This window comes from Salmonella enterica subsp. arizonae (assembly GCF_008692845.1).
GTDB classification, from domain to species: Bacteria; Pseudomonadota; Gammaproteobacteria; order Enterobacterales; family Enterobacteriaceae; genus Salmonella; species Salmonella arizonae.
Map to the genome: position 1 here is coordinate 229,730 of NZ_VXJW01000003.1, position 115,343 is coordinate 345,072.

Annotated in this window: 98 protein-coding genes and 3 pseudogenes (2 of these 101 running past the window's edge); 38 read left to right on the top strand and 63 right to left on the bottom strand. The window is 52.9% G+C overall.

The features are described 5' to 3' along the window. Both F4V61_RS08330 and nudK read right to left on the bottom strand, forming a co-directional pair. Nucleotides 1-978, bottom strand: partial view of a DUF1176 domain-containing protein gene (locus F4V61_RS08330; protein ID WP_080160992.1) — the 5' portion only. The gene continues 66 nt to the left of window position 1, outside the view; only the first 978 of its 1,044 coding nucleotides appear in the window; the start codon lies at nt 976-978; the stop codon falls past the left edge of the window. Nucleotides 979-1,102: 124 nt separating this feature from the next. Further along, on the bottom strand, nt 1,103-1,678 hold the full coding sequence (gene nudK / locus F4V61_RS08335) for a GDP-mannose pyrophosphatase NudK (RefSeq protein WP_058344747.1): 576 nt from the start codon (nt 1,676-1,678) through the stop codon (nt 1,103-1,105). Between the two features lie 80 nt (nt 1,679-1,758). Between nudK and F4V61_RS08340 the strand changes: the two are divergent. Next, nucleotides 1,759-2,186, top strand: a pseudogene (locus F4V61_RS08340) (serine hydrolase); the annotation flags it as partial. Between the two features lie 370 nt (nt 2,187-2,556). Here F4V61_RS08340 and aegA read toward each other — a convergent pair. Beyond that, nucleotides 2,557-4,518: a formate-dependent uric acid utilization protein AegA gene (gene aegA, locus F4V61_RS08345; RefSeq protein ID WP_079827476.1), complete on the bottom strand. Its 1,962-nt coding sequence runs from the start codon at nt 4,516-4,518 to the stop codon at nt 2,557-2,559. 184 nt (nt 4,519-4,702) lie between these two features. On the opposite strand from aegA, the gene narQ reads away from it, so the two are divergent. Together narQ and acrD are read left to right on the top strand one after the other, a co-directional pair. Next, nucleotides 4,703-6,400 (top strand): nitrate/nitrite two-component system sensor histidine kinase NarQ, encoded by a 1,698-nt coding sequence (gene narQ / locus F4V61_RS08350; protein ID WP_079781984.1) that lies wholly within the window; start codon nt 4,703-4,705, stop codon nt 6,398-6,400. A 189-nt stretch (nt 6,401-6,589) separates the two neighbouring features. Then, nucleotides 6,590-9,703, top strand: a complete 3,114-nt coding sequence (gene acrD / locus F4V61_RS08355; protein WP_080160991.1) for a multidrug efflux RND transporter permease AcrD — start codon at nt 6,590-6,592, stop codon at nt 9,701-9,703. Between the two features lie 101 nt (nt 9,704-9,804). On the opposite strand, the gene ypfM is transcribed toward acrD, so the two are convergent. Beyond that, nucleotides 9,805-9,864, bottom strand: a complete 60-nt coding sequence (ypfM, locus tag F4V61_RS08360) for a protein YpfM (RefSeq protein WP_001386977.1) — start codon at nt 9,862-9,864, stop codon at nt 9,805-9,807. 412 nt (nt 9,865-10,276) lie between these two features. Here ypfM and F4V61_RS08365 point away from each other — a divergent pair, with 412 nt between their 5' ends. From F4V61_RS08365 to F4V61_RS08375, 3 genes are read left to right on the top strand one after another with little or no spacing between them, the layout of a single operon-like run. Continuing rightward, nucleotides 10,277-10,633 carry an ArsC family reductase gene (locus F4V61_RS08365; RefSeq protein ID WP_058344744.1) on the top strand — a complete coding sequence of 119 codons (357 nt, stop codon included), beginning with the start codon at nt 10,277-10,279 and terminating at the stop codon, nt 10,631-10,633. A 3-nt stretch (nt 10,634-10,636) separates the two neighbouring features. Next, a complete protein-coding gene (gene dapE, locus F4V61_RS08370; protein ID WP_001277825.1) occupies nt 10,637-11,764 on the top strand; it encodes a succinyl-diaminopimelate desuccinylase in 1,128 nt (375 codons plus the stop codon). 27 nt (nt 11,765-11,791) lie between these two features. After that, nucleotides 11,792-11,992 (top strand): YpfN family protein, encoded by a 201-nt coding sequence (locus F4V61_RS08375; protein WP_000383840.1) that lies wholly within the window; start codon nt 11,792-11,794, stop codon nt 11,990-11,992. 26 nt (nt 11,993-12,018) lie between these two features. Here the strand turns inward: F4V61_RS08375 and tmcA are convergent, their stop codons facing one another. From tmcA to dapA, 5 genes are all read right to left on the bottom strand, one after another. Next, nucleotides 12,019-14,037, bottom strand: coding sequence for a tRNA cytosine(34) acetyltransferase TmcA (gene tmcA, locus F4V61_RS08380; RefSeq protein ID WP_001279805.1), 2,019 nt, complete (start codon nt 14,035-14,037; stop codon nt 12,019-12,021). A gap of 15 nt (nt 14,038-14,052) precedes the next feature. Further along, complete coding sequence (gene ypfJ / locus F4V61_RS08385) at nt 14,053-14,916, bottom strand: KPN_02809 family neutral zinc metallopeptidase (RefSeq protein ID WP_024131796.1); 864 nt, start codon at nt 14,914-14,916, stop codon at nt 14,053-14,055. 130 nt (nt 14,917-15,046) lie between these two features. After that, a complete protein-coding gene (purC, locus tag F4V61_RS08390; protein WP_001171624.1) occupies nt 15,047-15,760 on the bottom strand; it encodes a phosphoribosylaminoimidazolesuccinocarboxamide synthase in 714 nt (237 codons plus the stop codon). Between the two features lie 185 nt (nt 15,761-15,945). Next, a complete protein-coding gene (gene bamC / locus F4V61_RS08395) occupies nt 15,946-16,980 on the bottom strand; it encodes an outer membrane protein assembly factor BamC (protein ID WP_000331874.1) in 1,035 nt (344 codons plus the stop codon). A gap of 16 nt (nt 16,981-16,996) precedes the next feature. After that, nucleotides 16,997-17,875, bottom strand: a complete 879-nt coding sequence (gene dapA / locus F4V61_RS08400; protein ID WP_000494021.1) for a 4-hydroxy-tetrahydrodipicolinate synthase — start codon at nt 17,873-17,875, stop codon at nt 16,997-16,999. A 145-nt stretch (nt 17,876-18,020) separates the two neighbouring features. Here dapA and F4V61_RS08405 point away from each other — a divergent pair, with 145 nt between their 5' ends. Both F4V61_RS08405 and bcp read left to right on the top strand, forming a co-directional pair. Beyond that, complete coding sequence (locus tag F4V61_RS08405) at nt 18,021-18,593, top strand: glycine cleavage system transcriptional repressor (RefSeq protein WP_000189059.1); 573 nt, start codon at nt 18,021-18,023, stop codon at nt 18,591-18,593. Continuing rightward, nucleotides 18,593-19,063, top strand: coding sequence for a thioredoxin-dependent thiol peroxidase (gene bcp, locus F4V61_RS08410; RefSeq protein ID WP_001068686.1), 471 nt, complete (start codon nt 18,593-18,595; stop codon nt 19,061-19,063). The genes F4V61_RS08405 and bcp overlap by 1 nt, the downstream gene beginning before the upstream one ends. 44 nt (nt 19,064-19,107) lie before the next feature. Here the strand turns inward: bcp and F4V61_RS08415 are convergent, their stop codons facing one another. The 4 genes from F4V61_RS08415 to F4V61_RS08430 all read right to left on the bottom strand — a co-directional run bounded on the left by F4V61_RS08415 (nt 19,108) and on the right by F4V61_RS08430 (nt 24,121). Further along, nucleotides 19,108-20,247 carry a glycerate kinase gene (locus F4V61_RS08415; RefSeq protein WP_038394945.1) on the bottom strand — a complete coding sequence of 380 codons (1,140 nt, stop codon included), beginning with the start codon at nt 20,245-20,247 and terminating at the stop codon, nt 19,108-19,110. A 5-nt stretch (nt 20,248-20,252) separates the two neighbouring features. Next, complete coding sequence (locus F4V61_RS08420; RefSeq protein ID WP_000200872.1) at nt 20,253-21,521, bottom strand: GntP family permease; 1,269 nt, start codon at nt 21,519-21,521, stop codon at nt 20,253-20,255. 67 nt (nt 21,522-21,588) lie between these two features. Next, nucleotides 21,589-22,776 (bottom strand): sugar diacid recognition domain-containing protein, encoded by a 1,188-nt coding sequence (locus F4V61_RS08425; protein WP_001265348.1) that lies wholly within the window; start codon nt 22,774-22,776, stop codon nt 21,589-21,591. 277 nt (nt 22,777-23,053) lie between these two features. After that, a complete protein-coding gene (locus tag F4V61_RS08430; protein WP_000892062.1) occupies nt 23,054-24,121 on the bottom strand; it encodes an AI-2E family transporter in 1,068 nt (355 codons plus the stop codon). A gap of 207 nt (nt 24,122-24,328) precedes the next feature. Here F4V61_RS08430 and bepA point away from each other — a divergent pair, with 207 nt between their 5' ends. Next, nucleotides 24,329-25,792 (top strand): beta-barrel assembly-enhancing protease, encoded by a 1,464-nt coding sequence (gene bepA, locus F4V61_RS08435; protein ID WP_000489688.1) that lies wholly within the window; start codon nt 24,329-24,331, stop codon nt 25,790-25,792. 39 nt (nt 25,793-25,831) lie between these two features. Then, complete coding sequence (gene arsC / locus F4V61_RS08440; RefSeq protein WP_038394941.1) at nt 25,832-26,191, top strand: arsenate reductase (glutaredoxin); 360 nt, start codon at nt 25,832-25,834, stop codon at nt 26,189-26,191. A 26-nt stretch (nt 26,192-26,217) separates the two neighbouring features. On the opposite strand, the gene F4V61_RS08445 is transcribed toward arsC, so the two are convergent. From F4V61_RS08445 to upp, 3 genes are all read right to left on the bottom strand, one after another. Further along, nucleotides 26,218-26,919 (bottom strand): DnaA inactivator Hda, encoded by a 702-nt coding sequence (locus tag F4V61_RS08445; RefSeq protein WP_061835882.1) that lies wholly within the window; start codon nt 26,917-26,919, stop codon nt 26,218-26,220. A 94-nt stretch (nt 26,920-27,013) separates the two neighbouring features. Further along, nucleotides 27,014-28,303 carry a uracil permease gene (gene uraA, locus F4V61_RS08450; protein ID WP_079827473.1) on the bottom strand — a complete coding sequence of 430 codons (1,290 nt, stop codon included), beginning with the start codon at nt 28,301-28,303 and terminating at the stop codon, nt 27,014-27,016. Nucleotides 28,304-28,390: 87 nt separating this feature from the next. Beyond that, entirely contained in the window at nt 28,391-29,017 is a 627-nt protein-coding gene (upp, locus tag F4V61_RS08455; RefSeq protein ID WP_000706208.1) for a uracil phosphoribosyltransferase, read from the bottom strand. Between the two features lie 409 nt (nt 29,018-29,426). On the opposite strand from upp, the gene purM reads away from it, so the two are divergent. The 4 genes from purM to ppx all read left to right on the top strand — a co-directional run bounded on the left by purM (nt 29,427) and on the right by ppx (nt 34,903). Beyond that, on the top strand, nt 29,427-30,464 hold the full coding sequence (gene purM / locus F4V61_RS08460; protein WP_000130478.1) for a phosphoribosylformylglycinamidine cyclo-ligase: 1,038 nt from the start codon (nt 29,427-29,429) through the stop codon (nt 30,462-30,464). Next, nucleotides 30,464-31,102 (top strand): phosphoribosylglycinamide formyltransferase, encoded by a 639-nt coding sequence (gene purN / locus F4V61_RS08465; RefSeq protein WP_058115543.1) that lies wholly within the window; start codon nt 30,464-30,466, stop codon nt 31,100-31,102. The genes purM and purN overlap by 1 nt, the downstream gene beginning before the upstream one ends. A gap of 188 nt (nt 31,103-31,290) precedes the next feature. Further along, nucleotides 31,291-33,357, top strand: coding sequence for a polyphosphate kinase 1 (gene ppk1 / locus F4V61_RS08470; protein WP_080160990.1), 2,067 nt, complete (start codon nt 31,291-31,293; stop codon nt 33,355-33,357). Nucleotides 33,358-33,361: 4 nt separating this feature from the next. Further along, nucleotides 33,362-34,903 carry an exopolyphosphatase gene (ppx, locus tag F4V61_RS08475; protein ID WP_038394934.1) on the top strand — a complete coding sequence of 514 codons (1,542 nt, stop codon included), beginning with the start codon at nt 33,362-33,364 and terminating at the stop codon, nt 34,901-34,903. Nucleotides 34,904-34,938: 35 nt separating this feature from the next. Here the strand turns inward: ppx and F4V61_RS08480 are convergent, their stop codons facing one another. Together F4V61_RS08480 and F4V61_RS08485 are read right to left on the bottom strand one after the other, a co-directional pair. Then, nucleotides 34,939-37,152 (bottom strand): sensor domain-containing phosphodiesterase, encoded by a 2,214-nt coding sequence (locus tag F4V61_RS08480; RefSeq protein WP_080160989.1) that lies wholly within the window; start codon nt 37,150-37,152, stop codon nt 34,939-34,941. Nucleotides 37,153-37,248: 96 nt separating this feature from the next. Beyond that, nucleotides 37,249-37,386, bottom strand: a complete 138-nt coding sequence (locus tag F4V61_RS08485) for a hypothetical protein (protein WP_038394930.1) — start codon at nt 37,384-37,386, stop codon at nt 37,249-37,251. A gap of 179 nt (nt 37,387-37,565) precedes the next feature. Here F4V61_RS08485 and F4V61_RS08490 point away from each other — a divergent pair, with 179 nt between their 5' ends. Further along, the gene (locus tag F4V61_RS08490; RefSeq protein WP_000075925.1) at nt 37,566-37,757 is read left to right on the top strand and encodes a YfgG family protein; all 192 of its coding nucleotides are present in this window, start codon (nt 37,566-37,568) and stop codon (nt 37,755-37,757) included. Nucleotides 37,758-38,020: 263 nt separating this feature from the next. Here F4V61_RS08490 and F4V61_RS22350 read toward each other — a convergent pair whose 3' ends face one another. The 4 genes and pseudogenes from F4V61_RS22350 to F4V61_RS08505 all read right to left on the bottom strand — a co-directional run bounded on the left by F4V61_RS22350 (nt 38,021) and on the right by F4V61_RS08505 (nt 39,568). Next, on the bottom strand, nt 38,021-38,281 hold the full coding sequence (locus F4V61_RS22350; RefSeq protein ID WP_012209923.1) for an SEL1-like repeat protein: 261 nt from the start codon (nt 38,279-38,281) through the stop codon (nt 38,021-38,023). Continuing rightward, entirely contained in the window at nt 38,278-38,433 is a 156-nt protein-coding gene (locus tag F4V61_RS22355) for a hypothetical protein (RefSeq protein WP_232081981.1), read from the bottom strand. The genes F4V61_RS22350 and F4V61_RS22355 overlap by 4 nt, the downstream gene beginning before the upstream one ends. 538 nt (nt 38,434-38,971) lie before the next feature. Next, a pseudogene (locus F4V61_RS22360) lies at nt 38,972-39,136 on the bottom strand (type II toxin-antitoxin system RelE/ParE family toxin); the annotation flags it as partial. 198 nt (nt 39,137-39,334) lie between these two features. Further along, on the bottom strand, nt 39,335-39,568 hold the full coding sequence (locus F4V61_RS08505) for a type II toxin-antitoxin system Phd/YefM family antitoxin (protein ID WP_000862031.1): 234 nt from the start codon (nt 39,566-39,568) through the stop codon (nt 39,335-39,337). Nucleotides 39,569-40,313: 745 nt separating this feature from the next. Between F4V61_RS08505 and F4V61_RS08510 the strand changes: the two genes are divergently transcribed. The 6 genes from F4V61_RS08510 to F4V61_RS22825 all read left to right on the top strand — a co-directional run bounded on the left by F4V61_RS08510 (nt 40,314) and on the right by F4V61_RS22825 (nt 46,343). Further along, on the top strand, nt 40,314-42,785 hold the full coding sequence (locus F4V61_RS08510) for a type VI secretion system Vgr family protein (protein ID WP_080160988.1): 2,472 nt from the start codon (nt 40,314-40,316) through the stop codon (nt 42,783-42,785). A 191-nt stretch (nt 42,786-42,976) separates the two neighbouring features. Beyond that, complete coding sequence (locus F4V61_RS08515) at nt 42,977-43,669, top strand: glycine zipper family protein (RefSeq protein WP_232081980.1); 693 nt, start codon at nt 42,977-42,979, stop codon at nt 43,667-43,669. Further along, nucleotides 43,659-44,219, top strand: coding sequence for a hypothetical protein (locus F4V61_RS08520; RefSeq protein ID WP_000700616.1), 561 nt, complete (start codon nt 43,659-43,661; stop codon nt 44,217-44,219). The genes F4V61_RS08515 and F4V61_RS08520 overlap by 11 nt, the downstream gene beginning before the upstream one ends. Before the next feature lie 381 nt (nt 44,220-44,600). Continuing rightward, nucleotides 44,601-45,371, top strand: coding sequence for a DUF3289 family protein (locus F4V61_RS08525; protein WP_232081979.1), 771 nt, complete (start codon nt 44,601-44,603; stop codon nt 45,369-45,371). Nucleotides 45,372-45,445: 74 nt separating this feature from the next. Continuing rightward, the gene (locus F4V61_RS08530; RefSeq protein ID WP_079799272.1) at nt 45,446-45,856 is read left to right on the top strand and encodes a hypothetical protein; all 411 of its coding nucleotides are present in this window, start codon (nt 45,446-45,448) and stop codon (nt 45,854-45,856) included. Nucleotides 45,857-46,100: 244 nt separating this feature from the next. Then, nucleotides 46,101-46,343 carry a DUF6402 family protein gene (locus tag F4V61_RS22825; RefSeq protein ID WP_079827470.1) on the top strand — a complete coding sequence of 81 codons (243 nt, stop codon included), beginning with the start codon at nt 46,101-46,103 and terminating at the stop codon, nt 46,341-46,343. A gap of 85 nt (nt 46,344-46,428) precedes the next feature. On the opposite strand, the gene guaA is transcribed toward F4V61_RS22825, so the two are convergent. Further along, entirely contained in the window at nt 46,429-48,006 is a 1,578-nt protein-coding gene (gene guaA / locus F4V61_RS08535) for a glutamine-hydrolyzing GMP synthase (protein ID WP_000131513.1), read from the bottom strand. Between the two features lie 69 nt (nt 48,007-48,075). Beyond that, a complete protein-coding gene (gene guaB / locus F4V61_RS08540) occupies nt 48,076-49,542 on the bottom strand; it encodes an IMP dehydrogenase (protein WP_000944174.1) in 1,467 nt (488 codons plus the stop codon). Nucleotides 49,543-49,702: 160 nt separating this feature from the next. Between guaB and xseA the strand changes: the two genes are divergently transcribed. The 3 genes from xseA to F4V61_RS08555 all read left to right on the top strand — a co-directional run bounded on the left by xseA (nt 49,703) and on the right by F4V61_RS08555 (nt 52,521). After that, nucleotides 49,703-51,067: an exodeoxyribonuclease VII large subunit gene (gene xseA / locus F4V61_RS08545; RefSeq protein WP_012209920.1), complete on the top strand. Its 1,365-nt coding sequence runs from the start codon at nt 49,703-49,705 to the stop codon at nt 51,065-51,067. A gap of 77 nt (nt 51,068-51,144) precedes the next feature. Beyond that, the gene (locus F4V61_RS08550) at nt 51,145-52,170 is read left to right on the top strand and encodes a M4 family metallopeptidase (RefSeq protein ID WP_079829625.1); all 1,026 of its coding nucleotides are present in this window, start codon (nt 51,145-51,147) and stop codon (nt 52,168-52,170) included. Then, a complete protein-coding gene (locus F4V61_RS08555) occupies nt 52,171-52,521 on the top strand; it encodes a protealysin inhibitor emfourin (RefSeq protein WP_000354147.1) in 351 nt (116 codons plus the stop codon). A gap of 274 nt (nt 52,522-52,795) precedes the next feature. On the opposite strand, the gene F4V61_RS08560 is transcribed toward F4V61_RS08555, so the two are convergent. The 15 genes from F4V61_RS08560 to F4V61_RS08630 all read right to left on the bottom strand — a co-directional run bounded on the left by F4V61_RS08560 (nt 52,796) and on the right by F4V61_RS08630 (nt 74,275). Then, nucleotides 52,796-53,017, bottom strand: a complete 222-nt coding sequence (locus tag F4V61_RS08560; protein ID WP_000406473.1) for a zinc ribbon domain-containing protein — start codon at nt 53,015-53,017, stop codon at nt 52,796-52,798. An 88-nt stretch (nt 53,018-53,105) separates the two neighbouring features. Beyond that, a complete protein-coding gene (der, locus tag F4V61_RS08565; protein ID WP_024131792.1) occupies nt 53,106-54,578 on the bottom strand; it encodes a ribosome biogenesis GTPase Der in 1,473 nt (490 codons plus the stop codon). 116 nt (nt 54,579-54,694) lie between these two features. Continuing rightward, nucleotides 54,695-55,873, bottom strand: coding sequence for an outer membrane protein assembly factor BamB (gene bamB / locus F4V61_RS08570; RefSeq protein WP_001177067.1), 1,179 nt, complete (start codon nt 55,871-55,873; stop codon nt 54,695-54,697). Between the two features lie 10 nt (nt 55,874-55,883). Beyond that, nucleotides 55,884-56,504: a YfgM family protein gene (locus F4V61_RS08575; RefSeq protein WP_000409188.1), complete on the bottom strand. Its 621-nt coding sequence runs from the start codon at nt 56,502-56,504 to the stop codon at nt 55,884-55,886. 13 nt (nt 56,505-56,517) lie between these two features. Further along, the gene (gene hisS / locus F4V61_RS08580) at nt 56,518-57,792 is read right to left on the bottom strand and encodes a histidine--tRNA ligase (protein WP_001107190.1); all 1,275 of its coding nucleotides are present in this window, start codon (nt 57,790-57,792) and stop codon (nt 56,518-56,520) included. Nucleotides 57,793-57,902: 110 nt separating this feature from the next. Beyond that, nucleotides 57,903-59,021: a flavodoxin-dependent (E)-4-hydroxy-3-methylbut-2-enyl-diphosphate synthase gene (ispG, locus tag F4V61_RS08585; protein ID WP_000551833.1), complete on the bottom strand. Its 1,119-nt coding sequence runs from the start codon at nt 59,019-59,021 to the stop codon at nt 57,903-57,905. A 26-nt stretch (nt 59,022-59,047) separates the two neighbouring features. Then, on the bottom strand, nt 59,048-60,013 hold the full coding sequence (rodZ, locus tag F4V61_RS08590; protein ID WP_001090878.1) for a cytoskeleton protein RodZ: 966 nt from the start codon (nt 60,011-60,013) through the stop codon (nt 59,048-59,050). Nucleotides 60,014-60,305: 292 nt separating this feature from the next. Next, a complete protein-coding gene (locus F4V61_RS08595) occupies nt 60,306-61,472 on the bottom strand; it encodes a bifunctional tRNA (adenosine(37)-C2)-methyltransferase TrmG/ribosomal RNA large subunit methyltransferase RlmN (protein WP_000003214.1) in 1,167 nt (388 codons plus the stop codon). A 169-nt stretch (nt 61,473-61,641) separates the two neighbouring features. Further along, nucleotides 61,642-62,073: a nucleoside-diphosphate kinase gene (ndk, locus tag F4V61_RS08600; protein WP_080160987.1), complete on the bottom strand. Its 432-nt coding sequence runs from the start codon at nt 62,071-62,073 to the stop codon at nt 61,642-61,644. Nucleotides 62,074-62,193: 120 nt separating this feature from the next. Then, entirely contained in the window at nt 62,194-63,057 is an 864-nt protein-coding gene (locus F4V61_RS08605) for a 4Fe-4S binding protein (protein WP_079903963.1), read from the bottom strand. After that, nucleotides 63,057-63,866 (bottom strand): dimethyl sulfoxide reductase anchor subunit family protein, encoded by an 810-nt coding sequence (locus F4V61_RS08610; protein ID WP_058344728.1) that lies wholly within the window; start codon nt 63,864-63,866, stop codon nt 63,057-63,059. Before F4V61_RS08610 ends, F4V61_RS08605 begins: the two co-directional genes overlap by 1 nt. Continuing rightward, on the bottom strand, nt 63,859-64,488 hold the full coding sequence (locus F4V61_RS08615; RefSeq protein WP_000077446.1) for a DMSO/selenate family reductase complex B subunit: 630 nt from the start codon (nt 64,486-64,488) through the stop codon (nt 63,859-63,861). Before F4V61_RS08615 ends, F4V61_RS08610 begins: the two co-directional genes overlap by 8 nt. Beyond that, on the bottom strand, nt 64,485-66,863 hold the full coding sequence (locus F4V61_RS08620) for a DMSO/selenate family reductase complex A subunit (protein ID WP_058344727.1): 2,379 nt from the start codon (nt 66,861-66,863) through the stop codon (nt 64,485-64,487). The genes F4V61_RS08615 and F4V61_RS08620 overlap by 4 nt, the downstream gene beginning before the upstream one ends. A 161-nt stretch (nt 66,864-67,024) precedes the next feature. Further along, complete coding sequence (gene pbpC / locus F4V61_RS08625) at nt 67,025-69,340, bottom strand: peptidoglycan glycosyltransferase PbpC (protein ID WP_079903964.1); 2,316 nt, start codon at nt 69,338-69,340, stop codon at nt 67,025-67,027. Then, nucleotides 69,341-74,275, bottom strand: coding sequence for an alpha-2-macroglobulin family protein (locus tag F4V61_RS08630; RefSeq protein WP_080160986.1), 4,935 nt, complete (start codon nt 74,273-74,275; stop codon nt 69,341-69,343). Between the two features lie 208 nt (nt 74,276-74,483). Here F4V61_RS08630 and sseA point away from each other — a divergent pair, with 208 nt between their 5' ends. Then, on the top strand, nt 74,484-75,326 hold the full coding sequence (sseA, locus tag F4V61_RS08635; RefSeq protein ID WP_000205488.1) for a 3-mercaptopyruvate sulfurtransferase: 843 nt from the start codon (nt 74,484-74,486) through the stop codon (nt 75,324-75,326). A gap of 253 nt (nt 75,327-75,579) precedes the next feature. Further along, nucleotides 75,580-75,696 (top strand): small toxic inner membrane protein TimP, encoded by a 117-nt coding sequence (gene timP / locus F4V61_RS22365; RefSeq protein WP_244757367.1) that lies wholly within the window; start codon nt 75,580-75,582, stop codon nt 75,694-75,696. 36 nt (nt 75,697-75,732) lie between these two features. Here the strand turns inward: timP and sseB are convergent, their stop codons facing one another. From sseB to trmJ, 11 genes are all read right to left on the bottom strand, one after another. Beyond that, nucleotides 75,733-76,509 carry an enhanced serine sensitivity protein SseB gene (gene sseB / locus F4V61_RS08640; RefSeq protein ID WP_001289703.1) on the bottom strand — a complete coding sequence of 259 codons (777 nt, stop codon included), beginning with the start codon at nt 76,507-76,509 and terminating at the stop codon, nt 75,733-75,735. A gap of 106 nt (nt 76,510-76,615) precedes the next feature. Next, nucleotides 76,616-77,899 (bottom strand): aminopeptidase PepB, encoded by a 1,284-nt coding sequence (gene pepB, locus F4V61_RS08645; RefSeq protein WP_000133612.1) that lies wholly within the window; start codon nt 77,897-77,899, stop codon nt 76,616-76,618. Nucleotides 77,900-78,147: 248 nt separating this feature from the next. Beyond that, complete coding sequence (gene iscX, locus F4V61_RS08650) at nt 78,148-78,348, bottom strand: Fe-S cluster assembly protein IscX (protein ID WP_000523621.1); 201 nt, start codon at nt 78,346-78,348, stop codon at nt 78,148-78,150. 11 nt (nt 78,349-78,359) lie between these two features. Further along, nucleotides 78,360-78,695 (bottom strand): ISC system 2Fe-2S type ferredoxin, encoded by a 336-nt coding sequence (gene fdx / locus F4V61_RS08655; RefSeq protein ID WP_001124473.1) that lies wholly within the window; start codon nt 78,693-78,695, stop codon nt 78,360-78,362. A 1-nt stretch (nt 78,696) separates the two neighbouring features. After that, a complete protein-coding gene (gene hscA, locus F4V61_RS08660) occupies nt 78,697-80,547 on the bottom strand; it encodes a Fe-S protein assembly chaperone HscA (protein ID WP_038394898.1) in 1,851 nt (616 codons plus the stop codon). 12 nt (nt 80,548-80,559) lie between these two features. Continuing rightward, nucleotides 80,560-81,075, bottom strand: a complete 516-nt coding sequence (gene hscB / locus F4V61_RS08665) for a co-chaperone HscB (RefSeq protein ID WP_079903966.1) — start codon at nt 81,073-81,075, stop codon at nt 80,560-80,562. 266 nt (nt 81,076-81,341) lie between these two features. Then, a complete protein-coding gene (gene iscA / locus F4V61_RS08675) occupies nt 81,342-81,665 on the bottom strand; it encodes an iron-sulfur cluster assembly protein IscA (protein WP_000028952.1) in 324 nt (107 codons plus the stop codon). 28 nt (nt 81,666-81,693) lie between these two features. After that, a complete protein-coding gene (gene iscU / locus F4V61_RS08680; RefSeq protein WP_000331704.1) occupies nt 81,694-82,080 on the bottom strand; it encodes a Fe-S cluster assembly scaffold IscU in 387 nt (128 codons plus the stop codon). 27 nt (nt 82,081-82,107) lie between these two features. Then, nucleotides 82,108-83,322, bottom strand: coding sequence for a cysteine desulfurase (iscS, locus tag F4V61_RS08685; RefSeq protein ID WP_000775269.1), 1,215 nt, complete (start codon nt 83,320-83,322; stop codon nt 82,108-82,110). 180 nt (nt 83,323-83,502) lie between these two features. After that, the gene (iscR, locus tag F4V61_RS08690) at nt 83,503-83,997 is read right to left on the bottom strand and encodes a Fe-S cluster assembly transcriptional regulator IscR (protein ID WP_001241345.1); all 495 of its coding nucleotides are present in this window, start codon (nt 83,995-83,997) and stop codon (nt 83,503-83,505) included. Between the two features lie 215 nt (nt 83,998-84,212). Then, entirely contained in the window at nt 84,213-84,941 is a 729-nt protein-coding gene (gene trmJ / locus F4V61_RS08695) for a tRNA (cytosine(32)/uridine(32)-2'-O)-methyltransferase TrmJ (RefSeq protein ID WP_000940038.1), read from the bottom strand. A 118-nt stretch (nt 84,942-85,059) separates the two neighbouring features. Between trmJ and suhB the strand changes: the two genes are divergently transcribed. The 4 genes from suhB to asrC all read left to right on the top strand — a co-directional run bounded on the left by suhB (nt 85,060) and on the right by asrC (nt 88,976). Continuing rightward, nucleotides 85,060-85,863, top strand: a complete 804-nt coding sequence (gene suhB / locus F4V61_RS08700) for an inositol-1-monophosphatase (protein ID WP_000553466.1) — start codon at nt 85,060-85,062, stop codon at nt 85,861-85,863. Between the two features lie 223 nt (nt 85,864-86,086). Further along, a complete protein-coding gene (gene asrA, locus F4V61_RS08705; RefSeq protein ID WP_080160985.1) occupies nt 86,087-87,130 on the top strand; it encodes an anaerobic sulfite reductase subunit AsrA in 1,044 nt (347 codons plus the stop codon). Between the two features lie 3 nt (nt 87,131-87,133). Further along, nucleotides 87,134-87,952 (top strand): anaerobic sulfite reductase subunit AsrB, encoded by an 819-nt coding sequence (asrB, locus tag F4V61_RS08710; RefSeq protein WP_000017590.1) that lies wholly within the window; start codon nt 87,134-87,136, stop codon nt 87,950-87,952. Between the two features lie 10 nt (nt 87,953-87,962). Further along, nucleotides 87,963-88,976 (top strand): sulfite reductase subunit C, encoded by a 1,014-nt coding sequence (gene asrC, locus F4V61_RS08715; protein WP_000020680.1) that lies wholly within the window; start codon nt 87,963-87,965, stop codon nt 88,974-88,976. Here asrC and F4V61_RS08720 read toward each other — a convergent pair whose 3' ends face one another. Beyond that, complete coding sequence (locus F4V61_RS08720) at nt 88,977-89,963, bottom strand: nickel/cobalt transporter (RefSeq protein WP_038394892.1); 987 nt, start codon at nt 89,961-89,963, stop codon at nt 88,977-88,979. Next, nucleotides 89,954-90,592, bottom strand: a complete 639-nt coding sequence (locus F4V61_RS08725) for a DUF1007 family protein (RefSeq protein ID WP_079827464.1) — start codon at nt 90,590-90,592, stop codon at nt 89,954-89,956. The genes F4V61_RS08720 and F4V61_RS08725 overlap by 10 nt, the downstream gene beginning before the upstream one ends. A 125-nt stretch (nt 90,593-90,717) precedes the next feature. On the opposite strand from F4V61_RS08725, the gene csiE reads away from it, so the two are divergent. Next, nucleotides 90,718-91,995, top strand: coding sequence for a stationary phase inducible protein CsiE (csiE, locus tag F4V61_RS08730; RefSeq protein ID WP_000982951.1), 1,278 nt, complete (start codon nt 90,718-90,720; stop codon nt 91,993-91,995). Here csiE and F4V61_RS08735 read toward each other — a convergent pair. Beyond that, complete coding sequence (locus F4V61_RS08735; protein ID WP_001173733.1) at nt 91,990-93,129, bottom strand: 3-phenylpropionate MFS transporter; 1,140 nt, start codon at nt 93,127-93,129, stop codon at nt 91,990-91,992. The two genes, csiE and F4V61_RS08735, sit on opposite strands and share 6 nt — an antisense overlap. A gap of 194 nt (nt 93,130-93,323) precedes the next feature. Next, a complete protein-coding gene (gene glyA / locus F4V61_RS08740) occupies nt 93,324-94,577 on the bottom strand; it encodes a serine hydroxymethyltransferase (protein ID WP_080160984.1) in 1,254 nt (417 codons plus the stop codon). A gap of 324 nt (nt 94,578-94,901) precedes the next feature. Here glyA and hmpA point away from each other — a divergent pair, with 324 nt between their 5' ends. From hmpA to F4V61_RS08765, 5 genes are all read left to right on the top strand, one after another. Next, nucleotides 94,902-96,092, top strand: a complete 1,191-nt coding sequence (gene hmpA, locus F4V61_RS08745; protein WP_080160983.1) for an NO-inducible flavohemoprotein — start codon at nt 94,902-94,904, stop codon at nt 96,090-96,092. A gap of 180 nt (nt 96,093-96,272) precedes the next feature. Then, nucleotides 96,273-97,811, top strand: coding sequence for a lysine decarboxylation/transport transcriptional activator CadC (gene cadC / locus F4V61_RS08750; protein ID WP_038394887.1), 1,539 nt, complete (start codon nt 96,273-96,275; stop codon nt 97,809-97,811). Between the two features lie 360 nt (nt 97,812-98,171). After that, nucleotides 98,172-99,503 (top strand): cadaverine/lysine antiporter, encoded by a 1,332-nt coding sequence (cadB, locus tag F4V61_RS08755; protein WP_000100007.1) that lies wholly within the window; start codon nt 98,172-98,174, stop codon nt 99,501-99,503. An 82-nt stretch (nt 99,504-99,585) separates the two neighbouring features. Then, nucleotides 99,586-101,730, top strand: a complete 2,145-nt coding sequence (gene cadA, locus F4V61_RS08760) for a lysine decarboxylase CadA (protein ID WP_001100646.1) — start codon at nt 99,586-99,588, stop codon at nt 101,728-101,730. Between the two features lie 55 nt (nt 101,731-101,785). After that, on the top strand, nt 101,786-103,246 hold the full coding sequence (locus tag F4V61_RS08765; RefSeq protein WP_058819035.1) for an oligopeptide:H+ symporter: 1,461 nt from the start codon (nt 101,786-101,788) through the stop codon (nt 103,244-103,246). Between the two features lie 48 nt (nt 103,247-103,294). Here F4V61_RS08765 and glnB read toward each other — a convergent pair whose 3' ends face one another. From glnB to purL, 5 genes are all read right to left on the bottom strand, one after another. After that, a complete protein-coding gene (gene glnB / locus F4V61_RS08770) occupies nt 103,295-103,633 on the bottom strand; it encodes a nitrogen regulatory protein P-II (protein WP_000717694.1) in 339 nt (112 codons plus the stop codon). Nucleotides 103,634-103,709: 76 nt separating this feature from the next. Beyond that, nucleotides 103,710-105,044 carry a two-component system response regulator GlrR gene (gene glrR, locus F4V61_RS08775; protein ID WP_024131789.1) on the bottom strand — a complete coding sequence of 445 codons (1,335 nt, stop codon included), beginning with the start codon at nt 105,042-105,044 and terminating at the stop codon, nt 103,710-103,712. Beyond that, nucleotides 105,044-105,802, bottom strand: coding sequence for a two-component system QseEF-associated lipoprotein QseG (qseG, locus tag F4V61_RS08780; RefSeq protein ID WP_076915356.1), 759 nt, complete (start codon nt 105,800-105,802; stop codon nt 105,044-105,046). The genes glrR and qseG overlap by 1 nt, the downstream gene beginning before the upstream one ends. Before the next feature lies 1 nt (nt 105,803). Then, the gene (gene qseE / locus F4V61_RS08785; protein ID WP_164504062.1) at nt 105,804-107,234 is read right to left on the bottom strand and encodes a two component system sensor histidine kinase QseE/GlrK; all 1,431 of its coding nucleotides are present in this window, start codon (nt 107,232-107,234) and stop codon (nt 105,804-105,806) included. 515 nt (nt 107,235-107,749) lie between these two features. Next, entirely contained in the window at nt 107,750-111,637 is a 3,888-nt protein-coding gene (purL, locus tag F4V61_RS08790) for a phosphoribosylformylglycinamidine synthase (RefSeq protein ID WP_080160982.1), read from the bottom strand. Between the two features lie 24 nt (nt 111,638-111,661). Here purL and F4V61_RS08795 point away from each other — a divergent pair, with 24 nt between their 5' ends. Beyond that, nucleotides 111,662-111,892, top strand: a complete 231-nt coding sequence (locus tag F4V61_RS08795; RefSeq protein WP_024131788.1) for a hypothetical protein — start codon at nt 111,662-111,664, stop codon at nt 111,890-111,892. Continuing rightward, nucleotides 111,893-113,437 carry a membrane-bound lytic murein transglycosylase MltF gene (gene mltF, locus F4V61_RS08800; protein ID WP_038394880.1) on the top strand — a complete coding sequence of 515 codons (1,545 nt, stop codon included), beginning with the start codon at nt 111,893-111,895 and terminating at the stop codon, nt 113,435-113,437. Nucleotides 113,438-113,472: 35 nt separating this feature from the next. Here mltF and tadA read toward each other — a convergent pair whose 3' ends face one another. The 4 genes and pseudogenes from tadA to murQ all read right to left on the bottom strand — a co-directional run. Next, complete coding sequence (gene tadA / locus F4V61_RS08805) at nt 113,473-114,003, bottom strand: tRNA adenosine(34) deaminase TadA (RefSeq protein ID WP_080160981.1); 531 nt, start codon at nt 114,001-114,003, stop codon at nt 113,473-113,475. A gap of 24 nt (nt 114,004-114,027) precedes the next feature. Beyond that, nucleotides 114,028-114,663, bottom strand: coding sequence for a phosphatidylglycerophosphatase C (gene yfhb, locus F4V61_RS08810; protein WP_000254584.1), 636 nt, complete (start codon nt 114,661-114,663; stop codon nt 114,028-114,030). Nucleotides 114,664-114,666: 3 nt separating this feature from the next. Beyond that, nucleotides 114,667-114,913 (bottom strand): annotated as a pseudogene (locus F4V61_RS22830) (hypothetical protein); the annotation flags it as partial. Nucleotides 114,914-115,156: 243 nt separating this feature from the next. Then, nucleotides 115,157-115,343 carry the end of an N-acetylmuramic acid 6-phosphate etherase gene (gene murQ, locus F4V61_RS08820; RefSeq protein ID WP_038394866.1) on the bottom strand. 707 nt of this gene lie beyond the right edge of the window, so 187 of the gene's 894 nt are visible here — the last part of the coding sequence; its start codon lies beyond the right edge, outside the window; its stop codon occupies nt 115,157-115,159.

Here is a 115,343-nt window from a genome sequence, read left to right on the forward strand (position 1 = left end):
GGCATAACGCACCAGACGAAAACGATCGCCATCATAACGCCAGCGCGTCTGAATACCGCAGTCCGTTAATCCCCGTCCTTTCGCCAGCGTCACCAGCTCATGCGTTTTCTCATCAAAGAAGGCATTCATCAGCTCCATATCTTTACTTTCGACACCGCGATTAAACGGCAGCCGCAAACGTACGGCGCGCGAGACGAGCGTTTTTTTCCGCGAAACTATCCAGGCGAGATCGATAGTGTTATAGGCTCCAGCTTCGCAGTTAACAATCAATAACGCTTTATTATCCGTCAGCGCGCTGACCTGCACCTCGCGACGTAGCGGATCGAGCGAACAACGAATGCCGTTTACCCGCCATGCCGCATAGTCCAGCAGATCGTTGCGCTCTTCCTCGCTCAACGGCACGGGCGTTGGATTAATGATGGCGATCCCCTTTAATGCCGGCGCCGGGGGCACGCTGAGCGGCGGCTCGTTTCCTTTTTCGACCCAGGCGGTTTCGCTGCCTACACGTTTTTGTTGCGCGTCGATAAACAGTAATGCCGCTTTTAATCCCGCCAGCGAAAGCGTCTGAACGCCGTTTTTTAAGGTGATGGCCTGCGCATCCTGAATCGTCTGTAAAAATGCGGTGATGGTGGCAGGATCGCCGGTCATGAGATGCCAGGGCGACAAGCACCAGTGTGGACTGTTGAACGAAAGCGGTTTGCCATCCAGCAATAAGCGAGGCGCAATTGCGGCTTCTTTAGCGTCGGGCGGCGCCAAACCGCCGCGATCGATACGCAGTACCGCATCGGTACGCGCCCCGGCGCTGCGGCTTAATGTCATCACCAGCCCATGATGTTCGCCAGTATTGCGCGCTACGCAAAAATTTTGGTTATTGCAGGTGACCTGCCAGTCGAAAAAAGTCCGTTGCGCTGGCGCAGCCCACAGTAGCTGGACCGGCAACAGGCAAAACAGACAAAAAAGAATAACGCGGTAGCGCATGAACGGAACAACCCCAGATTCAGAACAACACAGCTAAGGCGGTATCTTCCTTGCGCACCTCAGGGTTCTCAATCAGATTTATCGGATTGGTCTTTTTTGTGTAAAGAAATATATTTCTTTTTTTTCAACCCATTAGATGAGACATATGTAAATAGTTAAGCAATAACACCGTCTTACCGTCCCGAATCTCTCCCGAGCGCGCCATTTCCAGCGCCCGGGAAAACGGCAGTTCAAGCACTTCGATATCTTCGTCCTCCACACCGCCCCCCGTGCTGGCGCGCTCGCTATCGCGATATTCGGCAATAAAGAAATGAATCAACTCCGTGACGCCGCCTGGCGACATATAAAGCTCAAATATCTTGCGTACCTCACCGACATCATACCCTGTCTCTTCAATGGCCTCTTTACGGATACAGACCTCCGGCTCGTCGTTATCGAGCAAGCCAGCGCAGGTTTCAATTAACATGCCGTCTTCATTACCATTTACCCATGTCGCCACGCGAAACTGGCGAACCAGAACCACGGTTTTTTTGGTTGAGTTGTAAAGCAGAATGGTCGCGCCATTCCCGCGATCGTAAACCTCACGCTTATGGCGGATGACCTCGCCATTGCGACGGGTCAGGTCATAGGTAATGTTGCGCAGCGTGAAATAATTATCAGAAAGAATTTTATCCTTAATAAGCGTAATGTTTTGCGACATACTGGCTCCAGGGTGTAAAAGGAACATTAATATTACGCTGTGAAGCTGGTTTTGTCTGCTGAAGAGACAGCCTACTCAATGCCGGATTTCCTTCCGAGCCACAATATCTCGATAAAAACGTAGCCGATAAATTATTCTCACAGAATAAAAGCACTACTGTAGAAATGATTAAAAAGACCCCACTGGAATATCAACCTGGATCGAAGCATATCTACAGCGACGTAGATTATATGATTCTTGGTTTTATCATTGAATCGGTAACAGCAATGCCGCAATGACCCCAACGTTCGGGGTGTTAGCCAGTCCGGAAACGTATGGACATACCGGGTGGACCGGAACACTGACCTCTATCGATCCGGTTAATCATATGGCAATTGTGATTTTAGGTAACAGGCCGCACTCACCAGTAGCAGATCCTAAAGTGAATCCGAATGTTTTTGTGAGTGGGTTATTACCTGCGGCTACGTACGGCTGGATTGTTGATCAGATATATGGGGCGTTGAAATAAAAATTCAGAAGGGACTTTGATAGAGTCCTTTCTTTCAATTTACACTATATTTTCAATAAAAATCAAACCAGATATTAGGATAATCAATACTAACCAAACGATAGCCTACTTTAAAGCCTGTAACCAGGTAAGCTGCGGATAAACTTATACCTTCAATGCTCATATCATGATTTGTGATACATTATATGAAAATATGAGACTACCCATTATAAAACCCAAGTAGGTTTAAGATCTTTTATAACACGGTCGTTTAATTACAATTAAATTATATATTCTAAATAATTCAATTTGCCGCATATGCAAGTTGAAGTATGAGGAGTATAGACAATTATTTTAACCGCTGTAGGCCTTAACCGGCCTACAAATACGATTATTTACCAAACCAGTCGAGCATCCCCTGCGCGGCATGTCGGCCTTCTGCCATCGCCGTCGCCACCAGATCAGCGCCGCGCACCGCATCGCCGCCGGCGAAAATTTTCGGGTTGGACGTCTGGTAACGAAACGCGCTCTCGACACTGGCGGCAATGCGTCCCCAGTCATCCACCTTCACGCCATGCGATTCCAGCCACGGCATACCATGCGGATGAAAACCAAACGCCATAATTACCGCATCCGCCGGTATGTCGAACTCGCTGCCCGGAACAGGAATCGGACGGCGTCGTCCCTGACCATCCGGTTCGCCAAGCTGCGTGCGCAAAAAGCGAATACCGCTGACGCGCCCTTGCGTATCCAGCACCAACTCAACCGGCTGAACGTTAAATTCAAAGTTCGCCCCCTCTTCTCGCGCGTTTTTCACCTCTTTTTTCGACCCCGGCATATTGGCCTCATCGCGACGATAAGCGCAGGTGACCTTTGCAGCGCCATGACGCAGCGCCGTACGTACACAGTCCATTGCGGTGTCACCGCCGCCCAGCACGACCACGTTAAGGTCCGCAGTATCGATAAACGGCGCATCGGGCGATTCCGAAAGCCCCATCACTTGTTTGGTATTAGCGATCAGGAATGGCAACGCATCATACACGCCAGGCGCGTCTTCATTCGGCAAACCAGCCTTCATGGAACGATAGGTTCCCACACCGACAAATACGGCGTCATAGGTTTCCAGCAACGTCGCCAGCGAAATGTCTTTCCCCACTTCGCAGTTGAGCTCGAAACGAATCCCCATCGCGCTAAAGATCTCCCGGCGGCGCGCCAGCAAAGATTTATCCAGCTTGAAGGCCGGAATACCAAACGTGAGCAAACCGCCGATTTCCGGATGGCGATCGTAGACGGTGGCGCTGACGCCATTGCGCGCCAGCACATCCGCACAGGCAAGACCTGCCGGCCCCGCGCCGATAATCGCTACGCGCTTGTCAATCTTCTGTACGTCCGACAGGTCGGGACGCCAGCCTTTGCTCAGAGCACGATCGGAGATATAGCGCTCAATATTGCCGATGGTAACAGCGCCATACTCATCGCGGAGCGTACACGCGCCTTCGCACAGCCGGTCCTGCGGACAGACGCGCCCGGTAATCTCCGGCAGGCAATTAGTCTGGTGAGAAAGCGCGACCGCCGCATCAATATCGCCGGCTTTCACCAGTTCGATCCACTGGGGAATATGGTTATGCAACGGACAGGTCCATTCGCAAATACTGTGTTCGCCGCATGTGAGGCAGCGGGCCGCCTCACGCTCCGCCTGCACTGTGCGAAACGGCAGATAAATTTCCTCAAAGGTGGTTTTACGCGCTTCAATCGCCAGTTTATCTGGTTCGCCGCGCGGCGGCGTCGCCTGCATACGCTCGACTTTGCTTCTCGTTGCCCCACTGCGTTCCGTATCGACCGTATGCCAGGGGCGAATCTCCTGACGCGCGGTACGCAGCCGCCGCGTTTTAGCAAGACGAGTCAACGACGCTTCAGTGATCAGTTGCAGCGCATCCGCCGGGCAATTTTCCACGCAGGCAGGACCATTTTCACGCCCCTGACACAGATCGCACTTATGCGCGCTGGCTTTGAACTGGTTTGACGCGACGGGCGTCAATATCATCTGCATGGTACCGAACGGGCAGGCGACGACACAGGATTTACAGCCAATACACTTCTGCGCATTGACCTGCACGCTGTCGTTAATATGAGCGATCGCGCCGTTCGGACAGCTACGGGCGCAGGGCGCATCCTCGCAATGATGACATGTTACCGCGCTGCGCTGATGTTGATGTTTGATGACAGTAATTCGGGGCTGATAGCGCTGTGGCGTCAGTACATGTCGCTCATCATTGTGAGCCATTACACAGGCGACCTCGCAGGCATGGCACCCCAGGCACTGCTGGCTATTGGCCATAATAAAACGATTCATGGCGTCCTTCTGTTTTGGTTGTAAAAACCTTATTCTTTATATGAGCATTGTTATTAACTGACGAAGGCGGGGTCGGCAATGTTCATCTGCCCAGGAAACACAACTATCTGTCCAGAACCTGTGGCAGATCAATTTATTCATAACCAATGAAATTGCGGTTCAGCTAAATGCGGGGAGCACTAGTGTGACGGTTAAACGCCCGGTCTCGGCCAGTCTGGCTAAGGCTTTTTTCTATATTGTGCTGTTGTCTATTCTGTCCACCGGCAGCGCATTACTGACGCTGACCAGCAGTTTACGGGATGCCGAAGCGATCAATATCGCCGGTTCGCTACGAATGCAGAGCTATCGGTTGGGCTACGATCTGCAAAGCCGTAGTCCGCAGATTAATGCGCATCGCCAACTTTTTCAGCACGCGCTCAACTCGCCGGTACTGCGAAATCTCAACGCCTGGTATGTGCCGCAGGCGGTGAAAAATCGCTACGCGCGCCTGCACGCAAACTGGCTGGAGATGAACAGCCGCCTACAGGGCGGCGACATCGCATGGTATCAGACGAATATCAACAATTACGTCGATCAAATTGATCTCTTCGTTCTGGCGTTACAGCATTACGCCGAACGCAAAGTCATGCTAGTTGTCGCCATATCTCTGGCGGGCGGTATCGGCATATTTACACTGGTCTTTTTTACCCTACGACGTATTCGCCAGCAGGTGGTTCGCCCGCTTAATCAACTGGTCACCGCCAGCCAGCGTATTGAACACGGACAGTTCGCCCCGCTGCCACTCGATACCAGCTTATCCAATGAACTGGGATTATTGGCGAAAACGTTTAGTCAGATGTCGAGCGAGCTGCACAAACTTTACCGTTCGTTGGAAGCCTCGGTGGAAGAAAAAACGCGTGATCTGCATGAAGCGCACCGCCGCCTGGAGGTGCTATACCAGTGCTCCCAGGCGCTGAATACCAGCCAGATCGATGTCCACTGTTTTCGCCATATTTTACGAATTGTCCGTGAACATGATGCCGCCTGGTATCTGAAATTAACCGTGGGCGATAACTGGCGGATTAGCGAAGGCACGCAACGTCCCAATCTACCAGTGCAAATGCTGCCGGTCACAATGCAGGACACGGTCTATGGCGAACTCCACTGGCAAAGTCCCAACGTTGATGCCTCCACGCCGTTGTTGAACAGCGTCTCCACGATGCTGGGTCGCGGTCTGTACTTTAATCAGGCGCAAAAACACTTCCAGCAACTTTTGTTAATGGAAGAACGCGCAACGATTGCCCGTGAGCTGCACGACTCGCTGGCGCAGGTACTTTCTTATTTACGTATTCAGTTAACGCTTTTGAAACGCGCCATTCCAGAAGATAACGCCTGTGCGCAAAGCATTATGACGGATTTTTCAAGGGCGCTGAACGACGCCTACCGTCAGCTTCGCGAACTACTCACCACGTTCCGTCTGACATTACAGCAGGCCGATTTACCCTCCGCATTGCACGAGATGCTGGAAGACTTACAGAGTCAGACGCCGGCCAAACTTACGCTGGATTGCCGTTTGCCTACGCTGGCGCTGGATGCGCAAATGCAGGTGCATTTGTTGCAAATTGTACGTGAAGCGGTCCTGAACGCGATTAAGCACGCCAACGCGACCGAAATCGCAGTGAGTTGCGTCACCGCGCCTGACGGCGATCATACCGTTTATATTCATGATAATGGCATTGGTATCGGCGAACCGCATGAACCCGTCGGTCATTATGGACTGAACATTATGCGCGAGCGCGCGGAGCGGCTCGGCGGCACGCTGAATTTTTCGCAACCTTCCGGCGGCGGCACGCTGGTCAGTATCAGTTTTCGCTCCTCCAGCGGGGAAGATATAGCCAGTTAACATAAAGAACGGCAAAGCGCCGGAAGGCCAGATGTCAGGCTTTCCAGTGTTGGCACAAAAAGTATGCTGTAGAAGCGCATGATAATTTACATTATCTCCTTTATTTCTCCACGTTTGGCTCGTAGCTTGCCGCTAAAGTGAAGCAGTTCATACCAATAACGATACGTAGAAACACGAGGTTCCCCTTTAATGGCGAATTTTTTTATCGATCGCCCCATCTTTGCCTGGGTGCTGGCTATCCTGTTGTGTCTGACAGGGGCGTTAGCCATTTTTTCTTTACCCGTTGAACAATATCCTGATCTGGCGCCCCCCAATGTACGTATTACCGCGAATTATCCGGGAGCGTCGGCGCAAACGCTGGAAAATACCGTAACCCAGGTTATTGAGCAGAATATGACGGGTCTCGATAATCTGATGTACATGTCATCACAAAGCAGTGGAACCGGACAGGCGACCATCACGCTGAGCTTTATTGCGGGAACCGATCCTGATGAGGCGGTTCAGCAGGTGCAAAACCAGTTGCAGTCCGCGATGCGTAAACTGCCGCAGGCGGTACAGGACCAGGGCGTCACGGTACGCAAAACGGGCGATACCAACATTTTGACCATTGCCTTCGTTTCTACCGACGGTTCTATGGACAAGCAGGATATCGCCGACTACGTCGCCAGTAATATTCAGGACCCGCTCAGCCGCGTCAACGGCGTGGGCGATATTGACGCCTACGGTTCACAGTACTCTATGCGTATCTGGCTCGACCCGGCCAAACTGAATAGTTTTCAGATGACCGCCAAAGACGTGACCGACGCGATTGCGTCGCAGAATGCGCAAATCGCCGTCGGGCAGCTTGGCGGTACGCCTTCGGTTGACAAGCAGGCGCTGAACGCCACCATCAATGCGCAGTCGTTGCTGCAAACGCCGCAACAATTTCGCGATATCACCCTGCGCGTTAATCAGGACGGTTCCGAGGTACAACTGGGCGATGTCGCCACCGTGGAGATGGGTGCGGAAAAGTATGACCACCTCAGCCGTTTTAACGGCAATCCCGCTTCCGGTCTCGGCGTTAAGCTGGCCTCCGGCGCGAACGAAATGGCGACCGCGAAGCTGGTGCTGGATCGCCTCAACGAGCTGGCGCAGTACTTTCCTCACGGTCTGGAATATAAGATCGCGTATGAAACCACCTCTTTTGTCAAAGCGTCGATTATTGATGTGGTCAAAACATTGCTGGAGGCTATCGCGCTGGTTTTCCTGGTAATGTATCTGTTCCTGCAAAACTTTCGCGCCACGCTTATTCCGACGATCGCCGTGCCGGTCGTATTGATGGGTACCTTCTCCGTCCTTTACGCGTTCGGCTACAGTATCAACACGCTGACCATGTTCGCGATGGTGCTGGCGATTGGGTTACTGGTCGACGATGCCATCGTGGTGGTGGAAAACGTCGAACGTATCATGAGCGAAGAAGGCCTCACGCCGCGTGAAGCGACGCGCAAATCCATGGGGCAAATCCAGGGCGCGCTGGTCGGTATCGCGATGGTACTGTCTGCGGTATTCGTGCCGATGGCGTTCTTTGGCGGCACCACCGGGGCGATTTATCGTCAGTTTTCTATTACCATTGTGTCGGCGATGGTACTGTCGGTTCTGGTCGCCATGATCCTGACGCCAGCGCTCTGCGCAACCTTGTTAAAACCGTTGCGCAAAGGCGAGCAGCACGGGCAAACCGGTTTTTTCGGCTGGTTTAACCGTACCTTCAATCGTAATGCCGAACGTTATGAGAAAAGCGTGGCGAAAATTTTGCATCGCAGCCTGCGCTGGATTCTGATTTATGTTCTGTTGCTTGGCGGCATGGTGTTCCTGTTTCTACGTCTCCCTACCTCCTTTCTGCCGCAAGAAGATCGGGGCATGTTCACCACTTCTATCCAGCTACCGAGCGGTTCTACGCAACAGCAGACATTAAAAGTCGTTGAGAAGGTTGAAAACTATTACTTCACCCATGAGAAAGACAACATTATGTCGGTCTTCTCAACGGTAGGGTCCGGCCCTGGCGGGAATGGGCAAAACGTCGCGCGCATGTTTGTCCGCTTAAAAGACTGGGATGCGCGAGATCCCACCACCGGCACCTCGTTCGCCATTATTGAACGGGCGACAAAAGCATTTAGCCAGATTAAAGAAGCTCGTATCTTCGCCAGCAGCCCGCCGGCAATTAGCGGTCTGGGCAGCTCCGCCGGGTTTGATATGGAATTGCAGGATCACGCCGGAGCAGGCCATGACGCGCTGATGGCCGCACGAGATCAACTCATTGAGCTTGCCGGGAAAAACAGTTCCTTAACCCGCGTGCGCCACAACGGTCTGGACGACAGTCCGCAACTGCAAATTGATATTGACCAACGGAAAGCGCAGGCGCTGGGCGTGTCGATCGATGATATCAACGATACCCTGCAAACGGCCTGGGGGTCGAGCTACGTCAACGACTTTATGGACCGGGGCCGCGTGAAGAAGGTCTATGTCCAGGCGGCGGCAAAATATCGTATGTTGCCGGATGATATTAATCTTTGGTATGTCCGTAACAAAGACGGCGGCATGGTCCCCTTCTCCGCCTTCGCTACCTCGCGCTGGGAAACTGGATCGCCGCGTCTGGAACGCTATAACGGCTATTCGGCGGTAGAAATTGTCGGGGAGGCTGCGCCGGGCGACAGTACCGGTACGGCTATGGACACCATGGAGTCGCTGGTACATCAGCTACCAGGCGGCTTTGGTCTGGAATGGACAGCCATGTCTTATCAGGAACGACTCTCCGGCGCACAAGCGCCCGCGCTGTACGCTATTTCGCTATTAGTGGTCTTCCTGTGTCTGGCGGCGTTATATGAAAGCTGGTCGGTGCCCTTCTCGGTAATGCTGGTTGTGCCGCTCGGCGTCATTGGCGCATTGCTCGCCACCTGGATGCGTGGGCTGGAGAACGATGTTTACTTCCAGGTGGGGCTGTTAACCGTTATCGGACTCTCGGCGAAAAATGCGATTCTGATTGTGGAATTTGCCAACGAAATGAATCAGAAGGGACACTCGCTGTTAGACGCCACGCTGCACGCCAGCCGCCAACGCCTGCGCCCGATACTGATGACTTCGCTGGCGTTTATCTTTGGAGTATTGCCGATGGCCACCAGCAACGGAGCAGGCTCGGGTAGCCAACATGCTGTCGGAACCGGCGTGATGGGGGGAATGATCTCAGCAACCATTCTGGCTATCTTCTTTGTACCACTGTTTTTCGTGCTGATACGTCGCCGCTTCCCGCTGAAGCCGCGTCCGGAATAAAGTCCCGGCCAGCCTGATACGAGGTGTCGGGCACAAAAAAGGCGACTTTCGTTGAGTCGCCTTTTCTTATCCCCTATGGGAGCGCGGTGCCTTCCAGTCATTTATTTACGAAGCATGACTTCGATAAAATCTTTCCAGTTCCCCAGTTCACGTTCAATCATAATAGCCTCTCTTATTATTATGGGTATTCTATGTCGTTAACGGTATAGAGAGAAGGTCATTTAACGATTGTTGCGATATCCTCCGGTTATGCTGTTTATAATATTACTATGGCGCTGTAGCTATAAATTTTATGTGATTTACTGCAATATTTCGCAACATTAATACCGTTTCCACTACTTAACCAAATCGGGTTAAAAAACGAACTATTTCATAAGCGCAGAATATAAGTCATTCAGCGAATCATAAACACGCTACTTCTGGAATGTTTTGGAATCATTATTCACATTCACTCAACAATGTTATATTGATTGTCGCTCAGTGCTGGGTAAATAAACATTAACACGGCCACACTTATTTCCCGCAGACGATACTATTGATTATTTATTCGAATTTCGCGTTAAAGGATTCAATATGATTACCCTCTATGGCATTAAGAATTGCGACACGATCAAAAAAGCGCGCCGTTGGCTGGAGGAGCATGGCATTGATTATCGTTTTCACGATTACCGCGTGGATGGAATAGACCTCTCCCTTATTAATACCTTTATTGCCGAACTCGGCTGGCAGCCTTTACTGAATACGCGCGGCACAACATGGCGCAAACTGGATGAAGCCGCCCGTAGCCGGATTACCGATGCCGCCGCCGCCGCCGTCCTCCTGGTTGCGCAGCCGGCAATGATCAAACGCCCATTGCTCTGCGCGCCGGGGAAGCCTATGCTGCTTGGTTTCAGTGAATCCCGTTACCAGCAGTTTTTTGATGAGGTGTAGCCTATGTCGTGCCCGGTTATTGAGCTGACACAGCAACTTATTCGTCGTCCCTCCCTGAGTCCGGATGACGCAGGCTGTCAGGCATTAATGATTGAACGCCTGCGTAAAATCGGTTTTACCATTGAGCATATGGATTTTGGCGACACGCAAAATTTTTGGGCATGGCGTGGGCGTGGCGAAACGCTGGCGTTCGCCGGGCATACTGACGTCGTACCGGCCGGCGATGTCGACCGCTGGATCAATCCGCCGTTTGAGCCTACGATTCGCGACGGCATGCTGTTTGGTCGCGGCGCAGCGGATATGAAAGGTTCACTGGCGGCCATGGTGGTCGCTGCCGAGCGTTTTGTCGCGCAGCATCCTCATCACCGGGGCCGTCTCGCGTTTTTGATTACCTCTGATGAAGAAGCCAGCGCGAAAAATGGCACCGTAAAGGTGGTTGAAGCGCTGATGGCCCGTAACGAGCGGCTGGATTACTGTCTGGTTGGCGAACCCTCCAGTACTGAAATTGTGGGCGATGTCGTCAAAAACGGGCGTCGCGGTTCCCTCACCTGTAACCTCACTATTCATGGCGTTCAGGGGCACGTCGCCTATCCGCATCTGGCGGATAACCCTGTTCATCGCGCCGCGCCTTTTCTCAATGAACTGGTCGCTATCGAGTGGGATCGGGGCAATGACTTTTTCCCGGCCACCAGTATGCAGGTAGCCAATATCCAGGCTGGCACCGGTAGCAATAATGTCATTCCCGGCGAACTGTTCGTGCAGTTTAACTTCCGTTTCAGCACGGAACTGACCGATGAAATGATTAAAGAACGGGTACATGCGCTGCTTGAGAAGCATCAGCTACGCTATACCGTAGACTGGTGGCTTTCCGGCCAGCCTTTTCTGACCGCACGCGGAAAGCTGGTAGACGCGGTGGTAAACGCCATTGAGCACTATAATGAAATTAAACCGCAATTACTGACGACGGGCGGTACGTCCGACGGACGTTTTATCGCCCGTATGGGAGCGCAGGTGGTAGAACTGGGGCCGGTAAACGCCACAATTCATAAAATTAATGAATGTGTGAATGCCGCCGATCTCCAGCTACTGGCCCGTATGTATCAACGTATTATGGAACAGCTCGTCGCCTGATGAGCGTTCCGGTAAGAGGAAATAAGCATGGACTGGCTGGCAAAATATTGGTGGATTCTGGTATTGGTCTTTCTGGTAGGCGTACTGCTGAATGTGATCAAAGATCTCAAACGCATCGACCATAAGAAATTCCTTGCCAACAAACCTGAGCTGCCCCCGCATCGCGATTTTAACGATAAGTGGGACGATGAAGACGACTGGCCGAAGAAGGATCAGTCGAAAAAGTAACCAGAGACCGTGCCGGAAAGTTATCGCTATCCGGCATGGTTCTCACCGCCGGGCATGACGTCGCGTAAACGCTGCGTTCGCCCGGCATCCAGCGCAATCACCGCCTGCGCAGCCTGCGCACGCTGCAACGCCAGCAGCGCCTTACGACCTGAAACGTGTAGCCGGGCGCACAATTCGGCATCGCTGGCTTTTTCCTCCAGCCGCCCTCTCAGCGCCGGCAATGGCAATGCGCTGTATTGCAGTAAACGATGCAGGCAACCTAACGATGTCAGTAGCGGACGGTGCGCGAACGCAAAACCGACCAGCTCACGCCAGTCTTCATCATCAAGCGCCTGTTCGCGTAACGCTGCCAGCGGTATCGCCTCGCCGTTCCACTGCGTCAGGATATCCGCATCGCGGCGCAGACGCCGGTGCTCCTGTTGCGCGAGCCGTTTTCCCGCGTCGCTCAGCGGCAATAACGCCATCGCCGTATAGCAACCGCTGCTCGCCTCCCGATGGTTGCCCATCCGTACCAGCACAAAGCCGCAGCGTTGCCAGAAACGCCACAGCTCCGGCGTATAGCCGAAGCTGACGGAAAGATAATCACACTGCGCCGCCTGCACGCACGCGCAGGCAATCAACTGCTGACCGATGCCTTCGCGCTGGCGGGCGGGGTGCACCGCGATACGGCTTACGCGACGCCCGACCAGCGTCGCGGCTAAAGGGTCGCTACCGTGCGCCGCCAGCGACTGCGCCACCAGATTTCCACGCGGACGCCGGAAACCGCACCATACAGCCTGACTGAGTTCTGCGGATAGCCCTCCCTCTTCGACCAGCCAGAGGGCGCCCGCCACACGGTTATTCGCCGTGGCCTGCAAGAAATGCTGCCCTGGCGCATCCATCATTCGGCGCAGATCCAGCGGCGAAGTACGATAGTGCGCCCCCGACAGTAACTGATACACAGCCCTCGGCAACGCGGGCGTCTCCCCCCAGGCCTGTTGGTAAAACGCCGAGATTGCTATCGCGCCATGTGGCGCCTGCGCAAATGCTTCATCGTCGAATATCAGCGCCTCGCTGACGATATTTTCCAGCGGGCATTCTGGCGCCCAGCGGACAGGCTGACGAAGCGTGAAGCGGTGAAGCTGCGGAAAACGGGCGCAAAACTTAAGTAAAAAACCGCGTCCGGTGCCTTCGTAGCCCTGAACGGTGGTAGTCAGTAGCGTGCGGGGAAAGCGCGAAACCAGTTGCAACAGCAGCGGCGCAGGGATTGCCGCCGCCTCGTCAACAACCAGCCAGTCGGCTCTTGCCTCGCTCGCCAGCAGCGCATCCGGCGCGATAAAACAGAACCGCCCGCCGGCAAACGTTGCCAGGATGTCCGTTGCCGATTTCGCTGGCGCGGTAACGATAGCCGTACCCGTCATCTGTGAGATGAATTGCCCGGCCAACGCCGATTTGCCGCGCCCGCGGGCGGCAATCACCGTAGCCACGCCGGGCGGCATCTCAAGTAAACGCGATAAGATAGCCGCCTGATCCGGCTGCGGCTCGCCGGTGGCCGGTCGCCAGCGTTCGCGGGCAGGATAAGATGGCCAGCAAAACGGCAGGTTCTGTCGCCAAAGCAACGTCTGCGGATCGCGGGAGAGAGTCCGTTTAAGATGCTGTGCGAACTGCGGCGTGGGGATCGGCTGCGCGCAATCGCTCCAGCGAAGTGAATCGGTATCGGGCCTGCATTCCCACGCCTCATACGGCGGCATCAGCAGAAGCAGCCAGCTTCCGGCCTGCAAGGTCCCGCTCAGGGCCGCAAACGCAGCGGCGTCAAAGCCCTGCCAGGCATCAAATATCGCATGACGGAATTCGCGCCCCAGCAGCATTTGAAGCGCCTGTGGTGTACAGCGCGGTTCTGCGGGCGCGTCAGGCGCGACCCACAGCCAGTCGCCGGGCAACGCAGCGCGCATTGCCTCGGCCCGTTCCCGGCACCAGGCCGCGTCGCCGCTAATGACCAGTAAACGGCGAATGCCTTCCTGTATCATTTGTGACGTTAACGCCTGTAGCGCATCGATATCAGACATCCTTGCCCCGATTGATCAAAAGTTTTTGCCAAACGTATTACATTGCGCCGGGTCGCCGCTGTCAAATCCGCGCTTAAACCAACTGTAGCGCTGCTCTGAGGTGCCGTGTGTGAAACTGTCCGGCACCACGCGCCCCTGCCCCTGTTGCTGTAAGCGATCGTCGCCGATAGCCTGTGCGGCATTGAGCGCCTCTTCAAGATCGCCCGCCTCCAGTACGCCTTGCTGCTGCATACTGTGTCCCCACACGCCGGCAAAGCAATCCGCCTGTAGCTCCATGCGCACCGAAAGGCGATTCACCTCCGTTTGCGACGCGTTTTGCTGCAACTGTCGTACTTTCGGCTCAATACCTAACAGTTTTTGTACGTGGTGGCCGACTTCGTGGGCGATGACATACCCCTGGGCAAAATCACCGTCCGCGCCCAGCTTATTTTTCATGTCATCATAAAAAGAGAGATCGATATATACGGTGCCGTCCGCCGGGCAGTAAAACGGCCCCATCACGGACTGACCCGCACCACAGCCAGTGCGCGTCATACCACGGTACATCACCAGTTTTGGCTGCTGATAGCCGCGCCCCATTTTTTGAAAGAGTTGCCCCCAGGTATCTTCGGTCGTCGCCAGGATCACCGAGGTAAATTTTGCCGCTTCATCATCATTGGGGCTTATCGAACGCGTCGACTGCTGCTGCGAAACCGGCTGACCGGTCAACAGACTGGTTAAATCCACCCCATAGTACCCTGCGACCAACACCACCACCAACAGAATGATGCCGCCTTTCCCGCGCGGAAGACGAAAGCCAGGGCCACCCATCGAGGGGCCGCCTGGCCGATTACGTCTGTCTTCTACGTTGTTGCTTTCTCGACGCCCTTGCCAGCGCATAATTATCTCTCCATCTATTTGTTATACAGATGATCGTAGGCGGTCAGGCGCAGGATTACCACAGATAAACGCTATCAGAATGAGGAAAGGATGATACCGGAGAGCGGTTGCCCCCCGGTCAGAAGCGGGATTAATCTAATTTCACGCCCAGGCGACGCGCGACGGCTTCATAGGCTTCAATCAGACCGCCCAGACTCTGGCGGAAGCGGTCTTTGTCCATTTTATCCAGCGTCTCTTTATCCCACAGGCGGCTGCCGTCCGGCGAAAACTCATCGCCCAGCACCACTTCGCCTTTATACAGGCCAAACTCCAGTTTGAAGTCCACCAGGATGAGACCAGCATCATCAAACAGTTTTTTCAGTACATCATTGGCTTTGTAGGTTAACGCTTTCATACGCGCCAGATTTTCCTGGCTTACCCACCCGAAAGTTTCGCAGTAGGAACTATTCACCATCGGGTCGTGCAGCGCGTCGTTTTTCAGGAACAGATCAAATATCGGCGGGTTAAGCTCCATGCCTTCTTCCACGCCCAGACGCTTGACCAGCGACCCTGCCGCACGGTTGCGCACCACACATTCAACCGGCACCATCTCCAGCTTCTTCACCAGACACTCCGTATCAGACAGCAAACGTTCCATCTGGGTTGGGATGCCCGCCTCGGCCAGTTTGGTCATAATGAAATGGTTAAATTTGTTGTTTACCATGCCCTTGCGATCAAACTTTTCAATGCGCGCGCCATCTCCTGCTGACGTATCATTGCGGAATTCGAGCACCAACAGGTCCGGGTTTTCCGTGCTGTATACGGTTTTCGCTTTACCACGATACAACTCAGCTTGCTTTTGCATCTTTAACACTCCTGGGTGTGAATTAACGATAAATATTCATTTCCTGCTACGCCTGCCGGAGGGCGCTGCGCTTATCCGGCCTGTAATTGTGGTGCGAAATAACGGTTAAATCGCGTTTTTGTATCGACGCACACGTTTGCGTATCTTATCAGAAAAAAGGGCCGGATTGCTCCAGCCCTGTTAAATTACTTGTTGAACGCCGCCTGGAAGACGGCAACCAGCGCATCATTCTGGCTTTGCGTCAGGGTATGCCCCTTAGGATCGATAAACTGCAAGCTGCTGCGGTTATCTAAATCACCGACCTGCAATTTATAGTCTCCGGAGGGCAGGCCCGGATCGCTTGCGCCCAGCTCCCGCCAGTCGCTGTCAGACAATGGTTTGTACGTTACCGCCATGCTGCCCTGCGAGCGAGTGCTGTCGGTGACTTTCATGCCCGCTTTTTCCAGCGCGGCCGGCAGACGCTGCCATACCACGTTAAACGGACCGCGAACGACCAGCATGGGTAAACCGGTATCATCAGCGGCGCTCTGCACATCCATCGTTGCGGCGGAACGGCTCTGCGCGGCATTTGCCGCATCCGTTGCGGTCTTATCCAAACCGGCGGAAATGACGTTCATCATTTCAGTGCTGTAGCGCTGCAACGACGCCGCATCGGCGACCGGCTTGCCAGCCTGTTCCAGATTAACCAGTTTTACCGTTACCGCCTGCTGATAGCCTTGCGGCTTCACCGAGATTTGATAACGTCCGCGATACTGTTCGTCTTCATCCAGGCGGTTCCAGTTCACCCAATCGGTCATCAGGGTCTGGCTGGCATCGTCACGTTTTTCAATCGGATAATTTTTCGCCTGAATCACGCTGACGACTTGCGGCCAAAGCGTGCTGCTACGGCCATTTTCCACCAATAGCGTGGCGGTATCGCCAGAGAACTGGGTGCGCGCGCCGCTCACTAACGCTAACGGCTGCGCCGGCGGACGGATATCCAACGCCTTACCAACCGCGCCGCTCCCCTTCGTGACCGGAATAACGTAGTCGCCGGTCGTTATCGGCAGAATCATGCCTGCCGGGGCGTGAAGTTCAGCAAGCGGCGCGGCATCCAGATAAGATTCATCGCCGCTTACCTGGCGCTTATAGCGCGAATCGGAACTACAGGCAGCGAGCAGCAAAACAAGCGAAACACCCGCAACCTTCGCCAGGCGCGACTTTTGTACTGAGTAAGCCATCAAATCTCCCTAAACTTTACAGCAGGCCAGCATGCTGAAGCGCTGCTTTGACGATATCACGGCCATTGTCCGTGATAGGCGTCATTGGCAGGCGCAGCGTGTCGGTCGCCACAAGACCCAATGCCTTACATGCCCATTTCACCGGGATAGGATTGGGTTCGACAAATAGTTTGTTGTGTAACGGCATCAGACGCTGATTGATAACGCGCGCCTCGGTAAATTGCCCTTCCGCCGCCAGTTTGCACATATCAGCCATATCGCGCGCCGCTACGTTAGCCGTAACGGAAATCACGCCATGCCCCCCCAATTGCATAAAGTCCAGCGCAGACGCATCATCGCCGCTAAGCAGAATAAAATCGTCTGAAACCAGCTCTTTGATCTGGTGAACGCGGGTTAAGTTCCCTGTCGCCTCTTTGATAGCGATAATATTTTTTATTTCCGCCAGACGACCCACGGTTTCCGGCAGCATATCGCAGCCGGTACGGGACGGCACATTATACAAAATTTGCGGCAAGTCAGTGTGTTCCGCGATGGCTTTGAAATGCTGGAACAAACCTTCCTGCGTGGGGCGATTGTAGTACGGCGTCACCGTCAGGCAACCAACAACGCCACTGTCGTTAAAGCGCTGCGTCAGGCTAATCGCTTCCGCGGTCGCGTTTGCGCCCGTGCCGGCGATAACCGGAATACGTCCGTCAGCCAGTTCCAGCGTCATCATCACGACATCGCCATGTTCATCATGGCTTAGCGTGGCGGACTCGCCGGTGGTGCCAACCGAAACAATCGCCGAGGTACCGTTGGCGACATGATAATCAATGAGTTTTTTCAGGCAAGACCTACTGACATTACCTTTCTCATCCATCGGCGTAACAAGCGCGACAATACTTCCCGTGAACATGGGCCATCCTCTGTGCAAACAAGTGCTTCAATGGTACGTTTGGTATGGCAATAAAAGCAAGCGACCAGAGCCGTTCTGATTGTTGTATGCAGGTTTTTTTTATGCTTTCCTTAAGATTACTTCACCGCGCAAAGGAATAACTGGTTTGACACCGTCATCACAACACTATCTGGTTATCACTGCTCTGGGCGCCGACAGGCCCGGCATTGTGAATACCATTACTCGCCATGTCAGTAGTTGCGGCTGTAATATCGAAGACAGTCGACTGGCGATGCTGGGCGATGAATTCACGTTTATTATGCTGTTGTCCGGCACGTGGAATGCGATTACCCTGATTGAATCGACATTGCCGTTGAAAGGCGCAGAGCTGGATCTGCTGATTGTGATGAAACGGACATCCGACCGCCCCCGCCCGGCAATGCCCGCGACGGTATGGGTTCAGGTTGAGGTCGCCGACTCCCCGCATTTAATTGAGCGATTCACCGCGCTGTTTGATAGTCATGAAATGAATATTGCGGAGCTGGTCTCCCGCACACAGCCGGCTGAAGGCGATAAAGCCGCGCAATTATTTATTCAAATCACCGCACATAGTCCGGCGTCGCAAAATTCCGCAAATATTGAGCAAGCCTTTAAAGCACTATGTACAGAACTCAATGCGCAAGGCAGTATAAACGTCGTCAATTACTCACAACATGATGAACAGGATGGAGTTAAGTAATGAATCCACTGAAAGCCGGTGATATCGCACCGAAATTTAGCTTGCCGGATCAAGACGGAGAACAAGTAAATTTGACCGACTTCCAGGGACAGCGCGTTCTGGTTTACTTTTACCCAAAAGCCATGACACCCGGCTGTACCGTGCAGGCCTGCGGCTTACGCGATAACATGGACGAGCTCAAAAAAGCAGGCGTGGACGTGCTGGGTATCAGCACCGATAAACCTGAAAAACTCTCCCGTTTCGCTGAAAAAGAGCTGCTGAATTTTACCCTTTTGTCCGATGAAAACCATCAGGTGTGTGAACAGTTCGGCGTCTGGGGCGAAAAATCATTTATGGGCAAAACGTATGACGGCATTCACCGCATCAGCTTTTTGATTGATGCTGACGGTAAAATTGAACACGTTTTTAATGACTTTAAAACCAGCAATCACCATGATGTGGTGCTGAACTGGCTAAAAGAAAACGCGTAACACCTCTCAGGCCGCGTATCAGCGCGACCTGAGAGGTGAAGGCGTCAGGCTTGCCGCGCCAGACGCCATATCGCCGCCACATTGCGCGCCGACAGACTCAGGTTATATTCTGCCTCGTATAACGCTTCCGGCAGCGTAACGATGTGCGACAAAATCGATAGCGCCGCATCGATACCCTGTTGATACACAACATGATGATCGTGTTGTAGCCCGCCGGCGAGCGCGATAACCGGTTTATTGTACCGCTTCGCTACTCTGGCGACGCCAATCGGCGTCTTGCCGCAAATACTTTGGCTGTCCAGACGCCCTTCCCCGGTAATCACCAGATCGGCGTCTTCAACCGCTTGCTCAAGCTGTAACGTTTCTACGACAATCTCTACGCCGGCGCGTAATTCCGCATTGAGCAACCCTAAAAGCGCAGCGCCCATCCCGCCTGCCGCGCCCGCGCCGGGAGCGTTAACTACTTCACGTCCCGTAGCCAAATAAATATGCCTACCCCAGTTTTCCAGCGCCGCGTCCAGCGTGTCCACCATTTCCGCTGTCGCCCCTTTTTGTGGGCCAAAGACGGCCGATGCGCCCTGGGGACCACACAGCGGATTGTTGACATCGCACGCCACAGTTATCGATACCTGGCGCAGCAATGGGTGACAGCCGGACAGATCGATAGAGGCCAGCGCCGCCAGCGCCTCGCCGCCAGGGGGAAGCGAGCGCCCCTGTTTATCGCGCAATATAACGCCAAGCGCCTGCATCATCCCCGCGCCGCCGTCATTCGTCGCGCTGCCGCCAATCCCCAGAATAATACGCTTTACGCCCCGCTCCAGCGCCGCGACGATTAACTCGCCGGTGCCATAGCTGGTGGTATTAAGCGGGTTGCGCAATTCAGGGGAAACGTGATGCAGTCCGGATGCCGCCGCCATTTCAATCACCGCGGTATCGCTATCGCCCAGCATCCCCCAACGCGCGGTCACCGGTTGCCCAAGCGGACCTCGTACTTGTTGGTCAACATAACGTCCGCCGCTGGCTTCCACCATCGACTGCACGGTTCCTTCCCCGCCATCCGCCATGGGCACTTTAACGTAGTCGGCGTCAGGATAAATTTCACGAAACCCTTTTTCTATCGCTCCGGCGACGGCCATTGCGGACAAACTTTCTTTAAATGAATCAGGCGCAATAACAATTTTCATAGGGATTATCCTGCAAAACCAAAGAAGCCGAACATCAGGGTGGAAATAAAGGTAATCGTTAAACCCACAAGCGTTTCATACGGCATTAGCTTTAAACGCTCATGAATTTGCATATTGACGCTACCGCCTGTCGCGTGGAAAAAACTGCCGTGCGGCAGATGGTCCAGTACCGTGGCGCCCGCATGGATCATGGCGGCTCCCGCCAGGGCGGAAACGCCAAGTTCAAGTAGCGTGGGAGAGAAAACGCCGGACGCTACCGCCGTTCCCGCCGTGGTTGAGGCCGTCGCCATTGACATCATGGCGCCAGACACCGGCGCCAGCAGCCAGGACGGCAATCCCGAAGCGGTGAGGCCATGAATCAGGACATCTTTAAGTTCGGAATTAGCGATAATGCCGGCCAGCGTGCCGGTTCCCAGCAACATAATAGCGACAGGCGCCATACGCATCAGACCGGCGACCATGTACTGGTTACAGTGGCGCGCGCGTCCCATCAACAGCAGACCGACCAACCCGCCTACGGGCAGGGCAATTAACGGGTCAATGGAAATACCGGCAAACGGACGTAAAGAAAGCAGGAAAATAGCGACCAGAGGCGCGCTAATCGCCACCAGAAAACCGGGCCTGGCGACGGTATCATCATGGTGAGTCACTTCATGGTCGGCGACGCCCACGCCTTTATTATTCAGCCGTTTCGCTAACAGATAGGCGATAATAAGCCCAACGATACCCGGAACCACGCCCGCCAGCATAATAGAGGTAAGAGGAACATGAAACGCATCGGAGGCGGCAATGGCGTTCGGGTTAGGTGACATCACGTTACCCGCTTTGCCGCCGCCGATCATCGCCAGCAGAATAGCGCTTTTTGACAGATCCGCATTACGCGCAATCGACAGCGCAATCGGCGCGACGGTAATCACCGCCACATCGATAAATACGCCGACGGCGGTCAGGCATAGCGTAGCAATGGCTAATGCCAATAATGCCCGGGTTTCTCCCACCTTGCGCACAACCGTCTCAGCAATCGTATTCGCCGCTCCGGACTCAATTAATACGCCAGCCAGTACACCTGCGGCCAGAATACGTAATACGGCATTAACGATGCCCTGCGCGCCTGACACCATCAGCGAAACGGTTTGCAGAAGATCGGCGCCGCCAATCAAACCGCCGACCAGTGCGCCCGCCATCATGCCGTAGGCCGGCGACACTCTTCTTAAAATTAATACGATGGCCACGACCAATGCGGCAATGGCTCCCAGGGTGGATATCGACGTCATATACAGCGCCTCCTTTAACATGGAACGCGCAGTATGGGAAAGCCAGTCTAAAAATCCGCTGGAGATTTCAACAAATTTCGTTCCAGCCAGGCAACGGTAACTTGTCGGTCGGTACAGATTCGGCCTGGAGCTCCATACCGATATAAAGCCAAAGCGTACTTTTTAACTCATTGATTTTTATATGCGTAATATCTTCACAGCGTTGTAAGCGATAGCGCAATGTATTTACATGAATATGCAATGCTTTGGCTGTTTGCGTCAGGTCACAATTATGTTCAAACCAGGTCCGCAGCGTCTGTTGCAATACGCCTTTCGCATCATGTTGCGCCAGTTGCAGCCACAAACGCGATAACTCCTGCACTTGCCAACGTTCAGACAGCCCGCTTAGCAGCGCGGGGAGCGCGTGGTCATGATAAAAAATGTACTGGCTGCGCAGCTTTTGTCTTTTCGCCATCGCCTGGGTGGCCCTGGCGGTGAGCAAAGAACGGTGCAATCCCGTCTCGCCGGCAAAATAGCCCCCCACCAAAATACGGCTAAAACCTGAGGATGCAGCCCATGATTTAAACATCTGCAATTCACCCATTTCCTGGCGGGTGTTCCACTTTCCCTCTTTTAACGTGATAGGCTTAATAATGATTAATTCGTTAAATTCGGTAAACGTCACCAAATGGTTGCGCGCATGATTCTCGAAATAATCCATTACATTGCGCAGCGCTTCGCGATCCGGCTGAGAAAGTTCAATAATCAGCACCACTCTGGGAACCGCCAGATCAATGCCCAGATAGGCCGCCATAGAGCGCAACGACTCTGTCGAGTTTTCTCGCAAAATCAACTGATTAATTAACTCTTCACGATAGCGTTTATCCCACTGTCTCTGCTCGATCAGCACCATATGCTCGATCACCAGCTCCGCCGCCATTTTCACCAGCTCGGCATAAGCGCGGACCTGCTCCGGCTCGCCGGTAATGCCTACCACGCCAATGAGTTGTTCATGAAAAGAGATAGGGAGATTAATGCCGGATCTCACGCCTTTGAGCTGATTTGCGGTGGCGGAATCAATTTCTACAATACGGTTTTCCTTCAGCGCCAGGATAGCCCCTTCGTGACGCTGATGAAGCCGTGAAGGTTCGCCAGACGCGATAATAACGCCATGTTCATCCATGACGTTTACCGAGTAAGGAATAATTTTCATGGCTCGCTGTACAATTTGCCGCGCGGTATACCCTTTCAAGTAATGTTTTCTCAACACACGCATTCCCTGTTTCGTTATCGCTTTACATTAAAAAAAGCAAACTCGTATCAATGATGTCATTTATTAACGAATTTCTCAGAAGAATGCTTAGGCTGAGTCACCAAATTTTGGCTGTTTTACGCGAAGAGATTTGTAGGTTCCAACAATAAAAATGCCGCAATACGGTGCGGCATTAAAAAAAAGATCGGCTTTCTAAGCGCTTGTCCCCCATTACGAATGCGCAAAATGGCGACAGGACACTATGATGCCGTTCACGCTTTACAACTTTCGTACAGACCGCTTAGGATGAGGTATCCGTCACCTGACCATCCGGCCATGCATGGACGACCGCTTTAATCAGCGTCGCCAACGGAATGGCGAAAAATACGCCCCAGAATCCCCACAGACCGCCGAAAATCACTACCGACAGGATAATCACCAGAGGATGCAGATTAACCGCTTCGGAGAAAAGCACCGGTACCAGTAGATTGCCATCCAGCGCCTGAATGATCAGATAAACGGCAAAACAGCTCCAGAACTCCGTCCCCAGGCCAAACTGAAACAGCGCGACACCCACCACCGGAATGGTCACCACAAAGGCGCCGATATAAGGGATCAAAACTGAAAAGCCCACCAGCACCGCCAGCAGTAGCGAATAGTTGAGGCCAAACAGCAAAAAAACCAGCCAGGTCGCCACGCCCACTACGACCATCTCCAGCACTTTTCCGCGGATATAGTTGGTGATCTGCTGATTCATCTCATTCCAGACCTGCCCCGCCAACCCACGATTACGCGGCAGCACGCGGCGCACGGCATTCAGCATCTGCTCTTTATCTTTTACCAGGAAAAAGACCATCAGCGGTACCAGAACCAGATATACCGCCAGCGTCAGTAGCCCGACTAACGAAGCCAACGAATACTTCACCACCGAATCGCCCATGTTAAGCATCCGGGTGCGCATGTTTTCCGCCATCGCATCAATAATGCCCGCATCCATCAGCGCCGGATAACGTCGCGGTAAAGTTGCGGCAAAATCGGACAGTTTATTCAGCATACCGGGCATATCACGAATCAGGTAAATACCCTGCTGCCAGGCAATCGGCATCACTACAAACGCCATCAATAACAGAATGCCGACAAAGAGGATAAGGACAATGGAGGTTGCCCAGCGCCGGGAACAGCCTATCGCCTGCAGGCGCGCCGTTGGCCACTCCAGAAGGTAGGCCAATACGATGGCGACCAGCAGCGGCGCTAACAGTCCGCTAAAGAAAAAGAGGATGCTAAAACCAGCCACCAGAATGACCAGCAAGGCAATCGCCTCCGGGTCGCTGAAGCGACGGCGATACCATTGCATTAACATTTCGAGCATAAAACCCTTCCCAGAACTCAACTGCGGGATTGTAATGCCGAATTGTATCGAAATGTCACAAAAAAGACTTCGCTTTTTATCGTTGATTCAGGAAACTAAAACAGTGAGTCTGTGCTCATCACAGTTACACTTATGAAGTGTCGGAGCGTAGAACGATACTTTACGGCGTTGGTCAAAGGGCTATCTCAAAATAACAGGATAGAGGTTATGTTCAGGCAGTTGAAAAAAAACCTGGTGGCAACCCTCATTGCAGCAGTGGCTCTCGGTCAGGTCGCGCCCGCGTTTGCCGACCCTGCGGACACGCTGCCCGATATGGGAACCTCGGCAGGAAGCACGCTTTCTATTGGACAAGAGATGCAAATGGGCGACTTTTATGTGCGCCAGCTACGCGGTAGCGCGCCGTTAATCAACGATCCGCTGCTGGTGCAATATATTAACGCGCTGGGTATGCGGCTGGTCTCGCACGCCGACTCCGTCAAAACGCCTTTCCACTTTTTTTTGATCAATAATGACGAAATCAACGCCTTCGCGTTCTTTGGCGGCAACGTGGTGCTGCACTCAGCGCTTTTTCGCTATGCGGATAACGAAAGCCAGCTAGCCTCAGTTATGGCGCATGAAATCTCCCACGTTACGCAACGCCACCTGGCGCGCGCGATGGAAGATCAAAAGCGCAGCGCGCCGCTCACATGGGTGGGCGCGCTCGGCTCCATTTTGCTGGCAATGGCCAGCCCACAGGCCGGTATGGCGGCGCTAACCGGCACTCTGGCGGGAACGCGCCAGGGGATGATAAGCTTCACTCAGCAGAATGAGCAAGAAGCCGACCGCATTGGTATTCAGGTACTACAGCGCGCCGGATTTGATCCGCAGGCGATGCCCTCTTTCCTCGAAAAACTGCTCGACCAGGCGCGTTATTCCACGCGCCCGCCTGAGATTTTGCTCACTCACCCCTTACCAGAAAGCCGTCTTGCGGATGCGCGCAACCGCGCAAACCAGATGCACCCGGTTGTGGTGCAATCTTCCTCCGACTTCTACCTCGCCAAAGCGCGTACGCTGGGGATGTATAACTCCGGGCGCAACCAGCTCACTAGCGACCTGCTGGAGCAATGGTCTAAAGGCAATGTGCGTCAGCAACATGCGGCGCAATATGGCCGGGCGTTGCAGGCGATGGAAGCGGGCAAGTACGATGAAGCGCGCAAAACGTTACAGCCGCTATTAAGCGCGGAACCGAACAATGCCTGGTATCTTGACCTCGCCACTGATATTGACCTGGGGCAGAAGAGAGCCAACGACGCGATTAATCGTCTGAAAAATGCCCGCGATCTGCGCGTTAACCCGGTATTGCAGTTAAACCTCGCCAATGCGTACCTCCAGGGAGGCCAGCCGAAAGCGGCGGAAACCATTCTGAATCGCTACACCTTTAGCCATAAAGATGACGGCAACGGCTGGGATCTGCTTGCTCAGGCGGAGGCCGCGCTGAACAACCGCGATCAGGAACTGGCGGCGCGCGCCGAAGGTTACGCGCTGGCGGGACGACTGGATCAGGCAATTTCACTGCTCAGTAGCGCCAGCTCCCTGGCAAAACTGGGCAGCCAGCAACAGGCGCGTTACGATGCGCGTATTGACCAGTTGCGCCAGCTACAGGAACGCTTCAAGCCATACACGAAAATGTAATCGCCGTTTATTAGCCGGATGGCGTCACAAGGAGAACTCATGACCGACACGATTAAAATCTATCACAATCCGCGCTGCTCGAAGAGCCGCGACACGCTGAACCTGCTAAAATCTAACGGCGTGGAACCGGAAGTGGTGCTTTATCTGGATACGCCTGCCGATGGCGCCACCGTGCGTGAACTGCTGCGTATGTTGGGCATGTCCAGCGCACGCGAGCTAATGCGCCAGAAAGAAGACCTTTATAAAACACTTCACCTGGCGGATAGCCAGCTTAGCGAAGAGGCGTTGATTCAGGCGCTGGTTGACCACCCTAAACTGATGGAGCGCCCTATTGTGGTGGCGAATGGTCAGGCGCGTATTGGCCGGCCGCCTGAGCAGGTGCTTGAAATCCTCGGTTAACCTCTGAACGCCGCCGTCGCGGCGTATTACAGTTTCAGGATCTCTTTGACAAACGGGATCGTCAGTTTTCGCTGGGCAGTGATCGAGGCATGATCGAGCTGATCCAGCGTCATAAACAGCGTGCGCATTTCGCGATCGAGACGTTTGAGTAAAAACCGCCCAACATCTTCCGGCAGTTCAAATCCCCGCAGCCGGGCGCGCAACTGTAGCGCCTGAAGTTTATCTTCATCCGAAAGAGGCTGGAGTTTATAGATTTGCCCCCAGTCCAGACGGGAGGCAAGATCGGGCAATCCCAGATTTAACTGTCTTGGCGGGCGATCGCCAGTGATCAATAACCGCGTTTTACCTGACTCCAGAATGCGATTATAGAGATCAAAGATCGCCATCTCCCACAGTTCATCGCCAGCGACGCACTCAATATTATCAATACACACCAGCGAGAGGTGTTCCATACCGTCGAGCACTTCCGGCACGAACCAGGTGCGTTTATCGAGCGGAACGTAGCCTACCGCATCTCCACGCTGCGACAATTCAGCGCAGGCGGCGTGCAGCAAATGGCTGCGGCCCGCGCCTTCACGCGCCCAAAGGTAGATATATCCACTATGTTCCTGGCGCAACACGTTTTGTAACGCGGCCAGTAGAGAGGCGTTATCCCCCGGCCAGAAACTTGCGAAAGTTTCGTCGTCAGGAAGATAAAGTGGCAAAGAGAGCTGTGCCGGTGTGTTCAGAGATACCTCAACCCAGGATTGCATAAAATCGCGCTGAGTTTACCACATAATTCCATCGAGATAGAACCGGGCAGCATCGCTGCCCGGCAACCTGTTACTGATGCGGCGGTTGTGTATCGTTTGCCTCCAGCACCACTTCTTCCGGACGCAACAGGCTAATCAGTTTAAAAATCAGGCTCAGGCCAATCCCGACTATGGTCGCCAGCGCCATCCCTTTCAATTCTGCCGCGCCGATATGCACTTTCGCGCCGCTCACGCCGATGATCAAAATCACTGAGGTAAGGATCAGGTTTTGCGCTTTGTTATAGTCGACTTTCGATTCTATCAATACGCGAATCCCCGACGCGCCGATGACGCCATACAGCAGCAGCGAAACGCCGCCCATCACCGGTAACGGGATAATCTGAATCGCCGCCGCCAGTTTACCGACGCAGGAAAGCAGAATGGCGAAAATCGCCGCGCCGCCGATAACCCAGGTACTGTAAACGCGGGTTATCGCCATCACGCCAATATTTTCACCATAGGTGGTATTTGGCGTGGAACCGAAGAAGCCGGAGACGATCGTCGACAGTCCATTGGCGAACATGGAACGGTGCAAACCGGGATCGCGTACCAGATCTTTTTTGACGATATTCGCCGTCACCACCAGATGACCGACATGCTCGGCAATCACTACCAACGCCGCGGGCAGAATCGTCAGGATCGCGAACCATTCAAAACGCGGCGTATAGAAGGTCGGCAGCGCAAACCAGTGCGCCTGGGCAATCGGCGTGGTATCGACCCCCCCCAGCGCAAATGACAGCGCATAGCCCGCCAGCACGCCAATCAAAATCGGAATGATCGCCAGGAAACCGCGAAACAGTACGGAGCCGAACACCGTCACCGCCAGCGTAGCCATGGAGATAATAATCGTTTTCGTATCCGGCGACTGCCCTTGCGCAGGCAGCAATCCGGCCATCCCCGCCGCGACGCCAGCCAGCTCCAGACCGATGACGGCAACGATTGCGCCCATTGCCGCAGGCGGAAACATCACATCCAGCCAGCCGGTACCCGCTTTTTTAACGATGAAAGAGACCAGACAGAACAACACGCCGCACATAATAAAACCGCCCAGCGCCACTTCATAACCCAGCGGCAGTAACAGTAATACCGGGGAAATAAAGGCAAAGCTCGATCCGAGGTAGGCAGGAATTTTACCTTTGCAGATAAAGAGATACAGCAACGTTCCGATACCGTTAAACAGCAGAACCGTCGCGGGGTTGATATGAAACAGAACTGGCACCAGCACGGTCGCGCCAAACATGGCGAAAAGGTGTTGCAAACTAAGCGGGATTGTTTGTAAAAGCGGCGGTCTTTCACTCACCCCGATAGCACGGCGCGTCATAGTGTTTTCCTCTGAGTGTGTTTGTTATGGGTTGTTTTATTCAAAAAAAAGCCGACTCTTGAAGTCGGCTCTTAATTATTTATTCACTTATTTAGTACCAAAAATCTTATCGCCGGCATCGCCAAGCCCTGGAATAATGTATCCATGCTCGTTAAGACCCTGATCGATAGAGGCGGTGTACAGTTCAACGTCCGGGTGCGCTTTTTCCAGCGCCGCAATACCTTCCGGCGCGGCGACCAGCACCAGTACCTTAATGCTGCTACAGCCTGCTTTTTTCAGCAGGTCAATGGTCGCGATGACGGAACCGCCGGTCGCCAGCATCGGGTCGACAATCAGCGCCATGCGCTCATCAATGTTCGATACCAGCTTCTGGAAATAAGGCACTGGTTCAAGCGTCTCTTCGTTACGGTACATCCCTACGACGCTGATACGCGCGCTCGGTACATTTTCAAGTACGCCTTCCATCATGCCCAGCCCCGCACGCAGAATCGGCACAACGGTAATCTTTTTACCTTTGATCTGGTCGATTTCCACCGGGCCGTTCCAGCCTTCGATGGTGACTTTTTCCGTTTCCAGGTCGGCTGTCGCTTCATACGTTAGCAGGCTGCCTACTTCTGAGGCGAGTTCACGAAAGCGTTTAGTGCTAATGTCGTTTTCACGCATCAGACCCAGCTTGTGTTTGACGAGTGGGTGTTTGACTTCCACGATCTTCATACTCTTCTCCTATCCTCAGATGACTGGCAACCACAAAAAAATCGCCGGATTATACCGCTTTTCCTCTCTGGCGCAACACAAGGTATGCTTGACCTGGATCAACCAAAAGCGCTGATATCGGAAAAGTGAGTATAAATCACTCACATTGAAACCGGCGGTGACGGCTAGCAACTCTTTGAATTTTAGAAATTTTAAGGGTAAACAACCTTTCTCGACCGCATGTAATAAACTAAGTGCTGGATATCCTTTTCTCTTTTACCGACAGGGAAAATTTTCAAGCGGCGAGCGACACTGTGCCAAAAACCGCCTGAACATACAGGGCGCAGACCATACTCGCAAACGTTTGCTTTCCCTGTTAGAATTGCGCTGAATTTAACTTTTACCGCAAGAAAACGTGGGGAACCAGGCAGTGACCGATAAAACCTCTCTTAGCTATAAAGATGCCGGCGTCGATATTGATGCGGGTAACGCTCTGGTTGATCGAATCAAAGGCGTAGTGAAGAAAACTCGCCGCCCGGAGGTCATGGGCGGTCTGGGCGGTTTCGGTGCGCTGTGCGCGTTGCCGCAAAAATATCGTGAACCGGTACTGGTTTCCGGCACTGACGGCGTAGGCACCAAACTTCGCCTGGCGATGGATTTAAAGCGTCACGACGCTATCGGTATTGATCTGGTGGCGATGTGCGTAAACGATCTGGTCGTTCAGGGCGCTGAACCGCTGTTTTTCCTTGATTACTATGCCACCGGTAAGCTGGATGTCGATACTGCCGCCAGCGTGATTAACGGTATTGCCGAAGGTTGCCTGCAATCCGGTTGCGCGCTGGTCGGCGGCGAGACGGCGGAAATGCCGGGCATGTATCACGGCGAAGATTACGACGTGGCGGGTTTCTGCGTCGGCGTGGTGGAAAAATCAGAAATTATCGACGGCTCCCGGGTTGCCGAAGGCGATGTGCTGATTGCGCTCGGCTCCAGCGGCCCGCACTCGAATGGATATTCGCTGGTGCGTAAAATTATTGACGTTAGCGGCTGCGATCCACAAACCACTCAGCTGGAAGGAAAGCCGCTAGCCGATCATCTGCTTGAGCCGACCCGTATCTACGTAAAATCGGTTCTGGAACTGATTGAAAACATTGATGTACACGCTATCGCACACCTCACCGGCGGCGGCTTCTGGGAAAATATCCCGCGCGTTCTGCCGGAAAATACCCAGGCGATAATTAATGAGTCGTCCTGGCAGTGGCCCGCCATCTTTACCTGGCTGCAAACCGCCGGTAACGTCAGCCGACATGAAATGTACCGTACCTTTAACTGCGGCGTCGGGATGGTGATTGCGCTATCCGCTCCGGAAGCGGACAAAGCGCTTGCTCTGCTAAACGAGAAGGGTGAAAACGCATGGCAAATCGGTATCATCAAAGCCTCTGATTCCGAACAGCGTGTGGTTATTAAATAATGAATATTGTGGTGCTGATTTCCGGCAACGGAAGCAATTTACAGGCGATTATCGATGCCTGCGAAGCGAAGAAAATTAAAGGCACCCTTAGGGCAGTATTTAGCAACAAGGCCGACGCGTTCGGCCTTGAGCGCGCCAGAGAAGCCGGTATTCCGGCGCAAGCGCTGACTGCCGATCGGTTTGACAGCCGCGACGCCTTCGATCGCGCGCTGATTCGCGAGATAGACGCGTATGCGCCCGACGTGGTCGTGCTGGCTGGTTTTATGCGTATTCTGAGTCCGGCTTTTGTCGCGCATTACCACGGGCGTCTGCTGAATATTCACCCTTCCCTGCTGCCAAAATATCCGGGGTTGCATACCCATCGACAGGCGCTGGAAAACGGCGATGAGGAGCACGGTACCTCGGTGCATTTCGTAACAGACGAACTCGACGGCGGCCCGGTCATTCTCCAGGCGAAAGTACCCGTTTTTGCCGATGACAGCGAAGAGGATATCACCGCACGCGTACAGACTCAGGAACATGCGATTTATCCTCTGGTGATTGGCTGGTTTGCGGAGGGGCGCCTAAAGATGCGCGATAACGCCGCCTGGTTGGACGGGCGTCGTCTGCCGCCGCAAGGTTATGCGTCTGACGAATAATACGCCACCCGATATAGCAGCTTCTGCTTGCCGGATGATGGCATAAATGCTTATCCGGCCTACTCTTTTTCCTTCCTTTATGCTATCAGTTCATTGTCATACTTTTCTGGCGCAGTTGGACATTAACGCGTAATGCTCGCCATAATAATCAGGCAGTATCCCGTGAATAAAACGGAGTATAAGTAGTAATGGGTCAGGAAAAACTATATATCGAGAAAGAGCTGAGCTGGTTAGCATTTAACGAACGCGTGTTACAGGAAGCAGCGGATAAATCCAACCCATTGATTGAGCGGATGCGGTTCCTGGGTATTTATTCTAATAACCTTGACGAGTTTTACAAAGTGCGTTTCGCCGAGCTGAAACGACGCATTATTATCAGCGAAGAACAGGGTTCAAATTCTCATTCACGCCATTTATTAGGCAAGATTCAGTCCCGCGTATTGAAAGCAGACCAGGAGTTTGACGGCCTGTACAACGAATTACTGCTGGAGATGGCGCGTAATCAAATCTTTCTGATCAACGAGCGTCAGCTCTCGGTGAATCAACAAAGCTGGTTGCGCCACTATTTTAAGCACTATTTGCGCCAGCATATTACCCCGATTCTCATTAACCGGGAGACGGACCTTGTTCAGTTTTTAAAAGATGATTACACCTATCTGGCAGTGGAGATTATCCGCGGCGACACTATCAACTATGCGCTGCTGGAGATACCGTCCGATAAAGTTCCACGTTTCGTTAATCTGCCGCCGGAGACGCCACGCAGGCGCAAGCCGATGATCCTTCTGGATAATATTCTGCGCTACTGCCTGGATGACATTTTTAAAGGGTTCTTCGACTATGACGCGCTTAACGCCTATTCGATGAAAATGACCCGTGACGCCGAATATGACCTGGTGCATGAAATGGAATCCAGTCTAATGGAGCTGATGTCTTCCAGCCTGAAGCAGCGCCTGACCGCTGAACCGGTGCGCTTTGTCTATCAGCGCGATATGCCCGCTGCTCTGGTCGACGTGCTGCGGGAAAAACTGACGATCTCCCGGTATGACTCAATCGTACCCGGTGGACGCTACCACAATTTTAAAGACTTTATTAATTTTCCGAATGTCGGTAAAGCCAATCTTGTCAACAAACCGTTACCCCGGTTACGCCATCTTTGGTTTGATAAAGAGAAGTTTCGTAACGGTTTCGACGCGATTCGCGAACGTGATGTGCTGCTCTATTATCCGTACCATACGTTCGAGCATGTACTGGAACTGCTACGCCAGGCGTCGTTTGACCCAAGCGTGCTGGCGATCAAAATCAATATTTATCGCGTGGCGAAAGACTCGCGCATTATTGACTCGATGATCCATGCCGCCCATAACGGCAAAAAAGTCACCGTGGTGGTGGAGTTGCAGGCGCGCTTCGATGAAGAGGCGAATATCCACTGGGCCAAGCGGTTAACCGAAGCGGGCGTACATGTTATTTTCTCTGCGCCAGGGCTGAAAATTCATGCCAAACTCTTTCTCATCTCACGGAGAGAGGGCTATGACGTGGTGCGTTATGCGCATATCGGCACCGGTAACTTCAACGAAAAAACGGCGCGGCTATATACCGATTATTCGCTGCTGACTGCCGATGCGCGCATTACCAATGAAGTACGCCGGGTCTTTAATTTTATAGAAAACCCCTATCGCCCGGTCACTTTCGATTATCTGATGGTTTCTCCACAAAACTCACGGCGTCTGCTGTATGAGATGATCGATCGTGAAATCGCCAATACGCAGCAGGGTTTGCCGTCAGGGATTACGTTAAAGCTTAACAACCTGGTCGATAAAGGATTGGTCGACAGACTGTACGCTGCTTCGGGTTCAGGCGTACAGGTCAATCTTCTGGTGCGCGGCATGTGCTCTCTTATCCCGCAACTGGAAGGCATTAGCGATAATATTCGCGCGATTAGCATTGTGGATCGCTACCTTGAACACGATCGGGTTTATATTTTCGTAAACGGCGGTGATAAGCAAGTTTGGCTCTCTTCCGCTGACTGGATGACGCGTAATATTGACTATCGTATCGAAGTCGCTACGCCTATCCTTGACCCACGTCTTAAACAACAGGTGTTGGATATCATTGACATTCTGTTTAGCGACACGGTAAAAGCACGCTTTATTGATAAAGAACTCAGCAACCGCTACGTACCGCGCGGAAATCGCCGCAAAGTTCAGGCGCAGCTGGCGATTTATGACTACATCAAATCTCTTGAGCAACCAGACTAACGCTATGCCAATTTACGATAAATCCCCTCGACCACAGGAATTCGCTGCGGTCGATCTCGGCTCAAACAGCTTTCATATGGTCATTGCCCGCGTGGTTGACGGCGCAATGCAGATTATCGGGCGCTTAAAGCAGCGCGTCCATCTGGCAGACGGACTGGGCGCAGATAACAAACTCAGCGAAGAAGCCATGGAGCGGGGACTTAGCTGTTTGTCGTTGTTTGCTGAACGCTTACAAGGCTTCTCCCCTTCCAGCGTCTGTATCGTGGGTACCCACACGTTACGTCAGGCGCAAAATGCCGCTGATTTTCTCAAACGCGCGGAAAAGGTTATTCCCTACCCGATAGAGATTATTTCCGGTAACGAAGAAGCGCGCCTTATTTTTATGGGTGTAGAACATACGCAACCGGAAAAAGGCCGCAAGCTGGTGATAGATATTGGCGGTGGATCAACTGAGCTGGTTATTGGCGAAAATTTCGAACCCAAGCTGGTTGAAAGCCGTCGTATGGGCTGCGTGAGCTTTGCACAGCTCTACTTTCCCGGCGGCGTTATCAATAAAGAGAACTTCCAGCGCGCCCGGATGGCGGCAGCGCAAAAACTGGAAACCTTAACCTGGCAGTATCGTATTCAGGGATGGAATGTGGCGATGGGCGCTTCCGGTACGATTAAGGCCGCCCATGAAGTTCTCCTGGCGTTGGGCGAGAAAGATGGCTTTATTACGCCGGAGCGCCTCGACGAACTTAAGTCAGAAGTGCTGAAGCACCGCTCCTTTAATGCGCTCAGCCTGCCGGGCCTTTCTGAAGAGCGAAAAGCGGTCTTTGTGCCGGGACTGGCGATTCTGTGCGGCGTTTTTGATGCGCTGGCTATCCGCGAGCTTCGTCTTTCCGATGGCGCGTTGCGAGAAGGCGTACTGTATGAAATGGAGGGCCGTTTCCGCCACCAGGATGTCCGCAGCCGTACAGCGAAAAGTCTGGCGAATCAATACAACATTGACAGAGAACAGGCCAGACGCGTGCTGGAAACCACCATGCAGATGTACGAACAGTGGCAGGCCCAGCAGCCGAAACTGGCGCATCCGCAGCTCGAAGCGTTACTCCGTTGGGCAGCCATGCTGCATGAGGTTGGACTGAATATTAATCACAGTGGTTTACATCGCCATTCGGCTTATATTCTGCAACATAGCGATTTGCCCGGTTTTAATCAGGAGCAGCAAATGATGATGGCGACGCTGGTACGTTATCATCGCAAAGCCGTAAAGCTGGATGATATGCCTCGCTTTACGCTGTTTAAGAAAAAACAGTATCTGCCGTTAATTCAGCTACTACGGCTGGGCGTATTACTGAACAACCAGCGGCAAGCGACAACCACGCCGCCAACGCTGCGGCTAACGACCAATGACAACCACTGGACGTTATGTTTTCCGCATGACTGGTTCAGCCAGAATGCGCTGGTACTGCTTGATCTGGAAAAAGAACAGCAGTACTGGGAAGCGGTGACTGGCTGGCGTCTTAATATTGAGGAAGAAAACTCGCCGGAGATCGCCGCGTAAATCGCGGTTCAGACGCCGTGTCACGGCGTCTGACTTTACTGAATCTCAGATAATGGCTGCGGTTCGCCAATTAAATATCCCTGAAGATAGTCGATCCCCAATGAGAGCACCGCGCTGCGTATTTCTTCGCTTTCGACGTACTCCGCGACAACCTGCATTTTTTTCATTCGCGCTAAATGACAAATAGAAGACACAATCTGATAATCGAGACTGTTTGACACTATATTGCGGATAAAACTACCATCAATTTTAAGAATATCGGCGTTAACGTTTTTCAGCCGCGCATAGCTGGCGTAGCCAGTACCAAAATCATCAATCGCTATCTGACAGCCAAACTGCTGTAACTGCCCCAGCGTCAACTGCGCCTGATCGGCATTGGTGAGGGAATTGCTTTCCGTCACCTCAAAAACCAGTTGCCAGGGCTCAACCTGATATTGAGTAAGCAACTGATTAACTTCTGAAGGAAAAGGGGCACGACATACCGATGTTGGCGACAGATTAACGGCAAAGCGATGTGCGGGCATATATTCCCGGCTGGTCGCTATAAACCGCAGAGTGTTTTCAATCACCCAGAGATCGATAGCGGAAGACAAACCAAACTCATGCGCCACAGGTAAAAAATTGTCCGGGTTAATAACGTCGCCGTTTTCATCCCTGAGCCGCAGTAAAATTTCATGGTAAACGTCCCCACGCACACCGGAAATGGGTTGCGCCATCAGGAAAAAATGATCGTGCTCTAGCGCCTGTTGCAGGCGGTTCATCATCGCAACTCTTCCCTTCAAATCGCGCTGCAGATGCACCGCGCCTCTCCGCTGTAAATCTTCCGGCGCATTCGTCGTCAACGAAAGATCGGAACTGGTGCCTAACTCGCCCAGCAGAAGATAAAGGTGGCTGACCGGGGAACGCACGCAACAGTAGCTCACGCCGACGGGGGGTTGTAGCGGTAGCCCGTCCCAGATAAACCGAAACTGCTTAATATATTTATCCAGCGCTTCAATTCGTTGCTGATACGACTCTGTATTAAGACGCAGCACCAGGTCGTGCCCTGACATCTGGTACACACATTCATTTGAGGCCAGCATCTGCGTAATCCAGTGAGAAAGCTTTTGCTTATACTGGATGCGCAGCATAACGCCATAATTTTTACCCAATAGCTCCAGGCCCGGCACATGTAAAAAACAGAGCGTAGAGCAGGGCGCGTTTTTGAGCGCGCGGTTTAGCGCACGTAAATTGGGAAGATGTACAACCGGGTCAAGATAGGCCAGCCGCCGCGCGCGACTGCTTACGACGCGCTGGCGTGTGGCCAGTACAGCCATATAATTAACAATAAAAGAAAAAACCAGATAGCTCGAAGAGGTAATGGCTAATTGTGTATCATAACCTGAATACCAGGGCATATAACGCTGGTAATAATGAATCGACGTAATCAGCACGAAGGCCCAGATTATTGAAATAAATTTATAGCCATAGTGCATCGCGCCCCATAGCATTACCGGCAATAGTAACGAAAGCGTATAGTTGGTACTAAATATTGAGCTATTATCAGTCAATGGCATACACAGTATAAACATCAGTGTAATCAATACGGCTAACCAAATAACAATCTCTTTTTTAGTGGTCTTGCTATCAACTTGTAGCTTTAATTGCTGATAATACCCGCGCAGGTGCAGCGGATTGCGGATAGTACGAATAATAAAATAGCACAATGGCACACCGATAAGATTGCCGACCAGTAAAGCTTGGTAGTTAATCAGCGTGTTAATATTAAAGGGCATTATCCCCATCAGGCTGGATTTGCTTTCGTACATGCCAACAAAGGCGGCACACTGGTAAATCACCAGAAATAATGTCGCCGAACAAAATACCTGCCAGAACATTCGTTGGAAGATCAAGCGAGCATCGCCGTGGGAAACATTGTTTCGCCGGGGGGCAAAGACGCGGTAGCCGCCCCAGCTTAGCACGATGGTAATGATAAAGTGCATCGTCACGGAAAGGGTTTCATATAGCCCCATCTGTGGGTATGTACGCCAAAAGATAGCAATCACAATGCCCGGCAGTGCTGCCCAGCCGAAAAACAACATTAGGCTAAACATAAAAGCTAACGGCAGGTAAAACAGAACCACATTTCCAGTACTGGTATGCGCATAAGTATTTGCGCTACTTAAAACAGGTAATAAAATTGAAGGCAGGAGGAGCGGCAGTCCCCACCATTTATCTCTGATATTTATATAAGTTTTATTTAGCTTCATAGATGCTCAGCAGAACCCCCCAATCCCAAAGGGGCGTTAACAGACAGGCATCCCACCTGACTTTAAATGGATGATGCGATATACATCATACGATAGTCATCGATTGTAATTATTAAATAACAGTAACATTTGATTTAAGTCAATTATTACCTTCCTCCGGGAGCCTTTATTCACTTTTTTATTCTTCGTTATCATTAATTTATTATTAACGTAAATACTAAAATTATCTTCCATAACAATATAAGATAAATCAACTGACGCAATTTTACATCAAGAGGAATTGACCATCGGTTCGCAGTATGCCTTAATGTAGGTTGAACGCAGGCTTGTTACGTTCTTCGCTCTGATAATATCCGTTGAAGAACCCTGCCTGATCCCGCCCATACCGCTGGGCCAACGTTAAGGAACCCTTTGTGAGTCAGGCCAACAGTATGCGAAAACGACATCGATTTAACACTCGCATGACCCGTATCGTACTGCTTATCAGTTTTCTCTTCTTCTTTGGACGTTTCGTCTACTCTTCTATCGGCGCCTGGCAGCACCACCAGGATAAAAAAGAAGCGCAACAGTCAACGCTTTCGGTCAACACGCCGGGACAGCGTTAACTAGCTGTTATCCGTTGAAATAGCGATACTATCGTCACAGGCTTGCGGTGTTATCCAGACTCTGCAGCTCCCTTCACAGGATTAGCATGAACCGATAGTTTGTTTTTTTAAGCGATAGAGGCTGAACGAAAGTCCGCCGTGACAAATGAGAGGCAGATACCGCTCAGGATTGATACATTTTCTCTTAATAGCTTCCACTCAGCATTAAAGATGTTTCTGCATCCAAAACAAAATATCGTTATCTCTATAGCCTCGAATTAGCGTTAATCGTTGCGACAGCTCGGTTTGCGCGACTCTGGTATACCAGCAAAGCACTTGTTGGTAATTCTGCGATATCCCTTCGCTTCGCAGATACATACCAGCAACAGCTTTTTGCGCTTCAACCAGCCACGTTCAGCCGCTTTACGATACCACGCCAGCCCCATCTGGGTATTTTGGGGAATCCCATTACCGTACATACAGGCATCACCGAGTATTTCTTGCGTAAAGCCCCCCAGCACTGCTGCCTTACGATACCATTTCAACGCGTCTTTTTATTAAGAGGAAAGTTTTTACCGTAATTATAATGATAGCCAATAACAAAATAGGAAAAATAAGCCCCCTGCTTAACTGATTTTTCCAGCCATTTTATCGCCAGCTTATAATCCGGGATAACATAGTCGCTATCCGCATACATTTTACCCAGACCAAACTGAGCAAACTCACCCTTTTTTCTCTTTACATTCAGTCAACTGGACGTAATAACACATCTCTGAATCCAGGGGATATCTATCCTGACAGCGTGAAGCTGTAACTCGCTTCAAGAAATATTAAAGTCGACACTAATATAGTGAAGTTTATTTTTAAAATGAATGAAATGCGCATATAACACTCTTATTATAATTACCTCCAGAATATTAACGTATATTTATAGCAACCCGATATGTTTTGATCCCGATTTATTCGGGCCTGCTTATTATTGAAGTAAAAACCCCGCCGTTAAGCGGTTTCTCTTCAACTTTCAGCTCAACGCGGGAAAACCATTCCCACTCAATGGTTTAGAAACCATCCAACATCTTGTTATCACTGAGTTTTACGATAACCATTTCCAGACGATACCGCAAAAAGCATCGTCAATATGATGAAATTTATGATATAAATTATGTTGTTATGATAGTGTTACAGATACGTCTTTTAGAGTCGTATTATTGCCATACAACACGTAGTTAGGGTTATCAGGCCATTATCAGACGCTTAAACAGCAGTTGCTGGACGTCCTGCCGGTGTGCCAGGATCGCATGCGCGGTCACCAAGGCTCCGTCTACGGAATACAAAACCCGGTAGCCTTCAGCGTGGTTAAACTCCCGGTATTTGGCGCAGCCAATTTTCAGCAGTTCAGGGTAAATCTGACAGCCCAACGGGAACTGGGCTACGGCACTCTCAAACTGTGTGAGAATATCTGCGATAACCGGGCGCGGCTCAACATCAACTCGGCGCAGGAAACCCGCTATTGTGTCGATGCAGTGCTTTACCGTCAGCGTGTACTCAAAGGTCACCTGCTGTTTCATGGAAATCCCTTAACGTTGAGCGCGCTGCGTTTAATCCGCAAATCCATCCAGCAACTGGTCTTTCGAGAACACGCGCCCTTCCGCTTTATCTTTCTCTGACAGGGTAAGCAGCTTCAGCAAAGCAATGGTATTTTCCCGCTCCTGCTGCTGGTCATAAGACTCTATAACATAAGCAGGCACACCATTTTGTGTGACCAGAATGGGTTCTGACAGATCAAGCGTTGCTGCGTTCTTTTTAACGTAGCTGATTGTCTCTACTTTCATGGTGCATCCGCCTAATGGTCATTGGTCATATCTCGGTTTTAATATAGACTATATTTAGACTACCAATAAGATGCATGACTGCCGATATGTGCCCGGTGGACACCTTAGCCTATTGAGGACTTATCTCAGCACCGTCCTGTTCGGTCAAAAATAACTCAACTTGATCAAGAACAGCCATTAATGCACCTTCTTTACCTGTATTCTTCGATCGCTATTCATCTTCTGGTCTAAATACAACCAACCTATACGCCTCTTGTGATAAATGCTCCAACTCGGCATTAACCATGGTGCGCTGACGCAAGTAATATTCCCCCCATCTTGCAAAGATCAGTATCTACATAGAAATCAAAAGCGCATCATCTTTTCAGACTGGTATTTTTCTGGTGGTACCGCGCAAAGCCATGGCTGGCGCGGTTGTACCACTTGTCCCACCTCAACAACAGAAGGAATGAAAATGGCGAAAAGGGGCTGAAAAGGCAAAGGGTGAAAGGAAGGGGTATAAGGGACACGGGCTTGCCCATAAAGAATAAAAGCCTGGGCAGTACCTGCCAGTATGCAGGATGTTAAAACCCGTGCTGTCTGGTAAAGGACAATAACAGAATAACTCACTAAGTCATACAGGCAACCTCCTCTTTAGTCCCCTCCTCTCACTTCACATTTGTTGTCCATAAAAGGCATTTACAGCCCCTTTCTTTCATGTGATTATCACTCTATAAACTATTATCAAGCTAAATAATATCTGATTATGGATAACTGGTCAGCGCTTTTTGACGGACAGACCCGCTATGGTCTGGATATCAATGACAGCACCGTGAAAGCTGATGTCCTGCGTTTTCGCGGCAGGGAAGCACTGAGCGAGCCGTTCAACTGGGACATCGAGTTCACTTCCCTGGAGGCGCACATCCCCCCGGAACAGGTGCTGATGAAATATGCCTCTTTCCGGATGCGGAATGGCAAAAATGTCCACGGCATGGTAACCCGCCTGGAGTGGCTGTCCACCTCCCGTGACCAGTCACACTACCGGCTCACACTCAGTTCCCGCCTGACGCTCCTGGGATACACCCGGCAGTGCGCGGTATATCAGAACCAGTCCGTTCCTGAGGTGGTTGAGCAGGTGCTGCGTAAACACGGTCTGGAAGGTCCTGATTTTGAATTCAGACTGGAGCGCACCTACCCAGCACGTGAACTTATCACTCAGTGGCAGGAAACAGATCTGCAATTCATCCAGCGTATTTTGTCTGAGGTGGGAATTTACTGGCGCACGATGATGGACGATGTGCGCGGTCTGGATACCTATATACTGGCCGACAGCCAGCTTAACTACCAGTTTGATGTGCAGTTGCCCTACAGCGAGCCATCGGGGTTGTTCGACGGCGCGGCAGAATCGGTCTGGGATGTGCGAACCTGGCACAACATTGCCACCGGCACCGTCGCCACGCGGAATTACAATTACCGGACAGCCACCACGCCGATGGATGCGACGGTCAGCGTGCGTAATGATGCGGTCACCACGGGGGAGCATTACCGCTACGCGGCACCGTATCGTGTCGCAGGTGATGACGCCAGCCCTGAGCCGGAAACCGAATCCGGCGCGTTTTATGCGCGTATCCATCACGAGCGGGAGCTCAACAGGTCGGCCCGTATTCACCTGTTCAGCAATGCGGCCCACCTCACGCCCGGGCAGGTGCTGGAGCCGCAGGGGGATGTCATTACGGCCCTGAAGGAAGGCGTTATCCTCACCCAGGTGACCTACCGGGGGGCCCGTGATTCCCGCCTGCACGTGTCGGTCTGGGGAATGCCTTATACCGAACGTTACTGCTTCCGTCCTGTAGAAGTCCCGCGTCCGGTCATCCCATGGACGCTTCCGGCACGGATAGAGAGCCGGGAGAAGAACAACATTTACGCTCACCTGGACGAGCAGGGGCGCTACCGGGTGAAACTGGACTTCGACCGGGAGGGGACAGAATCCGGTTACGGCTACCTTTGGCTGCGGATGGCAAAGCCTTATGCCGGTGAAACGCTGGGCTGGCATACGCCGCTCATCGACGGAACGGAAGTGGCCATTGCGTACAGCAACGGTGATATTGACCTGCCGTACATCGCGTATGCGCTGCACGACTCGGAGCACCCGGACCACGTCACCCGCGATAATCACACCCGTAACGTGCTGCGCACGCCGGCGAACAACAAGCTGCGGATGGAAGACAGGCGTGGTGAGGAGCATGTCAGGCTCGCGACGGAATACGGCAAGACGCAGCTCAACAGCGGGCACCTGGTGGACGCGCAGGGGCAGCGTCGCGGCACGGGTGCTGAACTGCGCACCGATGAGTGGGGCACGATACGCGCCGGAAAGGGGCTGTTTGTCAGTGCCGACGCGCAGGCGAAGGCACAGGGTGAGGTGCTGGACATGGATGCCGCGCTGAAGGAAATCGACAGGCTTAATCAGCAACTGCAACAGCTGGAAATGGCCGCAGAAAAAGCGCAGGCCCTGAAAGCGGACGTCGACAGCCAGATACAGATGTTTGAGCAGCGGCTGAAACCGCTCAGTGAAGTGGTGCTTTTCTCAGCGCCGGAAGGCGTGGCTCTGACCAGCGGTGAAGATATGCAGCTGGCCGCTGGCCGGAACCTGGCGCTTAACGCCGGAGAAGACTTCAGTGTTGGAGTGATGGGCAATGCGACCCTGCTTACCGGGGAGAAACTGGGGCTCTTTGCCCGCACCGGACAACTGAGCCTGAAATCCGGAGAAGGGCCAATCGATGTCCAGGCGCAAAACGCTAACATGCGGTTGTTCGCTGAGAAGAAGCTGACGCTGAGTTCAGCGAGTAACATTTCGTTTGCTGGGAAGAAACGCATCACGCTGGTCGGTGGCGGGAGTTATCTGCGGCTGGAGGCGGGAAAGGTGGAGTACGGTACAACGGCAACGTATCTGCGCAGGGTGAAGCGGACGATGTTTGCTGGTGCACATTCAACCCCAACGTCATCAGTTTTAATGCCATTAGTTGAAGATTTAATCAAAGATGGATTCTTCGATGAACAATTTCGGATCTTGAATGACAGTGGTAAGCCTATGGCTAATGTTCCGTATTTTATCTCCACCGAAAGTGGGAAAACATTTAAAGGTGTCACCGACAATCAAGGTCTATGCAAGCGCGTGTTTTCAAAGGAAGCATCCAAACTTACCGTATGGCTAGGTGTCCAGGCTCTGGAGAGATGGTAGATGACTGAGCATTCAACTTTAACTAATGAAACTCCACATTCATCGTACGACATAACTGGTATGTTAATGCCAGCCCGTGCATTTTTTTTGTCGTCGTCGATGAGCCAGGAAAAGACGGTTTTCTTGTTAGGAAAATATATGCTTCAAATTCTGATCCCTATCTTTCAAAGATGGACTTATCAGAGGCAAAGATGCTTTCAGAAACTAACCCGGAACGATATGGTTTAATTCCAAAGGATTTTTCAGCATCCTACTCTGTAGCTGAGCATGTAATGGGGAATAACGCTTCGGCATATATTTCCACTAGCTCTGCCTTTCCGGAAGGATCTCCAAGGTTTGAAGGTAAAACAATTATTGTTGATATTGACAAAGCTGTAAGGTCAGGTGCTAAATTAATTTCTACAGCAGAGATACTTAAGAGCCTTGATGAGTACAAGAACCAAAACCCACATTTGGGGGAACACATTGATAAAATATCAAAGTATGTTAATGATATAGATAAGGAAGTATTGCTACACGGTGAAAAGATACCAGCAGCCGCGATTTTCACTCCAGAGACATTAAAATACACAAAGTATTTTACACGTGCCGCTCGTGTTGTACAGGTAACAGGAATTGTCTTTACAGCCTATGATCTAGAACAGGCGTCAGAAAAATCGCTTAAAAACGGGAGTGTGAAACCAATAACTGCTGAAGCCATCAGGCAAGCTGGAGGATGGGGGATGGCTGTCGCTGGAGCAAAAATAGGTACTGTGACTGGTGCGGCTGTTGGTATTGAGACGGGGCCAGGAGCGGCGTTAACAGGGCTGATTGGCGGAATTATATTCGGAACCGCTGGTTATTTTGGTGCAGATTGGGTGGCAGTTCATATTGATGAAAATTAATTTATTTAACTTGTTCAGGAAAAAAAATAAATTACAGGATGATTTTCCTGTTACTCAATTCAGTGCTTTGCCAAAAAAGGGGGAGGGATATCCATCATTTTTTTCTCTAGAGAAAAACAATATATATGCACACTCAGCATGCTTTATGATAAAACCTGATGATATATCATTCATTGAACATTTGGTTGAATTATTTTTTCATGCAAAGGTAAAAGTAAGTGAGATAAAAGAAAAGTTTGCAGACCATGATAAAGTTCTGATTTGCTATAAATTTAAGGAGTTTGAACAGGAAGTTGTAAGGCTTATCACAAATGATAATGAATTTATCAATTGCCTTTGTGAAAAAGGTTTAGAACCTCCAGACCCAGAGTGTGTATTTCCTGATAAGGACTTTGGTACTTATGGTAGTCTGCAAGGAGATATGGAGTTTTGGTGGCATGTATACTGGAAACCATTTTGGGAAAGTTTGAAAGAGGAAGAAAGAAAACAATATCTCGAACGAAGCAATTTATCGATTGGTACCATTGAATTTCTTGAACACCACCATTAGCTAAAAGTATATACAGTATTATTCATTTCAATTACTTATTTCGATTATCCGAAGATTGATGACGATACATCCAGCGACAGCCAATGTAATTCGGGAGTAATCAAAAAATTACAGGAGGCAAAACCAAACGATGATGCAAAAGTCCATCTGCTTACACAGGCAATTTGCAAGTTTCCATTTGAGTGGGATTTTTCAACATTCGACGCGCGATTTTCATGGGTAAAAAACAAGACTGATCAATTACCTGAGCCATTGACTGATGATGATTACAATGAATTCAGGGAACATATAAAGTCGTTATGCTTCTTTGATAAATTACCTGCTGAGGTCCAAAAGGAACTCAGCGGTCAGATCTGGCATTTTGAACCCCGAATATTCATCATGCAGATACAAAAGGCAGAACGTCGTTTAATTTTTAAAACTATCAAAAAAATTAATGACTTCACTGCTGATGATATGCGACATGGAGATATGACCAAAAAGCAGATACTCGCTCAGGGGAAAATGAATAAAATTGATATTTGGGGACGGGAGTTAAAGATTAATTTTTTCAATTTTGACAATACGGTTGATGAGCATTTTGGTAATATGGCTAGCATGGCAAAGTGGACTGCCTGGAAGGGGGAATATCCCCCACTTATTCAAATTATGATCGAGAGATTCAAAAATAATGAGGGTGGGGTTTTAAGACACGATTTACTGAATAAAGCATTTCTAGAGCTTTCAACGACAATTGAGTGTGTAAGGAGAATCAAAGAATTTTTATCTAATTTGTTATATAATAATGGGTTTCGTTCATTATCAATAGATGATTTACAACAGTTGGCTTTGAAGATAAGAGACCCAAAGGATGGAGTTAAACTGCCAAAATTCGATGACTATGACTGGTTTAACGGGTTGGGGATTACTATCCACGATACTTACGCCACGAAAATCTATCTTGATTATATTGATATAAAAGATAATAGCTTTGAAGCTAGTTTAAGTTTTAGAATTCAAGACCATTTTGGTCTGGATATTGCAGATTTAAATGGTAAATGGTTTGAATATTCGCAATGGTTTTGTTCTTGGTTTATTTTGCAGAGGTATAAGGTTTATGATTACAAACCATTTATAAATGAAGCTAATTTCAGTTGCGTAATAACGGGATGAGGTATGAAATCAATTAAACTTAAAATGTTATTTGCTTTTATTACATCTGTTTATACTATAAGCGTAATTTATCTTTGTTTTTTTATTATGTAAAAATTGATGCTATTTATCAAGGAGAGGATTACGTAAAACTGATTCATGAAAATTGCAAGTCAACAGTTATACTGGTAAGTAATATCCCTATTACTGCCAGAGGTAGGCTGAGTTTATGGAAGAAAGAAAAAGATAATGTCATGATGAATATGCCATTACAAAAACAATGTGATGTAGTGTATTTTGTGAAGAATGATCCAGAGCCTCCTTTATTTAGTGAGGATGTCAAATATTGGCAAGCAGATGAACAACTATGTTTTAGAGGGGAAATGAATGGTGCATGTATATCTAATAAAAATATTTTCATGTCAGTTTCTTTATTCTCCTTAGCTACTGATGGGGTTTATAGGGATACTTACAAAGATAAAATCGTCTATGTGTCATATAGGTAATACTATATGATTTAATAAGTCGATTTTCATTTGTTTGATTTTACAAGATGTTATACATAATAGCCAGGTTCTCTATGGCTTTGCATACAGTTTACTCTTAATTATTATGCGAAATTATGGCCATATATCCAATAAACCTCAAAACACTGGTTTGAGTACTTCAAAATCGGTTTTTGTTAGTCAGTGATGATAAACAGGGAAAGGAAGGGTCTCTGATGGTCATGATCCCACCAGTGGTGATGCGATGAGAAAAATGGGATGGGAAATAGCCCCTAAGTTAATGGAGCATTGGTTTAGTATTTCCCCTGCTTATTCGTTTGATAAGACATCTAAGGATGAGTCTCTTAATTGCGATGCACGTATGCTGAGCCCTCACAGAGTAAATGATAAAATAATCACAATGGCTTGGGCTGTCCAATTTGAGCAGGTTGCAACAGGGATTCAGCTACTTATAAAGAGCTGGATTAGAAGAGGCGAGGAAACATGAATGTACATAAAGAAAAACCCTCTGTAAGAACAGAGGGTTAAATTCACTTTTACCTGTTCATGAAAACACAGGAAGGGTTATCGGCTTATTCCCACTCAATTGTTGCCGGTGGTTTACCGCTGATGTCATACACCACACGGGAAATCCCGTTGACTTCATTGATGATGCGGTTGGAAACGCGTCCCAGGAAGCCATACGGCAGATGCGCCCAGTGCGCGGTCATAAAGTCGATAGTTTCGACGGCACGCAGGGAGACCACCCAATCGTACTTACGCCCATCACCCATGACGCCTACGGAACGGACCGGCAGGAAGACAGTAAACGCCTGACTCACTTTGTCGTACAGATCCGCTTTGCGCAGCTCTTCAATGAAGATAGCGTCTGCGCGACGCAGCAGGTCACAGTACTCTTTCTTCACTTCGCCCAGTACGCGCACGCCGAGGCCCGGCCCCGGGAACGGATGGCGATACAGCATGTCATACGGCAGGCCCAGCTCCAGACCAATCTTACGTACTTCATCTTTGAACAGCTCTTTCAGCGGTTCAACCAGCCCCATCTTCATCTCTTTCGGCAGGCCGCCGACATTGTGGTGAGATTTGATGACATGCGCTTTACCGGTTGCGGAGGCGGCAGATTCGATCACATCAGGATAGATAGTCCCCTGCGCCAGCCATTTCACATCTTCCAGCTTAAGCGCTTCTTCATCGAACACTTCCACGAAAACACGGCCAATGATCTTACGCTTGGCTTCCGGATCGTTCTCGCCAGCCAACGCGGACAGGAAGCGATCTTCTGCCGGTACGTGAACAATGTTCAGACCAAAATGGTCGCCAAACATGTCCATCACCTGCTCGGCTTCGTTGAGGCGCAGCAGGCCGTTATCGACGAAAACACAGGTCAGATTTTTACCGATGGCGCGGTGCAGCAGCATTGCGGTGACGGAGGAGTCCACGCCGCCGGAGAGGCCGAGAATAACTTTATCGTCGCCTACCTGCTCGCGAATGCGGGCTACGGCATCGTCGATGATCTTCGCCGGAGTCCACAACGCTTCACACTGGCAAATATCGCGTACAAAACGCTCCAGCATACGCATCCCTTGACGAGTATGGGTCACTTCCGGGTGGAACTGCACGCCGTAGAAGCGTTTTTCTTCGTTCGCCATGATTGCGAACGGGCAGCTTTCAGTGCTGGCAACCGTCACAAAGTCGGACGGAATCGCCGTCACTTTATCACCATGGCTCATCCAAACATCCAGCAATGGTTTGCCGTCAGCGGTCAGAGAGTCTTCAATACCGCGAATCAGTGCGCTATCGGTCAGAACTTCGACCTGCGCATAGCCAAATTCACGCTCATTAGAACCTTCCACATGACCGCCAAGCTGCATCGCCATAGTCTGCATACCGTAGCAGACGCCAAACACCGGCACGCCCGCCTCAAACACATACTGCGGCGCGCGCGGGCTATTTTCTTCAGTGGTGCTTTCCGGGCCGCCGGAAAGGATAATCCCGCTGGGATTAAATTCGCGAATCTGCGCTTCCGTGACATCCCACGCCCACAGTTCGCAGTAAACGCCCAGTTCACGCACGCGACGCGCCACCAACTGAGTGTACTGGGAACCGAAATCCAGGATGAGAATGCGATGTTTATGAATATTGTCTGTCATTGACGCTAATTCCGAGGCAAGTGAAACAGATTAAATAAATCGCCCGACGCGAAGGTCGGGCGAAGAAAATCAGGAGCCCAGACGGTAGTTCGGGGACTCTTTGGTGATGGTCACGTCGTGAACATGGCTTTCCTGAATACCCGCACCGCTGATACGCACAAACTCCGCTTTAGTACGCAGCTCGTCGATGGTAGCACAACCGGTCAGCCCCATACAGGAACGCAGGCCGCCCATCTGCTGGTGAATGATCTCTTTCAGGCGACCTTTATACGCTACACGGCCTTCGATACCTTCCGGCACCAGTTTGTCGGCGGCGTTATCGCTCTGGAAGTAACGGTCGGAGGAACCTTTGGACATCGCGCCCAGCGAGCCCATACCACGGTAAGATTTGTATGAACGGCCCTGGTAAAGTTCGATTTCGCCCGGAGACTCTTCCGTACCGGCCAGCATGGAGCCGACCATGACGGCGCTCGCGCCAGCGGCGATAGCTTTCGCGATGTCACCGGAGAAGCGAATACCGCCGTCAGCGATAACCGGAATACCGGTGCCTTCCAGCGCTTCCACCGCGTCGGACACGGCGGTAATCTGCGGCACGCCTACGCCGGTAACGATACGGGTGGTACAGATAGAGCCCGGACCGATACCCACTTTCACCGCGCTGCAACCCGCTTCCGCCAGCGCACGAGCGCCTGCGCCCGTCGCGACGTTGCCGCCGATGATTTGCAGATCCGGATATTTAGCGCGCGTCTCACGAATACGTTGCAACACACCTTCTGAATGACCGTGAGATGAGTCGATCAGCAGTACGTCAACGCCTGCCGCCACCAGCGCGTCAACGCGCTCTTCGTTGCCCGCGCCTGCGCCAACCGCGGCGCCGACACGTAAACGGCCCTGCTCATCTTTACAGGAGTTTGGTTTACGTTCCGCTTTCTGGAAATCTTTTACGGTAATCATGCCAAGCAGATGGAAGTTATCATCAACGACCAGCGCTTTTTCTACGCGTTTTTCGTGCATTTTTGCCAGTACGACTTCACGGGCTTCGCCTTCGCGAACGGTCACCAGACGCTCTTTCGGCGTCATATAGACGCTGACCGGTTGGTTCAGATCGGTGACGAAACGCACGTCACGGCCAGTGATAATACCTACCAGCTCGTTGTCTTCAGTCACCACCGGATAGCCCGCGAAGCCGTTACGCTCGGTCAGGGCTTTCACTTCATGCAACGTGGTGGTTGGCAGGACGGTCTGCGGGTCGGTCACTACGCCGGACTCGTGCTTCTTCACGCGGCGAACTTCTTCCGCCTGACGCTCAATAGACATGTTTTTGTGGATAAAACCGATGCCGCCCTCCTGTGCCAGGGCAATTGCCAGGCGCGCTTCAGTCACGGTGTCCATCGCCGCAGAAAGCATAGGAATATTTAGACGAATGGTTTTCGTCAACTGCGTGCTGAGATCGGCAGTATTCGGCAGAACGGTAGAGTGAGCGGGAACAAGGAGGACGTCGTCAAATGTCAGGGCTTCTTTAGCGATACGTAGCATGGGCAATATCTCACCTGGGAGGTTAATAAATATTGCCGCGGCATTATACAGAACGTAATCGGTTGCATCTACACTTTTTTGCAAATAGTGCTTGCGATCCTCTGTGAGCAGGTTACTATCGATTGAATAACCTGCTGATTTAGAATTTGATCCCGCTCACATGTTATCCTCTCAGACTTCCTCAATTTTTACCGTAAGCCGCCTTAACCAGACGGTTCGTCTGTTGTTAGAACAGGAGATGGGTCAGGTGTGGATCAGCGGCGAGATCTCTAATTTCACGCAGCCTGCTTCGGGTCACTGGTACTTTACGCTCAAAGACGATACCGCCCAAGTGCGCTGTGCGATGTTCCGTAACAGCAACCGCCGAGTCACGTTCCGCCCGCAGCACGGGCAGCAAGTGCTGGTTCGCGCCAACATCACGCTATATGAGCCACGCGGTGACTACCAGATTATCGTCGAAAGCATGCAGCCTGCTGGCGAAGGGCTTTTGCAGCAGAAGTATGAGCAGCTCAAAGCAAAGCTCCAGGCCGAAGGCCTTTTCGATCAACAGTATAAACATCCGCTACCCTCCCCGGCCTACTGCGTTGGGGTTATCACGTCAAAAACCGGCGCTGCTCTGCACGATATTCTCCACGTACTAAAACGTCGTGACCCTTCGCTGCCCGTTATCATCTACCCGGCCGCCGTACAGGGTGAAGATGCGCCAGGCCAGATTGTGCGCGCAATTACACTTGCAAACGCACGCAAGGAGTGTGATGTATTAATCGTTGGGCGCGGTGGCGGCTCGCTGGAAGATTTGTGGAGCTTTAACGACGAGCGCGTGGCGCGGGCAATTTTTGCAAGTACCATTCCGGTGGTAAGCGCCGTCGGCCACGAAACAGACGTCACGATAGCCGATTTTGTCGCTGACTTGCGCGCGCCTACGCCGTCCGCTGCGGCGGAGGTCGTCAGCCGCAACCAGCAAGAGCTACTGCGCCAAATGCAGACCGCATGCCAGCGACTGGAAATGGCGATGGATTATTATCTGGCTAACCGCCAACGGCGGTTTAGCCAACTGTACCACCGTCTGCAACAGCAGCATCCGCAACTGCGACTGGCGCGTCAACAGACCACCCTGGAACGGCTGCGCCAGCGTATGCATCTTGCGCTGGAAAACCAGTTAAAACAGGCGAACCAGCGCCAACAGCGCGCGTCACAGCGTCTGAGGCAGCAAAACCCGCAACCGCGCATCCACCGTGCGCAGTCGCGCATTCAGCAACTGGAATATCGCCTGGCGGAAAACTTCCGCGCACGGTTAAGCGAACAGCGCGAGCGTTTCGGTAATACGGTAACGCACCTGGAAGCCGTTAGCCCGCTGGCGACGCTGGCGCGAGGCTACAGTGTCTCAACCGCAACCGACGGTAACGTCCTGAAAAAAGTAAAGCAGCTTAAAGTGGGCGATATGATGACCACTCGGTTGAAGGACGGTTGGGTGACCAGTGAAGTGACCGCCATCAAACCTGTAAAGAAGATCCGTTTAGGATAAAAATATATAATGCTTTAATGCTCACAATCTATACTACTGATGTTCTTTTCAGCGTTGTCCGCAATAAGGAGATCGGTATGAATACTATTTCTTGCCACACTGTTATCCCACCTTATATTTTGCGCCGTATTATCGCGAACGGCTCGGCGCCCCAACAGCGATGCGCTCGTTTGACGTTAACGCATGTACAAACCCTGATGGCGCATAAACCTGTCAAATCGCCTGTGGCGCATCCCGCGCATCCAGGTCGGCTTGAACGCGATATTTACGACGCCAAACAAGGTCAGGAATTACCTGGATTACAGGTTCGCCATGAAGGACAACCGTCAAACGGCGATATCGCCGTTGACGAAGCTTATAATTATCTCGGTATTACCCATGACTTTTTCTGGAAAATCTACCATCGTGATTCGCTGGACAATAAAGGCCTGGCGCTGACCGGCACGGTACATTACGGACGCGACTATCAGAACGCATTCTGGAATGGGCAGCAGATGGTTTTTGGCGACGGCGACGGCGAAATATTTAACCGATTTACGAGTTCGATTGATGTCGTCGCGCATGAGTTGACCCACGGCGTAACGGAAACAGAAGCCGGATTAATTTATTTTGGGCAATCTGGCGCGCTGAATGAATCGCTTTCCGACGTTTTGGGTTCACTGGTAAAACAGTTCCATCTCCAGCAAACTGCCGGGCAGGCTGACTGGATTATTGGCGAAGGGCTACTGGCTAAGGGTATTAACGGCAAAGGATTACGCTCAATGGCCGCGCCCGGCACCGCATATGACGATCCGCTACTTGGACAAGACCCTCAGCCCGCCCATATGCAGAATTTTATTAAAACCCGTGAAGATAATGGCGGTGTGCATCTTAATTCCGGCATCCCGAACCGGGCATTTTATCTGGCCGCCTGCCAAATCGGCGGTTATGCCTGGGAAAAAGCCGGTTATGCCTGGTATGATACGCTGTGCGATCACAATCTCGCCCAGAATGCCAGTTTTGCGGATTTTGCCGGACTTACCATCGCTCACGGAGAAAAACGCTCCGGACAAACAGTGGCTTCGGCTATTGAGCAGGCATGGAAAACCGTAGGAGTGTTATAGATGGATATCCCTGAGCTTACCGATGACGCAATTGTGGAACTGGCGCGTGAAGGCGGGGTGGCATTTATCCCTAAGCTAAATAAGCAGCGCAAGATCGCTTTAGCACCATTGACGGCCTCCCAACGCCAGCGGGTCTCCGATATTCTGAAGCAGACGTTACCCGTTGGTTCTCCGCCGGGCCAGGTGAACTCCCCAGGCAAAGGCGATCAGCGCTATTTCCGAATCCATATAATCTGGACGCAGCACCAACAGGCACAATATACAGACATTGTTATTCTGGTTCCCGAAAATGATGCGCCATCCTCTCTTGTCGAACTGTGGCAAAAAGGTGAAGCGTGCATTTGTGATTAATATAGAAATCGCACAAATTCGACATGCTTTTAGCGTGTTAGCCGCGCCTTTTTATATATCTGTTTTATGGCTAATTCGTCCGCCGCGAAGATTACGGTAAATTTAATATAATTTTCGCAGAATAATATTTAATATAAACAGGTGGGTAAATAAAACAATAAAATACCCCGCCGGGTAGAACGACTATGCTGATGTTACGAAGATATCGAATAGCTATTTTTCCCTTAGCCGAATAAGAGGTTGGCCATTCTGCGGCGCAACGTCGCCAGCGGTTTTATTGTTCGGAAATAACGAAATTAACCCGTTTTTTTGAAACTAAACCATGACCGTTCTGGCAAAAATAGTCCACCGCGCCACAGGCTTTCAAAACCTGTAACGGCTGGCGACAGTCGGGGCAAATCGCTTGCAACACGAAATCTTTAACGCATGTCGCGCAATGCGCAGCATTACCATTTCGCTCCAGCGCTCGATGGCACACGGGGCAGGTTATTTCCACAACATTCTCCTCAAGAGCATAATCCACGTTTAATCTAATGGCCTGAAAACGCTACGCTTATCAGGCCTGGAATATTACTGAAAAACCATTATTTGCTTTTCTTGATGTGCTTCATCAGACGCTTACGTTTGCGCATTTGCGTTGGCGTCAGCGTGTTACGCTTGTTCGCATACGGGTTCTCCCCTTCTTTAAACTGAATTCGAATCGGCGTTCCCATCACTTCCAACGACTTGCGGAAGTAGTTCATCAGATAGCGCTTATAGGAGTCCGGCAGATCTTTTACCTGGTTACCGTGAATGACGACAATCGGCGGGTTATAGCCGCCAGCGTGGGCATATTTCAGCTTCACGCGGCGACCGCGCACCAGCGGCGGCTGATGATCTTCAACCGCCATGGTCATGATACGCGTCAGCAGCGCGGTGCTGACGCGACGGGTGGAGCTATCGTATGCTTCACGGACCGATTCAAACAAATTACCGACACCGCTACCATGCAGCGCGGAGATAAAGTGGACGCGGGCAAAATCAATAAAACCCAGACGGAAGTCAAGCGTCTCTTTGACTTGCTCTTTGACTTCCTGACTAAGGCCGTCCCATTTGTTGACTACGATAACTAGTGAGCGCCCACTATTAAGGATAAAGCCCAGCAGCGACAAATCTTGATCAGAGATCCCCTCACGCGCATCGATAACCAACAGTACGACGTTAGCATCTTCAATCGCCTGCAACGTTTTAATCACCGAGAACTTTTCTACCGCATCGGTGATTTTCCCGCGCTTGCGCACGCCCGCGGTATCAATGAGCACATATTCGCGTTCATCGCGTTCCATCGGAATGTAGATACTGTCGCGAGTGGTACCTGGCATGTCATATACCACCACACGTTCTTCACCGAGAATACGGTTAGTGAGCGTGGACTTACCTACGTTCGGGCGACCGACAATCGCTAACTTAATCGGGAGATCCTGCGGATTAAAGTCATCTTCCGGCGCTTCTTCACTGTTTTCTTCCGCCTCGAATTGCGCCCAGTATTCCGCGTCCTCATCCACCTCTTCCTGCGGCGCGATATCATCCATCCACGGCAGAAGCACATGTTCCAGCAGGCTCAATACGCCGCGACCATGCGATGCGGCGATAGGATAAATGTCGCCTAATCCCAGCGAGTAAAAATCGACAACCGCCTGATCGGGATCGAGGCCATCCGTTTTATTCGCTACCAGGAAGGTCGGTTTTTCACGGGAACGCAAATGTTTGGCAATCGCTTCATCCGCTGGCATCAGGCCAGCACGCGCATCTACCATGAATAACACCACATCCGCTTCTTCAATCGCCAGCAGCGACTGTTCCGCCATCCGCGTTTCAACACCGTCTTCGGTGCCGTCGATACCGCCAGTGTCGATACAGATAAACTCGCGGCCTTCAACCTCCGCACGACCGTACTTACGGTCACGAGTCAGACCCGGGAAATCCGCAACCAGCGCATCTCGGGTGCGGGTCAGACGGTTAAATAGTGTGGATTTTCCGACGTTAGGGCGCCCGACAAGCGCGACCACAGGTACCATGTTTAAAGCCTCATTTAAAAAATCATCAGACAACGCACGCATTTTGCGCCATTGTTAAAAACAGGAAAACGGCCCCTACACCAGGGGCCGTTTTTTAAAACGCACAACCGTGACGATTAACGCGTAATCGCGTAGACCGTACCATCTTTGGCCTGGATGAGCAGTTTACCATCCGCCACCGTCGGTTCGGTCAGGAAACCGGAACTGTCTACTTTCTGTTGGGCCACAAAACGCCCATCATCAACATTAATCCAGTGCAGATAACCTTCGCTATCGCCGACGACTAAATCACCGTTATACAGCACCGGGGAGGTCAGCAAACGGTGCAACAGATCGCTTTGCGTCCACAGCGTTACGCCGCCGTCGGTGGTCAACGCCAGCACGCGATCGTTCTGATCGACCAGGTAGATACGGTCGCCGTCGACAATAAAGTCATTGACCGAACCCAGCTCGCGTTTCCACATAATCTGACCACTGCGCAGATCCAGCGCCGTTAAGTTACCATTATATGCCAACGCGTAAACGACGCCGTTTACCACAACCGGCGTGGTATCAACATCGCTCAGACGGTCAATTTCCGTTGGGCCAGTGGCCTGGGAGATACGCTGTTGCCAAATCATCTGCCCTTGTTGCATCAACACAGCGCTGACGCGGCCATTATCACCACCAACGATAGCCGCGCCGAACGCGGTTGCCGGCGCAGATTCGCCGCGCAGCGACAGCGAAGGCATATCCAGGCTCACTGTCCATTTAATCGCGCCATCCGCCTGGTTTAGCGCCTGCAACTGACCGTTGCTGGTATGGATAAGGACCAGTCCATCACTGACCACCGGACGAGACAACGCTTCGCCAGCGACCTTCGTCTGCCATTCCGTGGTGCCGTCGCTGGTATTCAGCGCATAAACCAAAGCCTTTTCACTACCAATATAGACGTGACCGCCCGCGACCGTGACGCCGCCGGATAACAGAGCAGACGAACGTGAGAACCAACCGTCTTTCTCGCCCAGGTTCACAGACCAGATCTCTTTGCCGTCATCCGCATTGAGCGCTTTTACCACGCCCGCGCGCGAGGCGGCATAAACCACGTTATCTGCCATTACCGGATGAAGATTAGAATAAAAGTCGCCTATTCCGTTACCGACAGAGGTGCTCCAGGCAGTCGTCGGGGTAAACTGGTTTTCAACTTGCGGTAATGGAGACATCTTAACGACATCTTCTTCGCCGCTAAACAGTGAACAGCCGCTGAGCAGGGTAACGGAAAGCAACCCTGGCAGAAGTAATTTACGCAATTGCATCGGGTCCCTCTCAGATGGACAAATTATTGATTTTCATCTGCATCATTTCGCTCAACGCCGGAGAAGCATCGCTATTGACACCCGCTTCCCATGCGCTGCGCGCGCCTTTTATATCACCCTTACTCAGCAACGCTTCGCCGCGCAAATCAGCGACAATTGCCGTCCACCCTTCGCCTTTAATGGCATCCAGTGTTTTCAGCGCGGCGTCAGCTTGCTTGAGCTGTACCTGAACGCGGGCAAGACGTAGATTAATCACCGCTTTGAGATTTTCATCGCTGGTGGCCGCCAGCCCCTGCTGCAACTGGGTTTCGGCTTTTTTAAGTTCATTCTTATCCACAAACTGCTGCGCCAGTTCCATAGACGCCAACGCACCATAGGTATTTTTATTTTCAGCCGCGAATTTTTCAGCGGCGGGAATGCTATCCGGCTTATCGGCGCTTATTGCCGTCACCGCATTTTGATACGCCAGAGAAGCAGCACGCGCGGACTCCGTTTGATGGCTGTTCCAGTAACGCCAGCCAACCAGCGCGCCAACCCCTAAAATCACTCCGACAGCCAGCGCTTTGCCGTTTTCGGCAAAGAAGCGTTTTATCGCATCCACCTGGTCGTGTTCGTTCTCGTAAATTTCCACGCTGTCCTTCTCCTTAGCCCAATAAAGTGCGCAAATGCGCGGCGACGCTGTCCTGCGCCACTGCCGTTTGCTCACCGGAGCGCAAATCCTTCACTACAACAGTCCCATTGGCGACTTCGGATTCGCCAAGAACCAGTGCAATCCGGGCGCCCCACTTATCGGCGCGAGCAAACTGTTTTTTAAAGTTGCCGCCGCCGTGGTTTGTTATTAGCTTCACGTCTGGCATTTCATCGCGCAGCCGCTCCGCCAGCGTCATTGCCGCAGACTGCGTTTCCGTGCCGGCAGCTACCAGGTATATATCGACAACAGGAGAGGCAATAAATTCCGGATTAACTGCCTGAACTAACAAAACAAGTCGTTCCAGGCCCATAGCAAAACCCACTGCCGGGGTAGCGCGACCGCCCAGTTGTTCCACCAGACCGTCATAACGCCCCCCCGCACAGACGGTGCCTTGTGACCCCAGACTATTCGTTACCCATTCAAATACGGTACGATTGTAGTAGTCAAGACCGCGCACCAGACGCTGGTTGACGGTGTAGGCAATCCCCGCCGCGTCCAGCAATTTGCACAGACCGGCAAAGTGCTCGCGTGAATCGTCATCGAGATAGTCGCCGAGAGCGGGCGCGTCGTTGAGCAGCGCCTGCACGTCCGGATTTTTTGAATCCAGCACGCGCAGAGGATTGGTATACATGCGGCGTTTGCAGTCTTCGTCCAGCGTCTCTTGATGCTGCTCGAGGAACGCGACCAGCGCATCGCGATAGTTCGCACGCGCCTCTAACGAACCAATAGAGTTCAGCTCCAGGCTAACGTGTTCAGCGATGCCCAACGCGCGCCACCAGCGCGCAGTTAGCATAATCAGCTCCGCGTCGATATCCGGGCCTTGTAAGCCAAAGACTTCGGCGCCTAACTGATGGAACTGACGGTAGCGACCTTTTTGCGGACGCTCGTGGCGGAACATCGGCCCGATGTACCACAGACGCTGTTCCTGATTGTACAGAAGACCATGTTCGATGCCGGCGCGTACACAGCCCGCCGTACCTTCAGGGCGCAGTGTCAGGCTATCGCCGTTGCGATCCTCAAAGGTGTACATCTCTTTTTCAACCACGTCAGTAACTTCACCGATCGCGCGTTTGAATAACGGGGTCTGCTCTACAATCGGCAAGCGGATTTCACTGTAACCGTAGCTGCCGAGCACGTTTTTGAGTGTGCTTTCAATGCGCTGCCAGATGGCGGTTTCGCCAGGCAGATAATCGTTCATGCCGCGAATGGCTTGAATGTTTTTTGCCACGTTTATTCTCTTTCTGAATATAAAAATGAACCCTCAGCGCTTCCCCGAACGAACCGGGAGCCATGCGGGTTCAATCATACACGGGAAGCACGCCGCTTCCCATCACGTTCTTATTTTTCAACCTGCAGCACGTCAATCCGGCGCGCTTCATCAAGTTGGCTTGCTTTCGCGCGAATACGGGATTCAAGCTGCGCGATCATATCGTCGTTATCGAGACGATCTTTACGCACGCCGTCTTCATACAGGCCGCTTTTTTTATTGCCGCCCGTCACGCCCAGCGTCGACACCAGCGCTTCACCCGGCCCGTTCACCACGCAGCCGATGATCGAAACGTCCATCGGGGTGATGATATCTTCCAGACGCTGCTCCAGCGCGTTCACCGTGCCAATAACGTCGAACTCCTGGCGAGAACAGGTCGGGCAGGCGATGAAGTTGATGCCGCGCGCGCGAATGCGCAGCGACTTCAGTATATCAAACCCTACTTTGATCTCTTCCACCGGGTCGGCCGCCAACGATACGCGCAACGTGTCGCCGATGCCTTCCGATAACAGCAGACCCAAACCGATCGCCGACTTGACCGCCCCGCTACGCGCGCCGCCCGCTTCGGTGATCCCCAAATGCAGCGGCTGATCGATCTGTTTAGCTAACAGACGATAAGACTCAACGGCAAGGAATACATCAGACGCTTTTACGCTCACTTTAAACTGTTCAAAGTTGAGACGATCGAGATGATCAACATGGCGCATTGCTGATTCCAGCAGCGCCTGCGGGGTCGGCTCACCGTATTTTTCCTGCAGATCTTTTTCCAGCGATCCGGCATTTACGCCGATACGGATAGGGATATTTTTGTCGCGCGCACAGTCCACCACCATGCGAATACGTTCTTCGTTACCGATATTACCAGGGTTGATGCGCAAGCAATCGACGCCATATTCCGCCACTTTCAGCGCAATGCGGTAGTCGAAGTGAATATCGGCGACCAAGGGGACGCTGACCTGCTGCTTAATAAGCTTAAACGCTTCGGCGGCGTCCATGGTCGGCACGGAAACACGCACAATATCCGCACCCACGCGCTCAAGCGCTTTAATCTGATTAACCGTCGCTTCCACATCCGTGGTACGCGTATTGGTCATAGACTGGACGGTGATGGGGGCGCCATCGCCAATCGGCACATTGCCAACGTAAATACGTGTCGATTTCCTACGTTGAATTGGAGCCTGGTTATGCATGAGAAATCTCCTGCGTTACCCGCCTGTTACTGCGCCGATGTTGGTTCGGCATTGATGGTCAGACGCGCAACCTGATTAGTTCTGATAAAGCGGCTCAGATCGACAGGTTTTCCTTGATACTGGATCTGCACCGCGGCCGGCGCACCAATTTTAAGCTTATAAGGCGCCTGACCAGTTAGGTTTAAATTGCCATCTTTACGCTGCATACCGCTGAACAGTTTCTTACCCGTGGCGTCGGTCACTTCGAGCCAGCAGTCAGCAGTAAAATTCATCACCAGCGCATTCGAATCGGCGGCAGGCGCCGCTACGCCAGCCTGATCGGTCGGCAGCGCGGACGACGTTTCCGTTGCCGTGGCAGATGTGGCAGCCGTATCGACATTCGCTTGCGAAGGCGCTACTACCGTATTTTGCGTCGCCGCCGCCGTCGAATCAACCGGCGCCGCAGGAGCCGTTTCCGCTGGCGTCGTATCCTGGCTTGCCGCGGCACGGGTGTCCAACTGTACGCCTTGACCACTATCTTTATCTGCGTTCAGTTCAGCCGTGCTTTGATCGGCCATCGTAGTGATTTCTTCCTGCTGCGCCTTATGGTTCTGCCACCACCATGCGCCAGTCAGTCCTACTACCACAAACAGTACCAGCCAGGTAAAAGACATTAACCAGCCGTCGCGTTTTTTACGACGCTTTCCTAATGAAAAATTCTGCATTGGAGCGACTTTGGCGGCGCGCAGTGGGGCTTGTTTTTCCAGTCCCGGCAGCAGTTCCTCTTCTGGAACATGTACCAGACGCGCATATGAGCGGATATATCCGCGCAGGAAGGTTGAAGCAAGATCGGATGGCGCCTTATCTTCTTCAATATCGCGTACCGTAGAAACCTTCAGGCAAAGTCGCTCAGCGACAGCCTGCTGGCTGAGTCCGAGTTGTTCACGGGCATTGCGCAGACGAACGCCGGTGGTTTGTGCTTCATTTTGGTCGTGCGTGGCTTCAGTATTCATTCGCTACAGCTACAGGTACGTGTAAATTAGGATTCAGGCGCCGACGAGCCATAATGCCCGCCCACACCGCGAAACATCAGGTGAGTTAACCTTAGTCAGACAGTATAAGCTTGTCAGGCCGCAGATGACAAAACCGCTTAAGACATAAGGCTAACCTCTTGTTGCACCGTTACATACTGCCTTAAAGTCGACAAAAACGCACCGTTATTATTGACCAGACAAGTACAACGTAAAGCATTATTCAACTGACATTGCACCACGGTATAATGAATGCACCGTGGCGCAACTGCTATCAAATAGCCTTGATATCAATCGCCTCTCCCTGCATACGCTTACGCAGGGTACGTTTAGTACGGTCAATCACGTCGCCTGCCAACTGTCCGCACGCCGCATCAATGTCATCGCCACGCGTCTTGCGTACGATGGTCGTGAAACCATAACTCATCAAAACTTTAGAAAAGCGATCGATACGGCTGTTGGAGCTGCGGCCATACGGCGCGCCAGGGAACGGGTTCCACGGAATCAGATTAATCTTACAAGGCGTCTCTTTTAATAGCTCCGCCAGTTGATGCGCGTGTTCAGTGCCGTCGTTGACGTGGTCAAGCATCACGTATTCAATCGTCACGCGCCCCTGATTGGCGTTGGATTTTTCCAGGTAGCGGCGAACCGCGCCCAGGAACGTTTCGATATTGTATTTTTTGTTGATGGGAACGATTTCGTCGCGAATGGCGTCATTCGGCGCGTGTAAAGAGATGGCCAGCGCGACGTCTATCATATCACCCAGTTTATCCAGCGCAGGCACTACGCCGGACGTTGAGAGCGTAACACGGCGTTTGGACAGGCCGAAACCAAAGTCATCAAGCATAATTTCCATCGCCGGCACGACGTTGGTCAGGTTGAGCAACGGCTCGCCCATACCCATCATGACCACGTTGGTGATCGGACGCTGGCCAGTGACTTTGGCCGCGCCAACAATTTTCGCCGCCCGCCAGACCTGACCGATAATTTCAGACACACGTAGGTTGCGGTTAAAGCCCTGCTGCGCAGTTGAACAAAATTTGCATTCCAGCGCACATCCTACCTGTGAAGAGACACACAGCGTAGCGCGATCGTCCTCCGGGATATAGACCGTTTCAACGCGTTGATCGCCGACGGCTATCGCCCACTTAATGGTGCCGTCTGAGGAGCGTTGCTCTTCCACTACCTCCGGCGCGCGGATTTCCGCGACCTCTTTTAATTTGCCGCGCAACACTTTGTTGATGTCAGTCATCTCATCAAAATTATCGCAGCAATAGTGATACATCCATTTCATCACCTGATCGGCGCGGAAAGGCTTTTCACCTAAGTTTTTAAAAAACTCGCGCATCTGCTGACGGTTCAGATCCAGCAGGTTGATTTTTGCTTCGTTGTTGGAAACTACTGGGGTACTGCTTTCAGGTGTGACAATTTGTTCAGACATATTCTATTCCGGCCTCGTTATTACACGTTATGGCCCCTGGAGGTTGAAAAAAGAAACGCCCCGGTGAGTTTGCTGCTCGTCCGGGGGGCGCTGCATTGTACAAATTCTGGCGCAAGGATGCCACGTCTGCACGCGGCGTTAGCGAAAATAATGTGTAAAGACGCCCCGATTAACGGGTGCGCGGGCACACTTCGCCTTCACCGAAGAAAAAGGCGATTTCGCGCTGCGCGGATTCCAGCGAATCCGAACCGTGGGTGCCGTTTTCAGTAAAGCTATCAGCGTAGTCGGCGCGCAGCGTACCCGCCAGCGCTTTCGCCGGATTGGTGGCGCCAAGCAGATCGCGGTGACGCTGTACCGCATTTTCACTTTCCAGCACGGATACCACGATAGGGCCAGAGGTCATGAACTCCACCAGACCGTCAAAGAACGGCTTGCCGTCGTGCTCTGCATAGAAACCGCGCGCCTGCTCAACGGTCAGGTGCAACATTTTGGTACCGACAATCCTGAACCCTGCTGCTTCAAAGCGCGCAAAGATGCTGCCAATAACGTTTTTTGCCACCGCGTTGGGTTTAATGATGGAAAAAGTCCGTTCAATAGCCATGTTTACCTCTGAAAAATGTTCTGTTGTTATGTCAGGCGCGGATTATAAAGAGCATCCCAGCAATTGCCTATGGATGCAGGTAACATTTTTTTAAAATAAAATGAGTATTAGCAACAAAAGTCAAAGACGCATAGCAAACTCATGGTACTGACACAGCACGCAGCGCGTGTGTTCAGGCGTGAGAGCCTGGAAAGTGCGTTTGCAGCTTTCGCAGGTGAGCGTATGCGCCGCGATATGCCGCGTTTGCGCGGGTTCCACGTCAAACCGCAGCCGCAGCGCCTGATGCGGGCATACCGCCGCACAGCCGCCGCATCCCGTACAGCGCGCCGCCGTTATCGTTAGGGTATCGTCGGCAAACTGGATAACATTTTCCGGACAGCTTCGCCAACAAGCGCCGCACATCCTACATGCTTCCAGGCTGATTTCGGGCACGCATTCGCTGAAGGCGGAAAATGCCTGCCTGAGACGCCGTTTACCCGGTTCGACGGCGCACGGAGTAATGGTGTCACGCGGCACATGAAACAGCGTGCGCCGCGAAACGTTAATCTCTGTGCCGACCACGTGTTTAAAAGACCAGCACGGCTCGCCGTAGCGGCGTAGCGCTAAATTTAGCCCCGCCAGCGCCATCAGCCACTGCGCCGACCGCTCCACCGCAATATCAATAAAGCGAATGCCATACTGACTGTGCCAGAGAAGCAGCTCATCGACCGTTGGCGCCTGTAACGAAAACGGCCCCACCAACGTATCCCCCTGCACAAAGCGTTTAACCGGTTTGATACCGGTAATGGCGTCAACAGGACAGACAAAAAGGCAGTCGCCACATGCGATGCAGCGCGCCATATCAATACTGGCCTGCCCCTGCGTCAGTAAAAACGCCTGCGCCGGGCAAACGTCGGCGCAGGCGCGGCAGGAAGAAAAACGAAAGCGACGACGGACGCAGGCCTGCGTCACGTCTATCGCCGGATCGCTCGCCAGGTTAACCATCAGCCAATACTAAAGAAGACGTAGCGCAGCACAATCTCGCCAATAAGCAGCAACACGCTGCCCGCCGCCAGCGCCCCTCTGGCGTTTCGCAGACCGCCTGCGGCAAAGCAGAGCGTTCCCGCCGCCGAGACGCACCAGCCGAGAAGATAGACATCACGCAACTGCGCCAGCGCCTGTAGCGGATGATGCGGCAAGGTTACGACCGTCGTATCCAGCGCATTGATATCCGCCAGCCATAGCGGCTGCATGATCAGGCGAATCAGCACCATCAGTGCGACCACCACTACGGCGCAGCGCATTGCCGCGCCAGCGTTGCGCAGATAAACCAGAGCGATGACTAACGAGCCGATAATGCCTGACGTGCCAAAGAACAGCGCCAGAGTGTTGCTATGCTGCCAGGTCGCCACCGAGGCATGGATATAAATCTGCGCCATGCAGAATACATCCACCAGCCCAAGCGCTGCCGCCAGCGCCAGCAGCGGTTGCCAGCCTGGCTTACGGAAAAACAGCAGCACAACGCCCAGTCCCAGCGCCGCCAGATAAAGGCTGGCAAAGACGATTTCGCGACTCAGCCACGAACTGGCGACATGACGTAACGCGTTTAGCGCATTCAGGGGATAGCCCATGTGCAGCGCTGAAGCGAGCAGCCCCACGCAGGCCAGTACAAACGCCCCCGCCATCGCGGGGAGCGCGCCGCGTACAGGCTCTCGTCCATCTACGGCGTACTGGCGGCCCAACGCCAGCCACAGCGTCACGCCCACAGACCCTTGTAAACAGAGCGTAAAAATCAGCAGCGGTAACTCATGCATGGCGTTTACCCTCTTTTTCAGCGCCGTGATGCGCTTTGACAACCAGATTAGGTTTGGTTATTGATGAATCTGGCAGCCCGTTCACGTCACATACGCTGCCGTACTTCGCGCGCAGTTCATCAATAGGACCAAACTTAATGGCCTCCAGCGGACAGGTCGCAACGCAGACGGGCTGTTCACCTTTCGCCTGCAAATCGACGCACATGTCGCATTTGGACATTTGACCAGTCTGATCATTAAGCTGCGGCGCGCCGTAAGGGCAGGACCAGGCGCAATAGCCACAACCAACGCATTTGTCGGTGTCAACGCGCACAATGCCGTCGCCCGGACGTTTATGCATGGCGGTGGTCGGGCAATTTTTGGTGCAGATCGGGTCTGCGCAGTGGTTGCAGGAAATGGAAAGCGTATAAGCAAATACGTTGTTGCTGACCCCGCCCTGCCCGGTCGGAATGAAATTTCCGCCGTTGACTTCATACACACGGCGGAAACGACGGCCTACCTCAAGATTGTTTTTGTCTTTGCAGGCCACCTGGCAGGCTTTACAGCCGGAGCAGCGAGAGGAGTCGATGAAAAATCCCAGTTGTTTGTCGCTCACCGGCGGGTAATGTGTAAACTGACTCATGCTTTTGCCACCTCCACCAGCATGGTTTGATGTGAATTTCCCTTCGCCAGCGCAGTAATACGAGCCGAGCTGAGGACGTTCGCGCAGCCGCCTTTATCAATACCGTTTTCATCCGGCTGCCACCAGGCGCCAGCCTGCATCGCGACAACGCCGGGAATAATACGCGGCGTGACTTCCGCAGGAATTTCGCAAATCCCGCGTTGGTTATGAATGCGCACCATGTCGCCGTGCTTGATGCCGCGCTTTTGCGCATCCTGCGGGTTGATCCACAATGTCTGCTGCTGAACTTCAATCAGCCACGGGTTAGCGTATTGCGTTGAGTTGGCGCGATTTTTCCCTTTCCACGTAATTAACTGGAGCGGAAAGTCTTTCGCCAGCGCATCTTCCGGGCCTTCATGCGCGGGAACGTAGTGCGACAGCGCCGGGATTTCCGGATGCTGCATGTCGAACAGGCGCTTTGAGAAGATCTCGATTTTTCCTGAGGGCGTCGGGAACGGATGATTGTCCGGATCGCGAATATTATCTTCAAAGGCGACAGACGGCGCGCTTTTGAACAAGTGCTGACGGGTCTTTCGCAGCGTCGCAAAATCCGGCAGGTTTTCGTCCGGCATCGCCAGGCGCGTCTGTTCCCAGATGTGCTCAATCCACGCTTTCTCATCACGCCCTTGGCTAAATTCGTTCTCAATGTCTAATTTCGCCGCAACCTCACGTAGCCAGTCGTAGTCGGAGCGACGCTCAAACTCAGGCTCGATCAGTTTTTCAGAGAGGATCAGGTAGCTTGCCGTACCCCAGGTTTCACCGATGTTCCAGCGTTCCATGAAGCTGGTTTCCGGCAGCAGTAGATCGGCGTATTTCGCGCTCGGCGTCATAAACAGATCGCTGGCGACGATAAACTGGATCCTGGATTCATCCTCCAGTACGCGTACCGCCTGATGCAGATCGGGATTCTGGTTCGCCAGGTAATTACCCGCCAGAGAGAACAGAATGCGGATATTACTGTCCAGCTTATCGGCATCTTTCAGCCCGACGTCCGGCGTCACTTTGCTGGCGTCGTCTGAGGCCTGCACCCAGTTCATTACCGAAATTTTGGCTTTTACCGGGTTATCCGGCATCTCCGGACCCGCGGCGAATTTACGGTTAGCGCAGCCGCCGTAGCCCGCAGCCCAACCGCCTTTGATACCCACATTACCAGTAATGGTCGCCAGCAGGGTCGAGCCGCGCGCGGTGCGCTCGCCGCAGTTGTGCCGTTGTGGTCCCCACCCCTGAATCAACGCGGCGGGTTTTGTATTCGCGTAATCACGCGCCAGTTGGCGAATGGTTTGCGCCGGCACGTGAGTGATCTTTTCCGCCCACTCGGGTGACTTAACGACACCGTCTTTGGCGCCGGTCAGATATGCCACCAGCGATTCGTTAGCCGGTACGCCTTCCGGCATAGAGCCTTCGTCAAAACCTATAGCGTAACGTTCAATAAATGCGCGATCGTGCAGATTCTCGCTGATGATGACGTACATCATCGCATCCATTAAGGCGTTATCGGTGGTGGGCAGCAGCGGAATCCACTGATCGGCAAGAGATGCCACCGTGTCGGAATAGCGCGGATCGACCACGATAAACCGCGTACCGTTCTGCTTCATCTTCTGGAAGAAATAATTGGTATGGCCAAAAATAGTCTCTGTCGGATTATGGCCCCACAGAATCACCAGCTTGGTCTCCAAAAGCGTATCCAGCGAACTGCCGCTGGCGGCAGTGCCGTAAGTATACGGCGTCGCGGCCGCTGTGTTGCCCATACTCACAGAATGGTAGCTTTCCAGATAGCCGCCAGTCAGATTCAGCAGACGACGAACCATTTTATCGCCGGAGAAGGTGCCGCCGGAAACGGCGGTACCCACATGTACATAACGTGATGCCGGGCCATATTTTGCAGTAATCGATTTTAAATTAGCGGCGATTAATGTTGTCGCCTCATCCCAGGAAATTCGCTCAAATTTTCCTTCACCGCGTTTTCCTACGCGCTTCATGGGATATTTCAGTCTATCAGGATGATAAACAAATTTACGGTATGCGCGTCCACGAACGCAGGCACGCATAACTGGCATTTGCGCATCCAGCGCATTATCTGGCCGCGTTGAAATTCGCGTCACTATACCTTCATTGACATGTACCCGAATATCACATTTGCCCCCACAGTCAAAAGTGCTGCATGTCTGGACGACTTTTTCCGCAGGCCTATTTTCAGTCGCCGTCACAGCGCGCGCCTGAGCTGTAGCTGTCGAGGAGACAAACGGTAACGCAATAAGCGCAGAGCTAGCCTGGATAAAATTGCGTCGGGAAATAGCGGGCTGTTCGCTATTTCCCTTGCATGTTATTTTTTTCATGATCCGACTCGTCAAATAAAAACACATTCTCGCGTTTTTATGCGCAGGCTCTCTTGATATTTATCAATCTCTCTCTTTAAGAGTAATCAAGGAATAATTAATAATTAAAAATTATCATTAACCTTAAAATGAAAGAAATTCATAATATATTTAGATAATTGTTAACGCATTAATTCAAAATTAACGGCCGCAACTTGACCTGACTCATCCATTACGACAAGTTGATAACGTCCAGCGATATTTAATAATAAAGAAAGACTATTATTTGCACTATTAACAGGTTCGCCATTCAAAAACCACCAGCGACGTCCTTTACCGCCAGTAGTGAAGACCGGCAGCGTGATGTTTTCCTGGCCTGGCAATTGCCTGATAACCGCGCCTTCCCTTACCCCTGACAGCATTAACGGCGCAGCATTACGGCCTTGTAGCGGCGGGCAGAGGGTGGACTCAGCGGGCAACCGGGCGCTACGTCTTTCCGTAGACGGTAGCCACAGCTCCAGAGGACGCGGCCAGACGATAAAAGTATGCTCTCGTGCCTGTGGGCAGTCGGCAGCGACACGCAGCCCCGTATCGTCCAGCCAGACCGGAAAACGAATACCGTTTATGCCTTCCTGTTCAGGCAACAGCAGCGTAGGCGGCTGACTATCGTCAAGCAGCCAAGTCGCTAGTCGGCGACGACAGTTGCTGTCTCCGGCAGGCAGAGACTGCCCGCCCGGCCAGCAAATGACGCCGCGACTTACCGACTGCGGACGCGGATCTTCCGGCAGGCGCCCCGCGTGCGCCAGTAGCAGATTATTGACCTGGTTAAGCAATGGCACCGCGCTGGCAAAACCAATTTGCCCCACTACAGGCGTGCCGTCGGGTCTGCCGGTCCAGATCCCGATGATATAACGCGCGTTAACGCCAATAGCCCACGCATCGCGATAGCCGTAGCTGGTGCCGGTTTTCCACGCCAACGGCACAATGCGCGGCAGCGCGTTATCCGGCAAGGGTTGCGCTTCATCCGCCATAATCCGTCGAATGATCCACGCCGCTCCCGGCGACATTAATGGTCTTTCCGACAGCGGATCGTCCGGCTGTAACCGTAGTTTCGCCGCTTTCCCATGGCGCGCGAAAGCGCTGTACGCCGCCGCCATCTCGTCAAGCCGCGCGCCCGCGCCGCCCAGAATCAGCGAAAGATTCGGCGCCGCGCCAGTGGGCAAATATAGCGGCAGGCCGACGTTACGCAGTTTTGCCGCAAACCGTTTCGGCCCATAGGCTTCAAGCACCTGAACGGCAGGCAGATTCAGCGAACGAACCAACGCATCGCTCATGCTGACCGGCCCGTGAAATCCGCTGTCAAAGTTTCCTGGGCGGTAATCTCCGGTGAGGCGTGGAACGTCCTGTAATAATGATGAGGGATGGATCAGAGCGTCATCCAGCGCCAGACCATAAACAAAGGGTTTAAGTACCGATCCAGGCGATCGGATCGCCGTTACCATGTCGACATGACCAAAACGGCTGTCGTCATTAAGATCTACCGATCCTACCCAGCCGCGCACACTCATATCGGTATGATCGACGACGATCATCGCCAACGAACTGCGTGCAGGCAGCCGCCCTTTCCATGCCCGCGCCAGATCTTCCAGTTGCCGCTGCAACCCGGCGTCCAGTGTGGTCACAATTTTGTCGTTCTGGCTTTTACTCAACATCATTCGGGCAAAAAGCGGCGCCAGTTGCGGCATTTGACGCGGCGCCAGCCAGACCGGCTCTTCACGCGACTCGCGTACCGTTTCGGCAGGCCAGACGCCCTGCGCCGCCATCCGGTCCAGCACTTTATTCCGCGCCGCTTCGGCTCTCGCTGGCCAGCGGTCGGGGCGCAACCGGCTCGGCGCCTGCGGCAACACGGCCAGCAGCGCCGCATCAGCGTGGCTCAGGCGCGCGGGCGGCTTGCCGAAGTAGGCCCAGCTTGCGGCGCCAATACCCTGTAGCGTGCCGCCGAACGGCGCGCGGTTCAGGTACAACGTCAGGATGTCGCGCTTGGAAAGATGCCATTCAAGCTGGAGAGCGCGCCAAAGCTGGCGAATTTTACCGCCGAACGTGCGCGGATGCGGGTCCAGCAGCCTCGCCACCTGCATGGTCAGCGTACTGCCGCCGGAAATAACGCGCCCGGCGGTGAGATCCTGCCACGCTGCGCGCGCGACGGAGAAAGGGTTAACGCCAGGGTGCCGCCAGAACCAGCGATCTTCGTAATTGATTAAGGCCTCCAGGTAACGGGGGGAGACCTCTTCAATGGTTACCGGATAACGCCAGATCCCCCCGGCGTCGGCAAAGCGCCACAGCGGCGTACCGTCATGAGCTACCACGACCCGCGCAGGATGAACCTCATTGAGAGGCAGCGGCCAGAGGTTATCCGCCGCCCATAACGCCAGGAGAATAAAAAGCGGCGCGCCCGCCAGCCACAACCAGCGGCCACGTTTACCACGCCAACCGTTCATTTAAGGCGTCACAATCAGCAGCCCCTCGCTCGCGCCGGTCGCCCGCCACTGAGGAACATACATCGATTCCACCTGCGGTTGTGGAAGCTGGTACGTCCCCGGCGTTACCGCGCGCGCCAGGTAGACCAGCGTCACGGGTTGACCTTCGTTAACGGCGACGGCAGCCACAAACCGATCATCGCGGAATTCCATATGCTGAATATCCGCCTGCTGCATCTGATTAAGCAGATTTTGCACCTCGCTACCGCTCTCCGGCAGGCTGGCGCTGCTGTCAGCCAGATTCTGGTTTTCCAGCTCCAGCCCGGCCGGGAGCAGGTCCACCACCAGCGCATCCGGCACATTGCGATCGGCCACCACCGTTAACCAGACCAGCACCAGTTCGCCGCTACGCAACGAGGACAGCGATTTGCGCTGACCATCAGTCCCCAGTATTTGTCGTTCAATCTGCAAAACGTTGCTGGCAGGCTCAGGCGCAGATGAGGGATAACCGCTGCTATCCAGACGCAGCCATAGCGGCTGGCTGCCGGCGTTCGTCACCTCAAGGGCGGACAGTTGGTCAGCATCCAGATTACGGGTCAGCGCCTTATCGCCCGACAGTGGCTGCGCCTCAAGCGATGTCTGCGCCTGCCAGGCGCCCGCGCTGGCCTGTCGTGAATGCGCGGCGAGGAACAAGGCATTGTTCTCCTGGGTAGAGAGCCAGCGCTGACCGAAGGCCTGCTCAGAAAGCGAGCTTAATAGCGCGTTTTGCGCGTCCGGTTTGAGGTTGTTCTCTTCCAGTAGCGACAACATCAGAGCGTTATCGCGCAGAGAACTGCCGTAATCCGCTATCCATTGACGTTCGTCCTGACGCGGCGTATTCAGAGCCAGCGTAATGGCCTCTTCGCCGCGTCTGGCATCACCCATCGTTTTTAACGCGATGCCCAATTGCATCAGCGGCAGCCCTGAAGCCGCCTGACTACGGCGCTCCCAGATTTCGCGCAGCGCCCCGAGCGGCGCTTTCTGCTGGCGCGCCAGCACCAGCGCGGCGTAGGCCTGAGCGGCAAAAGTACTGGCCTGTGTATTATCGCTATAACGAATCAGCATCATCCCAGGATCTTGCAGATAACGCAGCAGTCGCTCATTACCCTGATTAATCGCCTCCGGCGGGACGCTGTATCCCTGCTCGCCCGCGCGAACAAGAAAATCCATTGCGTAAGCCGTTAGCCAGGGCTCTTCCGCCCCATTTTTATCCCATAACGCAAAGCCGCCGTTATCACGCTGCATCTGCAGTACCCGAGAAATGCCGATATCCACCGCCGCGCGACGTTTTTCATCGCTATCGCCGACAATACCGAGCGCCTGCAATTGCGCAGCATTGGTATACAGAGCCGGGAATAAACCGCTGGCGGTTTGTTCCAGACACCCGTAAGGATATGCTTTCAGCTCGCGAATGTAGCGCGCCAAATTCAGCGGCGGTTTTCCGCTTAACAGCAGTTGTCCCTGTAATGTGGCTGGCGAGACGTTTGCCAGATGCTGCGCTGGCACATGCCAGCTCTCTCCCGGCGCCAGCGCAATGCCGCTATTTACCGTTTGGCCAGGCCAGGCCGGACGCACGCTGATTTTCCACTGTTTATGCTGCGCGTCGAGGGTTTCTCCCGGCAGATTCAGACCGCTAATGGTCGCCTGGATTTCGCCTTCGCCAAAACCTTCCAGCGCGCGTACCGGAACGAATAAGGTGGTGCGCACGCCCGGCGCCAGGTTGACCGGTTGCGGCTGCTGGCTAAGCAGTTCCAGTAACCCACTGGCGGCGAGCGCAATATTAAGCGTCTGCGAACGGTCGGTCAGATTGGTGACGTCCAGCACCAGTCGCGAAACATCCCCTCCCGCCAGAAAACGCGGCATATTCAGCTCGGCAATCACTGGCGCGGCGACAACGACTTTGCTTTCGCCGCGACCAAAATCGTCCGCTGTCCATGCCTGCGCCATAACCCGCAGTTCGCCGTTAAAGTCGCCAATCGGCAGCGTTACGACGCCTTCGCCCTGCTCATTGAGCGTGATCGGCTGAGCTTGCTGCGCGATGATATTGACATGGTTTACCGGCGGTTTTCCGCCACGCTTAAGGTCGTCGCCATCGCCGCCAAAACGCAGCGCCGCCAGCCGCCCCTGCCCTTCAATGACCTGGCCGTAAATATCGTAGATATCCGCACCGTAGCGTTTTTGACCAAAGAACGCCTGCCAGGGGTCCGGCGTCGCGTAATCGGTGATATTCAATACGCCGCTATCGACCGCGGAGACCAGCACGTTGATCTGTTTAGGCATTTCGCCGTGTTTAACGCTGGCTTTCACTCTGACAGTGAGAGGCTGATTCGGACGCATTTTGGCCGGGCTTTCCAGCGCCAGCTCAAGGCGACGGCTTTCATTCCCCAGAGGTAGGTGCAGCAGCCCTACGGCGCGTTTTGGCGTCGCGGATCGAGACTTATCGCCGGGACGCACCACCAGCGTACTGAGATAAAGATCGTGTCGATTCCAGGTTTTATCCACCGGAATCGTGATATCCAGTCCTTGCGTCGGTACATCGATCGCCTGCCACCACAGCGGGCCGTCGCTGGACTCCACCATCGCATAACCTTTACCGGCGACCGGCGCGACGATATGCAATTTCATGGTGTCGCCCGGACGATAATTTGCTTTATCCAGTTTGAGGGTGACGCGATCCGGACGCGCCGCGCCGCTACCGTCGCTGTTATCCTGCCAGCTATAGCCGGCCCAGAAACGAACGCTGCTGACCGTCTCATTCGGCGCTTTGACCTCCAGACGGTACGCACCCCATTCCACCGGGAAGCTGACTTTTCCGGTTTCATCCGCGTTCAGATCCAGCGTCTGCTCGCCCTCCACCAGATCTTTTTGATCAAACTGCGACTGCCAGCCTTCGCTTTCCGTCCAGTTCCAGTAATAGTCGCGACGCTCGCGGATGAGTCGCACCTGCAAGCCGGATACGGCTTTTTTTTCGCCCTGCGCGTTGGCGTAAACAATATCGAATGCGGCGTTGCTGTCTTCGTCGACAATCGGTTGATTAACAGTGGCATCCGTACGGTAGTCGTATACCGCTTTGGCGGTAAACTGTGGACGAATCCCCGGTAACGTATCGGCAGGCCAAATCGCCTGTTCTACGCGACGAGTGACCGGACGCCCACCAGACTCCAGCAGGCTGGCCTGTAAAATCACCTGCAACGGCGAATGCGTTTCCTGCCACTGGCTTGCGGCGATCACATCGCCACGTCCGCTTTTATCCAGCGAAAGCTGAACTTCGTCCAGGCTGCGCGAAAGATTCTCTTCGGCAATATTGCCGAACTGGAAGCCCGGCAACGCCGCGACGGCGTCGCGCTGCGGACGCAGGAAAAGCTGCCCTTGCAGGGTATTGCCGCTAGCTGGAGCGCCATACAGGTAATAGCCGACAACAGAGAATTTCACCTCATCCGCAGGCGCCAGCGGCGTTTTTTGCGCCGTCAGGTTGAGCGCCATCCGCTCCGGCATAAAGTCTTCAACGTGGAAATCCCATGTCCGCAGCAAGTTATCGCCGGTATTGGCGCGAATATGCCACAGGCCGGTCGGCGCGCGGCTATCCAGCGAATAGTTCAGACGGTATAGTCCGTTTTCCGGCTGGCTGACGACGGTACGCATCACCTGTCCGTCTGGTTTTACCACTTCCAGCTTAATAGGCTGATCGGGCAGCGTTTTACCGTCGCTATCGCGCAATAATCCGTTAAGGATAACCGTTTCGCCCGGTCGGTAGAGATCGCGCGGGCCAAACATAAAGAACTGCTTGCTGTAGCCGGGCGCGCCAGCAACATTAAATTCCGACAGATCGAGCGCCGGGAGTTTAAGATCGAGCAGCGTGGTCTGCCCTGCTTTACGCGCCAGTAATAGCGCCGCCGCTTTATCACTCTCCAGTTGCACATGTCCCTGCGCATCGCTCATCGACTGCGCCAGCGTCTGACCTTTATCATTCAGAAGAACGATCTCAATGCCTGACTGCGCTGCGCCGTTTTCCAGGCTTTGCGTAAAGATATCCAGCCGATTATGGTAACGGTGCGCAGACACGCCGATATCGCTAAGGGTAAACAACGTGGCGGCATTACTATAGTTGTAGTGTCCAGCCTGATTCATTACCGCCACATATACGCCCGCCTGTTGCAGCGGCTTAATATCGCTTAATGGCAGCAGCAGTTTCTCACGCGTATTGCGCGCCGGATTAAGATCAAAACGGCCGGTATAAACCAGATCCGCCATTTTCAGCAGATTGTCTGACTCCCAGTTAGAGAGCGAACTACGGTACTCCCACTGGCTGACGAATGCCGCCAGCGATTCAGGCTTCACGCGAAAAAAGTTCACATCGACATGGTTGACGTTAAGCGCCATGACCGGTAGCCCTTCCGCTATTTTCCCCGGCAGCAGCGATCCCCGGCTGGCAAAGCCGACGCTGGGCTGGACATCGCGCGTGGTAATCGTTTTTTCGTAAGGCGTGCCGAAGGTGGCGTTATTCAGGGCTTTGACGGCGGGATCTACCGTGACCACCAGCACGCGCTTAGGTTCCAGATGACGTAACCTAAGCTCTTTTAAGTTTGGCGCCAGCTCCCATGCGCCGTCAACGCTGCCGCTTTTCTTATCAACAATGTGAATCACTCGGGAGAAATCTTGCTCGGGATCTAAAGGAATTGAAAACGTCAGCACCAGCGTCGCCGCGCCGTCGAGCTGCGCTTCGGAGGCGTCTAATAGCGTTAGCGCTTTCCCCTGGCTTTGCTGCGCCAGCTTTTGTAACTGTGCCGGGTCTTTCGCGGGCGAGGACTGCGCCGCGGCTGACGTCTCGTTTTTTGTCGTCGGGGCGGTTTTATCGTTGTTATCGCATCCCGCCAGCGCCAGCATAATTATGCAGGCCACCACGCGTAAATGTTTCATCTTTCACCCCTGGCCTTCATGGCCTGTCAGCAACGGTTGATGAGATATTATGCGCGAGAAATTTTATTGTGTAAGTCCGTATTACAACAATGAAAAGAGATTTTTACGCAGAAATGTGGTTTCGCCAGCCAAAACAGCCTCTTCTACTTGTCCCTTTTCGGGAAACGTCCGACAATTTGACTATAATCAGGTAACAATGGAGATGCCCATGACCACCGCCTATTTTGTCGCCGCCGACTGGCTTGCCGAACATATTGATGATCCGGAAATACAAATTCTTGACGCCCGCATGGCGCCTCCAGGACAGGAGCATCGTGATATGGCGGGCGAATATCGCGCCGGACATATTCCCGGCGCTCTGTTTTTTGATATTGAAGCGCTTTCCGATCACGCGTCGCCACTGCCGCATATGATGCCGCGCCCGGAAGCATTTGCTGTCGCCATGCGTGAACTGGGCGTTCGCCAGGATAAACACCTGGTCATATACGATGAAGGTAATCTGTTCTCTGCTCCCCGGGCATGGTGGATGCTACGCACGTTCGGCGCCGAGAAAGTTTCCATTCTGGCGGGCGGGCTGGCAGGCTGGCAGCGCGACGAATGGCTATTGCGCGAAGGCGATGAAGCGCATGAAGAAGGCGAGTTTGAGGCGAAATTCACGCCGCAAGCCGTAGTGCGGCTAACCGACGTATTGCTGGCAAGTCATGAAAAAACTGCGCAAATCGTCGACGCGCGTCCGGCGGCGCGTTTTAACGCTCAGGCTGATGAACCGCGTCCGGGACTAAGACGCGGGCATATTCCCGGCGCGCTAAACGTGCCGTGGACGGAACTGGTGTTCGAGGGCGAGTTAAAGACCACTGACGAACTGAATGAGGTTTTTTTCAGTCATGGCGTTAGTTTCGACAGGCCGATTATCGCCAGTTGTGGTTCCGGCGTGACGGCTGCGGTAGTGGTGCTGGCGCTCGCGACGCTGGATGTGCCTGACGTCACGCTTTACGACGGCGCGTGGAGCGAATGGGGCGCGCGTACCGATTTACCGGTTGAACCCGCTTAATATCTGCCATGCCGGATGGCGCTCACGCTTATCCGGCCTACAATTCAGGCTGATTTGAAAAGAATCTACATAAATTCTGTTTAAGCAGGCCACAAAAAAACCGCTCAATTGAGCGGTTTTTTTGTGCTGGTCCGGTTCGCGGCCTTTCCAGCAGGCTTTGTTGCCCTAGCAACGCAGGCACACCGTAGTGCTTGCTATCACGGCATTATCGCCAGCGGTGCTGCCGTGATGCGGTCTTCGCAAGGACCGCAACATGAAGATACGATGCTTTTGTGTCGTGCTTCTTGTTTCTGGCACGTTGTGTCTTCACACAGACAGAAGCTACCCAGGTAATTCTGTTCCCGTAGCGCTCAACGTCCAGAGCAGGTAAGCCAGGAGGCCGCCCTGTTGGGCGGCTTTCTTTTCTTCAGATGATGCGGTTCTGTTTAAAATCGCGCAGGAAGCCGCCCCAGCGGCGCTCGTAGAACGGCGCGATATGCTCGGTGATAAAGTGGCTGATACCCTGCTCGCCCTTTCTCACCTGACAAATATCGATCGGTTCGTCACCCGGTAATGTGTCGGTCGCCACATTGCCCGCAGCGTGAATGATCTCTTCAATATCGCCGTCAGCCTCAATGCCAATCAGTAGATTGGGTTGGGCGTCCGCATGTTCTTTAATAGCGCAGAGAAACGCGCGTTTCACCGGTTTGATGGTTTTAAACAGCGTGGTGAGGGAGTCAATCATCTGCGACGGCGGCTCGGCCACTTCGGATAAAATCAGCGACTCGCCACCCTCCAGTACTTCCTGCGTACTTAATGGACTGCCCTCCTCACCGAGAAGCAGGCTGATTTCACGCGGCATAAACTCTTTGCCGGTCGGCAACTTAGCGTTGAGGAATAACGTTTCGCCAAGCGTCATTTCAAACAGCGTGCGCACCGGCATCACCACAAACGCCTGTTCATCTTCTACGGCCTGTTGCAGCGCCTCAAGAGAAGTAAAGAAGGGGATGACGGTCGTACCGTCTTCTTTTTCCCAGTGCTGCAAATCCAACGCGCTGTCTTCCACAATCGCTTCGCCTTCGGCAGCGCTGCCCGGCACCCAGACAGTGGATTCCAGTAAGGTACGGAAAAATGCCGGACGATGCGCGGGCTCAGTCGCCGCTTTCTCCAGCAAGATTTCTAATTCATTTTTAATTTCGGACATAGGAATCACAAATTAATATACGTGTAGCGTGTAGGCCTGATAAGCGAAGTGTCATCAGGCAAAATGCCGGGTGGCGCTTCGCTTACCCGGCCTACAAAAACGCCATTCAGGCGGTCAGCAGATTAGCAATGGTGCGGACGCCTAAACCGGTTGCCCCGGCAGCCCACTGCTCAACCGGCGCTTTGCGATAAGTGGCGGAGCAGTCAATGTGCAGCCAGCCTTCGCGGTAGTTTTCGACAAAGTGCGACAGGAAACCCGCGGCGGTGCTTGCCCCGGCTGGATAGGCCGCGCTACCGGTGTTGTTTAGTTCCGCAAAGTTAGACGGCAGTTGGTTACGGTGGAACTCCGCCAGCGGCAGACGCCAGAACGGTTCATTCTCTTGCGCCGCGCTGGACAGCAAGCGTCCCGCCAGCGTATCGTCAAAACTGAATAGCGCATGGTAGTCGTTACCCAACGCCGTTTTCGCCGCGCCGGTTAACGTCGCCATATCAATGATCAACTGCGGGTGTTGCGCGCTGGCGTCAATCAGGCCATCCGCCAGTACCAGCCGCCCTTCCGCATCGGTATTCATGACTTCAACATTCTTGCCATTACGATAGCGAATAATATCGCCCAGCTTGAACGCATTGCCGCTGATCAGATTGTCGGCGCAGCACAGGAACAGCTTCACGCGTTTATTCAGTCCACGGGTAATGGCGAACGCCAGAGCGCCCGTTACCGTCGCCGCGCCGCCCATATCGGATTTCATCGAGTCCATAAAGGCGCTTTGTTTGATGCTGTAGCCGCCTGAGTCAAAGGTAATGCCTTTACCAACCAGGCAGGCGTAAACCGGCGCGTCTTTGTCTCCCGTCGGATTGTAATCCAGAGCTAACAGTACCGGCGAACGCTCAGAACCTCGGCCTACGGTATGCAGCCCCATATAGTTCTGCTCGCGCAGATCTTCACCTTTGGTGATACGGTAAGTGACGTGATCGCACGCAACGCTGCACAACAGATCCACCGCGCGCTGCGCCAGTTGCTCCGGCCCAAGCTCTTCCGCCGGAGCATTAATGGTGTCGCGCACCCAGTCAATAATGGTCAGTCGGTTATCCAGTTCCTGACGTTGGGCATCATCTAAATCCGGCCACATCACGGTACGGACGCCTTTTGGTCCTTTGTAACCCGCCCAGAATGCCCAACAACGCTCGATATCCCATCCTTCGCCTGTCAGCGCGACCTGTTTTATTCCCAGGCCGTCGATTTTACGCGCCGCACGCTGGATCAACCCCAGATCGTCGTTACCGTTAAGATGCAAGGTAATACCGTCGTTATTAATACTGTAAGTGGCTTTGTCGCCCCAGCGCGCATCGGCAGGCTGCGTGGAAAGCGTAATGTTCATAGCTTCTGTCATTGTTATTTTCCTTCTTAGCAAACGGGCCGCCGTATGGCAGCCCGTCAAAACTCTTTGCTAAATGATTCGCGTTGCAGGAAGGCGGCAAGTGAGCGACAAATTCTTCGGGAACGAATTTGCACAGCCAAAGGCTGCCTCTGGTGAGGGACAAGGATGTCCCTCATTAATCCCCGGGAGCATAGATAACTATGTGACTGGGGTGAACGAACGCAGCCAACGCACCTGCGGCGAGAATCATGACGCAAAAACTATTCTGCCTCATCCAACCAGACTAACAGAATCGCCTCCAGAATTTTTTCATTGGATGCGTTAGGGTCGTCGTCAAAATCATCCAGTTCACAAATCCACTGATGCAGATCGGTGAAACGAACGGTTTTAGGATCGACATCAGGATATGCGTCGTATAACGCTTCGCCGATCTCGCGGCTATCGGTCCACTTGAGTCCCATACTACCCTCTGTTAATGCTCACGCGCATGGTTGATTGTGTAACGTGGAATTTCGATAACCAGATCGTCATCGGTGACGCGGGCCTGGCAGCTCAGGCGGCTTTCCGGCTCAAGCCCCCAAGCTTTATCCAGCATGTCGTCTTCTTCTTCCGAGCTTTCCGGCAAGGAGTCGAAGCCCTCACGTACAATGCAGTGACAGGTGGTGCAGGCGCACGATTTCTCACAGGCGTGTTCAATCTCGATGCCGTTGCGCAGGGCAACGTCAAGAATGGTTTCACCGGTCTGCGCTTCCAGAACTGCGCCATCCGGACAAAGATCCTGATGAGGCAGAATAACAATTTTCGGCATGTTAAACCTCGTCTACGGAATGACCTTTCAGCGCGCGACGAACCGACTGGTCCATGCGGCGAGCGGCAAATTCCTGGGTTTGTTTATCTACGTTTTTAATCGCTTGTTCTATGGCGTCAACATCATCGCCTTGTGCAACCGCGTTCAAATGTGCGGCGGCATCGTCAATGCATTGACGTTCTGCGGCGCTTAACAGCGCGGCATCGGCAGTCAGCGCGCCGGTCAAGCTTTCCAGCACGCGCGCGGCTTCGACTTTTTGCTCCGCCAGCATACGCGCTTTCACGTCCTGCTCGGCAAAACTCATGGAGTCTTTGATCATTGAAGCAATTTCGCTATCGGTCAGGCCGTAGGAAGGTTTGACCTGAATGGAGGCCTCGATGCCGGTGGATTTTTCCATTGCGGTGACGCTCAACAGCCCGTCGGCATCCACCTGGAAGGTCACGCGAATATGCGCCCCACCAGCCGGCAGGGCCGGAATACCGCGCAGCGCAAAGCGCGCCAGCGAACGGCAGTCCTGCGCCAGTTCGCGTTCGCCCTGCATCACATGGATAGACATCGCGGTCTGACCGTCTTTGAAGGTGGTAAAATCTTGCGCACGCGCCACCGGAATCGTCGTGTTACGCGGGATCACTTTCTCCACCAAGCCGCCCATCGTTTCCAACCCAAGAGAGAGCGGAATCACGTCCAGCAGCAGCATTTCGCTGTCCGGCTTATTGCCGACCAGAATATCGGCCTGAATAGCTGCGCCGATAGCGACCACTTTATCCGGATCGATAGCGGTTAGCGGCGTGCGGCCAAAAAATTCGCCCACCCGTTCACGCACCAGCGGTACACGGGTCGAACCGCCGACCATGACCACTTCGAGAACCTCCTGGGGGTCAACGTCGGCATCTTTCAATGCGCGACGGCAGGCCAACAGCGTGCGCTTAACCAGCGCGGCAATGAGGTCGTTAAACTGCTCGCGAGTAATCTCCCCCTGCCAGCCCGCAACGTTAACACGAACGGTATCGGCATCGCTTAAGGCGATTTTTGCCGCGATCGCCGCATCCAGCAGTTCGCGCTGAACGCGATTATCGCTACGATCGGCAATCCCCGCCTGCTCGCGAATATAATCCGCCAGCAGATGGTCAAAGTCGTCGCCGCCGAGCGCAGAATCACCGCCCGTCGCCAGCACTTCAAACACCCCGCGGCTCAGGCGTAAAATAGAGATATCGAAGGTACCGCCGCCGAGATCGTAAACAGCAATAACGCCTTCTTTGCCCGAGTCCAGACCGTAGGCGATCGCCGCCGCCGTCGGTTCGTTGAGCAGGCGCAGCACATGCAGGCCCGCCAGCCGCGCGGCGTCTTTCGTCCCCTGACGCTGGGCATCATCGAAATAAGCGGGAACGGTAATCACCACGCCATCCAGCTCGCCAGACAGCGATTCGCTAGCCCGCGCGGCCAGCGCTTTGAGAATATCAGCAGATACGCGTACCGGGTTTAACAACCCCGCCGCCGTTTCAATCATCGGCAGGCCATTTTCACTTGCCTGGAAACGGTACGGCAGATGCGGATAGCGCGACTGGATATCCGCCAGCGAACGTCCCATCATGCGTTTTACAGAGCTAATAGTGTTGGCTGTATCCTGCGCGGCATTGTCACGCGCAGCGTAACCGACCGTGTGGCCCTGCTGCTGATAGTGAACCACTGAAGGCAACAAGTGGCGCCCTTCGTGGTCTGGCAGAGTTTCCGCCTGACCGCTGCGAACCGTCGCAACCAATGAGTTAGTAGTACCTAAGTCGATGCCCGCCGCCAGACGACGCTGATGCGGCGCGGCGCTCAGACCAGGCTCACTAATTTGTAATAAGGCCATGTTAGATTCCAGTTAAAAATCGAGCAGCTTTTCTTCGAGTTGATCTGCGCTGCTTCGCAGTTTATCGAGAAACCGCAGTTTGCGCACCGTATCCGCCGCCTCGCCCCACGCCGCGTTGTCAAGCTGCGTCACCATTTGCTGAAGGCGAGTATCAAACATCTTTTGTACGCGTTTGATAAAACTTTCCAGCCGCGCGTCGTCTTTTGTCTGTTCGATGTCGTCCAGCTCTTCGCGAAGCGTCAGTTGCTCCATCAGAAACGCGGTGTCACGTACCGTATGCTGCTCGCTGGCCAGATCGAATCCGTGTAAGGAAAGCAGATATTCTGCGCGCGTCAGCGGGTGACGCAGCGTTTGCCAAGCCTGGTTGATCGTGGCGGATTGCTGGACGGCGGCAAGCTGCTGCGCCTGGGTGCCGTTGGCAAATTTGTCAGGGTGATACTGGCGCTGCAGATCCTGAAAACGAAGGCTCAGCGCCTGGGTGTCAATATGATAACTGGCCGGTAAGCCAAAGAGGGTGAAGTAATCCATAACATTCTCAGGGATAGCATGTCAGAACAAACCCCACACGCAGGCGACCACGGTGGGGTTATACCTTCTTACTTCGCGCCGCAGATGCGTTGTCTACGCTGGTTCACCCAGTCACTTACTCAAGTAAACGCATGGGGATTAATGAGGGACATCCCTGTTCCTCACCGGAGGCCGCCTTTGGCTGTGCAAATTCGTTCCCGACGAATTTGTCGCTCGCTTGCCGCCTTTCTGCAACACGAATTACTCGGTATAACAACGGAACACGGTTACACGTGGAAGCTTTCGCCGCAACCACACTCATCTTTCACATTCGGGTTGGAGAATTTAAACCCTTCGTTCAGGCCTTCTTTTACGAAGTCCAACTGTGTACCATCCAGAAATTGCAGGCTCTTGCCGTCAACCACTACTTTAACGCCTTTGTCTTCAAACACGGTGTCTTCCGCCGTCGGTTCGTCAACAAATTCCAGTACATAAGCCATACCTGAACAGCCGGAGGTTCTCACGCCCAGACGCAGACCAAACCCTTTACCACGGTTGGCCAGGAAGGTATTGACTCGCGCTGCTGCACTGTCGCTAAGTGTAATCGACATAACAAAACCTCAATTTTAACGTTCTATTTTATTTCGCTTCGCGTTTGCTTTTGTAATCCGCAATAGCGGCTTTAATCGCGTCTTCCGCCAGAATAGAGCAGTGAATTTTCACCGGCGGCAGCTCAAGTTCGTCTGCGATATCGGTGTTTTTAATCGCCTGAGCTTCGTCCAGCGATTTCCCTTTCACCCACTCCGTTACCAGAGAGCTGGAGGCGATAGCGGAACCGCAGCCGTAAGTCTTGAAGCGCGCGTCTTCAATGATACCTTCATCGTTAACTTTAATCTGCAACTTCATGACGTCGCCGCAGGCCGGAGCGCCAACCATGCCGCTTCCCACGTTATCGTCGTTATTGTCAAACGACCCTACGTTACGCGGGTTCTCATAGTGATCGATTACTTTTTCGCTGTAAGCCATTATAAATTCTCCTGATTCCGATACCGATTAATGATGAGCCCATTCGATGCTGTTCAGATCCACACCCTGCTTGTACATTTCCCACAGCGGAGAAAGGTCACGCAGACGACCAATGGATTTACGGACCAGATCAATGGTGTAGTCGATCTCTTCTTCAGTGGTAAAACGACCTAAAGAGAAACGGATAGAGCTATGCGCCAACTCGTCATTCATGCCCAACGCGCGCAGCACGTAGGAGGGCTCCAGACTAGCGGAGGTACAGGCGGAACCGGAAGAGACCGCCAGGTCTTTCAGCGCCATGATCAGCGACTCGCCTTCAACGTAGTTGAAGCTCACGTTGAGAATGTTTGGCGCGCCCTGCTCAAGGTCGCCGTTCAGATAAACTTCTTCAATATCTTTGATGCCGTTCCACAGACGGTTACGCAGACCGCGCAGACGGGCCATTTCGGTCTCCATCTCTTCTTTCGCGATACGGTAAGCTTCGCCCATGCCGACGATCTGATGGACGGGCAGCGTACCAGAGCGCATACCGCGTTCGTGACCGCCGCCGTGCATCTGCGCTTCAATGCGAATGCGCGGCTTACGACGCACATACAGCGCGCCAATGCCTTTCGGCCCATAAATTTTATGACCGGAGAAGGACATCAGGTCCACTTTCAGTTGGCTCAGGTCGATAGGCAGCTTGCCCACGCTCTGAGTGGCGTCAACGTGGTAGATGATACCGCGCGCGCGGCACATTTCGCCGATGGTCGCGATATCCTGCACCACGCCGATTTCGTTGTTTACGTGCATAATGGAAACGAGAATGGTGTCATCACGCATCGCCGCTTCGAGTGCTTTAAGATCGATAATCCCGTTGCTTTGCGGCGCCAGGTATGTCACTTCAAACCCTTCTCGCTCCAGTTGACGGCAGGTATCCAGCACCGCTTTGTGTTCGGTTTTGCTGGTGATGATGTGCTTGCCTTTTTTCTGATAAAAGTTGGCTGCGCCTTTGATCGCCAGGTTGTCGGACTCTGTCGCGCCGGACGTGAAGACGATTTCACGCGGGTCAGCGCCAACCAGCTCAGCAATCTGGTTACGGGCGATATCGACCGCTTCTTCAGCCTGCCAGCCGAAACGGTGTGAACGAGACGCCGGGTTCCCAAAAGTTCCGTCCAGGGTCAGAAACTGCATCATTTTCTCGGCAACACGCGGGTCCACCGGCGTGGTTGCGGAGTAGTCGAGATAAATCGGTAATTTCATTGCTCTTAAACTCCGTACATCACTCAATGCAAGGAATCAGGCAACCGGCTGGATGTACGACCGTGTTGACGGGACATCCGCGTCCCGGCCTGACTCTGAATTCTTTTTTACGCTTCATTCTTCAGACGACCGCGGCATTAACCGTGTGAGGCCGCCAGAAGAGATGGCGTAATATTTTAATTAAGCGCGTAATTTAACGTCGATGGCGTCCTGCACACGACCATTGGCGCGCGGCGCGTCATGCGTGTGCTGACGGCCAGACACATCCAGAACTTCCTGATTATTTACCAGCTCGCCTAACGTAATATTGTTGAGAAAACCGGTCAGGCGATCGCTTAAATCACGCCACAGCGCATGGGTCAGGCATTTATCGCCGCCCTGGCAGCCGCCTTTCCCCTGGCAACGGGTCGCGTCAACGGATTCATCAACCGCGCTGATCACTTCGCCGACCGCGATACTGCCGGCATCTTTACCAAGCAGATAACCGCCACCTGGCCCGCGCACGCTGGAAACCAGACCGTTTTTACGTAAGCGGGAAAATAGCTGTTCCAGATAAGAAAGGGAAATACCCTGACGTTCAGAAATATCAGCCAACGGTACCGGGCCCGCTTCGGAGTTGAGCGCAACGTCTAACATTGCGGTCACGGCATAACGCCCTTTAGATGTCAGTCTCATGTCTTACTTAACCTCAAACTCGCCCCTGCCCGGGGTTTTTTATTGTAAAATGGGGGGATTGCATAGCAGGGACAAGTCTGACATTCCTGAGTAATTTGGTCAACTATTTACTTGACTGTTTTAGTCAGGTATTTGACGTTCAGTGCGCTTTTCGGTTTGCCGGATGACGCTTCGCTTATCCGGCCTACGATTAGCGCCATCAGACGTCAAATTGACTACTTGCCTTTATTCTGCTGCTCAATCGACGCCAGCATTCCACGCAGAATATTCAACTCCAGGCTTTCCGGGCGCGCGCGAGTAAACAGACGGCGCAGTTTATTCATCACCTGCCCCGGATGGTTTTCGCGAATAAAGCCAGTGGAGAGCAACGTCTGCTCCAGATGACTATAAAACCGCTCCAGGTCGTCCACCAGCGGATACGGCGTCTCTTCATGCTCCGCGTCGCCGTTTTCCTGCGTCGCCAGCCAGGCCATACGGACTTCATACGCGATGACCTGTACTGCCATCGCCAGGTTCAACGAGCTGTACTCCGGGTTAGCGGCAATGGCAACGTGATAATGGCATTTTTGCAATTCATCGTTAGTAAGCCCGACACGCTCACGACCGAAAACTAAGGCAACCGGCGTGTTTGTCGCTTCTGCAACGCTTTTTAAGCCGCACTCGCGCGGATCAAGCATCGGCCACGGCAGAGTGCGGGAACGAGCGCTGGTTCCGACCACCAGGCTACAGCCTGTCAGCGCTTCATCAAGCGTATCGACGATCTGTGCATTACCGATCACATCGCTGGCGCCTGCCGCCAACGCGATGGCCTGGGAGTCCGGTTTTACCAACGGATTCACCAGCCACAGGTTAGTTAAGCCCATGGTTTTCATAGCGCGAGCTACAGAGCCCATATTGCCGGTGTGGGAGGTTTCCACCAGCACAATTCGAATATTTTGCAGCATTGCCTTTCTTCAGCTAAAGATTATTCTGACATCTTACCATAAAACCAAGACAGATTCCGATCTCGCTGCTATACTCTGCGCCGTTTTCCCGTTCTTTAACATCCAGTGAGAGAGACCGATGCATCCGATGCTGACCATCGCCGTGCGCGCAGCGCGCAAGGCGGGTAATGTAATTGCCAAAAATTATGAAACTCCGGACGCTGTAGAAGCGAGCCAAAAAGGCAGTAACGATTTTGTGACCAACGTAGATAAGGCCGCTGAAGCAGTAATTATCGACACCATTCGCAAATCTTACCCGCAACACACTATTATCACCGAAGAAAGCGGTGAGCACGTTGGCACAGATCAGGATGTTCAATGGGTTATCGATCCACTGGATGGCACCACTAACTTTATCAAACGCCTGCCGCACTTTGCGGTATCTATCGCAGTACGCATTAAAGGCCGTACTGAAGTCGCCGTGGTTTACGATCCGATGCGTAACGAACTGTTCACCGCCACCCGCGGCCAGGGCGCGCAGTTGAACGGCTACCGCCTGCGCGGCAGTACCGCTCGCGATCTGGACGGCACCATCCTCGCGACCGGCTTCCCGTTCAAAGCCAAACAATACGCGACCACCTACATTAATATTATCGGCAAGCTGTTCACCGAATGCGCCGACTTCCGCCGCACGGGTTCCGCCGCGCTGGATCTGGCCTATGTTGCGGCAGGTCGTGTCGATGGTTTCTTTGAAATTGGTCTTCGTCCGTGGGATTTCGCCGCAGGCGAACTGCTGGTTCGTGAAGCGGGCGGTATCGTCAGCGATTTCACTGGCGGTCATAACTACCTGATGACCGGTAATATCGTGGCGGGGAATCCGCGCGTCGTTAAAGCCATGCTGGCCAATATGCGCGACGAACTGAGCGATGCGCTGAAGCGTTAATCGTTCATTCTGGCGGGAGCGTCTTTTCCCGCCAGAAATAAATCCCTTCTATAATTATCATTCTGAAAAATATCCCCTTCCTATTTATTATAGCGATAGTAAAAACCATTTTTTCCTGTTAGCGAATATGGCTAATTAGCGCTAGCGTAACAGTAATATTCACCTGATTTTTATAATAATTTATTTTCATTTGCTATTTCTGAATATTACTGTGGAGTATATGATGGCTATCAAAATTACGCCTGACGAGTTTAGCCTGCTTATCCAGCGATTAAGCAAGCAGTGGCGCGTATTTGCACCGTCCGCAGAGTTTCGCGGCGGACGCTTCTCCGATACTGACGATATTATTTATCAACAGATTAGCGGCTGGCGCGATCTCATCTGGCACGAGAAATCGCACATGTCGCCGAATACTATTATCACCCCTATCACCGAGACGCTCTTTTATTTTGATAAAGACACGATACAAATTGCCGGGACAGACACATCCCCGATAGTCATCTTTGCCCGCGCCTGCGATATAAACGCCATGTCGCGACTGGATTATATGTTTTTATCAAATGGGAATAATTCCGATTACAGTTATCAACTGCTGCGGGAGCATATTCATTTCGTCCTTATTGAGTGCGAAGAAAGCTTCGAAAATTGTTTCTGCGTCTCAATGGGAACGAATAAAACCGACCGTTATAGCGCCGCGATGCGTTTTAGCGACGAGGGCGCGCTTGTCAGTATCCGCGATCCCTTTATCGAGGCGGCGATACAAGGACTGGGGCAAGAGGTCGACTATACCCCCTCTTTCGTCAGCGAAAACCGGGAAACGGTCGTCAAGCCGGACAGCGTTTGCCACGATCCGCAAAAAATTCGCGACATTCTCACCCGCCATCCGCTGTGGGATGCCTACGACAGCCGCTGCATTAGTTGTGGCCGTTGCACCACCGGGTGTCCAACCTGTACCTGCTATAGCGTCTTTGACGTCGCCTATGATGAAAATCCACAACGCGGCGAACGCCGTCGCCAGTGGGCAAGCTGCATGGTGCCGGGCTTTAGCGATATGGCCGGCGGTCATGGCTTTCGCGAGAAACCCGGCGAGCGTCTGCGCTACCGCGCCCTGCATAAAGTCAATGACTATAAAGCGCGCAACGGCATTGAGCATATGTGCGTCGGCTGCGGCCGCTGCGATGATCGCTGCCCGCAATACATCAAATTTTCGCTGATTATCAACAAAATGACCGCCGCCGTTCAGCAGGCGCTGGCAGAGGAGGCATAACGCATGTCACATTGTTCCTGTCATGATAAACCGCAGCACAGTTTACTGCCTGCGGCGTACCGCATCCTCAGCATTACTCGCCACACGCCGCTTGAGTGGAACTTCCGCGTGGAAGTCGATTTTCCTGCGCACTGGGGGCAATTCGTTGAAGTTTCGCTGCCGCGCGTCGGCGAAGCGCCCATTTCCGTTTCCGATTGCGGCAACGGCTGGATAGATCTACTGATTCGTAACGTCGGGAAAGTGACCAGCGCCCTCTTTACGCTGAAAGAAGGCGATAACGTGTGGCTACGCGGCTGCTATGGCAACGGCTATCCGGTCAATACGCTGCGCCATAAACCCTTACTGGTTGTCGCAGGCGGCACCGGCGTCGCGCCGGTGAAAGGGCTAATGCGCTATTTCGTTGAGAATCCGCAAGAAATTGGTCAACTGGATATGATTCTCGGCTATAAAAACCGCGACTGCGTTCTGTACAGAGAAGAGATGGCGACGTGGCGCGGCAAACATAACCTGGTGCTCACGCTGGATGAAGGCGAGGCCGATGACCGTTACCAGATTGGCCGGGTGACCGATCGTCTTGCCGAACTGGCGCTTAGCGATATCGATACAATGCAGGCCATCGTCGTTGGGCCGCCGATAATGATTACCTTTACCGTAAAAATGCTGTTGCAAAAAGGGTTGAAGCCGGAGCAAATCTGGGTGGACTACGAACGCCGGATGGCCTGCTCCGTCGGGAAGTGCGGCCACTGCCGTATGGGCGAAGTTTATGTCTGCACCGACGGCCCGATATTTAACTACGCCGTCGCGCAACGTTTTGCCGATTAAGGAGAACATCATGAGCATTGATATTGATATTATTAAAGCCCGTGCGAAAAACGAATATCGCCTGTCAAAAGTGCGCGGCGAAGCGATGATCAGCGTCCGCATTCCCGGCGGCATTTTGCCTGCGCATTTGCTGACTGTGGCACGTGATATCGCCGAAACCTGGGGCAACGGGCAAATCCACCTTACTACCCGCCAGAAACTGGCTATGCCGGGTATCCGTTACGAAGACATCGATAAAGTAAACGCTGCGCTGGAGCCATTTCTTCGCGAAATTGAAATGGAACTGTGCGACGTTCAGGTTGAGGATACCAAAGCGGGATACCTCGCCATTGGCGGGCGAAATATTGTCGCCTGTCAGGGGAACCGCATATGCCAGAAAGCCAACACCGATACCACCGGCCTGTCCCGTCGCCTTGAAAAGCTAGTCTATCCCAGCCCTTATCATCTCAAAACAGTGATTGTCGGCTGCCCGAATGACTGCGCGAAGGCGTCAATGGCCGATCTGGGAATTATTGGCGTGGCGAAAATGCGCTTCACTGCCGAGCGCTGTATCGGCTGCGGCGCCTGCATGAAGGCCTGTAGTCACCACGCGGTAGGCTGCCTGGCGCTGAAGAACGGCAAAGCAGTCAAAGAAGAGTCCGCCTGTATCGGCTGCGGCGAGTGTGTGCTGGCCTGTCCGACGCTGGCCTGGCAACGTAAACCGGAGCAGCTCTGGCAAGTCCGTCTGGGCGGACGTACCAGTAAAAAAACCCCGCGTGTCGGCAAGCTTTTCCTCAACTGGGTTACTGAAGAGGTGATAAAACAGGTGATCGTTAACCTGTATGAGTTTGAAAAAGAGATGCTCGGCGGAAAACCGATCTATCTGCATATGGGCCACCTGATCGACAAAGGCGGTTATATGCGCTTTAAAGAGCGGGTGCTGCGCGGCGTTCAGCTCAATCCGGAAGCGATGGTCGCTGAACGAATTTACTGGGCCGAAGACGAATCCGTCGCACGGATGCATCTTAAATCCGCCGGACACTAATCAACCACGCCATGGCCGCAGCCCGCCCACAGGCTGCGGCACGCTAAACCACATGACCAGCGCCGCGATAAGCAGTATGATCCCTCCGGCCAGCGCCAGCGTTGACCAGCCCACCAGCCGCCATAACGCAGGCGTTTTGTTTCCACTGAGCTTCACCGCCAGAGCGCGGAAAGTGTGTACCAGTAGCGCCAGCGAGGTAATCGTTAGCGAGGTTCCCGCCGCCATCGCCAGTGCCGACGCCATTCCCCAGCTAAATACGCCAATCACTTTGCTGAATAGCAACACCATTATCGCGCCGGAACAGGGCCGCATCCCCATAGACAGTACGATCATCAGCCGCGCGCGCCAGTCATCGCCGCTATGCAGGTGTTCGCGCGTCGGTAAATGCTGATGTCCGCAGCCACATTTTTCATGGTGAACATGGCGCGGCGTAAAGGCGATAAATCCAGGTTTACGTAAGAGCGCGCGCAATCTTTTCATTGCTCGCCAGCACAGCAAGATGCCCAGCCCGCCAACTAACGCATAGCTCACCTTTTCAAGCCAGAAGCCGCTCAGATGTAACTTCCTTGCCGGAAGTTGTAATACGGTCAGCACTCCCACGACCAGCCCGATAGCCAACAGTCCCTGCAATAACGCGGCGGCAAGGGTTAACGCGATGCTTGATTTCAGCCTCGAGGGATGCGTCGTCAGCCATGTGGCTATCACTACTTTGCCATGTCCCGGCCCCAGCGCATGAAGTACGCCATACATAAAACTCAGCACAAGCAACGAGCCGCCCGCTCGCTCAGGGTGCGTCGCCACCGCTTTAAGCAGCGCACTCAACTGCTGATTCACTTCCCGCTGCCAGAGGGCGCTTTTCAGCATCACCTGCGGCCAGGCCTGCCATATCCACAGACCGCCAGCCAGCATCAGTAGTAGTAGTAACGCCAACGGCCATAGAGAGAGCCAGCGCCGCACAGGAGTATGTGGGGAAAAAATTACTGACATTGCAGTGTCACCGTTTGGGCAAACTGTTTACCTAAATCCATATCCTCCGGCGGCGCATCCTCTTTATCCAGCGACTGGGCGAAACGTAATATCTCTTCGCCGGGCGCAGGAGTATGAACCTGAATCCGACACTTTTCGCGCAGCGGTTCCGGCATCGTTACATCGCTGTCCTGGTCATAATGCATATCGACATAATAAGAAGGATCAAACGTTGAAAAGGTATAGGTCTGACCGCTTAACGGCTGCGGTTCGGCCAACGGCAGCATAAAGGTCAATACCACCTGATGCGCGTCACGCGTCATACCGTATTCTGTCGGCCTGTTTTTAAACTTTACTTTCGCGCCATTGCGCCACGCTTCTGTAAAGTAGTGCTGTCCAAGTACATTAGCCATCACTTCCGCCGCCAATTTTTTCCATATTTCCGAGCCCGGAGCGGCGCTTCCGGCGTCATACAACAGATCTGCGGAAGTCAGTTCATCCATTGTCCAACGCATTTTTAACGCCACAAATTGCTGATTTTCACTGACCACCTGCGTTTGCAGACGGATGAAGCTGTGCGGATGCGCCGCCGCAACGAAAGATAAAACGGCAAGAAATAGTGTTAAGGCGCTGCGTTTCACTGGCTTCATCTGTTCCTCACGATAAAAATTCTGTGACGCTCCTCAGCATTCCTGGCCTAAATGCACGCTTATAACATTTTTCACTCGCAAACTTTAGCTATTCTTACCAGACAAACTAACGGGAGACCTGACAGATGATGCCGACAATTGCCCCACCATCTGTGCTTTCCGCTCCCCAGCGCCGCTGTCAGATATTGCTGACGCTTTTCCAGCCGGGGCAAATCGCTACGATGGAAATCTTCAGCGCGCTTAATGGCGTTGATGATGATATTGCCCGTGAGGATCTCACTGAAACAGGCCTGGAGATCCAGCGCTATCATCGTCTTGCCATCACGACATGCCAGAACGGTTGCTATCGGATCGAAGGTACAGCACTCGATCAGCGCCTTTGCCTTTTACACTGGCTCAGGCGCGGCCTGCGTTTATGCCCGACTTTCGTCACGCAACAGTTTACCCCGGCATTAAAAAACGCGCTAAAGCAGCGCGGTATCGCACGCCCGCTGTATGACGATATTAATCTGCACGCACTCATCAATCTGTGCGCCCGACGGCTGCAAAAACCATTTGAAAACCGCGATGTGCAGTTCCTGCGTCTCTTTTTACAGTATTGTCTGCTGCAACACCATGCGGGCATCACCCCTGCGTTCAATCCAGTGCAACAGATTTGGGCGCTATCGTGTGCGGAATATTCACTCGCCCAGGAGATTGGCCGTCACTGGCAGCGCCATGTGATGCAGGCCGCACCGTTGAATGAAGCGCTGTTTATGGCGTTACTGTTTTCAATGATTCGCCTCCCCGACCCGATTCGCGACACCCATCCACGGGCGCAAAAACTGCGGCTGGAGGTGGCACGGTTGGTGTTACGTTTCAGAGAAAAAGGGAACGCACGCTTCAGCGATGAGCAAGGTCTTAACGATCAGCTATATGTCCATCTTGCCCAGGCGCTGAACCGCAGTTTATTCACGATTGGCATAGATAATACGCTCCCGGAAGAGTTTAACCGTCTTTATCCTCGCCTGGTACGCACCACACGTGAGGCTCTCGCTGGGTTTGAAGCCGAATACGGTATCCGCTTTTCCGATGAAGAGAAGGGACTGGTGGCGGTGATTTTCGGCGCCTGGCTGATGCAGGATAACGATTTGCATGAGAAACAGATCGTATTGTTAACGGATAAAAATGACGCGCTGGAGACGCATATTGAGCAGCAACTGCGTGAACTGACCCTATTGCCGCTCAATATCAAACGAGTATCGACCCTGGCGTTTCAAAAAGAGGGATGCCCGCGCGGCGTCGCACTCATTGTCACCCCTTACGCCACGCCGCTACCGCTCTTCTCACCGCCGTTGATTCATGCGGATCGCGCCCTCACGGCGCACCAGCAACAACAGATCCGCAAGATCCTGGAATCATGACGCGGCAACAACTTTGGGCCTAAGGAAGATAGCGGGCAATGCCACCAACGCCATAATCCAGAATACACCGCAGCCCAGGTGTTGGTACAGAAAACCGGCAAATACCGTCATGATAGCGATACTGCCGCCCATCGCTACGGCGGAATAGACGGCCTGCAAACGAATTACCTCGCTTCCCTGACGCGCAGCGATATAGCGCATTGCGGCCAGATGGCAAACGGTAAACGTCCCACAGTGCAAGATTTGTATCACAATCAGCCACGGCAGCGTCGTACTCCAGCCCATCAGCCCCCAGCGTACCACCCCACACACGGCGGAAAGCAATAGCAAGTCGCGGGCGCTAAATCGGCGGAATAGCTTTTTACTCAGAGCGAAAATGATCACTTCCGCCACTACGCCCAGCGACCATAAATAGCCGACCGCCGACGCTGAATAGCCTGCCCCCTGCCAGTATATGGCGCTAAAACCGTAGTAAGCGGCGTGCGCCCCTTGCAGCAAACAGACGCAGGCCAGAAAACGCCAGCTTTGCGTCACCAGGATACACCAGGCGGACCAGCCTGCGCCCTCCTGCTGACGGCTTTCTCCCTGCGGCGGCACGCTGGGACGTAACAACATACCCAGCAACATCGAGGCTACGCCGAGCGTCAGCAGCGCCAGAATCGCCTGGTAATCATATAAACTCACCAGTTTACCGGTGAGGGCCGAACCAATAACAAAAGCGATGGAACCCCACAGCCGTACCCGGCCATAGTCCAGGATAATTTGCTTTTGCCAGGTGTTGGCCAGCGCATCGGTCAGCGGTACCAGCGGTGAAAAGAAGAGGTTAAACCCGACCATCACCACCATTAACCACGCGACATGTGTTCCAGCCCAAAACGCCAGCGCAAATACCAGCGTCAACAACGCCAGTACACGCAGCGCGGAAATTAACCGTGAAGGATTGCTTACGCGAGGAGCGATGAGCAGGCTCCCAAGAAAACGCGCGACCAGGCCCACGCCCAGCAGAAGACCGATGGTTTCCGGCGTTAGCCCCAGACCTTTGAGCCAGACGCTCCAGAATGGCAGAAAAATACCGTAACTAAAGAAATAGGTGAAATAACTGAGCGCCAACCAGCGCGTGGAATGCAATGCCATGATTCCCTCCCGTTTGGAGGCGATAGTCTGGCGAGAAACGGTTACGCTGGCAAGAGTAACATAATATTAACAATCTCAGGAGCGCTCAAACCGCAACGCCGCCGGATAATGGCTTCCGGCGGCGTCATGCTATTGTGCGTTCAGGTAAGCCCGACAGACACTGCGCCATCGGGTCATTTTGACCAAATACGCGCTTACGCGTAAACCGGGAAGCGAGCGCAGATATCCAGTACTTTCGTTTTCACGCGTTCGATGGTGGCTTCATCATTGATGTTGTCCAGAACGTCGCACATCCAGCCAGCCAGTTCTTTCACTTCTGCTTCTTTAAAGCCGCGACGGGTTACTGCCGGAGAACCGATACGGATACCAGAGGTGACGAACGGGCTCTTCGGATCGTTCGGCACGCTGTTTTTGTTTACAGTGATATTGGCGCGGCCCAGAGCGGCGTCGGCTTCTTTACCAGTCAGGTTCTTATCTACCAGATCCAGCAGGAACAGGTGGTTTTCAGTGCCGCCGGAAACCACTTTATAACCTCGATTCAGGAACACTTCGACCATTGCTTTGGCGTTTTTCGCTACCTGCTGCTGGTAAACTTTGAACTCTGGCTCCATCGCTTCTTTCAGCGCTACGGCTTTCGCCGCGATAACGTGCATCAGCGGACCGCCCTGCGCGCTTGGGAAGACGGCAGAGTTCAGTTTTTTGTACAGATCTTCGTCGCCGCCTTTTGCCAGGATCAGGCCGCCACGCGGACCTGCCAGAGTTTTGTGCGTGGTGGTCGTGACCACATGCGCATGGGGAACCGGGTTCGGATAAACGCCTGCGGCAATCAGGCCCGCAACGTGCGCCATATCCACAAACAGATACGCGCCGATACTGTCGGCGATTTCACGCATTCTTGCCCAGTCAACCACACCGGAGTAAGCAGAGAAGCCACCGATAATCATCTTCGGTTTGTGTTCCTGAGCCTGCTTCGCCATATCGTCGTAGTCAATTTTACCGGACGCATCAATACCGTAAGGAATAATGTTGTACAGTTTGCCGGAGAAGTTAACCGGAGAACCGTGAGTCAGGTGGCCGCCCTGCGCCAGGTTCATACCCAGAACGGTATCGCCTGGCTGCAGCAGCGCGGTGTAAACCGCGAAGTTAGCCTGAGAGCCGGAATGAGGTTGTACGTTAGCATAGTCAGCGCCGAACAGTTCTTTTGCGCGGTCGATAGCCAGTTGCTCAACGATATCAACGTATTCGCAACCGCCGTAGTAGCGTTTGCCCGGATATCCTTCAGCATATTTGTTGGTTAGCTGAGACCCCTGCGCCTGCATAACGCGCGGGCTGGTGTAGTTTTCGGAGGCGATCAGTTCGATGTGCTCTTCCTGACGTACTTTTTCCCGCTCCATAGCCTGCCACAATTCGGCATCATAATCGGCAATGTTCATTTCACGCTTTAACATCCGCATCTCCTGACTCAGCTAACAATAAAATTTGTGCCTGAAAAGGCAGTCCGTGGGACTTCGGCCAACAGTATAACTGAATCATTCTTCGATAACAGGTCTTGACAAAGGTTTTTACGCAAACGTTTACCTGTGCGTCAGATAAGGTTTTCCTGAACGGGAGCATTACGAATTTCAACAGATTTCTTTTCAGCTTTGTGATGTAAATTTTTCACGTTGTTACGTTCACAAGATAATGCAGCGAAGAACCATTTACAATTCAAGGGTATTTTTATAAGATGCATTTTATATACATTATTATATTTTCACATAAAGGAAGCGCGTATGCTTGACGCACAAACCATCGCTACAGTAAAGGCTACCATTCCCCTGCTGGTTGAAACGGGACCGAAGCTGGCCGCCCACTTCTATGACCGCATGTTTACGCATAACCCGGAGCTCAAAGAAATCTTCAATATGAGTAATCAGCGTAACGGCGATCAGCGTGAGGCTCTGTTTAACGCTATCGCGGCCTACGCCAGCAATATCGAAAATTTACCGGCGCTGCTGCCGGCAGTAGAAAAAATCGCGCAGAAGCACACCAGTTTCCAGATTAAGCCGGAGCAATATAACATCGTCGGGACGCATCTGCTGGCGACACTGGACGAAATGTTCAGCCCAGGCCAGGCAGTGCTGGATGCGTGGGGCAAAGCCTATGGCGTACTGGCTAACGTCTTTATCAACCGCGAAGCCGAGATTTATCACGAGAACGCCAGTAAAAACGGCGGCTGGGAAGGCACGCGCCCCTTCCGCATCGTCGCGAAAACCCCGTGTAGCGCACTGATCACCAGCTTTGAGTTTGAACCTGTCGACGGCGGTACGGTGGCGGAATACCGTCCCGGGCAGTATCTGGGCGTCTGGCTTAAACCGGAAGGTTTTACGCATCAGGAGATCCGCCAGTACTCGCTGACCCGTAAACCGGATGGCAAAGGGTATCGTATTGCCGTGAAGCGTGAAGACGGCGGTCAGGTATCAAACTGGTTGCACAATCACGCCAGCGTTGGCGATGTGGTACATCTGGCCGCGCCGGCAGGCGATTTCTTTATGAATGTCGCCGCTGACACTCCCGTTTCGCTGATTTCCGCTGGCGTCGGCCAGACGCCGATGTTAGCGATGCTCGATACACTGGCGAAAGCACAGCATACCGCGCAGGTGAACTGGTTCCACGCTGCGGAGAACGGCGAGGTCCATGCGTTTGCCGATGAAGTGAGGGAGCTGGGGCGTACACTGCCGCGTTTCACTGCGCATACCTGGTATCGCGAGCCTACCGAGACCGATCGCGCCCAAAGCGTCTTCGACAGCGAAGGGCTGATGGATTTAAGGCAACTGGAGGCCGCCATCAGAGCTCCGGCAATGCAGTTCTATCTTTGCGGCCCGGTGGGTTTTATGCAGTTTGCCGCAAAGCAGTTGATTTCACTTGGCGTGAATAACGAAAACATTCATTACGAATGCTTCGGTCCACATAAGGTGCTGTAATTAAAAGAAATCGACTAAAAACGGGCGTCGTCGTTAATCCGAACGCCCGTTTTCCTCTCTGTTTGCCTGCTTACCGCGCTGCTTTTTATGCCTTTCTTTTACAAAAAAGGGGAATAAAAAAAGTCTGTGCAAATCGTGTTATTATTAACGTTTGACTTAGCTCGTTAGGGCATCTTTGTTATGCAGCAACCTGTTGTACGCATTGGAGAATGGCTGGTTACACCTTCAGTTAATCAGATCAGTCGTCAGGGACGCCAGATTACCCTTGAACCACGTTTGATCGATCTTCTGATGTATTTTGCGCATCACCCGGATGAAGTGTTAAGCCGGGATAACATTATTGATCATGTCTGGATGCGCACCATCGTGACAAACCATGTTGTCACCCAAAGCATTTCTGAACTACGCAAATCATTAAGAGATGGCGGAGACAGCAACGCAGAATACATCGTTACCGTACCTAAACGCGGCTATAAGCTGACGGCGCCGGTTATCTGGTGCGAAGAAAATAGCGATGAAATCGATAATGCATCAACGTCGCCATCAATCGCATCGACGTTAACAGAACCGACGGATGTGATTCCTGCTGCTCCACCAGCGGCGCCTCCTCCTTTGCAAGCGCCGACTAAAAAGGCGAGGAGGCCGCGTATCGCCGCTTTCTGGACGTGGTTTATGTTCCTGCTCTCGCTGGCGACGCTGGTCGTGTTTATCGTCATGTCGGTAGTCGATCATAATGCCGCAGTAACAAAAACGCGGTTATTACTTAACCCACGAGATATAGATGTTCGTTTTGAAGGCGGCAACTCCTGTAATAACTGGCTCTCGCAGGAGTCCTACGCTATCGGCCTGGGCGGCTTAATCACCGACCTGCTGAACACTTACTCGACCTTTATGGTCCATGATAAAACCAATTACAGGGTCAATGAGCCAAGCAGCTCCGGCAAGACGTTAACCATTCAGTTTGTCAATCAGCGCCACTATCGGGCGCAACAGTGCTTTATGTCTGTGGTACTGATTGATAACGCCGATGGTTCAACCATGCTGGATAAGCGCTATTTCGTCACCAATACTAACCAGTTGTCCATCCAGGATGATCTGTTTAATAGCCTGTCTTTCGTTTTAACACAGCCCTGGCCCGATCGTATGCGGGAACAACTGGCTCTATTCAGAACACCGCAAAATACCGCGCTGATGCATTTTTATGAGGCGCGCCAGCTTATTCTGAGCGGGGATGCGCAGGCACTAAGTAAAGCCAGCGATATTTTGAATGGCATTATAAAGGAAACACCTGATTTCAAATATGCCTATGAATATAAAGTGCTGGTAGATGTATTACGTCAGTCACAGCAGCCGTTTGATAAAAAACGAATGGCTGCACTGAACGAAGAGTTTAAAGAAATAGATCAAATCCCCGGCGTTAAGAAAACGTCTGTTTATTATAAAATCAAGACCGTCGATCTTTTAGGCAAAGGTGATATCGATGCAGCGTATGAGGAGATAAATAAAAGTATTGAGCTTGAAATGTCGTGGTTTAACTATGTCCTGTTGGGGAAAGTTTACGAAATGAAAGGTGAGAATCGCCTGGCCGCTGATGCCTATCTGACCGCCTTTAATTTACGGCCCGGTGAAAACACACTGTACTGGATCGAGAATGGCGTATTTCAGACATCCGTTCAGAAAATCGTCCCTTATCTGAATAGTTTTTTAGCGGAAGATTAAATTCAGCGCTAAACCATGAAAAATAAAAGCGAAAAAATATTAATTTTTTCGCTTTTATTTTGTGAAAAACATGTTGCCAAAAATAGCTTGCGTTAATTTTGGCAACATACTCACCGCAAAGAAATGTAAATATAACTCTTTGTAATTAAACAATGTTTATACTTTCATGATATTTTTCATGATATTTATATGTTAATTCAAAAAAATCAATCTATCAGTTTTCTCATGTTTGTGTTTATTTCACTTTTTCTTTAGGACTTATCTCACCCCTTTCGTTAATCTTGTCGACAGTTGAACGGGCACGCAGCATATATGAAGCATAAGCCCGGTTCTTAAAAATATAGCTCAGGAGAAATGAACATGAGTTCTGTCAAAAAGATCGGGCTATTTGCCTGTACTGGCGTCGTTGCCGGTAATATGATGGGGAGCGGGATTGCATTATTACCCGCCAACCTTGCCAGTATTGGTGGCATTGCCATCTGGGGCTGGGTGATTTCTATTATTGGGGCAATGTCTCTGGCTTATGTTTATGCGAGGCTGGCGACCAAAAACCCTCAACAGGGTGGTCCAATCGCTTATGCTGGGGAAATATCTCCGGCGTTTGGTTTCCAGACCGGCGTTCTTTATTATCATGCGAACTGGATTGGTAATTTAGCTATCGGTATTACCGCCGTTTCTTATCTTTCTACGTTCTTCCCGGCATTAAATAATCCAATCCCGGCAGGTATTGCCTGTATTGCCATCGTCTGGCTGTTCACCTTTATTAATATGCTGGGTGGGGCATGGGTCAGCCGTCTGACGACTATTGGCCTGTTCCTGGTTCTGATCCCGGTAGTATTAACCGCAGTGGCCGGCTGGCATTGGTTCGATATCGCGACCTACCACGCGAACTGGAACACGTCTACGACGACCGATTCTCACGCTATTGTCAAAAGTATTCTGCTCTGCCTGTGGGCGTTCGTTGGCGTTGAATCTGCCGCCGTCAGCACCGGCATGGTGAAAAACCCGAAACGCACCGTACCACTGGCAACCATGCTGGGTACCGCGCTGGCAGGCATCATCTATATCGCTGCGACTCAGGTCATCGCCGGGATGTTCCCTGCTTCCGTTATGGCCTCTTCCGGCGCGCCGTTCGCTATCAGTACTTCCACGATTCTGGGTGGCTGGGCTGCGCCGCTGGTCTCCGCCTTTACCGCTTTCGCCTGCCTGACGTCTCTGGGCTCCTGGATGATGCTGGTAGGTCAGGCTGGGGTCCGCGCTGCCAACGACGGCAACTTCCCGAAAATTTACGGCGAAATAGATAAAAACGGTATTCCGAAAAAAGGTCTGCTGTTGGCTGCAGTGAAAATGACTGCGCTGATGATTCTGATCACCATCATGAATTCCAGCGGCGGTAAAGCGTCCGACCTGTTCGGCGAACTGACCGGGATTGCCGTACTGCTGACCATGTTGCCGTACTTCTACTCCTGTGTTGACCTGATTCGCTTTGAAGGGTTCAACATCCGTAACTCGGTAAGCCTGATTTGTTCTGTGCTGGGCTGCGCGTTTTGCTTCATCGCACTGATGGGCGCCAGCTCCTTCGAACTCTCCGGCACCTTTATCGTCAGTCTGATCATCCTGATGTTCTACGGCCGCAAAATGCACCAGCGCCAGAACAACGACAGCGAAAACAATACGGTTGAAGCGCTTTAACCGCTAACTCCTTTTTCTCAAAGCCCCTTTCGTCACCTGCTATAGCGTAGCGGGAGGGGCCCACTTTACCAGGAACAAGACTATGAACGTTATTGCTATCATGAATCACATGGGCGTCTACTTTAAAGAAGAGCCTATTCGTGAACTGCATCGTGCACTGGAAGGTTTAAATTTCCGTATCGTCTATCCAAACGACCGAGAAGACCTGCTGAAGCTGATTGAAAATAACGCCCGCCTTTGCGGCGTCATTTTCGACTGGGATAAATACAACCTTGAGCTTTGCGAAGAGATTAGCAAGCTGAACGAGTATATGCCGCTGTACGCCTTCGCCAACAGCTACTCTACGCTGGACGTCAGCCTCAACGATCTGAGAATGCAGGTTCGCTTCTTTGAATATGCGTTAGGTGCCGCCGCCGATATCGCAGCAAAAATTCGTCAGAATACCGATGAATACATCGACAATATCCTGCCGCCGCTGACAAAAGCGCTGTTTAAATATGTGCGTGAAGGGAAATATACCTTCTGTACGCCGGGCCACATGGGCGGGACCGCTTTCCAGAAAAGCCCGGTCGGCAGCATTTTTTATGATTTCTTCGGCCCGAACACGATGAAATCCGATATTTCGATTTCCGTTTCCGAACTGGGTTCGCTGCTGGACCACTCCGGCCCGCACAAAGAAGCAGAAGAGTATATCGCCCGCGTCTTTAACGCCGAACGTAGCTACATGGTGACGAACGGCACCTCTACGGCGAACAAAATCGTCGGTATGTACTCCGCGCCAGCAGGCAGCACGGTGCTGATTGACCGTAACTGCCATAAATCGCTGACCCATCTGATGATGATGAGCGACATTACGCCGATTTATTTCCGCCCAACCCGTAACGCCTACGGTATTCTCGGCGGTATTCCGCAAAGCGAGTTCCAGCACGCTACTATCGCCAAACGGGTAAAAGAGACGCCTAACGCAACCTGGCCGGTCCATGCTGTTATTACTAATTCGACCTATGACGGTCTGTTATATAACACTGACTACATCAAGAAAACTCTGGATGTGAAGTCCATTCACTTTGACTCAGCCTGGGTGCCTTATACCAATTTCTCCCCAATTTATGAGGGTAAATGCGGTATGAGCGGCGACCGTGTAGAAGGCAAAATTATTTATGAAACCCAGTCCACGCATAAACTGCTGGCGGCGTTTTCACAGGCATCCATGATTCATGTTAAAGGCGACATTAACGAAGAAACCTTTAACGAAGCCTACATGATGCATACCACCACCTCTCCGCACTACGGTATCGTAGCGTCTACCGAAACCGCAGCGGCGATGATGAAAGGCAATGCGGGTAAACGCCTGATTAACGGCTCTATTGAACGTGCGATTAAATTCCGTAAAGAAATTAAGCGCCTGAAAAGTGAATCCGACGGCTGGTTCTTTGACGTATGGCAGCCGGAACATATCGATGGGGCTGAGTGCTGGCCGCTGCGTTCGGATAGCGCATGGCATGGCTTCAAAAATATCGATAACGAACACATGTACCTCGACCCGATCAAAGTCACTATTCTGACGCCGGGGATGAAAAAAGACGGTACGATGGATGAATTCGGTATCCCGGCAAGCCTGGTCGCCAAATATCTTGATGAACGCGGCATCATTGTAGAAAAAACCGGCCCGTACAACCTGCTGTTCCTGTTCAGCATTGGTATCGATAAAACCAAAGCCTTGAGCCTGCTGCGCGCGCTCACTGAATTTAAACGCGCCTTTGACCTGAACCTGCGCGTCAAAAACATTCTGCCGGCACTGTACCGTGAAGCGCCTGAGTTTTATGAAAATATGCGAATTCAGGAACTGGCGCAGAATATTCATAAACTGGTCGAACACCATAATCTGCCGGACTTAATGTACCGCGCGTTTGAAGTACTGCCGACAATGGTGATGACGCCGTATGCCGCGTTCCAGAAAGAGCTGCATGGCGAAACGGAAGAGGTGTATCTTGAAGAGATGGTTGGACGCGTCAACGCCAACATGATCCTTCCTTACCCTCCGGGAGTACCGCTGGTGATGCCTGGTGAAATGATCACCGAGGAAAGCCGTCCGGTACTGGAATTCCTGCAAATGCTGTGCGAAATCGGCGCTCACTATCCGGGCTTCGAAACCGATATCCACGGCGCCTATCGTCAGGCAAACGGACGTTACACCGTTAAGGTGCTGAAAGAAAATACGAAATAAGTACCAAAGGGAAGTGGCAAGCCACTTCCCTTTTTTCACGCAGCAAGGAGACTTTATGAAAACACCCTCACAACCGCGCGCGATTTTTTACATCGTGGCGATTCAAATTTGGGAATACTTCAGCTTTTACGGCATGCGTGCCTTACTCATCCTTTATCTTACCCACCAGCTTGGTTTTAATGACAGCCACGCGATCAACCTCTTCAGCGCCTACGCTTCTTTAGTTTACGTTACCCCTATTCTTGGCGGCTGGCTTGCCGACCGCCTGCTTGGCAACCGCGTGGCGGTTATCACCGGCGCCTTATTGATGACGCTGGGTCATGTGGTATTAGGCTTAGAATCCGATTCAACCCTGAGTTTATATGCGGCGCTGGCAATTATTATCTGCGGCTACGGCTTGTTTAAATCCAATATTAGCTGTCTGCTGGGCGAACTTTACGCGCCTGATGATAGTCGCCGCGACGGGGGATTCTCGCTGCTTTACGCCGCCGGAAATATTGGTTCGATAGCCGCGCCGATCGCCTGTGGCCTGGCGGCGCAGTGGTACGGCTGGCATGTTGGCTTTGCGCTGGCGGGCGTGGGGATGTTCATCGGTCTGCTCATCTTTCTAAGCGGTCATCGTCACTTTCAACAGACGCGTGGCGTTAATCGACCGGCGTTGCGGGCGGTTAAATTCGCCCTTCCCACCTGGAGCTGGCTGGTATTGATGCTGTGTGTCGCGCCGGTATTCTTCACGCTCCTGCTGGAAAATAACTGGTCTGGCTATGTTCTGGCCATTGTCTGCGCCTTCGCGGCGCAGCTCATCGCCCGTATTATGGTTAAATTTCCTGAACACCGGCGCGCCTTGTGGCAAATCGTTCTGTTAATGATCACCGGCACCCTCTTCTGGGTTCTGGCGCAGCAGGGCGGAAGCTCAATCAGTTTATTCATCGACCGTTTTGTCAATCGCCAGTGGCTGCACATGACCGTCCCCACCGCGCTGTTCCAGTCGGTCAATGCGATTGCGGTGATGGCGGCGGGCGTGATGTTGGCGTGGCTGAGCAGCCCTAAGGAGAGCGCCCGCTCGGTGCTGCGCGTCTGGCTTAAATTTGCCGTGGGGCTGGCATTAATGGGCGGCGGTTTCATGCTGCTGGCGCTAAATGCGCATCAGGCCCGGTTAGACGGGCAGGCATCAATGGGAATGATGATCGCAGGGCTGGCGATGATGGGCTTTGCGGAGCTATTTATTGATCCGGTCGCGATGGCGCAAATTACCCGTCTCAACCTGCCGGGCGTCACGGGTGTATTGACGGGTATCTATATGCTGGCCACTGGCGCGGTCGCTAACTGGCTGGCTGGCGTCGTCGCGCAACAAACAACGGAGTCGCAAATTAGTGATACGGCGGTTGCCGCCTACGGACACTTTTTCTCGCAAATGGGAGAGTGGACGCTGAGTTGCGTGGCGCTGATCGTCGCCATTGCCGGTCTGAGATGGCTTTGCAATCGTACTACGTCGGCACTGCCGCAGGGCGATTAAACCGTTGTTCGCTGCCCACAGGGAGGTGACGGGCAGCGAATCGGCACATCAGATAGCCGCGTCGTCTTCTTCGCCAGTACGGATACGAATAACGCGGGCAACGTCAAAGACGAAAATCTTACCGTCGCCGATTTTCCCCGTCTGTGCGGTACGAATGATGGTGTCAACACAGGTATCCACGATGTCGTCAGGCACAACGATTTCAATTTTTACCTTCGGCAGAAAATCCACCATATATTCCGCGCCGCGATACAGCTCGGTGTGGCCTTTTTGACGGCCAAAGCCTTTGACTTCAGTTACCGTCATCCCGGTAATACCTACCTCAGCCAGCGCTTCACGGACATCGTCCAGCTTGAAGGGTTTAATAATCGCATCAATCTTTTTCATGCTATTCCTTGAAAAGGTCGCCTGTGTTTTGATCGGTTAAACGTAACATATTTCGCACTACTTTACGGCATGAAAACTACTCTTTGAAATCATTCGCATCCAGTTCGTGACGGGAGAGTAGCTTGTAAAATTCCGTCCGGTTACGCCCCGCCATCCTTGCTGCATGTGTCACATTACCTTTGGTGATTTGCAGTAACTTACGCAGATAATTCAGCTCAAATTGATTCCGCGCTTCGGCAAAGGTTGGCAGCGCGGTGTTTTCACCTTCCAGCGCCTGCTCGACCAACGCATCGCTGATCACTGGCGAGGAGGTTAGCGCCACGCATTGCTCAATGACGTTGACCAGTTGGCGCACGTTTCCCGGCCAGCTTGCCGTCATCAGCCGCTTCATCGCATCGGTAGAAAAGGCGCGGACAAACGGTTTATGTCGCTGCGCCGACTGCCTTAGCAGATGATTAGCCAACAGTGGAATATCCTCGGTACGCTCGGCCAGCGCCGGAATTTTCAGGCTGACCACATTCAGGCGATAGTACAAATCTTCACGAAACTCGCCCCTCGCCATCGCCTTCGGTAGATCGCGGTGCGTCGCGGAAATAATTCGCACGTCAATATCAATATCGCGATTGCTGCCCAGCGGCCTGACTTTGCGCTCCTGTAGCACCCGTAGCAACTTCACCTGCAACGGCGTGGGCATATCGCCAATTTCATCCAGAAACAGCGTGCCGCCTTCCGCCGCCTGGAACAACCCTTCACGATTGCTCACCGCGCCGGTAAAGGCGCCGCGCGCGTGGCCAAATAATTCGGATTCCAGTAACTGTTCCGGCAGCGCGCCGCAGTTAATGGCGACAAATGGCTTGTTACTACGCGGGCTGGCATTATGAATGGCCTGCGCAAAAATCTCTTTCCCGGTGCCGCTTTGTCCGTTAATCAGCACGCTGACATCCGACTGCGCGACCATATGCGCCTGTTCAAGCAGCCGCAACATTAACGGACTACGGGTAACGATAGGTTTGCGCCAGCTATCGTCCGTCGCGGGAGCGGTCTGCTCCAGCGCTTCATCTATCGCTTTATATAACGCGTCTTTGTCGATCGGCTTCGTCAGAAAGCTGAATACGCCCTTCTGGGTAGCCGCCACCGCATCCGGAATGGAACCGTGCGCCGTCAGGATGATAACCGGCATTCCCGGCTGTACTTTTTGAATTTCCGTGAACAGTTGCATACCGTCCATTTCATCCATGCGCAGGTCGCTTATCACCAGATCTACTTTTTCCCGATTTAGTATCCGTAGCCCTTCCTGGCCGCTCTCTGCGGTAACCACGCTGTATCCTTCGCTGGCCAGGCGCATACCGAGCAATTTCAGTAATCCGGGATCGTCATCGACCAACAGCAAGTGCGCCGGTTTACGGCTTATCATGGCGTTACCTCATCTTGTGACGGCGCCGCGCCATCTTCAGACGTCGCGGGTTTATCATTGGTATGCGACGTATCGGCGTTGTAATTCTCTGCAGGTTTTCGTGTAGAAAGCTGGCGCTCGATATCGGTTAAACTCTCCAGCTTACGGGTGGTAAGCTCAAGTTGCGTTTGCAAGGCCTGTTGCTGCTGACGCAGCGCATCCAGCTCGCTATCTGACGTTTGCTGGAGTTTGCTATAGCGCTGACGTTCGGCAGAAAGTGCTAATTGCAGCGCCTGGCCGTCATGCCAGATTTGGTAGACGGGCCGCACCTGAGCCGGTATTTGCGCGCTTAACGCCTCCAGACGGGACACTATGGCGCGGCGCTCCGGCGGCGTAATTTTAGCATCCGCCAGTAAGATTCCACGCCTGAAGGCCGTCTGCCAGTTATCATCGGTCAACGCGCGCGCCTCTGCGCGCGACTGAACCGGCATCAGACGTTCGGCGCAGTCAATCGCGCGTAGCCAGTAAAGCGGGTTAGTATCCACCGACTGCCCGCGTAGCGACCAGATATCCGCGCACGCCGTCGGGAGATAATCCGCCAGTTGATAATGAGGGAGCTTGTCCTGCGCTGCGCTGCCGGGCCGTTGTTGTACGGTATAGGGAACACATGCGGCCAGCGCCAGACACGATATGCTCGCCGGTATTACCCACCGGAAAAGGCATCGTTTAATAGTTTGGACTAAAACGTGTGGCATACTCACCAGGCTTAAATTCATATTAGTGTTTGTCAGATGCAGGGAGCGGCAGCGAGATACGAAAACAGACTTCTTGCGCATTGGCATCAACCAGGCGGATTTCTCCCTGCATTCGACGAATACAATCTCTGGCGATACTTAGTCCTAACCCACTGCCTTTTACCGCCCCTTTTCGCTGGTGACTTCCCTGGAAAAAAGGCTCAAAAATCATTTCGCTTTCCGTTTGCGGAATCGGCTCGCCGCTATTAATCACATCGATATAGACCATGGAGCCCTGGGAGCGACTACGAATACAAATGTTACCGGATTCAGCGCCATAGTGCACAGCGTTAGAATAGAGATTATCCAGCACGCTCATCAGCAACATTGGCTCTGCTATGCATCTCTCGACTTCCAGGTCGACATCGGTATGCATCATTTTAGCGCGGGCAGGTAAACTGTGGGCTGAAACCACCATATCCACAAGCGGCGCGATATCAACCGTTTCCAGCTCTGTGGCACTGTCCACCAGTTTCCGGTTGTAATCAAGCAATTGCTCGATCAATTTTTGTAAATTACGACTGCTGACATCCAGAATATCAACCACCTCTTTTTGCTCCGGCGTCAGCGGCCCAACCACCCGATCGGCCAGCAGCTCTGTCCCCTCGCGCATACTGGCCAGCGGGGTTTTCAGCTCATGAGACAGGTGACGTAAAAACTGATGCCGCTGGGATTCCAGCCACGCCAGACGCTCACTCAGCCAGATAATGCGCTGCCCCACCGATCGTAATTCACGCGGACCGGTAAAGGTGACGGTATTCCCCAAAGAATGGCCTTCGCCCAGGCGATTAATCATCCGCTCAATTCCTTTCACCGGCCCGATAATCATGCGGGTAAAAAGCAGCACCATCGCCAGACTCACCAGAAATAGCACCAGCGCCTGCCAGCCGAAAAATTGTCCGCGCTCGGCGATCTCTTGTTGTAACTGCTGCCCGCGCGAGTAAACGACAGTACGCGTCGCCTGCACCATTTCCGTATTGGCGTTGGCAAAAGCCTCCAGGCGCGCGGCAGCCGCCGCTTCCGGGCCGCTATCTTTACACTGCAATTGCGCCAGCGCGTTTAAATCCTGGCGTAACGCCTGATACAGCTTATCATCCGGCAATACGCCCGCATGGGCGTCCAGCATATCGCTATAGCGCTTACGTTGGCTTTGATACACCTTTGCCAGCGTCGGATCGTCAAGCACGCAATACTGTCGGTAGCTTCGTTCCATCTCCAGCGCGACGTTGGTCATCGCCTCACTGCGTCGGGCATCAATAAGCGTGCTGCGGTTAGTCACCGCGGCCTGATCGCTTAACGCATTGAGGCTTTGCCACGCCTGCCAGGCCAGAACCAGCAACGGTAGCAGGATCAGCAAAAAGGCCAGCATGACCAATTGTCGTAAAGATCGGGGGAAAACAGGCCAACGCTTCAACGTGTCGCTCACATAAAAGAAGAATAAAAAAGATGCTAACCGAGGGGAGCGCCAGATACAACAAAGCCGGGTTTAGCCCGGCTTTGTTGTGGAATAAGGCGGTGCCTAACTCGACGTTTCGCCCGGAGCTTGATAAAGCTACGCTATTATCAGAAGTTGGACGGCAGGCACCTTGTTGTGCGTCATTCGAAGTTTATGTAGCGCGTCCCTAAGGGGCTGACATAAGAAGGTGAATGAGCCACTGGTTACTATTATGCAGTAATTATGCCAGTTTGCAAAACAATTCATTAACATGATGATTTTAATGTGTTTTACCACGTAATTTCACTCTGTTGCCAACGAACAAAATTTCAGCAACATGTCTCCAGGAGACGACACTAAAAATCACCATCCTGATTGAAATTAAAAATCAATAAGTTAAACGTCTCCTTTTAGCGACATCTCGCTTATGGTGGTGTCGGGGTTTCGCGACACCACAAGATACAGAATGGCAATACAAGCGCCTTAATCTGGAACTACCCTAACTGCTTACGCGCATTACGGAAGATACGCATCCACGGACTATCTTCGCCCCAGTTTTCCGGGTGCCAGGAGTTGGCGACGGTGCGGAATACACGCTCCGGGTGCGGCATCATGATAGTCACGCGACCATTTTCGGTGGTCACCGCCGTGATACCGTTCGGCGAACCGTTCGGGTTTGCCGGATACGTTTCGGTCACTTTCCCGAAGTTATCAACATAGCGCAATGCCACCAGACCTTTGCTCTCCAGCGCCGCAAGATGCGCATCGTCACGCACCTCAACGCGCCCTTCCCCGTGGGAAACGGCAATCGGCATCTGTGAGCCTGCCATTCCTTGCAGCAGCAGTGATGGGCTTTGCGTCACTTCCACCAGACTGAAGCGGGCTTCGAAGCGGTCAGAATGGTTACGTACAAAACGCGGCCACAGTTCGCTGCCCGGGATCAGCTCGCGCAGATTCGACATCATCTGGCAACCGTTGCACACCCCAAGCGCCAGCGTCTGCGGACGATGGAAGAAGGTTTCGAATTCGTCGCGCACCCGATGGTTAAACAGAATGGATTTCGCCCAGCCTTCGCCCGCCCCCAGCACGTCGCCGTAGGAAAAGCCGCCGCAAGCCACCAGCGCATGGAAGTTGCCCAGACCGATACGACCGCCCAACAGGTCGCTCATATGGACGTCAATCGCGTCAAAGCCCGCACGATGGAACGCCGCCGCCATCTCCACGTGAGAGTTCACCCCCTGCTCGCGCAGTACAGCGACTTTCGGTCGTGCGCCTGTCGCAATGTACGGCGCGGCGATATCTTCATTAATATCAAACGACAGCTTCACGTTGAGGCCCGGATCGGCATCATTCGCTTTCGCCTCATGTTCCTGGTCGGCACATTGCGGATTGTCGCGCAGACGCTGCATCTGCCAGGTGGTTTCCGCCCACCAGACACGCAGCGTAGTGCGGCTTTCGCTGAATACCGTCTGATCATGAGCGGTAATCACAAAACGATCGCCGGTAACCGCCTGCCCTAAATAATGCACGCAGTCGCTCAGGCCAAATTGTGCCAGCAATGCTTCAACCGCTTCACGCTCTTCTTCGCGTACCTGAATAACCGCGCCCAGTTCCTCGTTGAACAACGCGGCCAGATGGTCATCGCCCAGAGCGGCGATATCGACCTGCACGCCGCAGTGGCCGGCAAATGCCATCTCGGCCAACGTTACCAGCAGCCCCCCGTCGGAACGGTCGTGGTAAGCCAGCAGCTTACGCGCAGCAACCAGCGCCTGAATGGCTTCATAAAAACCTTTCAGTTGCGCCACGTCGCGCACGTCTGCCGGGGTGTCGCCAAGCTGGCGATAGACCTGCGCCAGCGCCGTTGCGCCCAGCGCGCTGTGGCCCTTGCCAAGATCGATCAGCAACAGGACGTTATCTTCCGTCGAGAGCTGTGGCGTAATGGTATGACGCACGTCTTCCACGCGGGCAAACGCGGAAATCACCAGCGACAGCGGCGAGGTCATCTCACGTTGTTCGTTGCCCTCCTGCCAGCATGTTTTCATCGACATCGAATCTTTACCTACCGGAATGGTCAGGCCAAGCTGCGGACAGAGTTCCTCTCCCACCGCTTTAACCGCGTCATACAGGCCGGCATCTTCGCCAGGATGACCGGCTGCCGCCATCCAGTTAGCGGAAAGTTTGATGCGCTTGATATCGCCAATCTGCGTCGCGGCAATGTTAGTCAACGCTTCACCGACGGCCAGACGGGCGGAGGCGGCAAAGTCCAGCAGCGCCACCGGCGCGCGCTCGCCAATCGACATCGCTTCGCCGTAGTAGCTGTCGAGGCTGGCGGTAGTGACCGCGCAGTCAGCCACCGGGACCTGCCACGGGCCAACCATCTGGTCACGGGCCACCATACCGGTGACGGTACGGTCGCCAATAGTGACAAGGAAGGTTTTTTCCGCCACGGTCGGCAGATGCAGAACACGATTTACCGCGTCGGCAATCGTGATATCCGCGCGGTTCAGCGCATCGCCTTTTGCCTTCAGAGTCTGCACGTCACGCGTCATTTTCGGCGTTTTACCCAGCAGGACATCCAGCGGCAGGTCAATCGGCTGATTGTCAAAATGGTTATCGTGCAAAGAGAGATGCTGCTCTTCTGTGGCTTCGCCAATGACCGCATACGGCGCGCGTTCACGCTTACACAGCTTATCGAACAGCGGCAACTGGTCAGCCGCGACCGCCAGTACGTAACGCTCCTGGGATTCGTTACACCAGATTTCCAGCGGACTCATGCCCGGCTCGTCGCTGAGAATGTCGCGCAGTTCGAACTTCCCGCCGCGCCCGCCGTCGCTAACCAGTTCCGGCATCGCATTAGAGAGACCGCCCGCGCCCACATCATGGATAAACAGGATTGGGTTGGCGTCGCCCAACTGCCAGCAGCGGTCGATTACTTCCTGGCAACGGCGTTCCATTTCCGGGTTATCGCGCTGAACGGAGGCAAAATCGAGATCCGCATCAGACTGGCCGGAAGCCATTGACGATGCCGCGCCGCCGCCAAGGCCGATATTCATCGCCGGGCCGCCAAGGACGATCAGCTTCGCGCCCACGACGATCTCGCCTTTCTGCACGTGATCGGCGCGGATATTACCGATCCCCCCCGCCAGCATGATAGGCTTGTGATAGCCGCGCAGCTCTTCGCCGTTGTGGCTGTTCACCTTCTCTTCATAAGTACGGAAGTAGCCGGTCAGCGCCGGGCGACCAAATTCGTTGTTAAACGCCGCGCCGCCCAATGGACCTTCGGTCATGATATCCAGCGCGGTGACAATACGTTCCGGCTTGCCAAAATCCTCCTCCCACGGCTGTTCAAAACCCGGGATGCGCAGGTTAGAGACCGAGAACCCCACCAGACCAGCTTTTGGTTTCGCGCCGCGGCCGGTAGCGCCTTCATCACGAATTTCGCCGCCGGAACCAGTCGCCGCCCCCGGCCACGGAGAGATGGCGGTTGGGTGGTTATGCGTTTCGACCTTCATCAGAATATGCGCGGGCTCCTGATGAAAATCGTAGCGGCCAGTGTTGTGGTCGGCGAAGTAGCGCCCCACCGCAGATCCTTCCATCACCGCGGCATTGTCTTTATAGGCAGAGAGTACATGGTCCGGCGTGGTTTCGAAGGTGTTTTTAATCATTTTAAACAGCGACTTCGGCTGCGGTTTACCGTCGATAATCCAGTCGGCGTTAAAAATCTTGTGGCGGCAGTGCTCAGAGTTCGCTTGGGCGAACATGTACAGTTCGATATCGTTCGGGTTGCGCCCCAGTTTGATAAACGCCGCCTGCAGATAATCAATTTCATCCTCCGCCAGCGCCAGACCGAGACGCAGGTTAGCGGCAATCAGCGCCTGGCGGCCTTCTGCCAGCAGATCGACGCTGGAAACCGGCGCAGGCTGATGATGGATAAATAATTTTTCCGCATCGGTTAATGAAGAGAACACCGTCTCCATCATGCGGTCGTGCAGCTCTGCGGCCACTTGTCGCCACTGTTCCGCCGTCAACGTAGAAGCCTCGATATAGTACGCTACGCCGCGCTCCAGACGGTCAACCTGTTGCAGACCGCAGTTGTGGGCGATATCCGTTGCTTTCGAAGACCAGGGGGAGATGGTGCCAGGACGCGGCGTTACCAGCAGGAGTTTACCCGTCGGCGTATGGCTGCTAAGCGCCGGGCCGTATTGCAGCAGACGGGTAAGCTGCGCCTGCTCGCTATCATTTAACGGGGCGTTCAGGTCAGCAAAATGGACATACTCAGCGTATATATTGTGGACCTGGAGCCTGGCAGCCTGAAAGCGCGCCAGCAGTTTATTGATACGGAATGCAGACAGTGCAGGCGAACCACGCAGAATTTCCATCATAAGTCTCTCGTCTTCTAAGCTTCGGTGTGCGCAAGGGGGGAAACGGGCGTCATTATAAAGAATCTGACGCGTCGACGAAACCGTTTGCGTAGAAATAAAAGCACCGCTTTTTCTTGTCATACGGTGCGGCTATCGATGCGAATAAGTTGCCAACTGGCGCATTGTTACGCAAAATGCCGCTCATTGATGACTTATCTATTGCAGCACAACATCTTTTTCAGCCCGAGGCAACGCACGATCCAGAGAATTAACTAATTGAAAAAATTAAAGATTAATTATCTGTTCATCGGCATATTGACGCTGCTGCTGGCAGCAGCCCTTTGGCCCTCTATCCCTTGGTTCGGTAAAACCGAAAACCATGTCGCCGCGATTCAAGCGCGGGGAGTACTGCGCGTCAGTACGATCGACTCGCCCTTAACCTATGCCGTCGTCAACGGTAAAAAATATGGCCTCGACTATGAACTGGCGCAGCAGTTCGCCAACTATCTCGGCGTAAAACTGAAAATAACGGTACGCCAGAATATCAGCCAGTTGTTTGACGATCTGGATAACGGCAATGCCGACCTGCTCGCGGCAGGACTGGTCTACGACAGCGCGCGCGTTAAAAAGTATCAGCCCGGCCCCATGTATTACTCCGTTTCGCAACAGCTTGTCTACCGGGTCGGACAATATCGTCCACGTTCGCTGGCGACAGTTACCGAGAATCAGCTCACGATTGCCCCGGGACACGTCGTGGTCAATGACTTACAGCGTTTAAAAGAGACAAAGTTTCCCGACCTGAGCTGGAAGGTAGACGATAAAAAAGGCTCGACAACGCTGCTGGAAGATGTCATCAACGGCAAACTGGATTACACCATCGCAGATTCGGTGGCGATCAGTCTGTTTCAGCGCGTCCATCCCGAACTGGCCGTGGCGCTGGATGTCACTGATGAACAGCCCGTGACCTGGTTTAGCCGACTGGACGACGATAATACGCTCTCCGCCGCGCTGCTCGATTTTTTCAATTCGATCAATGAAGATGGTTCTCTGGCGCGAATCGAAGAGAAATATCTGGGGCATGGCGATGATTTCGACTACGTTGATACCCGCTCTTTCCTTCGAGCGGTGGATAACGTCCTGCCGGAGCTGGAAGCGTTATTTAAGAAATATGCCAAAGAGATAGACTGGCGTCTGCTGGCGGCAATTTCTTATCAGGAATCACACTGGGACCCGCAGGCAACATCGCCAACCGGCGTGCGCGGCCTGATGATGCTGACTAAAAATACCGCTCAAAGTCTGGGATTAACCGATCGTACCGATGCGGAGCAAAGCATCAGCGGCGGCGCTCGCTATCTTGAAGATATGATGGCTAAAGTTCCCGAAACCGTTCCGGAAGATGAGCGTATCTGGTTTGCTTTAGCCGCCTACAATATGGGTTATGCGCACATGCTTGACGCCAGAGCGCTGACGGTAAAAACGAAAGGCAATCCGGATAGCTGGACCGACGTAAAGCAGCGTTTGCCCCTATTAAGTCAAAAACCGTATTACAGTAAGTTAACCTACGGTTACGCGCGTGGACATGAGGCTTATGCTTATGTGGAAAATATCCGTAAGTACCAGATAAGCCTGGTGGGGTATTTGCAGGAAAAAGAAAAGCAGGAAGCGGAAGCCATGAAACTGGCGCAGGATTATCCGGCGGCGTCCCCGGAGGAGCTGAATAAAGCGCCCTTCCCTTTCCTTTCGTTTTTATCGCAGTCATCGGGCTACCTGACGCATTCGCCGTCTTTACTGTTTACGCCGCAGAAGAAAGAAGAAAAATAGCGTGAAGGCCTTGCCGGACGGCAACGTTCCGTACCTTACGCGCGGGCGGCTTTCTTCAGGGCTTTAATTTCCTGACGACGCATACGGAAAAAATCACTGAGCAGCATCGCACATTCATCGTGCAATACCCCTTCAATAATCTCGACCCGGTGATTCATTCCCGGATGGTGTAATACATCAATTAGCGATCCGGCCGCGCCGGTTTTTGCATCGCGCGCGCCAAAGACCACGCGTCTAATGCGGCTATGTACCATAGCGCCGGCGCACATTACGCATGGTTCCAACGTGACATACAGCGTGGTATCCAGTAACCGATAATTCTGCAATACCAGACCGCCCTGACGCAGCGCCATAATTTCGGCGTGCGCGGTAGGATCGTGGCGGCCAATGGGCCGATTCCAGCCTTCGCCAATGACGCGATGGTTATGCACCAATACCGCGCCAACCGGGACCTCACGTTCGTCCCCGGCGCGTTTCGCCAGCGTCAGCGCATGGCGCATCCAGTATTCGTGATCTAATTCGACATCAGACAAAGAGGTGACTCCGGTAATGAAAGCGGGCGGCATTATACACAGACGCTATGCTTTTCACTATTCGAGCTGTTGCAACTCGCCGTGCGGCGTCACCCGCCAGCGATGCTGGCAAAAATAGAGCAGCGGGTTATCCTGTTTGCTGTCGCTGTAGCCGCTATAAAGACGCAGCGGCGTACCGATTTTACGTTCCAGTTGCGCGACTTTTTCATGGCCCAGACAGCGCACGGTCAATACCCAGCCACCATACCTTCGCGCCATCTGGCTGGCGATAAGGTTAACGCGCGGCAGCCACGGCGTATCAAAATAGACTTGTTCTACCAGTGATTGAGGAGAACCGGTAATAAGCCAGATGTCCGCGTCAGAGCTCAACAGATAGGTGGTCAGACGTTCCTGAACAACCGGAAACGCCGTAACGTTAGCGCGAAACCAGCGAACAAAATCCGCCTGATGCGCCTGTAAACGCGTTTCGCTGTGGCCGAAAGTACAGCCCCACAACAACAGACTCATCGGCCAGCGGGCCGCACGACCCTTTGCCAGTAAACCGAGACCAATAACGGGCAACAGCGGCAGTACGAGCAACGCATTTAGCGGCTGGCGACGCAGTAAATAGCGCAGGAAACTGCCGAACATATCCTGTTGATGTAACGTTCCATCCAAATCAAAAAAGACGACACGACGCTCCTGGCTAACCAAACCTTACTCCTCTGGATCGTTGAACCCCAGCAGCCAGGTAAAAATAACCCCGGCAATTACCGCTATTAAATAGCCTAACAGATAGAACACGACTTTTCCGGCAACAATTGTTAAGGAAATGCCAAAGGTAATTACCTTCACCACCTTCCAGTAGCTGATCAACGCCCGCCATCGCCAGAATGGAAAACAGCGCGTTATAGCCATGCGCTTGCCCCAGCTCCACATGAATAGGCCCAACAAGTTGGAATAGTAGACGGAGACATTGCCAACAATATCCGGACGTTTAAGAATGATAATGTCGGTAATCAAGTCAGATGCGATAAAGACGAGAATAAGCGCAATAAAATATTAGCCAACTTACACAACGTATCGCTCATCAGCGCTTTATACTTCGCTTTCACCTCGCATCACCCACTTGCGCGGCTTTCTCCGGCCCAGCGATCAACTGATGTTACCCTTGTTTAGCGCTGCCGTCTTATCCATACACACCTCGTTAATGTTCTAACGCCGCCCTTAAAAAGCCCTGATGAGCGGCGAGTTTTTCCCTGGCGGCTGCGGCATCCAGCCCCGTAAGCGCCATCAGAATGGCGGGCTTAACCTCAAAATCAGTCTGTTTCAGCAGAGTTTCCGCCTCTTCACGACTAATCCCTGTCGCTTCAACAACCATCCGACACGCGCGA

Bases quoted from the DNA above. Each gene is read 5' to 3' on its own strand.
- F4V61_RS08520 (WP_000700616.1), top strand. From the start codon at position 43,659: ATGAAAATTAATTTATTTAACTTGTTCAGGAAAAAAAATAAATTACAG.
- csiE (WP_000982951.1), top strand. From the start codon at position 90,718: ATGATGCCGACAATTGCCCCACCATCTGTGCTTTCCGCTCCCCAGCGC.
- ppk1 (WP_080160990.1), top strand. From the start codon at position 31,291: ATGGGTCAGGAAAAACTATATATCGAGAAAGAGCTGAGCTGGTTAGCA.
- bamB (WP_001177067.1), bottom strand. From the start codon at position 55,873: ATGCAATTGCGTAAATTACTTCTGCCAGGGTTGCTTTCCGTTACCCTG.
- xseA (WP_012209920.1), top strand. From the start codon at position 49,703: ATGTTATCCTCTCAGACTTCCTCAATTTTTACCGTAAGCCGCCTTAAC.
- upp (WP_000706208.1), bottom strand. From the start codon at position 29,017: ATGAAGATCGTGGAAGTCAAACACCCACTCGTCAAACACAAGCTGGGT.
- arsC (WP_038394941.1), top strand. From the start codon at position 25,832: ATGACCGACACGATTAAAATCTATCACAATCCGCGCTGCTCGAAGAGC.
- qseG (WP_076915356.1), bottom strand. From the start codon at position 105,802: ATGAATTTAAGCCTGGTGAGTATGCCACACGTTTTAGTCCAAACTATT.
- cadB (WP_000100007.1), top strand. From the start codon at position 98,172: ATGAGTTCTGTCAAAAAGATCGGGCTATTTGCCTGTACTGGCGTCGTT.
- hscB (WP_079903966.1), bottom strand. From the start codon at position 81,075: ATGGATTACTTCACCCTCTTTGGCTTACCGGCCAGTTATCATATTGAC.
- nudK (WP_058344747.1), bottom strand. From the start codon at position 1,678: ATGTCGCAAAACATTACGCTTATTAAGGATAAAATTCTTTCTGATAAT.
- asrB (WP_000017590.1), top strand. From the start codon at position 87,134: ATGTCACATTGTTCCTGTCATGATAAACCGCAGCACAGTTTACTGCCT.
- trmJ (WP_000940038.1), bottom strand. From the start codon at position 84,941: ATGCTGCAAAATATTCGAATTGTGCTGGTGGAAACCTCCCACACCGGC.
- guaA (WP_000131513.1), bottom strand. From the start codon at position 48,006: ATGACAGACAATATTCATAAACATCGCATTCTCATCCTGGATTTCGGT.
- F4V61_RS08420 (WP_000200872.1), bottom strand. From the start codon at position 21,521: ATGACGTCGATATCCACCCTGGGAGCCATTGCCGCATTGGTCGTGGCC.
- F4V61_RS08425 (WP_001265348.1), bottom strand. From the start codon at position 22,776: ATGCGTGTGTTGAGAAAACATTACTTGAAAGGGTATACCGCGCGGCAA.
- bcp (WP_001068686.1), top strand. From the start codon at position 18,593: ATGAATCCACTGAAAGCCGGTGATATCGCACCGAAATTTAGCTTGCCG.
- pbpC (WP_079903964.1), bottom strand. From the start codon at position 69,340: ATGAACGGTTGGCGTGGTAAACGTGGCCGCTGGTTGTGGCTGGCGGGC.
- guaB (WP_000944174.1), bottom strand. From the start codon at position 49,542: ATGCTACGTATCGCTAAAGAAGCCCTGACATTTGACGACGTCCTCCTT.
- cadC (WP_038394887.1), top strand. From the start codon at position 96,273: ATGCAGCAACCTGTTGTACGCATTGGAGAATGGCTGGTTACACCTTCA.
- F4V61_RS08525 (WP_232081979.1), top strand. From the start codon at position 44,601: ATGCAGATACAAAAGGCAGAACGTCGTTTAATTTTTAAAACTATCAAA.
- rodZ (WP_001090878.1), bottom strand. From the start codon at position 60,013: ATGAATACTGAAGCCACGCACGACCAAAATGAAGCACAAACCACCGGC.
- iscA (WP_000028952.1), bottom strand. From the start codon at position 81,665: ATGTCGATTACACTTAGCGACAGTGCAGCAGCGCGAGTCAATACCTTC.
- F4V61_RS08765 (WP_058819035.1), top strand. From the start codon at position 101,786: ATGAAAACACCCTCACAACCGCGCGCGATTTTTTACATCGTGGCGATT.
- F4V61_RS22825 (WP_079827470.1), top strand. From the start codon at position 46,101: ATGAGAAAAATGGGATGGGAAATAGCCCCTAAGTTAATGGAGCATTGG.
- sseA (WP_000205488.1), top strand. From the start codon at position 74,484: ATGACCACCGCCTATTTTGTCGCCGCCGACTGGCTTGCCGAACATATT.
- F4V61_RS08605 (WP_079903963.1), bottom strand. From the start codon at position 63,057: ATGGTTAACCTGGCGAGCGATCCGGCGATAGACGTGACGCAGGCCTGC.
- F4V61_RS08365 (WP_058344744.1), top strand. From the start codon at position 10,277: ATGATTACCCTCTATGGCATTAAGAATTGCGACACGATCAAAAAAGCG.
- ispG (WP_000551833.1), bottom strand. From the start codon at position 59,021: ATGCATAACCAGGCTCCAATTCAACGTAGGAAATCGACACGTATTTAC.
- F4V61_RS08555 (WP_000354147.1), top strand. From the start codon at position 52,171: ATGGATATCCCTGAGCTTACCGATGACGCAATTGTGGAACTGGCGCGT.
- ndk (WP_080160987.1), bottom strand. From the start codon at position 62,073: ATGGCTATTGAACGGACTTTTTCCATCATTAAACCCAACGCGGTGGCA.
- dapE (WP_001277825.1), top strand. From the start codon at position 10,637: ATGTCGTGCCCGGTTATTGAGCTGACACAGCAACTTATTCGTCGTCCC.
- cadA (WP_001100646.1), top strand. From the start codon at position 99,586: ATGAACGTTATTGCTATCATGAATCACATGGGCGTCTACTTTAAAGAA.
- F4V61_RS08415 (WP_038394945.1), bottom strand. From the start codon at position 20,247: ATGAAAATTGTTATTGCGCCTGATTCATTTAAAGAAAGTTTGTCCGCA.
- F4V61_RS22355 (WP_232081981.1), bottom strand. From the start codon at position 38,433: ATGTATGCGGATAGCGACTATGTTATCCCGGATTATAAGCTGGCGATA.
- F4V61_RS08630 (WP_080160986.1), bottom strand. From the start codon at position 74,275: ATGAAACATTTACGCGTGGTGGCCTGCATAATTATGCTGGCGCTGGCG.
- F4V61_RS08510 (WP_080160988.1), top strand. From the start codon at position 40,314: ATGGATAACTGGTCAGCGCTTTTTGACGGACAGACCCGCTATGGTCTG.
- bepA (WP_000489688.1), top strand. From the start codon at position 24,329: ATGTTCAGGCAGTTGAAAAAAAACCTGGTGGCAACCCTCATTGCAGCA.
- F4V61_RS08430 (WP_000892062.1), bottom strand. From the start codon at position 24,121: ATGCTCGAAATGTTAATGCAATGGTATCGCCGTCGCTTCAGCGACCCG.
- suhB (WP_000553466.1), top strand. From the start codon at position 85,060: ATGCATCCGATGCTGACCATCGCCGTGCGCGCAGCGCGCAAGGCGGGT.
- acrD (WP_080160991.1), top strand. From the start codon at position 6,590: ATGGCGAATTTTTTTATCGATCGCCCCATCTTTGCCTGGGTGCTGGCT.
- tmcA (WP_001279805.1), bottom strand. From the start codon at position 14,037: ATGTCTGATATCGATGCGCTACAGGCGTTAACGTCACAAATGATACAG.
- hscA (WP_038394898.1), bottom strand. From the start codon at position 80,547: ATGGCCTTATTACAAATTAGTGAGCCTGGTCTGAGCGCCGCGCCGCAT.
- F4V61_RS08615 (WP_000077446.1), bottom strand. From the start codon at position 64,488: ATGAGTCAGTTTACACATTACCCGCCGGTGAGCGACAAACAACTGGGA.
- uraA (WP_079827473.1), bottom strand. From the start codon at position 28,303: ATGACGCGCCGTGCTATCGGGGTGAGTGAAAGACCGCCGCTTTTACAA.
- purL (WP_080160982.1), bottom strand. From the start codon at position 111,637: ATGATGGAAATTCTGCGTGGTTCGCCTGCACTGTCTGCATTCCGTATC.
- ppx (WP_038394934.1), top strand. From the start codon at position 33,362: ATGCCAATTTACGATAAATCCCCTCGACCACAGGAATTCGCTGCGGTC.
- F4V61_RS08375 (WP_000383840.1), top strand. From the start codon at position 11,792: ATGGACTGGCTGGCAAAATATTGGTGGATTCTGGTATTGGTCTTTCTG.
- fdx (WP_001124473.1), bottom strand. From the start codon at position 78,695: ATGCCGAAAATTGTTATTCTGCCTCATCAGGATCTTTGTCCGGATGGC.
- purN (WP_058115543.1), top strand. From the start codon at position 30,464: ATGAATATTGTGGTGCTGATTTCCGGCAACGGAAGCAATTTACAGGCG.
- dapA (WP_000494021.1), bottom strand. From the start codon at position 17,875: ATGTTCACGGGAAGTATTGTCGCGCTTGTTACGCCGATGGATGAGAAA.
- iscR (WP_001241345.1), bottom strand. From the start codon at position 83,997: ATGAGACTGACATCTAAAGGGCGTTATGCCGTGACCGCAATGTTAGAC.
- asrC (WP_000020680.1), top strand. From the start codon at position 87,963: ATGAGCATTGATATTGATATTATTAAAGCCCGTGCGAAAAACGAATAT.
- F4V61_RS08720 (WP_038394892.1), bottom strand. From the start codon at position 89,963: ATGTCAGTAATTTTTTCCCCACATACTCCTGTGCGGCGCTGGCTCTCT.
- F4V61_RS08735 (WP_001173733.1), bottom strand. From the start codon at position 93,129: ATGGCATTGCATTCCACGCGCTGGTTGGCGCTCAGTTATTTCACCTAT.
- pepB (WP_000133612.1), bottom strand. From the start codon at position 77,899: ATGACAGAAGCTATGAACATTACGCTTTCCACGCAGCCTGCCGATGCG.
- ypfJ (WP_024131796.1), bottom strand. From the start codon at position 14,916: ATGCGCTGGCAAGGGCGTCGAGAAAGCAACAACGTAGAAGACAGACGT.
- timP (WP_244757367.1), top strand. From the start codon at position 75,580: ATGAAGATACGATGCTTTTGTGTCGTGCTTCTTGTTTCTGGCACGTTG.
- F4V61_RS08505 (WP_000862031.1), bottom strand. From the start codon at position 39,568: ATGAAAGTAGAGACAATCAGCTACGTTAAAAAGAACGCAGCAACGCTT.
- F4V61_RS08485 (WP_038394930.1), bottom strand. From the start codon at position 37,386: ATGGAAGATAATTTTAGTATTTACGTTAATAATAAATTAATGATAACG.
- glyA (WP_080160984.1), bottom strand. From the start codon at position 94,577: ATGTTAAAGCGTGAAATGAACATTGCCGATTATGATGCCGAATTGTGG.
- tadA (WP_080160981.1), bottom strand. From the start codon at position 114,003: ATGCCGCCCGCTTTCATTACCGGAGTCACCTCTTTGTCTGATGTCGAA.
- F4V61_RS08595 (WP_000003214.1), bottom strand. From the start codon at position 61,472: ATGTCTGAACAAATTGTCACACCTGAAAGCAGTACCCCAGTAGTTTCC.
- F4V61_RS08515 (WP_232081980.1), top strand. From the start codon at position 42,977: ATGCTTTCAGAAACTAACCCGGAACGATATGGTTTAATTCCAAAGGAT.
- F4V61_RS08725 (WP_079827464.1), bottom strand. From the start codon at position 90,592: ATGAAGCCAGTGAAACGCAGCGCCTTAACACTATTTCTTGCCGTTTTA.
- F4V61_RS08620 (WP_058344727.1), bottom strand. From the start codon at position 66,863: ATGAAAAAAATAACATGCAAGGGAAATAGCGAACAGCCCGCTATTTCC.
- asrA (WP_080160985.1), top strand. From the start codon at position 86,087: ATGGCTATCAAAATTACGCCTGACGAGTTTAGCCTGCTTATCCAGCGA.
- bamC (WP_000331874.1), bottom strand. From the start codon at position 16,980: ATGGCTTACTCAGTACAAAAGTCGCGCCTGGCGAAGGTTGCGGGTGTT.
- iscX (WP_000523621.1), bottom strand. From the start codon at position 78,348: ATGGGACTCAAGTGGACCGATAGCCGCGAGATCGGCGAAGCGTTATAC.
- sseB (WP_001289703.1), bottom strand. From the start codon at position 76,509: ATGTCCGAAATTAAAAATGAATTAGAAATCTTGCTGGAGAAAGCGGCG.
- F4V61_RS08610 (WP_058344728.1), bottom strand. From the start codon at position 63,866: ATGCATGAGTTACCGCTGCTGATTTTTACGCTCTGTTTACAAGGGTCT.
- iscU (WP_000331704.1), bottom strand. From the start codon at position 82,080: ATGGCTTACAGCGAAAAAGTAATCGATCACTATGAGAACCCGCGTAAC.
- glnB (WP_000717694.1), bottom strand. From the start codon at position 103,633: ATGAAAAAGATTGATGCGATTATTAAACCCTTCAAGCTGGACGATGTC.
- der (WP_024131792.1), bottom strand. From the start codon at position 54,578: ATGGTACCTGTGGTCGCGCTTGTCGGGCGCCCTAACGTCGGAAAATCC.
- aegA (WP_079827476.1), bottom strand. From the start codon at position 4,518: ATGAATCGTTTTATTATGGCCAATAGCCAGCAGTGCCTGGGGTGCCAT.
- F4V61_RS08550 (WP_079829625.1), top strand. From the start codon at position 51,145: ATGAATACTATTTCTTGCCACACTGTTATCCCACCTTATATTTTGCGC.
- purC (WP_001171624.1), bottom strand. From the start codon at position 15,760: ATGCAAAAGCAAGCTGAGTTGTATCGTGGTAAAGCGAAAACCGTATAC.
- iscS (WP_000775269.1), bottom strand. From the start codon at position 83,322: ATGAAATTACCGATTTATCTCGACTACTCCGCAACCACGCCGGTGGAC.
- hmpA (WP_080160983.1), top strand. From the start codon at position 94,902: ATGCTTGACGCACAAACCATCGCTACAGTAAAGGCTACCATTCCCCTG.
- F4V61_RS08480 (WP_080160989.1), bottom strand. From the start codon at position 37,152: ATGAAGCTAAATAAAACTTATATAAATATCAGAGATAAATGGTGGGGA.